Raw genomic sequence first — 86,013 nt, 5'->3', positions numbered from 1 at the left:
GCACTGCAGCTTCAGTACATAGCACCTGATGATGTGGTACTAAGCCCGAAGCTGCTTAAGCATTAAACGATAAAAATACAAGCCACCATATCCCGGACAACTTTCACATCATCATGTCCGACCTGTAGGAGTTAGTCTTGCAAGTCGATCTCCCAGAGGTCTGTTTGCTGTACCCGGTTTATGGAGTTTCTTATAAATTCATATTTATTTTAGCACGTAATGGCGCAAATGTGATGAAAAATTTCTTTAAATCAGTACGTTTTTTAATGGTACGTGGGATTTAGTCTTGCATACAGGGTTCAGTTTTGGAATTCACGATCCATGATTCTCCCATTACGCTTGTGACACAACACGGAGATTTCCATTCAACTTACCATATGGTATCATAACCATCAGGCATGGCTGTTACTGTCACTTCGGTATACTGGCTGTGTTTATTTTAGTGTCTCCAGTATTTCCAGAGATTTAAACTTTTTATCCACATACACATCCCGGTACCTGTCCATGACTTTAGCCAGCTGCTCCAGAACTTCCTCTTTCACATTAAAGGTATACAGTTTCTCTATTTTGCTAGTTTCAATGTATTGCATACTATATAACGTAGAACCATCCAGACGCATCCCATCGATCACATCATGGCCGCATTCCGAACAAACTATCCCCCCTTTATTCACACTGAAAACCGCAGGCCGGTCTTTATCCCCGCACACCACACACTGGAATACCTGAGGACCTTCCCCGTTAATACAGTAAGCCCTCAGTTCAAATATGTAACGGATCAGCCGGTTCGGAATATGGGGATTCGAGAGGGCCCTGAGCGTCTGGTATAAGAGTTTCAGCATTTCCCGTTCATCATTGAATTCTTTTGTATAGTAATTCGCAAATTCAAGAAAATAAAACCCATAGTAAGCCCCAATCATATCATTTCTTAGTTCCGAAAAATAATTTGTAATATTGGCGGACTGTATCGTATGTGATGTCCGCCCTTCATACATGGTGAATTCACCGAACGTAAAGGGATTTACCGCCCCCACCAAAGGACTGTTCGGACGTCTCGAGCCCTTAGCGAACGCGGCTATTTTCCCTTGTTCTTTTGTCAATATGACGACTCTTCTGTCATACTCTCCAACCGGAGCTGTAGACAGTACCATTCCTGTCAGTACAATCTGATTCACGGTTCCCTACCTCATTGTTTCTTTCCTTATTAAGTCCAGATGTACCGCTTTTCTGCTCCATCCTGTAACTTAAATAATCTTCCACCTTTCCAGTGGATGTAAACTGCTGCCAGTATTCCTTCTCCATCAGATCACCTCTTCTTCAGTCATATCTGCCCGCGCGGCATGTATTACGATGTGCGCTTTGGGTATAATATTAGGTTCTCCGATTCAGACAGCAGTATACCTCGTAAAATATACCAGTACTATTTTGTCAAAATGCCTTGACAATCACCGGGCAAAACGATTCATTAATTTTCTTCTTCCCGGTATCCGAAATTCTTCATCAGGAAATCGCTGTCACGCCAGTTTTTCTGTACCTTAACCCACAACTTCAGGTTCACCTTGCAGTCCAGCAGGCGTTCGATCTCAAACCGCGCCGTACTGCCAATTTTCTTCAACATGCTTCCCTGCTTCCCAATAATAATCCCTTTGTGGGAATCTCGCTCGCAGATAATCGTTGCATCTATATGCATCACCTTTTTCTGCATCTTCATACTGTCGATCGCAACCGCAATCCCATGCGGAATTTCTTCCTGCAGACTGTGCAGTGCTTTTTCCCGTATCAGTTCCGCTACAATCTGGCGTTCCGGCTGGTCCGTAATTGTATCTTCGTCATAAAATTGTGGCCCATAAGGAAGATACTGCATAATCACCTTGACCAGTTCATCCGTGTTATCCCCATTCCTCGCAGAAACCGGGACAATCTCTGCAAAATCATATTCCTTACGGTAGACATCAATATAGCTCAGAACTTCTTCCTTCTTTACCATATCAATTTTGTTGATAACGAGAATAACCGGCGTTTTCACATTCTTTAGTTTCTCAATAATATGCTGTTCCCCTGCGCCGATAAAATCCGACGGCTCCACCAGCCACAGTACAACATCCACTTCATTTAAAGTCTTCTCTGCTACATTCACCATATATTCACCAAGCTTATTCTTCGCCTTGTGAATTCCCGGTGTATCCACAAAAACAACCTGCCCCTCATCCGTTGTCAGCACCGTCTGTATACGGTTCCTCGTTGTCTGGGGCTTATTCGATGTGATAGCGATCTTCTGCCCGATCAGCTGGTTCATCAACGTAGATTTCCCCACATTCGGCCGTCCGATCAAAGTAACAAAACCCGACTTAAAATTATCCTTCATTCGTTCTCCTCTCATTTAGGTACACCACTTAACTCAATTTGGGACGTAGTAAAACTGAAAAAGATTACGTCCCTAAAAAAGGGTTTTTACTTCTTTGAATAGTGTTTTCTGTTCCTCTATTTTTTCTTCCCCGCCGATTACGCAGAGCTGCCCAGCCTTGAGCACTGCTGCCACGACATCGGCCAGTCTGCGTATATCTTCCTGCTGTGCCCCTAAGATTTCCATCCGTTCTTTTTTGACCATTTCTTCAGTGACATGGTTCATATACAGGCTCATCGAGCGGTCTCCCTTTGCGGAAGGGTTCATCGGGCGGTCGATATTGCTGATTGTACCGATCACGTACTTTGTCATATCCCGCTCATCCACAGTGAAGTTCTTCAGGTAATCTACGATTCCTTCGTAAACTTCAATTGTTTTCTCGAGGTTCGGATCACGGTAGGATATAAAGTATCCTTCCCCGAGTCTGTTGAAGCTGCTCATGCAGCCGTATGCGCCGCCTTTGACGCGGATATTCTGCCACAGGTAGTCGTAACTTAGGATTACCTTCAGTATCTGAAGTGCACCGTTGTACTCGGCGCCGTGGTCGATGAAGTTTCCGACTCTGGCCACATACTGTACTTTGGAAGAGGTCTTGAAGCCTTCATTTCTTTTATGGCAGTGGATGATGCATGGTGTCTCTTCACCCACAGGTTCCTCATGCAGGCTCTTTGTAAGTTCCCGGATCCCCTCATATGCAGGCTCAAGCCCATCTACGGAAGCGGTATAACTTACCATCATGTTGTCTGTCCTAAAGAGCTTTGCAGCCAGTTCCTTCAGGTTCGCAATCAGTTCGCCCTTCTTCTCCTCAAAGTGTTCCTCAATCTCCTTTACGGCCTCGTAATATCCGATTCCGTCCACATCATCCTTGAACTTTGCCAGCGGAGAGTCATAGGAAAGTGCACGCAGTGCGGCAGTTGTGTGTCCGGATGACAGAAAACTCATCTGCAGCCTGGACTTCAGCATGGACAGGATCTCTTTCAGACGCTTCTCATCGTCCAGCCTGGACTCCATCAGAATCTCGCGCATCATTTTGAAAAGGACATCCATTTTCGGATACAGTGCTTTTCCTTTAATCTCAAATGTGGCACGGAAGTCTTTTTCTTTGACCTTTGTCACATCCGCATATAACTCAAGGGAAGTCCCGATTCCACCGGTATGCACATTGATCTCATTAAACAGTTCCCCGTACTCATAGTTCGTCGTATCAATCAGGCCGAGCACTGCCTGCAGCAGTCCTGCATAGGCAAGCTTTTCCTCCGGCACACAGGATAAATCGAACATCAGCGTCAAATAACCGATTCCGTTCGTATCGACATCATGATAGACCATCTTCGTCCCGTCCACATCTTTTTCTTCATTATAAATAGGGGCAGTCTCTTTCGAAATATCTTCCCTGCGAAGGACCGGGATCTTCTCCATATCTTCCTTCGAATCTTCCTCTTCCTGATACTCAATCAGTGCCTTCGTATCCCGGACAAGCTTTTTCACTTCCTCATCACTTAAACCCGCCTTATAGTTCTGGAGTTTGTCATCCAGTTCCTTATCCAGACGCGCGGTTCTTCCCTTTTCCGGCTTCACGATCACGACAGAAGCGTGCGTATTATCCAGCAGGTACTTCTGAATCAGTTCTTCAAAATAACCGGTCCCCACCTGTGCTTTCAGAAATTCAAACGTCGGAATTGCCTGCATATGGATAAATGGCTTATCCTCTGCATACAGCCAGCTGTCAAAGAGCTGAAGTCCATACATCATTCCCTTCGGATAGCTGCCGAAATCGGCCTCACGGAAACGGAATTCATGATAATTGATTCCTGCCTCCAGTGCCTTCTTGTCAATACCGTTCTCCACCAGATTCTTCAGCGTATTCTCAATCACATCCAGAAAATCTTCCTTCTGCTCCAGATTAGCATTTTTTGCAATCACAGAAAAAATAGGCTGCAAAATCCCGTTGTCATAGGATCCCATGATGTCTTTTCCAATCCCCGCATCCACAAGTGCCTTCTTAAGCGGTGCGCCCGGGGCAGACAGAAGCGCATAATCCAGAATCTGGAACGCAAGGTACAGCTTCTCATCCAGACTTGTCCCGATCACCTTATTGTAAGAAAGATAGGTATTGTCCTCCTCCGGCTCCTCACTGGAGATCGAATATTCCATCTCAATTTCTTTCACAGCTTCAAATGGTTCCTGATAACGGATCTCGGAATCCACTTCGACTTTATCAAACTTACTCAGATATTCACGGTCCAGCCACTTAAGCTTTTCCTCCATATCCATGTCACCGTACAGATAGATATAACTGTTGGAAGGATGGTAATATTTCCTGTGGAAATCAAGGAACTGCTCATAGGTCAGTTCCGGAATCACATCCGGGTCCCCGCCTGATTCATTCGCATAAGAAGTATCTGGAAACAGGGAATTCAGAACCATGCGGTCCAGCACACCCTCGGGTGAGGAAAACGCCCCCTTCATCTCATTGTAAACAACTCCATTGTACCCGAGCTTGTCCTCTTCACTGTCCAGCTTATAGCTCCAGCCCTCCTGACGGAAAATCTCCTCATGCTCATAGATATTCGGATAAAGAACCGCATCCATATACACATGCATCAGGTTCTGGAAATCCTTGTCATTGCAGCTTGCAACCGGGTAAATCGTCTTGTCCGGGTAAGTCATCGCATTTAAAAATGTATTCAGCGACCCTTTCACAAGCTCCACAAACGGATCTTTCACAGGGAAATCCCTTGAACCACATAAAACAGAGTGTTCCATAATATGCGGAACACCCGTACTGTCAGACGGCGGAGTCCTAAAACCGATAGCAAATACTTTATTGTCATCGTCATTCTCCATCAGGAGAATCCTCGCCCCGCTCTTTTTATGTTTAAAAAGATAGCCTTTCGATTTTAAATCAGATAAGTTTTCCTGCTGTATCAATTCATATGCATTCAAATCCAAAATACTCACATTACACCTCACTTTTTATTCGATGCTCCTATTATAGCATCTTCCCAAACACAATAAAAGGGGTCTGCATATGTCAAATGTTTTCTCCATGCAGAAAAAATGTGAAAAAAACAGCCTGTGGAGCAGACATTATGCCCCCAGGCCATTATGAAAAACGGAATATTCTATTTCCTTCCCCTGTATTTTTTCAGATTCTCATACAGAAGTCTCACAATCAGATTGATAAACAGCAGAAGCATACACATCGCTGCCGCCGGAGCGGTCTGTCCCGCACCCTCCATGCTTACGATGACAACGGATGCGATCGGTGCCGCCGGTGAGAACAGAAAGACCACTGCGGATACGGTCACAAGTGAGTTCACGAAGAAGTATACCCACATCTCGCAGATTGCGGGCATGCATAAAGGTAAGGTAACACGCCCCAGTGTCTTATAAAACGGAACCGCTAATGATTCCGAGACGGTTTCGAACTCTTTGTCCAGTCCCTTCAGCGCCGTTGTTGCCGTGGAGAATGGAACGGAATAAAAGTGGATCATATTGGCAAGAACAATAATCCAGATGGTCCCGTATATGCCGTGGAACGGATTCTGCAGCATATACCCATCAAGGAACGGAATCTGAAAGTACGGTGCATTAAAAAACATAATAAAACTCAATCCCACCACGGTACCCGGAATTGCAAGCGGAGTGATCGACAACAGGTAGGCCGCCCTCCTGCCCGTCTTGAATTTCTGGTTCTTCTCGATTACATAGGCGCCAATAAATGTGATGCATGTTCCAAGGAATGCCGAGATCAGCGATATCAGAATAGAGTTCTTAAAAGCTGTGAAACCATTCCCAGATGATACCTTGCTTAAATCATAGTTTGAAAGTGTAAATGTCAGGTTATAAGGCCACAGCTTTATCACGGAGGCAAACAGTGCCACGGCGAAAAACAGCATCATGGCAACCGTCACCAGAAGGCAGAATAAGGTGGCCGCTGTATCCGAGGTGCGGTGCGGCTTGATCTGGTACGGCACGGATTTGGCGCTGATTGCGGCGCTCTGCTTCTGGCTGGTGATCCGGTCTACCGCGAAGGACAGGACGGCCGGGAATAACAGGATGATTCCGACCACGGCCCCCATGTTGAAATTCTGCTGCCCGACGACCTGCTTATACACATCCGTCGCCAGAACATTATAATTGCCCCCGACAACCGACGGGGCCCCGAAATCGGTAAAGCTGTATGTAAATGCCACGAAAATCGCGCTGATCAGACCATATTTTACATTCGGGATCGTAATGGTAAACATTTTTCTTATGGCTGATGTCCCCATCGTATCCGCCGCCTCATACAACCGGTTATCCGCCGCCGAAAACGCCACCATCAGGATCGTGGTCGCCACCGGGAAGCAGTAGATACTCTCCGCGATAATAATGCCCACTTTCCCGTAAAGTGGAATCTGAAGTCCCAGGCCTGTCAGGATTCCCTTATTTCCAAACAGATAGATCAGTGCGATACCCAGCAGCATCGTTGGTGCAAAGATCGGTATCATGCCGATATATCTGAAAAACCCCTTCCAGGGTACATTTTTTCTGGAAAGCGCATAGGAAAAAAAGAAAGCCATTGTCACGGATATTATAGTAGAAACGATTGCTATAAAAAATGTATGTGAAATGGAATAAACCATTGACTTGCTCTGAAAATATTTCATAAACTGGTCAAGTCCGACAAATGCCCCGTCTTTATTCTGGAATGCCTTCATAAAGAGGGTGCACAGAGGAAATACCAGAAACAAAACGAGAAATAAAACAACGCAGCAGATCAGGATTCCCCTGACAATGTCTTCCTTCGTCCCCCCTCTTATTTTTGCTTTTATACGTTCCATGTCATGTTAATCTCCTTCCCCATCATGCTGATTCAAAACACAGCAGTTCTTCTTTCGGCAAATTCACGTACACATTCTCCCCCACCCTGAATTTCATCTCTTTTGCCGTCTGGAAAGGAACATCCACATACAGAACCATATCTCCGTAAAGAACATGGCTCACCTGAACAGAAACACGGTCATAAAAACCTCTGAATTCGATATCCGTGATCCTGCCGCGGAGCACATTGTCAGACGGGTTTCTTGTGATTTCTATTTTTTCAGGACGTATTGCAACACGCTCATAATTTCCAAGGTCATATACTTTGCTTTTTTCTTTATCAATAAAATTAATAGAACCGATAAAATCCGCCACAAACGGATTCTCCGGGTGTTCATAGATTTCTTCCGGCGTTCCTTCCTGCATCACGACCGCCTTATTCATCACGACAATTCTGTCCGCCATAGTCAGTGCCTCATCCTGGTCATGTGTTACCATGATCGTCGTCAGGTTCAATTCTTTCTGTATATTGCATATTTCTTTCCGCAGGGAGATACGCACCTTCGCATCCAGCGCGGACAGTGGTTCATCCAGAAGGAGAAAATCAGGTTCCGTCGCAAGCGCCCTGGCCAGTGCGACCCTCTGCTGCTCCCCTCCGGACATCTGGGACGGAAGCCGGTCCTTTGCACTCGTCAACTTGATCATTTCAAACAGCCGGTCTACGCGCTCCTGGATATCCTTGCTCTTCATCTTCTTATTACGCAGTCCGTATGCCACATTTTCAAACGCAGAAAGATTCGGGAAAAGGGCGTATGACTGGAACATAATACCGAAATTCCTTCTGGAAGGAGGAAGGTTCGTCACATCTCTGTCATTGATATAGATCTTACCTTCACTCGGCCTGTCCAGACCGGCAATCAATCGCAGTAGCGTTGATTTGCCGCAGCCTGACGGGCCAAGCAGGCAGACAAATTCGCCTGCCTGGATCTGTAAGTCTACGTTATTCAATGCTACGTTCTTATCAAATACCTTTGAAACGCCGCTAATTTTTAAACTTACACTCATAGTCCTGCCTCTAACCTTCTTCCTGAGCACTCTTGGAATCGTATTTCTCCGTCCATGTTTCAAGTACTGATTCCCTGTCCTTTGCAGCCTTGTTAAAGTCCATGTCCGGAATCAGCTGGTCAATCGGATTCTGGGAATATCCTTCCGGAATATTGTCACCAACACCTGTTGCCACGATCGGATAGTTTGTCGCATATTTTTTCATTACATTCTCTGAAATCGCCCAGTCAAGAAACTTCTTAGAAATCTCTTTTTCCTGATCTTTCTTAATCAGAGCGTTCGCTTCCATGTCCCATCCGGAACCTTCCTTCGGGAATACAGCCTCACAGATGTCACTTCCTACTTCTTCGGCTGACTGGATACAGCGGTATCCGAAGGAAATACCAATTCCGTATTCCCCTGCTGCCGCAGATTTTGCCGGCTGGGAACCGGAGTGCATATAGACTGCAACATTTTCATGCAGCTTGTCCAGATAATCCCATCCCTCTTCGTCGCCGTATAAGTTCAGGATACCATTTACAGTCAGCAGCCCCGTCCCTGAGGATGCAGGGTTGGACATTACGATCAGGCCTTTATACTTCGGATCCAGCAGGTCTTCATAAGATTGGGGAACGGTATCAATCCCCTTGGACTTCAGTACTTCCTTATTTACAAGGAATGCTGTCTCCCATGCATCAATCCCGACCCAGGTCGGAATCTCCGCATCATCCTTGAATTCTGGCAGAATCTTATCAACGCCCTCGGGTGAATATCCCTCCAGCATATCATCCTGACCGAGCACGAGCAGGCTTGTTGCTGATAATCCCCATACTACATCCGCTACTGGATTGTCTTTTTCTGCAAGGAGCTTTGATGTAATAATACCTGTAGATTCCCTCGTAACATTTACAGTCACATCCGGGTTCTGCTCCTTGAACTCAGTCAGGTAATCCGCAACCTGCTCATCTTCCAGAGCCGTATAAACATTAAGTACATTCTCGTCCGCTGCCTGGGCAGTATCTTCTGTCCCTGTCCCGCTGGCATCAGCTTTCGTCACACATCCCGTCAGTACACTTACGGATAACATGGCTGCAAGAGCCAATACAATCATTTTCTTCATAACTACCTCCAAATAACTTTTTTAAGATTACAAACGAAGTATAGCGTCCAAATGTTGAATCTTCATCGGCTTTTTGTATAAATTATGTAAAATGATGTAAATCGTGGTTTTTTATGACAGGAAAAGGATCTCGCTGCTCTTATGGGCGGGAAAACCGCCAAGTTCTGTCCTTGTCTTTTCATAGCTGCCGTGGAAATCACTGCCGCCCGTCATGATGAGCTGATAGGTCCGGCAGTATTCCTCTACTCTTATCCTGTCATTTTTCCTGTGGGACGGATGGTTTAATTCGATTCCGTCAAGGCCGGCTTCTGTCAGGCGGTGAATGGAACTGTAATTGTTCTGCTGGCCGGGATGTGCCAGCACTGCACTTCCTTTATCTGCCTTAATCGCCTGTATGACATCCTCGGCCGCTGGGTAGGTGATATCAAAATCACAGGGGCCGTTGTTTTTAAAGATGTTGTGATATACCTCCCCAAACATCGTCTCTTCCTGTCCTGTTTTTACAAGATAATCCAGTATATGCTGCTTGTAAACGCCAGTCCTTCCCATCCTGGCCGCCTCTTCCTCAGGAACATGGTAACCGAGTGTGTTCAGTATTTCTATCTGTTTCAGGCAGTTTTCTGTCCTCTTCTTTAACGTCTCACGACCAATCGCCTCGATCTGGCGGTTGGTCTGATAACCATATCCTAAGATATGGACTTTCTTCTTTTTCTTATAATCATAGGCAGACATTTCTACTCCCGGGATTGCCCTGATCCCGTATTTTTCTGCCAGTTTTAGATGTTCTCCTGCACAGTCCGTGGTATCATGGTCCGTGAAGGCCAGATGTGTGATTCCTTTATCAAGGGCAAGCTTCAGGATTTCTTCTGCGTTCATACTGCAGTCGGACACATCTGTGTGTATATGTAAATCTGCTGCATACATTATAATGCCTCTCCTTTCTGGAAACTTCCTTTTGAAATATTATAAACATGGTCGCACAGCCCTTCCATGAACTCCAGATCATGGAATATACCGATCATGGATGTCCCCTCTTTTTTTAGTTTCATCAGCAGCTCCTTTACGAGCAGCTTTGTGTCATTGTCAAGGGAGGCCGTCGGCTCATCCAGCAGCAGCAGCCGGGGTGCTTTTACCATTGCATGTGCCAGGTTCAGGCGAAGTTTTTCTCCTCCGGAAAATGTATTCGGGTAGATGTCCCACAAGGTCTCACTCAGTTTAAAATACCGGAGCATCTCTTCCGCTTTTTCTACGGATTCCTTATAAGAAAAACCGGCATCCAGTGCACCGTTAATCACATGTTCCCTCGCTGTCGTTCTCGGCAGGATCGTCAGAAACTGGGAAACATACCCAAGCTCCACCTTCCTTAAGTGAATGATTTTTCTTTCATCCGCCCTGACCAGATCCAGCTTCCCGTAAGACAAAGAGTTATATACCACTTTCCCCGTGGTCGCGAGGTATGTGCGGTATATGCAGCGCAGGACCGTTGATTTTCCTGCCCCCGACGTCCCCACAATTCCGATAAACCCGCCCTTATTCAAAGTAAAGGTAATATCACTGCAGCTCTTGATTTCCCGATCCTGTTCATATAAATAAAATTGTTTCGACAATCCCTGTATTTCCAGTATCTTTTCCATCTCTCCTCCTAATCCGCCGCGCGGTAATGACATTCTGCCACACATTCACCATTGACAAACACAAACTCCGGGACCGGCCTTTTTCCCGAGGCATCCACTACGAGCAGGTCCGCCTTTTTCCCGATCTCAACAGAGCCCAGCATCCGGTCCAGCCCAACCGCCTTCGCAGGATTTATCGTCACATACCGGACCGCCTCCCACAGGGGGATGCCCTGCTCCTGATACAGATAAAAGACGGACTGGAGCAGGGCCTGCGGGTAATAATCAGAAACAAGAATGCCCGCCGCATTCTCCCGGATGGCATCCATTGCAGATAAATTACCCGAGTGTGATCCCCCCAGCAAAATATTTGGCGCCCCCAGAACGGTCATGAATCCTTCTTTTGAAGCAGCCTTTGCCACCTCTAAGGTGATCGGGAACTCACTGATTTTTATCCCAAGCTCCTTGTTCAATTCCAGCTTTTCTATTGTATCATCATCATGACTGGCTATGGAAATGCCCCTTTTCCCGGCCGTTTCTGCCAGTACTTTCAACTCATCCAGAGTAACAGTATTCTTATTTTTTTCCCGTTCCACCAGCTTTTCAAAATCTTCATCCGAAATCTTTTTTCCTTCCCCCGGCTGGTGTTTTCTGTATACATCCAGATTTTTATACTGCCCCTGTCCCGGGGAATGATCCATGAAGGAAAGCAGGTCGACGAAACCGTCCTCCAGCATTTTTTTGACATCCTCATAGCAGTCCAGATTGTCTATCTCGTAGCGCAGATGATACCTGTGGCGGATCAGTCTCTTCTTGTGCCTGTACCCGCTGATTAGTTCTGCCAGCCTTTTCACCTGCGGCGCTTTCCGGATTTCCTTTACATCCCAGGACCCGTCGCGGAACATGGAAATGGAATGGAACATCGTCGTAATTCCGCAGACGGCCAGCACCCGTTCCGCCTCACCAAGCCCCATTTCAAAATCCATGACCGCGGTGCTCCTCGGCTGGATATAGGCTTCAATCATGTCGGAATGAATGTCAATAATCCCGGGCATGATATAGCCCCCTTTTGCATCATATACGGATATGTCCCCTGTCATATCCATACTTCCCGCTCTTTGTATTCCACTGATCAGGCCATCCTCAAGAATGATGTCACAGCCGTCCAGAAGCTGTTCCTTTAGGATGATCCTGCCATTTGTAATGATTTTTTTCATTTCCCTCTCCTTATCACATTCTTTTCGCAGACTCCCCTAAGCCCAAAATCCCCTCAGGCTTACAGCAGGGAGTGCACCAGCTGCTGCGTATACGGCTGCTGCGGGTCATCCAGAATCTGGTCGGTCAGTCCCTGCTCGATTATTTTCCCGTCCAGCATGACGATAGTCCGGTCTGAGAGCATCCTGATGACCGCCAGATCATGGGACACAAGCATAATCGATATATGGAATTCCTGCCTGATCCTGCGTATTAGTTCCAGCACCTTCGCCTGTACGGATAAGTCCAGCCCGGTCGTCACCTCATCCAGCAGGAGGATTGCCGGGTTATTTGCCAGCGCCTTTGATATCTGTACGCGCTGCTGCATTCCGCCGCTGAAGTTTTTCGGGGGCTCTTTCTTTCTTGACTGCAGGATCTCTACGGCATCGAGCAGCTCCCCGACACGTTCATTCATCCCGGCATAGTTACGCCGTCCTGCCGCTATTAGTTTCTCTGCAATATTGCCGGCACTGGAATAGTCCATGCGCAGTCCCAGCATAGGGTTCTGGTACACCATCCCCATGACATGATTCTTGATATATTTTTTCTGCTGCAGGCTTTGTCCGAAAATATCCGTCCTGCCGTCTTCAAAATCCCGGAGATATCCTTTTCCTTCTGTAACAGGGAAGTCAAAATAAAGGCTCTTCATCAAAGTGGATTTCCCTGAACCCGATTCCCCGACAATGCCAAGTATTTCCCCTTCATAGAGTGTCACGTTAATATCATTGCATGCCCATACCGTCTTGCAGTGCGGACAGGTATTCTTCACCAGCCTGCTGCCATTTCTGCAGTACTCACAGGTCCTGCCGTAACGGACCGTCAGGTTCTTCACTTCCAGTACCGGCTGTTCCATCATGCCCCACGCTCCCTTCTTTTTTGGCAGAACCCGGTATCGCTGCATTCGTATACCGTTTCGCCTGTCTTCTCGTCAATGATTTCATCCAGATAAACGCCTGCCGCCCCACAGAGCCTGCAGTGTTTGCCTTCGAAATCCTCTGTCTGAAAAGGAACATCCTCGAAACACATGGACTCTATCTTTGTGTGGGGGGGAACTGCATATATTTTTTTCTCGCGCCCCGCACCGAACAGATACAGGGTGTCACTGTCATTCAGTTTCTGATTGTCGTATCTCGGGATCGGGCTGGGATTCATAACATACCGCCCCTCGGCCATGACCGGGTATTCCGAACTGATGCTGATCTCCCCGAACCGGGTCAGATCCTCAAACAGGGACAGCCACATGCCGCTGTATTCCGCTTCTGCATGCATCTGTTTTGTGACAGATTCTTTCGGTTCCACGATGCGTAAGGGCTCCGGGGTCGGTACCTGTAATACCAGAATCTGATCGTTTCTCATCGGAATCTCCGGAATACGGTGGCGGCTCTGGATGATGCTGGCCTCCTCTGAATCTGTAGTCAGTTCTACACCTGTGCACTCTTCGACCAGTTTCTTGATATTTACCGCATTCACACTGTCATCACTGCCCTGGTCAATGACTTTGAGTACATCTTCCTTTCCGATGATCGAAAGCGTGATCTGGATTCCCCCTGTTCCCCATCCCCTTCCGATTGGCAGCTCACGGGACCCGAACGGAACCTGATATCCCGGAATTGCCACTGCTTTTAAGATGCTCCTTCTGATTTCCCGTTTTGAGCCCTCATCAAGGAATGCAAAATTATAATGCTTCGCGTCAATCATTTTTCTCCTCCTGCTCATCCTCCTGTATTCTGACACGGTCCAGTTTTGACTGGAAGGTGACATAGTGCGGCAGCTTCAGATGGGAAATAAAGCCGCTCATTTCCAGACAGTCCCCGTGGGTCAGCACAAATTCCTCGTCCTGGGAAGGTGTGTTCCCCTCCGTTTCCAGACTCGCATCCGCAATGGACATCGCGATTGCTTTATTTTCATTTCTTCCGAAGATGAGTCCATATCCTCCGGAAAGTGTCATTTTATCAAACTCTTCCTCTGTTTCCGTGTGGGAGGGGACAAGCGCCTCGACCTCTGTGACCAGAATATCCCCGATACAGATTTCCTCAGATTCATCCAGTACATAGGGGATGCAGACTTCGACATAGCCGCAGCGCAGTTCAGAAACTGTTGGATGGACCGCCCCGTATCCCCGCATGGAACTGTAGGCCACCCCGCCAAGGAAACCGGCGTCACTCCTTGCAAATGTCTGCAGTCTCGCGCTTCTCGGTGCGGGAAATGTCAGCACATCGCTTGTCACATCGAACGGAGGGGTATTGTCCTCCTCTGTCTCCGCCAGCACCTTCTCTTTTTTCAGGATGTCCGTCACACGTCCGCAGCGGATATCATATCCTTCCTTTGCAACACTCCTGCCAGTATCTTCACTTACTTTTTCTTTCTTTTTTTGCTGCCGGTTGTTTTCTTCCCCATCCATGAGGGAAAAGTCCAGAAGGCGGTGGGAATAATCGTAAGTCGGTCCCAGTATCTGGCCTCCCGGTATATCCTTGAATGCCGCCGAAATTCTCCTGATCAGCCGCATCTTGGAGGTATCGACCGGCAGGGAATAATAATTCCTCGGGAGGGTGGAGCGGTATGCCCGCAGAAGGAAAACAGCCTCCTCCACGCTGCCCTCGCACTGTTTCAGCGCCAGTGCCGCATATTCCCGTGAATAAAATCCGGCTTCACTCATAATTTTGTCGATTAAAAGCCCCATGTTGTCTTTGATGCAGGACACACTGATATCAGTTTTACTGTCCCGGAATATCTCCAGCAGCTTCAGGGACTGTTCAATCGCCTCCCGGCCGCCGGTTACTGCTACATAAGCCATCTTTTTTCTCCTTTTCTGCTAATAAATGTGTCATGCCGGTATCAGTCTTTCAGCCTGCACAAACGTGGAACCCCCATGATGTTCCCCTTTGTATCCGCAAAGACCAGGTCTATTCCAAGCGGATATTCAATATGGAGGCTGTCACGCAGCGCAGTCACCTTTTTTATGTAAGGATACACATTGACCCAGAGCGTATCTTTGATCCCCGGCCCCTGTACCTTCATCTCCTCCGTCCCTTCTATCGCCGCGCACTTCAGGAATATAGTCGCCGATAACTGGGGGTCCGCATAAGTACCATGCTTTACATTCTTAAGGATCTGCTCCATAGAACCATAGTTCATTTCCGAAGAGAGAAACACATAATCCGCTTCGTCCAGACTTCCCTCATGGCATAAAGTCAGGCTGTGCAGCTCAGACGAAAGATCCGGATTTTTTTCCACATACATCGTTTCTTCATTATCGAGCAGCGTACACCCAAGAGCCATAAGCTCTGGATACGCATTTTCAAATTTTCCCGCCTGTACTCTGATATTCTCAATCCTCCCCGGATTGGACAGGGCATCCAGCAGTTTTCGAAACACCTGCTGCCCGTCAAACACAAAATCAAACTCATACGCCAATTTTAAATTCACTGCCATTGCCTATTCTCCCATCACATTAAAGTTCACCTTTGACTTTTGGACTGCAAGGTTCAATTCCGCCCGCTTTTCAGCCTGACGGTTTTCCAGCATCAAAAGCCGGTCCAGTATAACCTTCTTTTCATCCTGCCTGCCCTCCAGATTCAGAAAACCATCAATCACGGCTGCCGCCACAGCTTTCTCAAAATCATCCCCCGCTATCATTCCTGCCCCCTTCACACCATCCACAAGGACCATGCACTCTGACGCCAGCACCTCCCCGAGATAGAATAAGGACTTCTTTATCGATTCCCGGGCCTTCACCATAACCAGAGTTTTCTGCGGCTGCTTCATAATCTGCACCCTGCATCGTTCATAAACAATAGACGCAGTCTCTGCCACTTCCTCCTTAGACGCCCTCGCCAGAATCCTGGAAACCTCCCGTTTTGTCATCCATGTACCCTCCCAACTTCTATGAATAGAAACCTGTTTTTCCGCTTCTTTGTGCATCTTATTGCAGGTATGTAAAGTCGCCAACTAAATTGCGTAAACTCTCTGTAAAGTTGTCTGAATTGTGTTGTGTGCCTATATTTATGTTGATATAATCCAGAGGAAACCGGAAGGTACCGCAAAGGGGTCAGACCCCTTTGCGGGCCATTGTCTGAAATCTATGGGAGATGTGTGCAAATGAAGAAAAAATGGACATGGGAATCTATTGTAGATGTTTTAATTCGCGAATTTCAGGAATGTAAGTACAAAAAGGGGGAAAAGATGCCGAGCGAAAATAAGATGGCTGTCCGTTTCGGGGTGACACGCTCGGAAATACGAAAGGCGTATGAACGGCTGAAGGAGCTGGGATATGTGTATTCAATGCAGGGATACGGCAGCTTTTTTTCCGGGAAACGTGAGAAAATCCGGCTTTCTATGACGGATCAAAGTTTCTCCGAGAAAATGTCGGCTCTGAATCTTCATTTTGAGACGAAAAATATCGGCTGCCAGAAGCTTCGGGATGATTCGCTGATTCATTCCATGCTGGATGTTGATTTTAGTGAGCCGGTCTATAAAATTACACGGCTGCGCATTCTGGACGGTGAGCCCGCGGCGATCCATATCAGCTATATGGCGGAAGACTTATTCCCGTGTATCCGGGATGACGGAGCATCCGTCACTTCAGTATATGATTATATCCATAACTGCGGATATGTAAACCTGCACAGTGAAAACACGCAGATCACGGTTTCTTCCCTTAGTAAAAGGGAGCGTGCCCTTCTTGAAATCAAAGGATACGCCCCCAGTCTTGTGCTGACCTGCCGCTGTGTGACCCTGCCCTCCAGAACGGTTGTAGAAGTGGCACGCACGATTTACCGCAGCGACCGGTTTATATTTGAGATTTAATGAAACTAAACATGGTGCTCAAAGAGCATCCACGTTTTTCGTTGCTACGATGTCAACTCCGGTCCCGGCCGCGTTCTGAAGAATTACATCACCAATGCGTACAGGTGCTTCTGCCTGTGCGTTTTTTAATGCCTTCACACAGTCAAAGATTTTTCCCTTCGGAATATCCGTTTTCGTCTTCACGGAGACCATTTCCTGTACACCGCCTGTGACCCGTACGGTCGTCGTTACAATCCTCGTCGGATTTGTAACTTCTTTTCTTGCATAGCTGTCTCCTCTGGGACAGGTATTGCCTGTCACAGAAATCACTTTCCCTTCCTCTGTCTCCACACTCAGGGGACAGCCCATCGGACAGCCGATGCAGATTAATTCTCTTCGTTCCATCTTCTACGCCTCCTCTACCTGAATGCTAAGCTCCGCCGGTCTGGATAACCCCGCCAGCTGTGATTTTTTGATTTTAACTTCCTCCATCTCACCGGGCGCCATGACCGGGCGCTTCCTGTGGAGAATCCTCTCTCCGTTCAGATAAACACCAATATAGCAGTTCTTATATACACTGCCTACACGGAATCTTATGATCTGCTCCTTTCGCATTCTGTCAGGATGGATAAGGGACGGTACCGTATAGCGTACGCCGTTCTCCGGCTTTAATGCAACCGCGGCAGATGCTTCCTGACCCGCCGCCGAATCCGTTTTTTCATATGCTTCCGCTGTTCTCTGAGAGTTATCCACATAATGTGCCGCATTTTCCCCCGCCATCGCCGCCTCTTCGGAAACAAAATCAACCAGATCGTGAACATGCAGTACATTTCCACAGGCAAACACGCCTTCTATATCGGTCTCCAGACTCTCATTCACAACCGGACCTGAGGTTACAGGGTTCAGCGTCACGCCCATCTGCCCTGAGAGTTCATTCTCGGGGATCAGGCCAACAGACAATAGAAGGGTGTCACATTCATACTCTTCTTCCGTCCCCGGGACTGGTTTTCCCTTCCCGTCAACCGCAGCAAGTGTAATCCCCTCGACCCGTTCCCTTCCTTTGATGTCGGTCACGGTATGGCTTAATTTCAGCGGTATCCCGTAATCATCCAGACACTGCACAATATTACGTTTCAGCCCGCCGGAGTAAGGCATCAGTTCCGCCACCACCTGTACCTGTGCACCCTCCAGCGTCATACGCCTTGCCATGATCAGGCCGATATCACCGGAACCGAGAATTACTACTTTGCGCCCCGGGAGAAATCCTTCCATATTGACGAGCCGCTGAGCTGTTCCTGCCGAGTAAATCCCAGCCGGACGGTATCCGGGTATATTCAGGGCGCCTCTGGAACGTTCCCTGCATCCCATCGCAAGAATGACCGCCCCTGCCTGTATCTGATACATCCCCAGTTCCCGGCTCATAGCCGTCACTGTTTTGTCCAGGCTGATATCCATAACCATCGTATTCAGCCGGTATTCAATCTGGAGCTCACATGCCTGTTCAATAAACCGGGCCGCATATTCCGGTCCCGTCAGTTCCTCTTTAAATGTATGTAACCCAAATCCATTGTGGATACACTGGTTTAAAATTCCCCCCAGCTCCTTATCCCGCTCCAGTATCAGAATCCGCTGTGCCCCTGCTTTTCTTGCAGAAACTGCCGCTGAGAGTCCTGCCGGGCCGCCGCCGATAATCACAATCTCATATTGTTCCATGTTCTTTCCTCCCTGCCAAAAATATCCAAATCCGGTAATAATATCTAAATCCTGTCCTTGTTTGTTCCCACAATCAGTCTTGAACCGCCGCCGGACTTCGTGACTGCCTCCATCGGTTCCCCCAGTTCCCTCGCCAGTATCTCCATCGTACGCGGGGAACAAAAACCTGCCTGGCAGCGCCCCATGCCGGCCCTCGTCCTGCGCTTGACACCATCGAGCGAGCGGGCCCCCAGCGGCCTGTGGATCGCATCAAGAATCTCCCCTTCGGAAATCATTTCACAGCGGCAGATGATACTGCCGTAAGCCGGATTCTGCCGGATCAGTTCGTTTCTCTCCTCCATCGTAAGTTTAGACGGATCTAAAATCCCCTTCCGCTTCCCCTGAAAACCCGGATTCACTTCCAGATTCAGTTTATCTTTTAATATCCCGGCAACCATCTCTCCCACTGCCGGAGCACTGGTAAGCCCCGGCGATTCGATACCTGCACAGTCGATAAAGCCCGGGGCGTCCTGCACTTCTCCTATGACAAAATCATGCCGGTCCTCGTGGGCACGCAGACCTGCAAAACTGGTGATTACTTTCTTAAGCGGCAGGCCGCTGACATTCTGCCCCGCCTTCCCAGCGATCGCCGCAAGCCCTTCCGGCGTCGTATTCACACCGTCCTTGTCTTCAATATCCTCAGCCGTAGGCCCGACAAGCAGGTTGCCGTGGACCGTCGGCGTCACAAGCACCCCTTTCCCAAGTTTCCCGGGCAGTGCAAAGATCGTTCTCGAAACATGGTCACCCGCGCTCTTATCCAACAGATAATATTCACCTTTCCTCGGGGTGATATGCAGCTTTTCCCTGCTCACCATGTTGTGGAACTGATCTGCATATACACCGGCCGCATTCACAACATATTTTGTCTCATACACTCCCGCTGAAGTCTCCAGCAAAAATCCTTTTTCAGTCTTCCTGATATCCATAACCTCTGTATTAAAATAAAATTCAATGCCATTTCTATTTGCATTTTCGGCAAGGGCAATATTCAGTCCGAACGGGCATACAATACCGGCACTCGGTGCGTAAAGTGCCGCAATGACATCCTTTGTCACATTCGGCTCCAGTTCAAGCACCTGCTCTCTGTTCAGAATTTCAAGTCCCTGCACACCATTTAACTCTCCACGTTTCTTAAGCTCCTCCAGTGCCAAAAGCCCCTCTTCTTCCCTGCAGATCACCAGTGACCCTTTTCTGGAAAACGGGAAATCCAGCTCCTCTGCCAGCTCCCCCATCCTGTCATTTCCCCGGACATTCAGCTTTGCCATCAGGGTTCCCGGCGCCGCATCATACCCCGCGTGTACAATCCCGCTGTTTGCCTTCGAAGTACCGCAGCATACATCTTCCGCCTTTTCAAGGACACACGCCCTGACCTGGTATCTGGACAATTCACGGGCTGCTGCCGAACCAGAAACACCTGCGCCTATAATAATTACATCATACATCTTCATACCTCCCATATTCCTTTTAAACGAACAAAAACAGAGTCCGACAAATAAACATATCTGCTGATATGTCATCTGCCAGGCTCTGTTCTCATAGGCATACATTATAAATTTCTACGTCTATTATACACCCCGCCTTTTTAAATTACAACTCTAAATTCCATTACTATGGCAGCACATTCCCTGCCGCACCATATAATTCATACCACTCTTCTTTGGTGATTTCGATATTCTGCCCTTCTGCAATATTCCGGATCCTCTGTGGATTCATGCTTCCGATGATCGGCTGTATCTTCGCCGGATGGCGCAGTATCCAGGCGATCACGACTGCCGCCGGGGTCACGCCCTTTTCTTTGGCAAAATCGTCCAGTACCTGATTCAGTTCCGGGTATTTCTCATAATCCCCGATGAAGGTTCCTTCGAAGAATCCATGCTGGAATGGTGACCATGCCTGAATCGTAATGTTCTTATCACGGCAGTATTCCAGTACTTCACAGGAGCGTCCAACGGACTGGCCGTCATTCATGTTCATATAAATCTGCTGGTTAACCATCCATGTGTGCGCCGGGCTGAACTGGAGCTGGTTCACGATCAGCCGCTGGTTTAATTCCTTCTGGAGCAGCTTCACCAGTGCAGGAGATTCATTGCTGATACCGAAGTAGCGCACTTTTCCTTTGGAAGCCAGAATATCGAACGCCTCTGCAACCTCCTCAGGCTCAACCAGTGTGTCAGGACGGTGCAGCAGGAGGGTATCGAGGTAATCTGTCTTCAGCCTGCCAAGGATTGCATCAACCGCCTCAATGATATGTTCCTTTGAAAAATCATAGTACTGTTTACAGAACGGATATCTGCCGCGGCCTTTCCGGATTCCACATTTTGACTGAATGACCAGGTCCTCTCTGCGGATGTCTGTTCTTTCCAGTGCTTCTGCAAAGATTTCTTCTGACTTACCAAATCCATAACAGTCTGCATGGTCAAAAAATGTGATCCCTGATTCTACGGCTGCATCGATTACTTTCTGCGCATCCGCTACATCCAGATTTTCCATACGCATACATCCAAGGCCAATTGCGGATGCCTCTAAGGCGCCGCCTAATTTTATTGTTTTCATATTATACAAGTCTCCTTATCTTTCAATAACTTATTTTCACTGTACCGCTTTTCCTTTTCCCGAAGTCACTTACCCCTTCACCGAGCCGAGCATGATACCACTGACTATGTATTTCTGCAGGAACAAATACAGAAGCAGGATCGGAATCATTGTCAGGAGGAATAATGCAAATGCCAGATTCAACATAGATGTATTCGATGTAATAAATGTAAACTGAAGCAAAGGCAGTACATAATTCGCCGGCTTCGTCAGTACGATGAACGCCAGTCCGAAATCATTCCAGATACTCAGTGCATTGATGACAATTGAGGTCATGAAAATAGGTTTCAGAAGCGGCATGACAATCTTTACAAACATTTTCGGGATACTGGCCCCGTCAATCAGTGCTGCTTCCTCTATTTCCACCGAAATATTTTTTACGAATCCGGTCGTAATGATGACACTGTACCCGACCTGTGCCCCGACCTTCGCCAATATAAAGCCAAGGTTCGTATTCAGCAGTCCCATCCCCCTCAGTTCATCATACAGAGGGAACATATATGCCTGGATCGGCACAAGTAATGTAACAACCATCAGCGTGTAACAGATGGAATATATTTTTCCTTTCCTGCGTGCAATTGCATACGCCGCCATAGCGGAAATAAATACAATAAGTGCCGTACCTACCAATGTAGCAATCACAGTATTCATCAGTACTTTAAAGAAAGGCATTCCTGCGACATAAGTCTGGCGGATCGCTTCCGTAAAATTCTCAAAGTGCAGTTCTTTCGGCCACGCCAGACCGGTCTGTGCAATCTCCTGTTTTGTCTTAAGTGCATAATTCAGTGCCACATAAAACGGGCTCATAAAGAGAACCAGTACGGCAATCTTAAATATATTCTGTAATACAGAAGAGAGACGTTTTTTCCTTGTCATAGTTCTACCTCCCTCTTTCGTAATGTTTTCGATACAAAGTTAGTAATGATAAATACGACAATCAGCCATACCAGTGCGACCGCCTGCCCGTATCCAGCCTGATATCCCGGGAAGATCATCCTGTATACATAGACATTGATGGACTCTGATGCATCTCCTTTTACCGCTGTCATAGAGTAATCGAATAACTTCAGTCCCCAGGACAAAAGCAGCGTTACGTTAGCTGTAAATGCAGGTACTATCATCGGCATCGTAATTTTTCTGAACTGCTGGAACCTTGTCGCCCCTTCTATAGAGGCACTTTCGTACATACTTTCATCTACACCCAGAATAGCCGCTATGTAAATAATCATACAGTATCCGGAATCACGCCATATGGCAATCAGGGCAAGACCCGGAATTACCTGGCTGGGCACAGCCAGAGGGCTGGTCCATGAGAAGGTCTGGCATACCTGATAGATAAGGTACTGTACCATATATGATGATAAAACCAGACTGATTACAAAAGGCATAAAAAACAATGTTCTTAACAGGTTGTTTAACTTGGTTGCTTTCTTTACCGCAAGTGCCATAGCTAGCCCGATCACATTACAGATGACAGTTTCAATCGCTGTAAACAGGAGTGTATTCTTTAAATCCCTCGGGATATTGATATCACGCAGGATACGCTTGAAATTATCCAGTCCGACAAAGTTCGAAGTCTTGCTGAACCCGTCCCAGTCTGTAAAGGCAATCGGGATGCCACGGATTAATGGATAGTACAGGAAAACAATCATGAATAGTACCGTTGGCAGCAAAAATAGTAAATAAACCCGTTCTCTTTTCCAATACCGCTTCATACTTCCACCGTTCCTTTCCCAAGCTGTCCGCCTGCCCGCAGAACCTGTCTGGCACACCCTGCCGGGCAGCGGAAGCTTTCAAAACCAGATGCCCTTAAAAAGCGGAAAATCTGGAATCAACTTCATCGAGGAAGCCTGTTACAAATTCTTCGGAATCTTTCCCGTCACCATAAGCTGCGAGTCCGTCTGAAAAGAATTTCTGAGCCATGTTCTGCCACTCTGACAGGTAACTTCCGTCAAAATATTTAAGGTCGCCTTTGAAATAATATTCACCGTTATCAAAATATTTGTTAATATCCTGGTTGATCGGATCTGGATTCTCAATTTCAGCAACCAGTTTTGATGCTGAATAAGACTTGCTGTTATCCGCCCATATGCTTAGGCCTTCTGCTGAAGTTGCATATTTCATCCAGGCCAGCGCTGCTTCCGTATTGCCCTCTGCAGCGATCATCATGGCATCATCCACGCCGTAGCGGAGCTTATCTGTTGACTTGTCATCGCCCCACGGAACTGGGAATATTCCGATCTCTCCGTCAGGTGCGCCTTCACGCAGGATGCTTGCACAGAAGTTTCCGTGAATTGTAAATGCGCGGTCCATTGAGCAGAAGTTCTCATATGCAGTATCTCTGGTGATACTCATGTCATTTACTTCAATATATGGAATCAGCATCTCATATGCATTTTTCAATGCCTGCTTGAATTCCGGAACATCTTTGATTGAAATTTCTTTGTCCATAACCTTCTGGATTGCATCGGTATTGCCTCCCGCAATCAGGGCTGCATCCCAGAAAGTCTCCAGTGTGTAGTTACACGGATCTGTGTCTGCGCCGCCAAAGGCAACCGGTGTTACACCGTTTTCTTTTAAGGTATCACATACCTTGATCCATTCTGCTTTGGTTGTCGGAATCTCCAGGCCATACTTATCCAGCAGCTCCTGACGATAGAATACACCGTAGATTTCTTTATCATATGGTACGGACCATATTTTTCCGTCCAGTGTTACTTCTGCGCGGAGTTTTTCATCAAAGTCGTTGATAAAGTCCTCATTTGTCAGGTCATACACCTGTCCTGCCTTGACAAATTCGGGGAATTCTTTCGGACGTCCTGTGAAAATACTTGGAGGGTCGCCAGCAGACATTTCCTGTTTCAGCCGCTCTACATACTTGTCATAAGACAGGCAGATAATTTCAAACTTGTACTCCGGATGTGCTTTTTCCACTTCCCGGCTGATTGCTTCCAGCCCGGCTTTCTTGCCGGCCTCTCCGAACTGTGTCAGAATCTCTACAGTCTCGGTTTTTCCGCCGCCTTTACCGGAATTCTTATCTTCATCTTTAGAATCAGATCCCGATCCACATCCGGCAATCAGAGCCGCGCTCATCGTTACGCACAGTGCTGCCGCTGCAATTTTTGAGAATAAATCTCTTCTTTTCATTTTAATACCTCCCTTTCATCGCACTTCATTTTTTATCAAAAATCCCCTGTCCTGATATTATTTAGATATATGCCGTCATTTCGATCCATCCTCTGTGTACGCTGCCAGGCTCTGCAATAATCAGACCGCTTTTTTCATATCCTTTGTTATAGAAGTTATGCGCGTCCGTCATACAGGTCTGGTTTTCCAGACAAAAGAAATCTTCCTCCGGTGTAAATACTACCATCTTATCAAATTCACTGGATGCAGATAATACAAGCCGGTTCCTGCCGTAGCTGATTTCCGCCTCCTGACCACTTAACCCGGTATATACGTCATCCAGCGAAAGGCTTGTTACCTCGCGGGGCCTGCTTAAGTCGAAGCCGGTCCCCCCGGTCTTAAGAATCTTTCCTGTCGGGAAGCGGTCCGGTGTACTTTCAAATACCTGCTTCGCAGGAACCCGTATCTTTGCTGTCTCACCAAATGCATATACCGGGAAAAACGGGTGGATTGCAAATCCGAACGGCAGTTCCTCCTGCCCCTGATTATGTACCTCATATTCCAGCCGTATCCCGTTCACTGTCAGCTCCCATGATACCTTCAGGGTATGCCTCCACGGAAAGCTTTGATAAGGGGCGCTTCCCTCTTTAAACTCGATCCATGCACACACCTTCACGCCCTGTTCGGTAAACTCCGGCTGGCCCGCCGTCCATTTCTCATCGTACACAAGTCCATGCAGATACCGTGGCACACCGTTTTTTTCAATTGAATATATCTTTCCTTTAAACTGAAACCTTGCATCCTTTACACGGTTCGGTGTCGGGTATAAAACAGGAATTCCAGAAAACCCTTCATTTCTCAATGTTTCCGGTCTGGTATAAATCAGGTCTTCCTGTCCCGCTTCATACCCGATCAGATTAAAGCCGTAATCCGGCGCAAGATATAGTTTCTGTTCTTTTCCTGATTCATCTGTACTTCGCAGTACGATGACATTCCCGTATTCCCTGTGATGTATAGTTTCATAATTAAATCGCTTCTTCATCCGAACACATCCTTCTCAATATCAGTCTGGGATATTTTTGCTTTTACTCAATTACAACTGTCCGATTCTCTCCTGTCACGCCCGGGTAAGCAAAGCTGTTCTTTGCATCGTCACACTCCGGATGTGCAATCATCCACTTATTATTACCGAACAACAGTCTCTCTTCGCCCTGTCTCTGGGGGATTGCTTTTCTGGTTTCTTCACTTAGCGGAGCATTCGTCATCTCCGGAAGAATAATCGCTGTAGCAAAACCTGTATTACTCGTCTGACACGGTGCGAAATGCAGCGTCGTTCCAAAAAGTTCGACTGCAGTCCCCTTCGGGACAAAGAACAGTTCCAGCAATTCAGAGTCATAGTGGTTATCCTTTACGTCACGCAGATCTCCCAGCATCAGGACCATGTCCTTCGCCCCGATATTAATTTCAGAAGAATGGTGGTACTCCACTGCATTCATTTTTATATTGTGTCCCCAGCAAAGTCCGCACTGAAGTGCACCTTCTCCTCCAAACCATTGTTCAATATACCGGAAGTCTTCCGTTTCTTCCAGTTCCTTAATTGAACGTTCATATTTCACCCCGTCAAAGTCCCTGCCAAAGCTGCCGGCCACCCGGATCAGTTCCTCTACCGGCAGTCCTTCCAGAATCCTTCCATAACGGGCAAACCGCTCATTGGTTATATCATATATCTGTCCCATTTCTTCTCCTTTTTTATGGGACATACACCTTTACATCCAGCACAATTTTCTTGACCTCCTGAGAGGTTTTGTGTATCAGGTCCAAAAGAAGACTCGTAGCAACAACTGACATCTTAATATCCTTCGCTCCCACGCTGGCAATCTTTATCGGTAAAGGAAATGTCGCCATAACATGATCAAACCCTATAATATCCCGCGCACTTATCGCTTTGTCCTTAAAATCTTCGCTGTCCAGCAGTGAATACAGCCGCATGGCTGTCATATCACTGTAAGTAATTACTCCCGTATAATCGAGTACCTGGCTCAACTGGTATTTCACCTGATCCCATATCATCTTGTCGTTTTTCAGGTCGCAGTGCAGTACTTTTCTTTCATCGTAAGGAATCCCTGCCTCCAGTAAAGCCTGTTTATACCCACTCAGACGTTCTTTGCTGCTGTGTGCAAAATCAGGTCCGTTTAAAAACACAATGTCTCTGTGCCCTCTTTCCAGAAGGTACTGTGTTGCAATATATCCGCCTTTCTCATCATCCAGTCCCACCGTATTAATTTCCGGGTTCTGACTGATACCTCCAAAAATCACAAACGGAATATTGGATTTTGCCAGCAGCTCTGTATTCGGTCCATCCTTTACTACCGGACAATACAAGATTCCGTCTACATTCTGTCTGAGCGCGGAAAGGATACTATTCTTCTCATAGTCTTCCCGCTCCTCTGTATTGTAAATGATTGCACTGTACTGCTGTGCGCTTAATAAGTTCACAGCACCCTTAATGATTGACGCAAAATACGGGTTGGCAATATCTCCGACTATGATGGCAATCGTGCCCGTCAGGCCGGAGCGCATGGAACTTGCAAGGGCATTTCCGATATATCCCATCTCCTCTGCTGTCTCCACAATCAGTTTCCTCGTATCCTCACTCACTCTCTGTCCCTTCATTGCCAACGATACTGTATTGATTGAAAACCCTGTTTTTTCTGCGATATCTTTCAATGTTACTTTTCTTTTATTCATTATGGATGCTTCCTCTCTTTTTTTCTTCTATTATATATATTAACGTTCAAATTTGCAAAACAAGAGAGTTAAAATAAGCCTTTTTTATAAATATCTACCCTTTTATCAATTTCGGTATAGTCGATCACGCCTGTCTCCAGAAACTTTCTGGTCGTTTCTGCATCCGGGATTCCTGCACGTCCTCCCTGCCTTGTACATTTGATCGCAGAAACAGCAGATGCAAACCTTGCGATATACTCCGGTTCCCAGCCCTGAAGCATTCCATATATGAATGCTCCGTGGAATACATCACCTGCCCCATTCGTATCCACAACGTCTATCTCTGTAAATGCCTTCTGGTCGATGACGGTATCCTTATATACGCCCCTGCATCCTTTGTCGCCCAGCGTTACGAGTGCCACTTCCGGCCCCATTGCCTGTATTTCCCTGCAGTGCCCTATATAATCCTCATCCTCGAACATGCCCTGATAAAATTCTTCGGAACAAATGAATACATCAATCAGTTCTATGTTATCCATTGTTCTTTTTTCATAAAGGTCAGCATCAATGACAACTTTCACGCCATTCGCTCTGGCTATGATGGCAGCCTTAATACTAATTTCATCCATTTCTGTAACAAGCAGATATTTTGCCTGGCTTATATATGCCTCATCCAGCTCTTCAGCCTTCAGATTCCTCTTACTCCCGTCATTCGCGACGAAACAGCGCTCTTTCGTGTATGTCTCGGTCAAAACAATGGTGTAGTTGGTCGTTCCTTCTTCATCTACGTATAAATGACTCGTATCCACTCCGTTCATCTTGAAGTCATTGATACAGGCTTTCCCATAAAGATCGCCTCCCACTACTCCGATAATCCCTGCCCTGGCCCCCAGCACGGAAGCTGCGGCCAGTCCTGTAGAGACCATGCCGCCCCCCTGCCAGCTGGAAGAAAGGATCTTGGACAAGACATGGACACGTGCCTTTGGTATCTGCTCAATCCGGACAAGCATATCCTGCACCGGGTATCCTACTCCTACAACGTCCATATACATTCCTCCGCTTTATACGCTTCTCCAGTATGCTTCAATCTCTTCCTTTGTCGGTGAGACCGGATCAGCCTTTATGCCGATATATTTACATGCTTCATACAGGATATGTGCTACTTTGCCGTGTACTCCCGCACAGTGGTGGATATAAGGGCCCTTTACAAGGTGCTCTTCCCACATCGGCCAGTCATTGACTTCGAACCAGCTGTATGTACCGCGTGTCTTCGGTCCATCCACGCCTTTGCCTTCACCGATCAGCAGCTGGTATTCGCCATGATCTCCATCGAAACGGCATACAGTAATATCTCCGTGTTCAATCTCCCAGTGGTTCTGTGTCGGCATCGGTCCCAGATCCTGACAGAGAAGCTCTACCTTGTGCTCTGCCCCTTCCCTTGCCAGTGACGGCGGGAAGTTTCCGCAGTGCCATAAAAGCTCTGCATTGTCATTTTCCGGATGGCGGATCGTCAGGTCTGCAAAGAATATGGATCTCGTGCAGAATACTGCTGACTGCAGAATAATGGATGTAATCGCGCCATGTATATCTGTCTCACATGCAACAGGGATTCCTTCTTCCGTCAGAAGGCTGTTCACTGTACATGTAGCTGATTTTACTGCCTTCTGAAGCGGTCCCCAGCAGTGGATTGCTACAGAATTGCAGTCATTGATCCTGCACAGTTCTTTTACAGCCACATAGAGGCGGACGCTGTTCATAAGCTGTTCTTCTGAAATTCCTTTGAGGCAGAGGCTGTTTTCAAAACGTGCCCTCGCTTCCTTAACAAGCGGACTGTCTGTTTTTTCCAATTCCTCTGTCATATCCTTGACATCCTGGATCGTAACCGGGAATACCTCGATTCCGAACTTCTCAACCAGCTCGCCTTCATTACAGATAACGCTCCAGAAAGGCTGTGGGCGGGTACTGATCTGCAGGACTCTTGTTTTCTTAAAGTTCTTGACGATGGAGCAGACTGCCACGAATGATTTGTATCCTTTTTCAAAGACCGGATCTTCCAGTGCCACATTCGGAATGTAGGTAAATGGCAGATTGTACCGGCGCAGTGCCTTGCCAATCGCGAACAGCCCGCACTGTGTATCTCTGTAGCGGTCCTCATCAGGTACAGGTGTGTTGTCCCTAGGTCCCCAAAGCAGGATAGGTTTATTCACTTCCTTTGCCACCATAGCGGCAACAGATTCCTCACCGAAATTGCAGTTTGCAATGAAGAGTCCGTCTACCTCTGCATCCTTGAAAACTTTTACCGCTTTTGCCACATCTGACGGCTCTACGAGAAGTCCTTCGTCATTAATACCGTCAATGTCAACCAGTTCTGCCCCCCATCCGGAAACCATTTCTTTGATTTTCTCGCGGAATTCATGTCCCTCCGGGTGATTAAAGCAGCCTCTTCTTGTAGCTGCGTATCCGATCTTTACTACTGACTCTGGCATATCTTAGCCCTCCTTTTTTGCTAAATGATAAATAGCTTCTACATCCTCTGTTTCCAGTTCTACAAAATGTCCGACCTTTCCAAGTTCATTTCTGTCACAGCGCTTAGCCAGGAAATGTAACTTAGCATCGTCGGCTTCGATTCCGGCATCCTCAAGTCTTGTAGGAAGTCCCAGTGACCGGAAGAACGCCTCTAATCTGACAATGCCTTCGTATGCTGTTGCTTCTGCATCATCCCTGTCATACTCAACACCCCATACTTCTGTTGCAAAGCGGATAAATTGGGGAAGTCTCTGTCTGTATACATATTTCATAAATGCAGGATAGATGATTGCAAGTCCGCCGCCGTGAGCCATATCGTACTCTGCGCTCAGCTCATGCTCGATCGGATGGCTTGCCCAGTCTGCCTGTCTGCCGCAGTTGATTAAATTGTTATGTGCAAGTGTCCCGTTCCACATGATTTCTGCACGGTAATCATAATTCTCCGGCTCTGCCAGAGCTTTCGGTGCAAAATGGATCATGTTCTTCAAAAGTGCCTCGGCCATGCGGTCTGATACTCCATTGTTCGGTGTCTGTGTAAAATAGCGTTCCATGATATGTGCCATAATATCCACACATCCGCATGCGATCTGGTATCTCGGCATTGTATAGGTAATCTCCGGGTTCAGGATAGAGAATTTCGGATAAATATCATCTGAATCGCAGGAACGTTTCAGCCCTTCCTCCTCATTGGACAGAACCGACGAGTTGCTGGATTCACTGCCTGCAGCCGGTATCGTCAGTACGACACCTACGCCTACCGCTCCGACCGGTTCTGCTTTTTTAGCATATAAATCCCACACATCACCGTCATATTTGATTCCCATTGCAGCTGCCTTTGCAGAGTCAATGACACTGCCGCCTCCCACAGCCAGAATGAATCCAACCTCTTCTTTTTTGCAAAGCTCAATAGCTTCTCTGACAAGGCTGATCCTCGGGTTCGGTTTTACACCTCCCAGTTCCACATACTCCACCTGTGCCTCCTCAAGAGACTTTTTCACTTTGTCCAGAAGGCCGCTTCGTATAACGCTTCCGGCTCCGTAATGTAAAAGTACCTTCTTTGCATATCGGGCACATTCTTTCCCGACTTCCTTCTCCGTCCCTTTTCCAAAGATAATTTTCGTAGGGTTCCGGAATTCAAAATTTTTCATAGCCATCACTCCTTTTCTTTTATTTTATAAAATCCCACATGGGATTCCATATCGTGTAAATATCTGTGTGTCTTCACAAACAGCATCCTCTTCATCAAAACTAATTCTATATTCCTTGTGAATTGCATCGTATTTCGCCCTTGTCAGGGTATTGTAAGGTAAAAGTTCCACTGGAAGTTTCCTTGGAAGTCCTGCTAAAAACTCTGCTGTCTGCCTGTAATTTTCCTCTGTTGCATTAACCCCCGGTATCATGGGGATCCGGACCGTGCATGGAATATCTGTTTCTGCCAGCCAACGGATATTGTCCAGAATAAGTCTGTTGGATATTCCTGTATACCGTCTGTGCTGTTCTTCATCCATCAGCTTCAGATCTACATACACAAAGTCGGCCCGCCTGCATATATTTTGAAAGACCTGCCCCCGAACGGCAGCCGAAGTCTCAATCGCTTTTGAGACATCACCAATCCCATCCATGATTTCCGCCAGAAAAGCTTCCTGCATCAACGGCTCGCCTCCCGAAAAAGTCACACCACCTGTGCATCCTTTCCACATAACGGCATAATCCCTGATCTCATCTATGATTTCAACGGAACGAACCGTCCTGCCGCCTTCCACCGGCTGCCCCTCAGGGTTATGGCACCACTCACATCTCAGCGGACATCCCTGCAGGAAATACGTCACGCGGATTCCCTCTCCATCGTAAACGGCAAATTCCTTTGTATCGAATATCCTTCCCGTTTCCATAATACCTCCTATAAGCCCCGCCTGTATGGGCTCCGGCAGACGATCCATTCCATTTAGACCGTATACTCTGCCCGCCTGATCAGGTGATCCTGGTAAACCTTATCCAGTTCTACGAAATAAGCACTCCATCCCCATACCCTGACGATCAGGTTCCTGTAGTTTTCCGGGTGGCGCTGTGCATCTTTCAGTGTCTCTGCGTTGATTGCATTCAGCTGGAGCTGGTGCCCTTTATTTTTTATAAACATCTGCACGAGGGATGCCACCTTCCGAATCCCCTCTTCGCCTCTGAACACGCTGTCATGGAATTCCAGTGTCAGAGGCCCGCCGTTTGCCACACGCTCCAGATTGGGTGCAGTGAATGACTTAATCACAGATAAGGGCCCTTTTGTCTTAACAGACAGTCCCGGTGAAAAGTTTGCCGGGAAATATTCACCCTTCCTTCTGCCGTCCGGTGATGCCCCGAGTTCTTCCGCATGGCGGATATAATACATCGCCGATCCGGTTCCTGCACGGTATATGCCGCCTCTTTCATTCTTCCTGCCGTCCACTTCTTCCGCAAATGCGTCCAGAAGCCAGACTCCATATTTATCCACCGCAGGGTTCCCATCCCCCATATGCGGCATCTCATCTCTTACGAGCTTCAGATAAGGCAGATCTTCCGGAAAATCATCCCTGACCGCCCCGATCAGTTCTTCCGCCGTAATTTTCTTTTCAGTAAAATAGTACATTTCCAATGCATACAGGGAATCTGCCGCACAGGAAATCCCGGTGCCGTGCAGGCCGTAATTATTGTAAACACATCCCTGCGAAATATCTTTAAGCTCTTCCGTGCATCCATACATCAGCATAGACAGGTAAGGCGCCGGGTACATAAAAATCGGTTCCAGCCGCTTTGTAATATCATCAACTTCCGCCTTCAGTTCCTCAAGAAGTTTTTCTTTGAATGCCCCGAAGCTGTCTGTTTCTTTTAAGTACTTCTCCACACACCGGTTCACAATCTTCGGAAACGATACTGCTTCTATATTCGGAATGTCCATCCCTTTTCCCGGTATAATGAATTCCCAGCAGGCCGCCACCGTGTAATTGCGTGCATCTTCTAACTGATATCCCCATCTTGTCAATGCGGGAATGACTACGTCATCATTCGAATACTGTGGGAATCCAAGGCCCGCTTTTGTGAGTCTGGTCGCCTCTTCATACTGCTTAATCCCGGTATCCTGATTCACCCTGAGATTAATCTTTGGGTCGATCAGCTTCAATTCCCTGCTGGCGCGCAGGCACATCTCTGACAGTTCGTTGAAACAGTCCTTTCCATCCTCATCCACACCACCCAGCATCAGGCTCTGTCCGTTATCCCCCTGCTGGACACCCGGATACAGGTCATTGTCAATGTTGCATGCCAGAAAGAATTCCTCGATGCAGGAAAACGCTTCTTCATCCGTCAGCCTTCCTTTTTCTGAATCTTCTTTATAGTAAGGATACAAATACTGGTCAAACCGTCCCAGCCCTATATGATATTCCCCTTCCAGCCATGCCAGATAGTGCAGGAGGCGCAGAAGCTGCAGTGCCTCCGGAAAACTCTCTGCCCCGGTATGTACACTTCTTCTTAAAGAAGCCGCCTTGCCTTTGCGTCCGTCCTCCTCAAGTGCCTCTGCATACTTTTCTGTAAAAGAATAGATGCTGCGGATGATCTCTGAAAGAATATCTGCGTACTCCTCTTTATCAGAACCGCCGGGCTCTGTCTTTGCTTTCTGAATCTTCTTTTCTATGCTTTCAAAGCCCCCTGCAAGTACTTCACTGTAATCAGGTGAAATATTACATACATGCCCTTTTTCATGTAAATAATATTGATTCCTGAGTGCTTTTTCCTCGTTTGTATTAACGATACAACTATTTTCAACTATCGTTCTCATGAAAACCAGATCCATTCCCGGTATGAATGCCGGCTGCTCCTGCTCAAGCATCCAGATCAGGCGGTTCTTCTTCCTCAGCAACAGTTCGTGACTTCCCAATGCCGTATTTACCTGACTTTCTGTCAATTCGCCACTTCTGTCCCACTCTTTATTTTTTCTAAATTTTGCATGTTTTTTGTTTAATATGTACTTTTTTATTTGTTTCATTTCTTCTGTCACTATTTTTTTACCTCACTTTCAAAAAAGGTATTGACATTAACGTTAATATGAACGATAATACAATTATAGCAACGAGAGACACATCTGTCAATACAACTCGTGAAGAAAAATAATTATTTTAAAGGAGGCAATTATTATGGCACTCGTATCAATGACTCAAATGTTACAAAACGCACGTGCAAACAAATGCGCAGTTGGAGGATTCATGATCTGGAATTATGATTCTGCCAAAGCAATCGCAGAAACCGCTCAGAAACTCGGACTTCCTGCTATCTATATTATCGGGGAAGGGGAGGCTATTTCTATGGGTGGCTTCGAGAATGTTGCCCGCATCGCAGAAAGCGTTGCAAAGACTGTGGATGTGCCGATTGCCCTGCATGCAGACCACTTCCGCTCCTACGATGCAATCGTACAGGCAATCGTTGCCGGATATTCTTCTGTTATGATTGATGCATCCCGCTTCCCAATCGAAGAGAACATCCGCCTTACAAAAGAGGTTGTAAAAGTGGCTCACGCTGCCGGCGTCAGTGTAGAGGCAGAACTGGGACGTCTTCCCGGCAATGAAGGTGATGAGGATGTAACGGTAGAGGAATCTTTCCAGACAGATCCGGAAGAAGCTGCTTATTTCGCAGAGCAGACCGGCATCGACGCACTGGCTGTTTCTATCGGAACCATGCACGGCGCTTATCCGAAATCTTTCAAACCGGAAATCAATATTCCAAGACTGATTGAAATCGAACAGAAAGTTTCCATTCCGTTAGTTATGCACGGTGGAAGCGGCACACCTCAGGACAAGATTGCAGAAGCTGTAAACCACGGAATCGCTAAGATCAATATCGCAACAGACCTCGTAACCGCTGCTGCAAAGAGAATCGCAGAAGTACAGCAGGCAGAGGATTTCAGATATAATGTAAACAGCACCTTCCAGGCAGGCAAAGAAGCAATCTGCGAAGTTGTTGAGCAGAGAATGAGACTGCTGAACCAGAATATCCTGAAATAAATGCGCTTATACAGATTATCCATGTGAAAAGTTACATATAACCCAAAAAGTGTGCAGACCGCCCGAAAGCTGTCTGCACACTTTTTCTCTAATCTTTCTTTATTTCCATAATGCAGAAAACATGATAAAAGATATTTTAAGACTGTGCCTGTCCTCTACATCATTTATGATAATACAGACGGCATACCTCATCCCCTTTTGCGATACTCTTCAGCAGCTTCAGTTCCCCACCATAAGCCTCGCCGATCCCATGATCCCCGCACATTGCAATATCACAAAGCGTCGCAATCTCCTCATCAGAGCAGCCTGCCTTCTGCCACGCCTTAACAAGCGGACAATAATGAAAATCAATAGCCAGTACCTGGGGCGTACTTCTCCTGATCTTCATTTCAAACACGAGTTGGGCGGGTTTCGTAAACAATGTCTTACGAAGTCCGGTAAAATCCTTTGTCCTGCCCTTTTTCACTAACCCGGCCCCTTGGCTCAGTCCGCATCTTTTGATGGCTGCACTTCCAAAATCTTTCCAGTCCAGACCACGTTTTCCCGCCTCATCACACAGTAAATAAAGCCATAGCGCCCGATGTTCCAGCTGTTCACGGACAGCTGTTATCACACCATTTTTAATCTTAGGTTCATTTTTTATCCTGCTCATATTCCTCCCTTTCCGGCTTTGTTATCATTCCGGCCTAATCTTCCTTTGCCCATTCATAAGAATACCGTACCGCCTTGTTCCAGCCACGCAGCATCTTTTTACGCACATCAGGGTCTATATCCGGCTCGAATACCCGGTCGATCGCCCAGTTGGTAAGCACCTCTTCTTTATTTTTCCAGTACCCGACGGCAATCCCGGCAAGATAGGCCGCTCCCATCGCCGTTGTCTCTACACACTGGGGACGTTTCACAGGTGCATCGCTTAAGTTCGCCTGCGTCTGCATCAGGAAGTTATTGGCACTGGCTCCGCCGTCTACCTTCAGGGCAGAAAGCGTAATTCCGGAATCCGCCTCCATCGCCTGCAGGACGTCATTCACCTGATATGCCAGTGATTCCAGCGTCGCCCTGATGATATGATACTTATTCACACCACGGGTAAGGCCTACGATCGTCCCTCTCGCATACTGGTCCCAGTGCGGTGCCCCAAGGCCTGTAAACGCGGGCACAACATAGCATCCGTTCGTGTCCTCGACCTTCTGTGCCATATATTCCGATACCTGTGAAGAATCGATCAGCTGCATTTCATCCCGCAGCCACTGGATTGCCGCTCCTGCAACGAAGATAGAGCCTTCCAGTGCATAAGTTACTTTCCCGTCTATCCCCCACGCGATTGTCGTCACAAGCCCGTTCTTGGAAAATACGGGTTTCTCCCCTGTATTCATAAGCAGGAAGCATCCTGTCCCATATGTATTCTTCGCCTCGCCCTCTTTAAAACAGGTCTGTCCAAAGAGCGCCGCCTGCTGGTCTCCCGCTGCGCCGGCAATCGGGATTGGCGCCCCAAAGAACCCGGCATCTGCCTCACCGTATACACAGCTGGATGGCTTTGCCTCAGGCAGCATAGACGCAGGTATCCCGAGCTCTGCCAGAATCTCCTCATCCCACCGGAGTGTATTGATGTTAAAAAGCATCGTCCTTGATGCATTGGAATAATCTGTCACATGGACCGCGCCTTTTGTCAGCTTCCAGATCAGCCATGTCTCCACTGTACCGAACAAAAGCTCGCCGCGCTCAGCCCTCTCTCTCGCACCTTCTACATTGTCCAGAATCCATTTTACCTTTGTGCCCGAGAAATACGCATCGATCACAAGCCCTGTCTTTTCCCGGAACTTATCTGTCAGCCCCTTCTCTTTCAGGCTGTCACAATATTCCGACGTCCTCCTGCACTGCCACACAATGGCCTGATAGACCGGCTCCCCTGACTCCTTATCCCATACAATTGTCGTCTCCCTCTGGTTCGTAATACCGATCGCCGCAATATCTGCCGCCGTTGCGTTGATATTTGCCATCGCCTGCTGTGCTACCTCCAGCTGGCTTGACCAGATTTCCTCTGCATTGTGCTCCACCCAGCCCGGCTTCGGGAAGTACTGCGTGAATTCCTTCTGTGCCATACTGCACATTTCACCCTTCTCGTTAAATAGGATACACCTGTTGCTGGTTGTCCCCGAATCCAGCGCCATTACATACTTTGACATATTACTGCCTCCCTTTTGTATAATAAGTTTTAACGATTCATTTCCCTGATTAATCACATAAAACAGGCGGCTCCTACAGCATCCAGACTTCCTGTTTTGTTGTGGACACAGCAACCGCCCCGGCATCCAGCGCCCCCATCACATCCTCTTTATCCGCAATGAGGCCGCCCGCAATGACAGGTATACGGCTGAGCCCGCAGATCTTCCTGATGACCTTCGGCATCACTCCCGGAAGCACCTCGATAAAGTCCGGTCTGCCGCCCTTCTGCCTGTCCAGACTTTCAATACTTTTCAGCGCCATAGAATCTATCACAAAAAACCGCAGAACCGCGTACATCCCCAGTTCCTTTGCCCGGTGTGCCAGCGGCTGCTTCGTTGTAATAATGCCGTCTGCCCGGGTGTTCTCTTTCATAAAATCTACAGTAACCTCCTTGGAACTAAGTCCCGTAATCAGGTCGATGTGTACGAGTGCCGTCTTCCCTGCCTCTTTAATCCTCTCTACAATCTGCCGGATGGTACAGATATCCCCAAATAATACGAAGATCACCTGAATCTCTTCGGCCGCACAGCTTTTTTCAAGGCCATCCATATCTTTTACCGCTGCGATCATTGGATTTCCTTCCACAATCTGATAGAAACTCTGCACGATTCCCCTCCTTATTCTTTCTTCTTCAGGAGCTGCCGCAAAAAATATTTCCGTGCCCCTCCCGTTATTACAGCTACTCACATAATATCATAACCTCCGGTCATTTTCATCAGAATACATTTAATTTATCTATGATTTTCCGGTATAAAATAAAATACAAAAAGGATAACAGCTTCCCCGTCCGAAAACTGTTATCCTTCTCTGTCAGTTCCACTTTCCTGTGCTCAAAAACTGCTCCACCATCGCTTTTGCCCCGTTAATGATCTCCGGCTCATATCCCAATATCTCCAACAGCTGTATCGCATTACGGGAAGTTGCCCTGCCGTCATAAATGAGATAATCAAATATAATCTCACCATCAGCCACCTGTTCCTGAAAATGGTAATTATCATATTGTTCTTCCAACAGATAGGTCAGTTCAATATCATGGGTGGCCGCAAAACACAGGATTCCTTTTTTCTGGAACTCCTTCAGTACTTGTGTGGAAGCGGCGATGCGCTCCACTGTATTCGTTCCCCTGAGCACCTCGTCTACGAAACAGATCACAGCCTCTTCTTCCACTGGCTCCATAACACGCTTCAGCGCCCTGATCTCCGCAATGTAATAGCTTTCCCCTTTATACAGGCTGTCTTTGAGCGCCATAGATGAAAATACATGGAACCATTTTCCACAGTAAGCCTTTGCCGGGCACGTATGCAGGCTCTGGGCCAGTATGACATTCATTGCTATCGTTTTCAGGAATGTGGATTTACCAGACGCATTGGAACCGGTAATCAGAATCCCGTCCTTCACACTCACAGAATTCGGTACGGGTTCTTTCAGCCCCGGGTGATAGGCATCAATTATTCGAAGCATCTTCTCATCTGTAAATTCAGGCCTGCACCAGACCGGCAGCGCCTCCCGCAGGGAACCTACAGCCAGCATACTTTCAAGGAACCCCATTGTGGTGAACATGTTTTCCACAATATCAATATTCCTGCCTAAGCGGCTCATGCAGTGGTAGAAGAAAATGCAGTCGATATGCGTAACAAGCCGGATGTAATCCAGAAACATCTCTGCAATCGACGGGCTGTCCCAGTTTGCAGGACCTAAGTAAGCGCTCGCCCCCATCAGTTTTTTCAGATGCCTGTAGTCCTTTTCCACTCTGGAATGGTATTTCGGATTACAGATCAGCTTCTTCTTTGTGAGTGACTTTGCCCCCTCCATCAGCTTTTTAAAGTATTGGAGCGCCTGCATGGAGCCTTCCAGTTCCTTCCTTTTATAGAAATAGAGAAGTACATTTACCACCATCGCCAGAATCAGAAGTCCCAGTCCCTCGGACGGTGATATCACAGTAATCACCACTGAAAATATAAAGAATACAAATGAAAAATAATGAACCGGCGGAACCTTCGTATTGAACCGGATACAGTCCATGATGTAGCTGTAAACAGAGGATGCGTGGTTTTTCCCAATCCGGGCAAACTCCATCTGCATCTCTATACGCTCTTTTTCATGCTCCTGATAATATGTAATCATTTCCTCCTGCTCTTCCCATTCTTCGGGCATCACCTTCGGAACATGCAGGAGATAATACAGGTAGTCCTCCCCTGCAAAAGACCACGTGTGGTCGATGGACATAAACAGCGCATCCATATCCAGGTCATTCCACGTGATATCATCAATCATAGAGTCCTTAGCCGCAGTATATTCACCAATCACAGACAGTACCGCATCCGAATAATCTACCTCCCTCCAGCGTCCATAATTATACTCAAGCCGTCTCTTGATTTTGTATATCCGCCTTATATTGTCTATATATGAGATCACAAAACACACTGCTATGACACCCAATACCACCAATGCAATAAAAATAGATTCTGTCATGGCGCTCCTCCTATTATTGTATTATTCAACTAATACAATAATACCACCAGAGAATCCTGCTGTCAATCACCCGTGTATCATGGAGAGAAGATTATAGACTTCATATCCGGCAGATGGTACAATGAAAGAAAACTCTGAAAGGAGTCACGCACATATGATTCAATATACTTTGAACATGAAACTAACCAGACTTTCAGGTAATATGCACACAGACAGTGAAGGCATCTCCGTGAAAATACTGACCTCCGAAGAATATACGCAGCATTACCAGGATACCCCTGAATATCCGGTGATGCTGCGGAACCTCAGCCATATCCACTGCTGTAAAGCAGACGTCCTGGGAGGATGTGCAGCCGGTACATTCGCTGTACCTCGCAAAGAATCCCCGACTGCTGAAAAGCTCTGCTTCTGCTTCTTTCTGACAGATTCCGAGCTTTTATTTATAGACGACAAAGATACTGCAGCACCTCTCCTTTCACAGCTGGAGGATATGCCACTCACAGGGCCTTTGTCATCGCTTGGCCTGTTATTCAACCTTATGGAATACCTTATCAAAGACGACGTCTTTTTCCTGCAGGATTATGAAGAGCACCTTACCCGGCTGGAGGAACGCCTGCTGGATGGTGAGGATGACAATTTCGACAGGGCGATTCTCCACATCCGCAAAGAATTGACAGCGCTCGGTTCCTATTACGAACAACTGGCTGATATGGGCGAGTCTCTTCAGGAAGCACTCCCCGATATGGCGCAGGACAGGAGCAGTGTCTTATTCGGACTGTTTACAGACCGTGCCGGCAGACTGTATTCCAACGTCCAAACGCTCAAAGAGTACTCCATGCAGCTGCGTGAAATGCACCAGTCCCAGATTGATGTGCGGCAGAACCAGATCATGAAGGTGCTGACGATCGTGACAACATTCTTCATGCCGCTTTCGCTGATTGCCGGCTGGTACGGCATGAATTTCGTCAACATGCCCGAACTCACTTCCTCCTCCGGATATGGGGTGGTGATCCTTGTCTGCCTGCTCATCATCGTTATCGAACTCTGGTTCTTCCATAAGAAAAAATGGTTCGACTGAATCCCATTACAGACAAAGGTGTGCAGGCCCCTCATTTCTGAGAAGTCTGCACACCTTTACATTAACTCCACGTTCCTTCTACATCGCTCCAGTTCTTTTCCGCGTAATCAAGCAGTGTTTCTGCCTGCTCCATCGACATTTCCGGGAACAGCAGGAAGAGGCTGTGTGAGCCGTATTTTTGTACAATCCGGTCTACATTCCTGATCCAGTCTTCAAACTCGCCGGAATACACCTTTATCCAGAGAGATTTGCCTGCGGCACGTACCTTGTCGTAGATGACGTCCCATTCTTCCAGCGTTCCGTCCGGCCCTGCGTCCCCGCTGGTCCACTGCAGTGCATCGATCTCCTCTATTTCCATCAGTGCATCCAGATGGCGGATTGCATCCGGTCCGTCCAGATGATACAGAACCTGGTCCGCCTTTTTAGCCTGTTCACGAAGAGATTCCTGTATAAAATCCCGGAAATTGTCAGGTGACAGCATCGCAGAGAAATCGCACTGGAGCTTCACTGTCTTCCCCGGGCCCCATATCTGGAATACGGTATACGCATTTCCTCCATTTTCATCTTTGATAATCTCGTGGAAACGGTTATAATATTCATAATATATCTTTCCTATCTGGTTAATCCGCTCCTCCACTATCTCCGGGTCATCGATTATGTCATACAGCATGTCCTCTGCCCCGCGCAGTGACACGAGCACATCAATGTTCTCCATCAGGTCAGGCATATCAACAAGAAAATCGTCTCCGGCCAGTTCCCTGCATTTCTTTACGAGTCCGATATGCTTTTTAAACCATTTATTCTCGGGATCAAACTTGAAATCAGGCGCCTCTTCCCAGTCATCAATGCAGGACTCGAACCAAACTGTATCTTCCTTAAAGCCTATCTCAGAACCAAGATAGGCGGCAAGGGAACCGGGGCCGAAATCCACGTCCAGATTCGGGAAACTCTCCCCAAGGAACTCGTGGGTCTCGCAGAACTGGCGGTATCTCGCTACAATACGCTCCGCATCCTGATACTTATCCTCCATATCCTTCCATTTCAATTCTTCCGGCAGATTGTAATATTTCCCCTGACAGATGACATCCATACAACCGCCCTGCGCCGGTTTTCCATCGGAATACTTCTCGATCTCTTGTTTTCTTGCAATCACGCACATCAGCGGTCTCCCTGTATTCTGATGCTTCCAGTAATTTTTCCATTTCTCCTGAGTTTCTTCCCAGTTCTTTTTATATTTCATTTTCTTTTCCTCCTGCTCATATCTCTGTGGATGGATTTGAATATATTTCTAAAAATATATTTTTATTTCTTCCCCATAATAATCGACTACCCGTTCCGTCCGGCCCGATTCTTTTTTATTCAAAATAATTCTTAAGCTCCTGTTGCGGATACTCTGTGGGAAATCATGCTCTGCCGGCCCAACCGTAAGCGTTTTCTCCCGCTCCTCCCAATTCAGTGTAATCCGGTTATAGATTCCCTCTTCATAACTATAATCGTCCCCTGCATCCTCATATAAAGTAAAAACAGTGTCCTTACCCGGATAAATATTGATTTCAAACGGTGTGTCCACTTCCTCTGATGCATACTCCAGACTTTCTTCCATTGGAATGACAGATCCTGCTTTTACAAATACTGGAATATATGCCAGTGTAACCGGGATGTCAATCCACTGACCACCCTCAAAATATCTCCCACTCTCAAAATCGATCCAACTTTCTCCTGCCGGAAGATAACATTTCCAGTTTCTGGCTGCATCCAGTTTCTGACTCCCTGCCCCAAAGTACATTGGCTCCGTGACCGGACATACCAGCAGGCTTTCCCCGAACATAAACTGGCTGTCCATCGCGGAGGCTGTTTTATCCTCCGGGAAGTCAAACAGGAGGCTTCGCATCATCGTATAGTCTTCCAGACATACTTTTCCGGCCATAGAATAGATATAAGGCATCAGGCGATATCTTAAGCGGATACTTTTTCCCAAAGCATCATAGAACATCCCCCCCTTTTCTCCGAAATTCCAGATTTCTCTGGGCGTATCCGTTCCGTGAGAACGGAACATCGGGAGAAACGTACCGTACTGGAACCACCTGACGTACAGCTCACGGTATCCGAGATCACTGACCCCTTCGTCATAGTCCCCCCGCCAGAACCATTTCATGGAAGGGTCCTGACTGCATCCGCAGCCTCTGTTCTGCCATTTTTCATTGACTGTAAAAAATGCGCCGATATCCAGTGTCCAGTAGGGCATACCGCTGATACACATGTTCAGACCCTCTGTGATCTGCTTTTTAAAGTTTTTCCAGGTCGCACAGGTATCCCCGGACCAGAGCATGGTACCGTACTTCTGCGAACCTGCATATCCGGACCGTGTCAGGTTCAGGACGCGTTTTCCCGGGGCGCTTTTCCTCTGATTTTCGTAAATTCCTTTTGCGTGGGCCGCTGCATAGAGGTTGGCCCTGTCGGCACGCAGGAATTTTTTATGCTCGTTTCCGACCATCTGAAATCTCTCCCACGGTTCTCTTAAGCAGGCTCCGTTCCAGTCCGGCCCTGAAAACGGCTCCGTGGAGTCACACCACCAGGAGTCGAATCCCCCTGAAAACAGCTCTTCCTCCGCCTGTTTCCAGTACAGCTTTCTCGCTTCCTCATCGTATGCGTCATAGGTTGCATAGTCATTCAGCAGAAATCCATGTGCTTCCATCTCATCGCAGTTTTCCGTGCCGGAATTCATATTCGGCCAAACCGACACCATTGTATGTACATGCATATCATGTAAGGCCTGATTCATTTTCTTAAGGTCCGGATAGCGGCTCTTATCTACCTTCTTATTGCCCCATTTACCGTCTTCCCACGTATTCCAGTCCTGCACCACACAGTCCAGTCCAATCCTGCGTTTCCGGTATTCTTCGGCAATTCCGATCATTTCCGCCTGCGTGCGGTATGCTTCTTTAGACTGCACATATCCGTATGCCCACTTCGGCAGCATGACCGCTTTCCCGGTAAGCTTCCGGTAACCCGCGATGATCTCATCCACAGATTCCCCGGCAATGAAATAATAATCCAGCTGCTCAACCATGTCCAGATAGAGGTAAGATCCCCTGCTGTCATCATTGAAGGTCATAAGGCTTCCGCAGTCCGCCAGTATTCCATATTTCCGGTCTGACAAAAGAAACGGAATCGGGATCCTCATGTTGTGCTGGTAGAGGTACTGCACATTGCCGCGGTAATTGTAGATACCCTCCTCTCCCTGTCCGAGCCCATGTATCTGCTCGTCCGGGGCCCAGTCAAAATACAGTTTTCCCCTGTAAGCCATGTGGTCTTCTTCCGGTTTTAAATTCTCTACGAAATTCCGTTCTCCATCCACCGTCACCACCCGGCGGATCACCGGCTTTTCTCCACCTGTGGAATAGACCATAAGAGGGTTCTCAGCCAGTTCTTTGCTGTCCTCCTTCAACAGGATTTTCCCGCTTTTCCTGTCACTCCAGATAAACCTCCCGGTTCTTTTCTCTATTCTGATACTAACACCGGACGTAGCCAGGATATAGCAGTCTTCCTTCTCTTCTATACAAATCCCGGCTTCTGTGGCTCTTTCTATCCCAACCGGTGACAGAGAAAGCACCTCTTCTCTTTTTGTATAGACACATCGGATGATATTCTCTGTTATCCCGTAAACTGCCAGTTTTCCCCGATCGGTCATAAGCTCTGCCGACCTGTGATCTTGACTGGCTGTACATGATAATACTTTCATCGATTCGATCTCCTTTTCCTCTCTTCCCCGGACACGCCGGGGGCTCTTTAAGCACAAGTTAACCCTTGACCGCTCCTGCCGTCTGCCCGCCGACGATATATTTCTGACAGACAAGATACATAATGATAACCGGCAGACACGTAAGGAGGATATCTGCACAGATTAAGTTCCAGCTCTTACTGTACTGTCCGAAGAAGTTATAAACAGCAAGTGTCATCGGCCATTTTTCGGAGGAATTCAGGAAATACAAAGGCATGACAAATTCATTCCATGTATTCAGGAAACAGAGTACCGCCGCTGTTACGATGCTGGATTTCAGCATCGGAAGGATGATGTTAAAAAACAGCCTGAATGGACCACAGCCGTCAATCACTGCTGCTTCATCCAGATCCACCGGTACTTTGGATACAAACCCATAGATCAAAAATACTGTGAATGGGAGCTGTGTTGCCACATAGAGCAGGATGATTCCCGGCACGCTGTTATTGAGCTGTGTCACCTGCATTACCTTCATCAAAGCAACATAATTGATCGGAATAACGATTCCGAGCACCATATACATATAAACGCTATTGTTCACCCTGTCACGCCTTCTGGAAAAGACATAGGCTGCCATCGCGCCCAGCACCACGGCAATCACAGTTGCACTGCCTGCATAAAGGAAACTGTTCAGGAAGCTCCTGACTAATTTCCCTTTTTCAATTACTGTAGTAAAATTACTAAAAACCCATGTTTTCGGGAGCGAAAGCGTAAGGGACATCGCTTCTGAATCACCTTTGAATGCATTGACCACAATCAGTGCCAGAGGTATCAGCATGATCAGTGATATGACCCAGGCCAGAATGTTTTTTAATATATTAACAGCTTTCTTCTTTGTTTGACTATTCATTATTCCTCCACCTCGTCTTTCGTCAGGATTTTAATCATAAAGAATCCAACAACTATCATGAACACGAACATAATGGAACTGATCGTTGTACCTTCCGCGTAGAGTCCCTGTGAAAACTGTTTGAATACCGCGGTGTACATAACCTCTGTCGTATGTCCCGGGCCTCCATTCGTCAGTGCATATACCATATCAAATACTTTCAGGCCATACAGGACGTTCAAAACAATCGTAACCGCCATTGTCTGCCTGAGCATCGGCAGTGTAATATGTACAAATTTATTCCAGCCGTTTGCCCCGTCTATGCTGGCCGCCTCGTAGTAATCCTGCGGGATCGCCAGTATTCCAACGATCAGCATAGTCATAATGTAACCCGTGCCCCTCCAGATATCGACCGCCATAACGGACCAGAAAGCAATCTTCGGATTAGTCAGCCACTGCTGTGTCAGACTGTCCAGACCGATCGCCCTAAGACCTTCGTTCAGGATTCCCATCTTCGGGTTTAAAATGGAAGTAAACACAAGGCCGATAATGAGGATGGATAATACTGAAGGCATGTACATCACGCCTCTGTGGAAATTCTTCAGTTTGATGTTCTTGCTGAGCACGAGTGCAAATAATAACCCGAGCCCTGTTTTCGCAACCGTCGTCACCACCGTAAATAAAAGTGTGTTCGTTATGTATTTGAAATAATTTGTGTCTGCGCTGAATACCTTTCTGAAATTTTCAAGACCTACAAAATGCACCTCTTTGGAATATGCAGACCAGTCTGTAAATGAGTATCCGATACCAATGATTCCGGGTATTACACAGAGCGCCGTATAGATCAGAATTGCGCCTGCCGCAAAGTACCAGGGGTATAACTTTGATTTTTTCACTGAAATTCTCCTCCGTTCTTTTCCTTTTTATTTATTTTATACAAATCCAGAACGTAATCACATGCATACATTGAGCTATTTTATGTGTTTTTTTAACCACCCGATGCATATTCCTGTACAATGTGCTATACTAATTGAACCATTAAAAGACAGTTTTTCTTATATAATAAGGAAGCTTGCCGGGGAGGATTGTTATGAAGCGTAAACCAAGAAGCATACAGAAGATTCTTTCTTCCTATTTTTTGCTCATCATGCTGACTTTATTGGTTCTGGCAACGATTTTGTTTTCTGTTGTGCAGTACCTGAACCTTCGTTCCAATACGGAGCACGATATCCAGAGGACATGCTCGGCAATAGCGGAGGATATTGACCTCCAGCTCAGCCAGATGGATACTGTCTGTATGAACACGATACATTCGACATTAATTAAGGATACCTTTTCAGATTATTTGAACGATGAGGATGCCACGCCGTATGAACAGAGCCAGCGACAGAATACGCTTGCCAATACATTAACTTCAATGAAAGGGGTGGATGCATCCATTCGCCAGATAAATCTTTATGGGCTGACGGAAGGCGGTTACGGAACCGGGAATTACACCGGGACACTTCATACCATAACGGCCCAGGAGCCCTGGTTTGCAAAAGCCTTTGCTTCCCACGGCTTCAAATATTTCCCTCCTGCATCTCAGAATGAGGTGCTGTCGTCCAGTACGGGAACAAACAAAGACAGGTTTTATTTCTCCCTGCTGCGTATGTATTATGATAATTATCAGAATCCTGCCGGCTTCGTAGAGGTAATGAAATACTATGATATCCTTTTTGAACGCGCTTTCTATCCCGACAGTACATACGATATCGACGTCATCATTTACGATGCCGAGGGAAACATCATCTTCCCCTTAAACAAAAGCCAGAAGGACGTCTTTCCATACTTTACTTACAGGGAATCCGAAGAAACTGAAATCTACAACACCCAAAAACAGTGTCAGGAATATGTATATTATTCAGATATGGAATACAGCGGATTTACAACGGTAACCACAATAAAAAGCACAGAATTTTTTGCTCCTGTTTATCGTTCTCTGAGTCTGACAATCTTCATTTTTCTGATTGTCCTTCTCATGTGCCTCTTTTTTGCCCGGATCTTTGCCGGAAGATTAAGTGCACCGCTGAAAAAGATTTATCGTTTTCTTTCTCATATCGACCCTCAGGACCAGTTCCGGGAAATTGAGATGGCAGATTCCGGGGTAATAGAGATTGACAAACTGCGAAACTCTCTAAATGAAGCGATGCGCTCGCAGAAAGCATCCACGAATTCAATGATGGTACTAAAAGAACAGGAACTACAGGCACAGATGCTTGCACTCCAGTCCCAGATGAACCCGCACTTTTTGTATAATTCCCTCATGACCATTGCCGCGATGGCAGAAGAGGGACTAACACAGCCAGTGGCACAGATGTGTCAGGATATTACATCGATCCTGCGCTATATCTCCTCAAATAAAGAACAGGTTTCCTCGCTTGAAGAAGAACTGGAACACTGCGACCTGTATTTAAAATGTATTAAGCTCCGGTTCGGAGATTCGCTTAAATATGAAATTGATGTGGAAGACGATATGCTTGAGCTGCCTGTTCCAAAACTCTGTATACAGCTCCTCGTAGAAAATGCCGTCAAATTCACAGCCAATACATCTCCACCGTGGCATATTGTTATACAGGGGCATATGGATAAAGAATGCTGGTATGTAGAAGTAAAAGATAACGGCCCGGGCTTCGGTGAAGAGATTACTGCCCACTTGAAGTCGCAGATGGATATCATACTGGAAAAAGGACTTCTGCCGAGTCTGGAGCTGGACGGTATGGGTATCCTGAATATCTTTATCAGGTTTTACCTGATTTATGGAATTACATTTATATTTGATTTTGGAAACCTCCCGGAGGGGGGAGCTATTGTGAAAGTAGGAGGAAGGTTCAATGACCAGATTAAACCATTATAATGTACTGCTTGTGGAGGATGAGATGCTGCTGATGCAGTCTCTTTCCCGCCATATCGAATCTCTTGAGGCCGGCTTCAAGGTTGTCTGTCAGGCCTCTAACGGCGAGGACGCCCTGAAGTGCCTGAAAAAGGAGAATATCCACCTCGTCATGACAGATATACGTATGCCTGTCATGGACGGGCTTACACTTGCCAAGAGGATTCATGAGCAGTACCCACATATCCTGACAGTCATTCTGACCGGATATGCAGACTTCGATTACGCACGTGAAGCCCTCAAACAGGGAGTCTTCGATTATATGCTAAAACCTGTCACAATGGAGGATTTAGAGAACACGCTGGGCCGTGTACGTCTCCATCTCCAGAAGTTCTACGAACTTGAGGAAGATCCCGTGCTCGTCGGAAAAGATGCTGAAGAAATCGTGGAATACACGGTGCTGTATATGAGAGAGCATTATATGGACGACATCGATATCAGCTCTTTTTCTGCCTCCTTAGGTTTTACCTCGGCTTACCTCACAAAGCTTTTCAACAGATACAAAGGGGACACGCCGCTGAAATACCTGACCGATATACGAATCCACGAGGCTAAACGGCTGCTGACCGATACGGGGCTTCCGATACGCGAAGTCGGGGAACGGGTCGGCTATCCCGATCAGTTCCATTTCAGCAAAACCTTCCGGAAACTGACCGGGCTGAACCCGACGGCCTACCGGAAACAGGAACAAAAACCCTAGACGTCCGACCAGCGGCATCGCTGATGTCCAAACCTCATGGTGTGCATAGCAACAGCATCTGCCTGTGAAATTAGAAAAGCTTTCTGCAAAATAGCCATAAAACGACTATTTTGCAGAAAGCCTTTTCTTTAATTCTAAATGTTACACCTCCAGGATATTACTGTCCTGAATTCAAATCTTACTTCCAGGCTTCGTCTCCTGCCGCGTCTGCCTGTGTTGCTCTTCTTGTATCAATCTGTTTGAGCACATCGTCTGATGTCATGTCACCGATAAACATAGATACGATATCCTGTCCCAGTTCTGTCCACTGTGGGTTGAGGTACTTGATGGAATCCTGGAATACAACCCCTGCCTTGTCAAATGATTCTAAGAATTCCTTAGTTGTCTCGCTGTAGGCAGGTTCCTGTCCGGCATCATACGGGAGGTTTTCTACTTTCGGTTCGTTGTCGATCATGTGCTGGATGCTTTCCTTGGTTGTGATGTATTCAAGATACTGTTTTGCCTCGTCTGCATGCCTGGAGCCTGAGTATACAAATCTGGACGGTCCGCATGGATGCTCATTTAAAACATCATTGTCCAGCGTGGGAATCAGGAACATATCAAAGTCTTCTTCTGTGTATGTACCACCGGATGCCTCCGCTGCCTCTATCATCGCACCTGGTTTGCCGATTGTCATTGCATATTCGCCGCTTCCGAGCATTGCTGCTGTATCTGTGTATTCGTCCGACAGATAGTTGTCACCGAAGTATCCATTCTGGGCCAGCTCATTCAATTGGTCAAGAGCTTCTTTAAACTCAGGAACATCTGCGAATTTCACCTCGTTATTATTTAATTTGTCTACAATACCAGAAACAAGCTCCTCATATTTCCCACCGATTTCACAGAACCACATAACATGGTGCCAGCCATCGGCTACCGGTTCATATACTGGTGTCACACCCTTGTCAAGCAATGTCTGACATACCTTTTCAAATTCTGCAAAGGTCGATGGTACTTTTACACCATTTTCCTCAAAAATCTTCTTGTTATAAACCATGTAATAGTCTGTTGTTGTATCGAAATACGTTGCCCCGTAAAGGGTCCCGTCAACAGAAGTCTGCTCTGCTGCAAACTCATTATAGTAAGATGTCCACGGCTCGTCCGTCAGGGCGATCGCATTATCTTCGATACTATACTGCGAAACCAGGTCATAGCTTCCTGACTGTCCGCAGAAAATGTCCGGGCCCTCCCCGCTGTTTAATTTAGTCATCAGCAGGTTGTAATACTGGTCAGACGGTACGATCTGATAATCCACCTTGATTCCTGTTTCTTCCTCAAACTTTTCACCCAGCTCCATCTCGGCATCATATATCCAGTCCTGGCTTGCCAGAATCGACAATGTAGTGCCGCCTTTGCCGCTGTCAGAGGAATCATCCTTGCTGTCAGAATCAGAACCTGAGCCACATCCCGCCAGTGTACAGACTGCCAATGCTCCGCTCAGCAGCATTGCTACGATACGTTTTTTCATGTTTTTGACCTCCCAATCTTTTATAACAAGATCTTATCAGTAATTATGCACATTCTCCATGTATGTTTTCATTCTGTTTTTGTCATTTTTTAACTCACACATAAATATAGCACACTTTTTTATTCGTCATATTGCATAAACCAATTTCTCTCGCAGCAGACACAATCAAAAAAGGACCTTACTGACGTGGAAATCAGTAAGGTCCTTTGATTGATACCTTTGAATCCTTTACTCAGTTCTCGGATAAAAAGCAATCATGCTTCTTATTCTTCTCCGTAAAGAGTAACGAGTTTCTTCAGGTAAGAATATCTTTCCATAGCTTCCTTCTCATTCTGTGCAAAGAGTTTCTCAGCTTTTTCCGGATTAGCTCTCTTCAGGGCATTGTAACGAACTTCTCCGTCAAGGAATGCCTGATATTCTTCCTGTTTTGGCTCTTTGCTGTCCAGTGTGAACTTAGCGCCTTCTGCTGCAGGATTGAATCTGAAGTTGTTCCAGTATCCGCACTCTACTGCTAACTGCTCTTCTGTCTGAGCTTTGCTCATACCCTTCTTGATTCCGTGGTTGATACATGGAGCGTAAGCGATGATGAGTGATGGTCCCGGATAAGCCTCTGCCTCTGCGATTGCTTTTACTGTCTGATTGAAATCAGCACCCATAGCAATCTGTGCTACGTATACATAACCGTAGCTCATTGCGATTCCGGCAAGGTCTTTCTTCTTTGTTTCTTTTCCGCCTGCTGCAAACTGTGCTGTTGCACCTGTCTTTGTAGCCTTAGAGGACTGTCCGCCTGTGTTGGAGTAAACTTCTGTATCGAATACCATGATGTTGATGTCTTTTCCGCTTGCTAATACGTGGTCAACACCGCCGAATCCGATATCATAAGCCCATCCGTCACCACCGAAGATCCACTGTGACTTCTTAGCAAGGAAATCTTTTCCTTTCAGTAATTCAGCCTTATCTGCTGAATCGCATCCGCAAGCTTCCAGAGCTGCTACCAGTTTATCTGTAGCTGTTCCGTTTGTTGCCCCGCTTCCAAATGTATCAAGGTATTCCTGAGCAGCAGCCTTTACATCAGCATTTTCTGCGTTCTCTGCAAGAACTTCTACTTTGCCTTTCAGTCTGTCTCTGATTGTGTTCTGGGCAAGCAGCATACCGTATCCGAACTCAGCATTATCTTCGAACAGAGAGTTGCACCATGCCGGTCCTTTGCCCTCTGGTGTTACTGTATATGGTGTAGACGGTGAAGAGTTACCCCAGATAGAGGAGCATCCTGTTGCATTTGCAATATACATTCTGTCACCGAATAACTGTGTGATTAATTTAGCATAAGGTGTCTCGCCACATCCAGCACATGCTCCTGAGAATTCAAGCAGAGGCTGTTTGAACTGGCTTCCCTTTACTGTTGTCTCTTTGAACTTAGTAACAACTTCTGGTTTTACAGGAATCTCTGTACCAAAGTCGAAGTATTCCTGAACACCTGCGTTTGCTTCCATGTTCTCCATAACGAGTGCTTTTTCACCCTTCTTGCCCGGGCATACGTTAGCACATGAACCACATCCTGTACAGTCATAAGCAGATACAGTGATTGCAAACTTCATTCCCGGCATACCTGTCATGTCGAGTGTTGCAAGTCCTTCCGGAGCCTTAGCCATGTCTTCTTCTGTCAGGGCAACCGGACGGATAACTGCATGTGGGCATACATATGCACAGCGGTTACACTGGATACAGTTCTCTGGCTTCCACATCGGGATGTCAACTGCAATACCACGTTTCTCATATGCTGAAGAACCTGACGGTGTAGAACCATCTACATAATCCTTGAATGCTGATACCGGAAGTGAGTTACCTTCCTGAGCATTTACCTTAGCCTGGATATTCTTAACAAAGTCAACAACATCTTTCTTTCCGTTCTCATCAACGTGAGGTGTTGTCAGTCCCTGATCTGCTGCATCTTTCCAGTTCTCCGGTACAGCTACTTCTACAACCTGCTTAGCACCTGCATCGATTGCATCATAGTTCATCTGTACAATCTTGTCACCTTTTCTTCCATAAGTAGCCTTAGCTGCTTTCTTCATCAGGTCGATCGCTTCTTCTTCCGGAATGATAGCTGCAAGTTTGAAGAATGCTGACTGAAGGACTGTATTGATACGTCCGCCAAGTCCGATTTCTTTACCAATCTTGATACCGTCGATTGTGTAGAATTTAATGTTGTGGCTGGCAATATATGCTTTTACCTGTCCCGGTAAGTGCTTCTCCAGACCTTCCATGTCCCAAGGGCAGTTCAGAAGGAATGTTCCTCCGTCAACCAGTTCCTGAACCATGTTGTATTTGTCAATATAAGACGGATTGTGGCATGCTACAAAGTTAGCCTGCTTAATCAGGTATGTTGATTTGATCGGTTTCTTACCAAAACGTAAGTGAGACATTGTAACACCGCCGGATTTCTTTGAATCATAGTCAAAGTAAGCCTGAGCGTACATATCTGTATTATCACCAATGATCTTGATGGAGTTCTTATTAGCTCCGACAGTACCGTCTGCTCCAAGTCCCCAGAACTTACAGTTGATTGTTCCTTCAGGAGTTGTAACAAGCGGAGCGCCTGCATCCAGAGACAGGTGTGTCACATCATCTTCGATACCGATTGTGAATTTTGCTTTCTCTGTGTTATTAAATACAGCTACAATCTGAGCTGGTGTTGTATCTTTTGAACCTAATCCGTAACGTCCTGATAATACAGGTACAGCATCGAATTTTGATCCCTTGAGTGCTGCAACTACATCAAGGTATAATGGCTCTCCGAGTGCTCCCGGCTCTTTTGTTCTGTCAAGTACAGAAATTGTCTTAACAGTGTCAGGAATTGCATTGATCAGTGCTTCTGCACAGAATGGTCTGTACAGGCGAACCTTTACAACGCCGACTTTCTCGCCTGCTGCAAGCATGTAGTCGATTGTCTCTTCGATTGTATCGCATGCAGATCCCATAGCTACGATTACGCGCTCTGCATCTTCTGCTCCATAGTAGTTGAACAGCTTATAGTCTGTTCCGATCTTTTCATTAACCTTGTCCATGTAATTCTGAACGATTCCCGGAAGAGCATCGTAATATGGGTTACATGCTTCTCTTGCCTGGAAGAAGATATCAGGGTTCTGAGCGGAACCTCTGTGGCATGGGTGGTTAGGATTCAGCGCGTGTGCACGGAATTCATCAATAGCGTCCATGTTTACTAAGTCTTTCAGATCTTCGTAATCCCATGTCTCAATCTTCTGGATCTCGTGAGATGTTCTGAATCCGTCGAAGAAGTTAATGAAAGGAATCTTTCCTTCGAGTGCTGCACAGTGAGCAACTGCTGTCAGGTCCATAACTTCCTGTACACTGGATTCACAGAGCATAGCAGCCCCTGTCTGGCGACAGGCATAAACGTCTGAGTGGTCACCGAAGATTGACAGTGCGTGGCTTGCGATGGCACGTGCTGAAACGTTGAATACTCCTGGTAATTGTTCACCTGCTACTTTATATAAGTTCGGAATCATCAAAAGTAATCCCTGAGATGCTGTAAATGTAGTTGTCAAAGCTCCTGCTGCTAAAGAACCGTGCACAGCTCCGGCTGCACCTGCTTCAGACTGCATCTCTGTTACCTGAACAGTTTGTCCGAAAATGTTCTCTCTGCCCTCGGTAGCCCATTCGTCGATATGTTCCGGCATAACTGATGATGGTGTAATCGGGTAAATTGCTGCAACTTCTGTATACGCATATGAAACGTGAGCTGCTGCCTGGTTACCATCCATGGTCTTCATTTTTCTTGCCATTTGTTGTTCCTCCTTAAAATTACATTGTAAAAGTTTATTTTTTCACATGTGCTTTCATTATATCGCCAAAAAGTCCAAAAGTCTATAGAACCTGTCCCATTTTTTTGTTTATTTTCCCGTACAAGGGAACGCCATGCGTCATAGCCGCAGAGCAATATTGCGGCATAAATTTCGTCAAATTGCCTAATTGCCCTTTCCCTTATCTCGTGATATACTCTCGTCAGAAACTTCGAAAGGTATTCACCTTTCATTTTTCAATCGGCAGTTCGCCGGTTTACCCAATTAATCACTTATTAGAACCGCAGAAAACAACTCCGGGCACTACATATTGAAGGTATTCCTGTCTTTTACATATCTGTATTTCGTGATATGATAATAGTAAATCAGAAGAACTCCTTACATGTGTACCTTTCGTTTTCTGCACAGGAAAGGAGATTTCAATTTATGAGCAAAAACAACTTTATTATGTTACCCACTGTGGACTTTTGTTTCAAGGAACTGATGCAGAACCCCAAAGTCAGGAAGGGCTTCATTTCAGCTTTGCTGAACCTGCCCCCGGACGAAGTCGAAGATACGGTTCTTCTGCCCACGCTGCTACCGAGAGACTCGGCTGATGATAAGCTGGGAATCATGGATGTACGTGTACTGCTTAAGAACGGGACGCAGATGAATATGGAAATGCAGGTCAAATACTTTGAATACTGGGACGAACGCGCCATGTTCTACCTCAGTAAGATGTTTGACAGTCAGATCCGCAAAGGCGAATCCTATGAAAACCTGCAGAAATGTATCCATGTAAGTATTTTAGATTTTATCCATTTTCCGAACGACAAAGAGTGTTACCGCAGGATCCATTTCCGGGACGACAGCACCTATAATCTGTATTCCGATAAAATGGAGCTTCAGATACTGGAGTTGAAAAAGCTGCCCCCGGAAGTTAAGACCAGTGAGGATGTTCTTGCATGGATGAAGTTTTTCAGTGGTGAAAGCAGAGAGGAGTTTCAAACTATGGCTAAAACAAACGAATATCTTGATGAAGCATACAATACACTGCTCCATTTGAGTGCCGATGAAAAGAAACGGCTGGAATATGAGGCCCGGGAAAAGGCATTGAAGGATTATAATACCCAGATCAGCAGTGCTGAAAAAAGAGGACTGAAAGCTGGGCAAGAAGCCGGAATACGTATGGGGGTTCAGGAGGCCCGTCAGGTTTTCAAACTATACATGCAGGGCAAATCTCAGGAAGAAATTGCTGACATCTGTAACATGAGTATAGATAAAGTGAATCAAATATTAGAATAACCTTGTATCATTCCGAATGCAGACATATAGAAAAACCACCCTAAAAAAACTTTAACCAGTATCAGGGTGGTTTTTCTACTTTTTCCACAGGTCAAGCCACTTGTGGGTGGTTTTTCCATCTATTTTCAGATCATAACAGTCTCCAGAAATGTATTCAATATTTGGGCTTCTACTTAAAGAGCCTGTCCTTTGCCTTTGGCCGTTTTTTTCCTTCAGGTTTGTCAGGCATTGGTTCATATTTTTTGCCGCTTTTTAAAAAGGGCATTCTTTTATGGTTCTTTCTGCAGTATAGCAGCATAGCCCCTGTTACGACTACGATGGTACCGGCGAGAAGCTGTGATACCGGGAAGCCAAGTCCGGGGATCAGGAGCTGGTCCGTTCTCAGGCCTTCTATCCAGACTCTGCCGAGACCATATCCGAACAGGTAAATGAGAAACAGCTCACCCTCGTATTTTTTGTGTTTTCTATAGGCAAACAGAATGATCAGTATGGCACAGCACCAGAGAGACTCATAGAGAAATGTCGGGTGCACCTGAATGTAGCTGATGCCGTCAATTACCTGTATATGGCTGCGCATCGTTTCTGTCACATCCCCGCTTCTGACCGCATCCAGCGGCAGCTGCATGGCAAAGAGGTTGTCCGTGTATTCTCCGAAGGCTTCTCTGTTAAAGAAGTTTCCCCAGCGGCCAAGCATCTGGCCATTGACCAGAGCCATTGCTACTGTATCGAATATCTGGGGGGCACTCAGCCGTTTTATACGGGCATACACAAACACAGTGATGACTGCCGCTATAACTCCTCCATAAATTGCCAGACCGCCATGCCGGGTGTTGAAGATTTCAAGAAGATCGTCTTTGTACATATCCCAGGAAAATATGACAAAAAAGAGTCTGGCACCAACGATACCGCAGATCACGCCAATGATTCCCATATCCAGATAATTTTCCGGATTCTGTCTCGTTCTCTTAGCCTCCTGTGTGGCGATCAGGAAACCGATCAGAATCGCCGTGCCTATGATAATCCCGTAATACGCGATCTCGAAACCGAATACGGTGATGGATTTTCCGACATGGTCCAGATGGATTCCCAGATGTGGAAAATTAATGTTATAGTGCATATTTCATGCTCCCTTTCTATGCTGCTTGGAACTACAATTTTATTTTTTATACATTGAAGCGGAATAAGATGATATCCCCGTCCTGTACTACATAGTCTTTTCCTTCCAGTCTGACAAGACCTTTTTCCTTCGCTGCCGCATGTGTGCCGCATGCCATCAGGTCATCGTAGCTGACTACCTCGGCGCGGATGAATCCGCGTTCGAAGTCTGTATGGATCTTTCCGGCTGCCTGCGGTGCCTTGGTCCCCCTTGTGATCGTCCACGCGCGGACTTCCGGTTCGCCTGCTGTCAGATAGCTGATCAGGCCCAGAAGATGATAACTTGCCTTTATCAGTTTTTCCAGTCCTGACTCTTCTAAACCTAAATCTTCCAAAAACATTTTCTTCTCTTCATCATCAAGTTCGGCAATCTCCTGCTCAATCTGTGCACATACGACGAATACCTCACAGTCCTCCTGTGCCGCATACTCGCGGACAGCCTGAACCCCTGCATTGGACGCACCATCATCTGCCAGATCGTCTTCTGTCACGTTAGCCGCAAAGATAACCGGTTTTGCTGTCAGAAGATTATAACTGCCCAGCCATTCCTGCTCATCCTCATCATCTGTCGTAAAACTCTTTGCCATTTTATTATCTTCCAAATGTGCCTTGATACGCTCCAGAAGCTCAAGCTCTTTTGCTGCCACCTTATCGTTTCTTGCAACCTTTGTCGTTTTTGCGATTCTTCTCTCCAGAATTTCCAGATCAGAAAAGACCAGCTCCAGATTAATCGTCTCAATATCACGTAAAGGATCGATATTCCCGTCCACGTGAACGATATTACTGTCTTCAAAGCATCTGACAACATGTACAATTGCATCTACCTCACGGATATTGGCCAAAAACTGGTTCCCCAGTCCTTCCCCTTTGGAAGCACCTTTTACGAGGCCCGCAATATCAACAAATTCAATGGCCGCCGGAACGATTTTCTTCGTATGATACATCTCTCCCAGAACATCCAGACGCTTGTCCGGTACTGTTACCACCCCCACATTTGGGTCGATTGTGCAGAACGGGTAGTTCGCAGATTCTGCGCCTGCCTTCGTCAGTGAGTTAAACAGCGTGCTCTTTCCTACATTGGGTAAACCAACAATTCCTAATTTCATAATTCTTTGTACTCCTTATATTTATAGTGCATTATTTGATTAGATTTAATTTCAGTCCCGCGTCTCCATGAGCACGACCACCCCGAACGGGAATGTAATCTCTACCTCGTCCCCCGCGATCTCATTGCTCACGCAGAGGCTGTCAAACGGCGTCAGTGCGTGGTGGTTAAGAGGGTATTTGGCGCCCTTCAGGCAGAAGTTCTCTACCGTGCCGTCCAGTGGGAAAACTGAAAAATATGGTCCGAACGCCTCTTCTTTTTTCAGTACAAAATCTCTGTCCAGAAGCCGGATCTGATTATGCCTGTCCACGATTCTGGCGTCTGCCCCCGCATCCAGGGCAATCTTCAGTGTCTGGACATTCGCCCACGCATGGTCAAGCCTTGTGCCTGTCCCGCCGAGGATTAATATATTCTGCCGGCGCAGGTCAAGGCAGAGCCTGAGTGCAATCTCTGTATCAGAGGCATCTTTGATAGGGTTAAACTCCCGGACCGGCACTTTTGTCTCTTCTTTGTAGTACGTGATGATCTCTTCCGGTGCACTGTCAAAATCCCCGACAATATAGTCCGGCAGTATTCCATGTTCATACAGGAAGCTAAGACCGCTGTCCACACCAATTATAAATTCTGTTTCTTCGTCTTTTAAGATATCAACTACAAAATCCTCTTCCAGAAGACCGCCGCTGACAATCACTGTTCGTTTACTCATTTTCTTTGAATATCTCCATAAATCCTTTTACATTTTCACCGATGTTCCCTTTGAATACCGCGGAGCCTGCCACGATCACATTGGCACCCGCATCCAGAACCTCCCTCACATTCGTCAGATAGATGCCGCCGTCTACCTCGATATCCGTATCCAGCCCCTTCTCATTCAGGAGTGCACGTAAAGCACGGATCTTATCCAGTGATTCCGGAATAAAAGCCTGTCCCCCGAATCCCGGCTCTACACTCATAATCAGGAACATTTCCGCCTGGTCAAGAATCGGCAGAAGCGCATCCACCGGAGTAGCCGGCTTCACAGACACACCTGCTTTCATACCGCATGCATGGATTTTATCAAGCACAGCCTGAATATCCTCACACGCCTCCAGATGCACGGTTAAGATTTCCGCCCCTGCCTCTTTGAAGGCTTCTACATAGCGGATCGGGTCGGTCACCATCAGATGGACATCCATCACCTGACTGCTCACCCCCTGAATGGATTGCAGAACCGGCATGCCGAAAGAAATGCTTGGCACAAACATGCCGTCCATGACATCAAAATGCAGATACTCTGCCCCGTTGTCCGAAGTCGTGCGTATCTGATCCCCCAGTACCTTAAAATCTGCTGACAATATGGATGGTGCTAATATCTTCTTCATACTAATACCTCTTCTTTTCCTGTAATTCCCGGTACATCTCCAGGTAATCCTCATAGCGGACAGGATGGATCTTCCCTTCTTCCAATGCTTCCTTTACCGCACATCCCGGTTCATGGACATGGTCACATCCACTGAACCTGCATTTTCCCTCATAGGGTGCGAATTCCCTGAAGTAGTACTTCAGTTCGCTTTTATCAAAATCATTGACATACAGGGAACTGAAACCCGGTGTGTCCATGATATATGAATTTTCATCTATTGTAATCAGCTCGGAATGTCTGGTCGTATGCTTCCCTCTGGCTATTTTCCTGCTGATGCTGCCCGTCTCCATCTGCACCCCGCTCTGCAGCAGATTGATCAGAGAAGACTTCCCGACCCCGGACGGACCGGCGATAACTGTCGTCTTACCGGAAAGCAGTTTCCCGACTTCCTCTATGTTTTCCTGATTCAGTGCACTCGTAAAGACTACCTGGTATCCGCAGGCGCGGTAGATTTCCTGAAGGGAGGCAAGCTCCGGCTTGCTTGCAATGTCCTTTTTGTTAAAACACAGGACAACCGGAATCTCTTTGCATTCCATCATAACCAGAAACCTGTCAAGAAGATTGAAATGCGGTTCCGGTTCAGTAACGGCAAATACAACCAGTGCCTGATCAATGTTCGCCACTGCAGGCCGGACCAGTTCATTCTTCCTTGGCAGGACCTCTGTGATATTCCCTGTTTTTTCTGACTCGTCGAGCACTTCAATCTCAACATTATCTCCTACGAGCGGTTTTATTTTCTCCTTGCGGAATACACCTTTTGCTTTACACTCATAAACACCGGATTCTACTACGTGAACGTAGTAGAATCCGGCAATTCCCTTTATTATCTTTCCCTGCATATATTACTGACCTTCTGTATAATCTGAATTACCGCCATCTCCATTTCCGTTATCCGGATTTTCAGGAACTTCCGACGGTTTTGGCCCCAGGCTTATTACAAAATTAACTGTTGAGCCCTTTTCCAGCATAGTACCCTCCGGTGCTGACTGTGACACCACATATCCGACAGTCACATTGCTGTATTCCTCTGTTCCATTCCCGACAAGGCCCCGGTCAGATAATGCCTGCATAGCCATATCATAGGTCATATTCCCCAGACCCGGTACAGATACCTTCTCTACCTTTGGTCCTTTGCTTACCACATAATCCACCGTTGTCCCTTTGTTTACCTTCTTATTCTCTTTTGTTTTCTGGGACATTACAATTCCGGCCTCATACTGGTCACTGTAATCCTCTGTCACACTTCCGGTAACCAGCCCTGCCGCCGCCAGTGCAGCGTCTGCGTCTTCCTGGCTCAGCCCCACGAGTGTCGGAACGGTGGCCTTCTCTGCCCCCTGGCTCACAATCATCGTCACGGTTGTTCCTTCTTTTACTTCCGTGCCTGCCGCAGGGTCTGTAGAAATAACCTTTCCTTCATCCACACTGTCGTTATACTCTGATTTGAATTCAACAACCAGATTCTTTGCCTCAAGAGCTTTCTGTGCACTATTTTCATCTTTACCGGATACATCAGGTACCTGAACCGTCTTGATTTCTTTTCCGGTGCTGACAACAACCCTGACTTCCGTATTCTTATCTACTTTTGAATCACCCTCCGGGTCCTGCCTGATAATCGTACCCTTTTCATAGGTGTCCGACGCTTCCTGCTTCGCAATCTTAATACCAAGTTTCTTCTTGCTCAAAGTCGTCGTTGCTTCATCCACTGTCATTCCGCGTACATCAGGCACCTTCACTTTGGTCGTAGTTTCTGTCTGGGTCGTACCTGTTCCGTTTTTAAACATACCGGCAGCCTTGCCAACTGCAAAAATTATAATAAACGCAATAATGACTGCTGCGACAATCATCAGAATCTTCATGATTTTTTTTGTATTCGGGTCTACATCGCTCTTTTTCTTTCTGTCAGCTTCGTAGTCCCCGCCGCCCTCGTAGTCTTCATCATCGTCGTCATAGTCATAGTCGTAATCATCATCATAATCATCGCTGTCGTAATCATCGTCGTAATCATCATCATAATCGTCGTCATATTCATCATCATCATTATATCCGCGTCCCTGGATGCGTTCCAGTTCTTCCGGCGTCATCATGACGGTCTCCGTGGTATCATTCGAATAAAGAGACATATTTACAAATTCACCATCCGGGCTGACGAGGGAACGTTTTAAGTCCAGAATCAGAGCCTGGCAGTTCGGATATCTGCGTTCCGGATTCTTCTGGGTACACTTCATGATAATACATTCCAGACTGTACGGGATATCCGGTACTTCCTCCGCCGGGGAGACAATCTCCTCCTGCAGATGCTTAATCGCAACAGCTACTGTGGAGTCACCGTCAAAAGGCACATGGCCTGTCACCATTTCATACATGGTAATACCTGCGGAATAGATATCGCTCTTCTCATCCACAATGCCGCCCCTCGCCTGTTCCGGTGACGTATAGTGGACGGAACCCATGACACTCGAACTAATGGTCTTGGTGGACGTCGTTGCCCGCGCAATCCCAAAATCGGTTACTTTTACTTTTCCTTCCTTGGAAATGATGATGTTCTGAGGTTTGATATCACGGTGAATGATATGCTGATTATGGGCAGCCTGAATACCAGTCACCATCTGAATAGAAATGCTGATTGTTTCTTTAGCGGTGAGTCTTCCCTTTTTCTCAATATATTCCTTTAAAGTGATTCCCTCAACCAGTTCCATGACCATATAATACAGTCCACGGTCCTGGCCCACATCGTAGACATTGACCACATTCGGGTGCATCAGGCCTGCCGCAGCCTGTGCCTCGCTTAAAAACTTCTGGATAAATACCTCGTCTGTGCGGTAATCACTTTTCAATACCTTAATTGCAACGTAGCGGTTCAGTTTATGGTCTTTGCCCTTGTAGACATCCGCCATACCGCCTGAACCGACACGCCCTAATATTTCATAACGTTTCCCTAAAAATACTCCTTCTTTTAACATATACTCACCTCATCCGCAAACGGCTCTACAAGGATAATCCCTATATTATCCGTACCGCCGTTTTCTTTTGCTGTTTCTACCAGAGACTCTGCGGCTTCCACAATGTCCCTGCCCCCCTGTACAATATGGAAGAGTTCTTCATCCTCCACCATATTACTGAGTCCGTCTGTACACATCAGTATGATGTCTCCCTTTTTCAGACGGTGCTCATAAAAATCTACTTCAACGCTGTCCTTTGCACCGATTGCCCTTGTGATAATGTTCTTGTCAGGATGGTGCTTTGCCTCCTCCGGCTTGATACCGCCGAGACGCACCATCTCCTCCACAAGAGAATGGTCTTTTGTCAGCTGGGTTATTCCCTGATTGATCAGATAAAGCCTGCTGTCCCCTACATTAGCAAAATACATCATCTGATTCACGATTGTAGCCGCTACGACAGTTGTTCCCATTCCTTTGAGGTGGGAATCCTGAGACGCTTTTTTAATAATCTCCCTGTTAGCCGTCTTGATCGCCGCAACCAGGGCCTTTTCCACGTCTTCCTCATCGCTTTGTTTTAATTCTCTCTGCAGAACTTCTACTGTATATTTTGAAGCATAATCGCCGGCCTGATGCCCGCCCATCCCGTCAGCCACCACAAACAGGTTTGGGAGAGGTCCAAGAGCGTTATCTGTCGTATAGACATAATCTTGATTCACTTGTCTTACCATTCCTACATCGGTAATGGAAAATGTCTTCATAGCATATCTCCTTTATTCGTTGTTTGTCTGCACATAACGTCGTCTGAGCTGTCCACAGGCCCCATCGATATCTGCGCCCATTTCCCTTCTTATAGTAACATTTATTCCGCTTTTTTCAAGTTTATTTTTAAAATTAAGAGCATTTTTCCTGCTCGGCTGTTCAAAAGTGCGTTCTTTGATCGGATTCACAGGGATCAGATTCAAGTGGCAGTTCCTTTGTTTCAGTATGGCTGTCAGCTCTTTTGCATCTTCATCCCTGTCATTCACACCGTGTACGAGACTGTATTCAAACGTGATACGCCGTCCTGTTTCTTCAAAATACGCATCGCACGCATCCAGCACTTCATCCAGGCTGTATTTATTTGCCACAGGCATCAGTTCTTTCCGCTTCTCCTGAGTCGCCCCGTGGAGGGAGAGTGCCAGTGTGATCTGTAGTTTTTCTTTTGCCAGCTCCAGCATCTTCGGCACGATTCCGCATGTAGAAACTGTCACATTTCTCTGGCTGATATTTAGTCCGTGTTCGTCTGTCAGAAGCCTGATAAAACGGAGAAAATTTTCAAAATTATCCAGAGGCTCTCCGGTCCCCATGATGACAACATTAGAAATCCGCTCTCCGATGATCCGCTGAATCTGGTAGATCTGGCCGAGCATCTCCGACGGGGAAAGATTTCTGACAAGGCCGCCTATGGTGGATGCACAGAAACGGCATCCCATCCGGCACCCTACCTGTGAGGAAATACACACGGAATTACCGTGCTTATAGCGCATCAGAACACTTTCCACCACATTCCCGTCATACAGCCGGAATAAGAACTTATTGGTGCCGTCCAGAGCCGATTCCTGCCTTTCCAGCATTTTCACCGGCAGTATCGTATATTCTTTTTCCAGCTTTTCACGTAAACTTTTTGAAAGATTTGTCATCTCTTCAAAATCTTCCGCCAGTTTTACATGGAGCCATTCGTAAATCTGCTTTGCGCGGAACTTCTTTTCCCCCAGGGATGCCATTTCTTCCTGTAGTTGTTCATATGTATATGCGCGAATATCTTTTTTCATAATACTCCGTGCCTTCCTTAATTACTCTAAACTTCTGCGAAATCTTGCAATAAAGAACCCGTCACTCTCATGTACGCCCGGCAGGAGCCTTAAACACCCCTGTTCTGTCACACTGTCCTTTAATTCACTGCACACCTTATCTTCTATGTTATCCAGTGTAAACTCCGGGTATTTCTCTAAAAACCAGTGTACATTATCCATATTCTCGGCCCGGCTGATCGTACAAGTGCTGTAGATCAGGACACCGCCCGGCTTCACATACCGGCGGACAACATCCAGTATCTTCTTCTGAAGCCCTGAGAGTTCCTGTATCTGTTCTTTCATCGTCTTATACTTCAGGTCTGTCTTTCTGCCCAGCACACCCAGACCTGAGCACGGCAGGTCAGCTATCACAATATCCGCACTGTCAAACGCGGCCTCATCCGGAACTGTCGCGTCCCACTGTACCACGGATATATTGCCAAACTGCATCCGGCCTACATTTTCCTGAATCAGCCCTGTCTTATATGTTGTCAGGTCCCGTGCCTCCACATGCCCTGTCCCGTTTAATTTATCCGCAAGGTGGATGGACTTCCCGCCGGGAGCCGCACACACATCAAGAATACTGTCTCCTTCCTTCGGGGATGCAATTTCCCCTACCAGCATGGAACTTATGTCCTGAACCGCAAAAAGTCCCTGCCGGAAGCTCTCCATCTCCCCCAGATAATCATATCCGGTGATACTGTACGCATAAGGCAGGTACTTATGTTTCACAGCCGTAACACCTTCTGCTTTCAGCCTCTCTTCCAGTTCTTCCGGACTGATACGGCTTGTATTACAGCGGATTGTCACTGGCTTCTCCTTCTGGAAATCGGCAAGGATCTTCTCCACAGTATCGATGCTGTATTCTTCCAGCCACAAATCAAGTATCCAGCCCAGCATGGAGTACTTCACAGAAAGGGCCTCCACCGGATCTTTGGGATAACTGACCTCATCCATTTTCCGTGCCACATTCCGAAGCACACCGTTCACAAATCCTTTCAGTGTGCCGAATCCTTTTTTCACAGCCAGTTTTACTGCCTCATTACAGACGGCGGAATCTGGCACACTGTCCATGTATTTTAACTGGTATACCGCACTGCGCAGAATATTGCGGATGACCGGCTTCATCTTTTGTACTTTTACTTTTGAAAACTGATTGAGGATATAATCAATCTCTATCATATGCTCGAGCGTCCCCTCTGTCACCCTTGTGATAAACGAGCGCTCCTTCTTATCCAGATACTGATATTTACTGAGCACATTTCCCAGTGCAATATGGCTGTAAACATCATGTTCCGTCACATCCATTAAAATTCCGAGCACAATCTCCCGCTCGCTTAACGGTTTTGTCATACTATATCCTCCAATTTTATCTATTCTCAATCGCCGCGTCTGCGTCCGCTGATCAAGAGTAATCTTAACAGCTGCAGAATCATTGATGCCGCACTCGCCACGTAAGTCAGCGCAGCGGCCCCGAGTACCTTCTTTGTTGCATCTACTTCCTCCGGGTAAAGCATCCCGGTATTTTCGAGAACCTTTACGGCCCTTCTGGATGCGTTAAACTCCACCGGCAGTGTCACAAGCTGGAACAGGACTGCTGCTGAAAACAGCAGGATTCCCAGATTGATCAGCATCAGGGACATGTTGCCGTTTATAAACAGCCCGATGATAATCAGCGGCCATGCCGCCATAGAACCAAAGTTCGCAACGGGTACAAGTGCACCCCTGATCTTCAGCGGTGCATAACCGACATGGTGCTGCACCGCATGGCCGCACTCATGTGCCGCAACCCCGATCGCCGCAACCGATGCAGACTGGTATGTGGCGTCGGACAGACTCAATGTCTTGTTTCTTGGATCATAATGGTCTGTCAGATTCCCTGATATATGCTGGACGGTCACATCATGGATTCCGTTTGCCCTCAGAATCTTCTCCGCCGCCTCGCGCCCCGTCATGCCGGAATGGCTGCGCACCTGGGAGTAACGGTTAAACACGCTGTTGACCCTGCCTGAAGCTATGATACAGATCAGCGCCCCTATTAATACAAGTATATACGTAGGATCATAATAAAAAAACATATGACTTCCTCCTGTCTAGTTAAGATACACGGCATGAAAGCCCCTTACAGGGAAACTAAGCCGTGAATATGGTACCGGGTTCCAGTGTATATCCCCTCAGAAATGCACTCGTCTCCATTCTCTTTTTCCCGGGAAGCTGGAGTTCGCTGATCTTCAGTACCCCGTTTCCGGTCTGCACCGTGAAGCAGTCTTTCTCTACCGTAAGTACCGTTCCCGGCTCTTTAGTGGAAAACGCCTCACCTGACACCGCCTTTGCCTTCCAGATCTTTACCACCTTATCTTCCCAGTGGGTATAGGCACTCGGCCAGGAGTTCAGTCCCCTCACCAGAAGTTCAATCTCCCGGGCGGGCTGTGTCCAGTCGATATTTCCCATCTGCTTGTTCAGCATCTTCGCATACGGGGTCGGCGTTTCCTGCTGGTGCTCGAATACAGCCGTCCCGTCCTCCAGTGCCGCAAGCGTCTCTACACATAAGTCTGCACCTGCCCTTGCCAGCTTGTCATGCAGGCTCTCTCCTGTTTCTTCTTCAGTAATCGGAATCTCTGTCTTTAAAATCATATCACCTGTGTCCAGACCTTCATCCATCTGCATCGTTGTAACACCGGTCACTTCTTCCCCTCTGATGATCGCCCACTGGATCGGGGCCGCGCCTCTGTATTTCGGAAGCAGGGACGCATGGACATTGATGCAGCCGTAAGGAGTCAGATCCAGAATGTCTTTCGGCAGGATCTGTCCGAACGCTACAACGACGATCACATCAGCCTGATAGCTGCGAAGCTTCGCCACGCATTCCGGCTGTCTTACTTTGACCGGCTGGTATACAGGGATTCCATGCTTCACTGCGGCCTCCTTGACCGGGGTGAACTGCATCTCCTTACCTCTGCCTTTCGGCTTATCCGGCTGTGTCACGGCCAGACATACGTCATGTCCCGCCGCAATCAATGCCTCCAGTGTTCCGACTGAAAAATCAGGGGTTCCCATAAATATGACTCTCATTTTATTCTTCTTCCTCCTCAGTCTGTACATCATGAAGCCCGTCTTCCACTTTGTTCACATACAGATCACCTGAAAGATGGTCGATCTCATGGCAGAATGCCCTTGCCAGCAGTCCTTCGCCTTCTATCTCGAATTCCTCCATCTCCTCATTGAGGGCACGGACTTTCACATGGTCCGGCCTGGTTACAATCCCCCATTTTCCCGGCACGCTTAAGCACCCTTCCTCTCCGGTCTGCTCGCCATCCGCCTCGATGATTTCGGGATTGATCAGGACGATCGGCCCCTCTCCCACATCAATCACGACGATGTTCTTCAGCACTCCGACCTGCGGGGCCGCAAGCCCTACACCAAACTTCTCATACATCGTATCCAGCATGTCTTCGATAAGTACTCTTGTCCGAAGAGTCATCTTTGTCACTTCTTTACATTTTTTCGTTAAGATCTCGTCTCCAATTTCTCTGACCTCTCTGATTGCCATAACTTCCTCCACATTACTATTCTGCTATTTTTACTAAAAAACATTCATCGGGTTAAAATCAAACTGGATTCTCATCTTCTGAAATCCCGGATTCACCTCGATGTACTGCTCCATATAATTTTTCATCCTTATCAGTGTATCATATCTTTCCGCTTTCAGGTAGAGTACTTTCCGATATACATCGTTGATCTTCCCGATCCCCGGGCTGGCTGGCCCGATGATATCCATCTGTGCATCTTTCCTGAAACGCAGTGCATACTCTTTCAGATACCTGCACCCCTTTTCAAGGAGCGGCTCATCCTCACAGCTCACAAGCACTGCAAGCAGATTCTCGGCGGGCGGGTAACCCATCAGTTCCCGGTACCGGATCTCTTCTTCATAAAATGCCTCGTAATCCTGCTCCGCAGCAGTCACAATCCCGTAATGCTCCGGACTATATGTCTGAATGACCGCTTCCCCCTTCTTTGTACCGCGCCCCGCACGGCCAACCGCCTGTGTCAGCAGCTGGAATGTCCGCTCTCCCGCCCGGTAATCATCGGAATACAGAGACATATCCGCGGCAAGGACGCCGACCAGTGTCACATTCGGGAAATCATGTCCCTTAACAATCATCTGCGTGCCGACCAGAATGTCAGCCTCCTCATTGGCAAATGCCGACAGGATCTTCTCATGGCCGTCTTTCTGCCGGGTCGTATCCATATCCATACGCAGCACCCGCGCCTGTGGGAACAACGTTTTTACGATCTCCTCGATCTGCTGGGTCCCGGCCCTGAACTCTCCGATATGCCGGGAACCACATTCCGGGCAGACAGATGGCTTCGGCTCTTCAAACCCACAGTAATGGCATACCATCTTCCCGTTTTTGTGGGAAGACAGGGACACGTCACAGTGCGGGCACTTGATGACATGTCCGCACTCCCGGCAGGATATGAATCCCGCATATCCGCGCCGGTTCAGGAAAAGCATGATCTGCTCTTTCTTTTCGAGCCTGTCGGCCATCAGTTCCTGTAGTTTTATGCTCAGGATGGAACGATTCCCGTTTTTTAGTTCTTCGCGCAGGTCCACTGTATATACTTCCGCCATATCCTGCATTCCGGAGCGGTTACGCATCTCCAAGAGATGGTACTCGCCCTTTTTCGCACGATACATGGCCTCAAGAGACGGGGTCGCAGAACCGAGTATCACACTTGCATGTTCCATTTCCGCCCTCGCAATGGCCGTTTCCCTCGCATGGTAACGGGGCACCTGCTCACTTTTATAAGTCGTCTCATGTTCCTCATCCATAACAATCAGCCCAAGATTCGGAAACGGGGTAAATAAAGCAGAACGGGGACCGATCATGACATCGATCTTCCCCTCCTTTGCCCGCATCATCTGGTCATAACGCTCTCCTGCAGAGAGCCTGGAATTCATAATGGACACCCTGTCCCCGAAGTTCCTGTAGAACCGCATAACAGTCTGGTATGTGAGGGCAATTTCGGGGATCAGTACGATTGCCTGCTTTCCCTGTTCCGCAACCCGGCGTATCATCTCGATGTAAACCTCCGTCTTGCCGCTCCCGGTCACTCCGTAGATCAGATAAGTGCCGCGTTTTCCCTGTTCATAGTCTTCCCAGAATCTCTGGATGGCATGCCTCTGTTCCTCTGTAAACGTAATACCGTTCTCAATCCGTTCCCCTTTCACAGGATTCCGGTAAACCTGCTCAGACTCCAGAGCCACGATTCCCTGTTCTTCCATTGCCCGTATGACGGTAAGCGTTATGTTCAGCTTGCGCGATACCAGTTCATAGTCAAGAATTGGCTCATCCAGAAGCGCCGCCAGAAGTCTTGCCCTGGCCTTCTGGTTCTTCTCCAGATAAAAGTCCAGCTTTTTCTTTCCCTCTTCCTCGTCCAGAAGAAGCCGTACCCGTTTCTTCACCTTCGCATTCTCTTTCTGCTTGATCGGGAGGACCGTCTTCAATGACTGTATCATCGTCCCGCCGTACTGTTCCTTCATCCACGCGGCGAGTGCGACCAGTTTTCCTTCGATCGCCATGCCGCTTCTGGAAATGTCCAGCAGTTCTTTTACTTTTGTTTCATCATAATTACATTTATCCGACAGGCCGGTTACATAACCTTTTGTCTCACGGTTGCCCCTGCCAAAAGGAACGATCACTTCCATCCCGACAGAAAGTTCCCCTTCCAGACGGGTGGGGATCCTGTATTGAAAGACTCTGTCCAGTTTTTCATGTGTAATATCTACAATGATATCCGCATACATGTAAATGTCATCACCTACTTTTCTACTTTCCGGACAGGATTTCGGAAATGAGAACCCTTTCATCCATCGGATACTTCACACCCTTTATCTCCTGATAATCTTCGTGTCCCTTTCCGGCCAGCACGATGACATCCCCCGGCTGTCCATGCTCGATCGCATACCGGATGGCTTCTTTCCTGTCACAGATCTCCACATACTTCCCGTCTGTCCTGCCGATGCCTGTCTTGATATCGTCAATGATTGCCTGTGGGTCCTCAAACCTTGGATTATCCGATGTAATAATTGTCAGGTCCGCGAGCCTACCTGATACTTCCCCCATCTCATAGCGTCTGTCCTTAGACCGGTTGCCGCCGCATCCGAAGAGGCAGACCAGACGGGCCGGCTGATACTCCTTCAGCGTTGTCAGCAGGCTTTCCAGACTCATGGCGTTATGTGCATAATCAATCATCAGTGTAAACTCATCCGATACTTTCACCATCTCGATGCGGCCCTTCACATTTGCCATCTTCAGAGCCTTCTGTATCTTATCAGCAGGCACCTGGAAATGTCTGCAGACTGCAATGGCCGTCAACGAATTGTAGACACTGAATTTGCCCGGAATATCAATCTCTACATCAAAATCCATCAGGCCGCTCACATGATAGGCCACGCCCAGATACCCGGGTCTGGAAACAAGATGTGTGTCCGTGGCCCTTAGATCTGCCTTTTCTGAAAATCCAAAAGTCTCCGTTGTACAGGTTGCCTTTGCAAACACATCCCCGAAATACGGGTCATCCACATTGGCGATCCCGAGTCTGCACTGCTGGAACAAAAGCCCTTTGCACCGCTTGTAATCTTCGAAATCCGCATGTTCATTCGGCCCAATGTGGTCTCTTCCCAGATTGGTGAAAATACCGATCTCAAACGGGATCCCTGCGGTCCTGTGGAGCATCAGCCCCTGTGATGAAACTTCCATGACAACACAGTCACAGCCTGCTTCCGCCATTCTGGCAAAATACTGGTGGATCGTATAAGACTCCGGCGTCGTATTTGCGGCCGGTATCGTCTCGTCCCCGATAATCGCCTCTATTGTTCCGATCAGGCCGACCTTATGCCCGACCCCTTCAAGGATAGACTTGATCATGTAAGTCGTTGTTGTCTTCCCCTTTGTACCGGTAATTCCAATGATCTTCATCTTATCCGCCGGATATCCGAAATAAGCCGCGGACATCAGTGCCAGAGCATATCTTGTATCCGGTACCCGGATCACCGTCATATCTTCCGGGGCTTCTACGTCCTTCTCTACAATAACCGCGGCCGCCCCTTTCGCCGCCACATCGCCGACAAATTCATGTCCGTCAACGACTGCGCCGCTGATACAGACAAATACACTGCCTTCCCTGACTTTTCTGGAATCATTGATCAGCTCCCGGACCTCGATCTCATCGTTTCCCTGTATTACTTCATATTCTAAACGTTCTAATAACTGTGTTAGTTTCATCTGCATTCCTCCTGCTTTTTGGGTATACTATTATAGAATAACACAAACCTTTCCTTGTTGCAAAATTCTATTCATGAAAACTTCGTGAAGTTAAAAAAACAGTTTATGAAATCATTTTTCCGAAAGGCAGCTTCCTGATAAAGTATATGCAGATAAAGGACACAATCAGAATCGCAAGTGTCAGCAAAGGTACTGCGATCCATGCCGACAGTTCCTCCGGGTCCACGAATTTCTTATAATTATCCAGAAAGATGATATGTATCAGATAGATACCGAAGGAGCAGGCGCACCACCTGTCGATCCATTTTCTTGTATTATCTTTCAGTCTGACATGCCCTCCCCCTATCTGCATAAATAATGCAAAGAATGACACCCCGCTGATGATGACAAGCGGGCAGCCATACTCGAGCAGTCTTTCATAATGTTCCCCCCTGCGGAAAGTAATCAGCACCGTCAGGAGTATATTCAGAGAGGTGCTTCCCAGAAAGATGCCCAATGTCCGCCAGATACTCCATGTGATTCTTTCCCTGTATTTGCTGATAAAATATCCAAGGAAAAAATAAAATGTATATACCCGGTCCCCGATGATCGGCACATCATAATATGCTTCTGCATGGAGCAGGGAGGAAACATATAGAAACAGAGACGCCAGACTTCCCATCAGCAGAAATGCCTTGTCCATATTTGCACTCATCCCCCTGCACATGGTCTGGAAAAAAGGAAGCACCAGATAGATCGGAATCGTCGCATACAGGTACCAGAGATGCGGCTCTGCGGGCTCAAATAAGATTTCGCGCAAGTCGACAGGGGTGTCCATATAGTACACATTAAAGAAATAGTAAACAACACTCCAGAACACCAGTACAACCAGAAACCGTACCAGCCTTTCCCCGTTCTTCCTAAGCCGTTCCGTCCTTCCAAGCAGCAGGGCGCCGCTGAGCATGAAAAAACAGGGCACACTGACTCTGGATACCGTGTCCAGAATTACCGAAAACAGATATTCATCCCGGCCGATATCCGCATATGCCCTGCAGTAATAATTTGTTACATGTATGATAATGACCATCACAAATGAGACGGTCCTGATCAGTTCCATATTGTAGTTCTTAGTCTTCATGTCCCTTTTTCCCTTTTCCCGGTTTCATAAGGCTCGCCTTGACCACGGCATCCTTACCGTACTTTTTCCGTATTTCATCCATTGCCATGTTTAGTTTCCGGTGCTTCTCATCCGGAGGCTTTGGCATCTCAATATCAAAGATCGAAAGCTGCACAGGCTCCGACGCATCCACCAGCTTAGCCGTCCGTATTCCCAGCAGGCGGATGGGTTCACCGTCCCACGTCTCCTCAAATAACTGGCATGCCGCCCCGTATAGCACATCATCTTCACTGGAAGGCTTGCTTAGCTGCTTCTGGTGGGATACTGTCTGAAAATCATGGTACTTGATTTCCATGCTGACCATGTTCGCCTTCTGTCCCGCTTTACGGAGTCTCCTGCCTACACTTGCCGCCAGCTCCCGGAATACCTCCATCGCTTCTTCTGCCGTGACTGCATCTTCAGACAGCGTGGTAGAGTTCCCGATCCCCTTTGCCTCTGCCTGCTCCGACTGAACCTGAGAATCCCCGGCCCCGTTGGCAGACTCCCACAGCATCCTGCCGTGGCTCTTCATATGCAGGCTGATTACTTCCGGGTCCGCCTGTGCAAGATCCCCGATCGTATAGATTTCCAGTTTCTTCAATGTCTCCACACTGGAACGGCCGGCCATATAGAGTTCCCCGATCGGGAGCGGCCACATTTTCACCTGTATCTCCTCAGGAAACAGTGTATGTACTTTATCCGGCTTCTCAAAATCAGATGCCATCTTTGCCAGCAGTTTGTTGGAAGATATCCCGATATTGACCGTGAAGCCAAACTGCTCCCTTATCCCGTCCTTTATAATCAGCGCCGCATCCACGGGAGACGGGTATTTCCAGGCGATCTCTGTAAAATCCATGTAGCACTCATCAACACTGACCTGTTCGATCTTTGTTGTAAAACTTTTCAGATAGTCCATCAGCCTGTCACTTTTTTCACGGTACATCCGGTGGTCCGGCGGTACACTCACGAGATTCGGACACTTACGAAAGGCATTCGCAACAGGTTCCCCCGTGCGAATGCCATATTTTTTAGCAGGAATAGATTTAGCGAGCACCACGCCGCGGCGTGCTTTCTGATCCCCGCCGATAATGGAGGGAATCTCCCGCAGATCCTGCTTTGCACCATTTTTCAGTTGTTCTACCGCTGTCCAGCTCAAATATGCGGAGTTGACATCAATGTGGAAAATGATCGGCGTCATGAAACCAGCTGTCCTTTCGCTCTTGCATTTAATTTTCCGTCAACAACCTCGATTACAATTACATCTCCCCGGCCGACATTGCCTGCCAGAATCAGTTTTGCTGCAAGTGTCTCTACATTTTTCTGCAGGTATCTCTTCAGCGGCCTTGCACCATACATCGGTTCATACCCGCCGTCTACGATGAAATTCTTGGCCGTTTCACTCAATTCGATAGAAAGCTCCTTATCGGCAAGCCGTTTGTTGACGTCAGTTACTAACAAGTCAATGATTGCATAAATATTATCTTTCGTCAACGGTTTAAACATAATGATTTCATCCAGACGGTTCAGGAATTCCGGCCTGAAGTGTGCACGCAGCTCGTTCATTACCATGTCCTCGCTCGCCTGATCGATCGTACCGTCTTCCTCAATGCCTTCCAACAGGTAGTTTGCCCCGATATTGGAGGTCATGATCAGGATGGTATTCTTAAAGTCAACGGTACGCCCCTGTGAATCCGTGATACGGCCGTCATCCAGTACCTGAAGCAGTACGTTAAATACATCCGGGTGTGCTTTCTCGATCTCATCAAACAATACAACGGAATAAGGTTTTCTTCTGACAGCCTCTGTAAGCTGGCCGCCTTCGTCGTATCCGACATAACCCGGAGGCGCTCCGATTAATCTGGATACGGAGTATTTCTCCATATACTCACTCATATCGATACGAACCATATTGTTCTCATCGTCAAACAGACTTTCCGCCAGGGCCTTTGCCAGTTCCGTCTTACCAACACCGGTAGGTCCGAGGAAGAGGAATGATCCGATCGGTTTGGACGGGTCCTTGATACCTGCCTTGGACCGGATGATTGCCTCTGTTACCAGTTCTACACCCTCATCCTGGCCGATGACACGTTTGTGCAGTTCATCCCCTAAATGCAGCGTCTTGCTCCTCTCGCTCTCATTGAGCTTTGCAACCGGAATCCCGGTCCATCTGGAGATGATCTTTGCAATTTCTTCATCCGTAACCGCCTCGTGTACGAGTGACATTTCTTTTTCCTTTAACCGCTCCTCTTCTTCCTCAAGCTGCCTCTGAAGCTGCGGAAGAAGTCCGTACTGCAGCTCGGCCGCCTTGTTCAGGTCGTATTCCCTCTGGGCCTTCTGGATGTCCTTGTTCACCTGTTCGATCTCCTCACGGATCTTCTGGACACGCTCCACAGATGCCTTCTCATTATCCCACTGTGCCTTTTTCCCTGCAAATTCTTCACGCAGGCCGGCCAGTTCCTCCTGAAGATGCTCCAGACGTTCTCTGCTTAACCGGTCTTCCTCTTTCTTTAGTGCCTCTTCTTCGATCTCCAGCTGCATGATACGGCGGCTCAGTTCATCCATCTCTGTCGGCATGGAATCCAGCTCCGTCTTAATCAGGGCACAGGCCTCATCTACAAGGTCAATCGCCTTATCGGGCAGGAATCTGTCAGAAATATAACGGTTGGAAAGCGTTGCCGCCGCAACAAGTGCACTGTCGGTAATCTTAACACCGTGGAACACTTCATATCGCTCCTTCAAACCACGGAGGATAGAAATGGCATCCTCCACAGTCGGTTCCTCTACCATAACCGGCTGGAAACGGCGTTCCAGAGCCGCATCTTTTTCAATATACTGACGGTATTCATCCAGTGTTGTCGCACCGATACAGTGCAGCTCGCCACGCGCCAGCATAGGCTTTAACATATTGCCCGCATCCATCGCCCCGTCTGTCTTACCTGCGCCGACGATGGTATGCAGCTCATCAATAAACAGGATGATCTTTCCGTCACTGTTTTTCACTTCCTCCAGAACCGCTTTCAGACGTTCCTCGAACTCACCCCTGTACTTGGCCCCTGCAACAAGTGCGCCCATGTCCAGAGAGAAGATCGTCTTATCCTTCAGCCCTTCCGGCACGTCACCTCTGACGATTCTCTGTGCCAGACCTTCAACAACCGCTGTCTTACCAACACCGGGTTCACCTATAAGCACCGGGTTGTTCTTTGTCTTACGGGAAAGAATCCGTATCACATTACGGATTTCCTCATCTCTGCCAATTACCGGGTCCAGCTTCTGGTCCCTTGCACGTTCCACAAGATCCTGACCATACTTGTTCAGAGTATCATAGGTTGCTTCCGGATTATCACTTGTCACCTTCTGATTTCCCCTGACCGTGGACAAGGCCTGCAAAAATGAGTTCCGGCTAATGCCGAATTCCTTGTACAGCCCCTTCAGGTCACGGCTTGCATACTTCAAAAGTGCAAGGAAGAGATGCTCTACAGATACATACTCATCGCCCATCTGCTTCGCTTCATCCTCTGCATGGATCAGGACATTATTCAGATCCTGCCCCACATACACCTGTCCGCCCTGAACCTTCGGACGCTTGGAAAGCGCTTCTTCCACACGGTTGATAAATAATGTGCCCTGAATATTCATTTTTTCAAGTAATTTTAAAATCAGGCTGTCGTCCTGTGTGACGAGCGCATACAGCAGATGCTCCTGCGCGATCTCCTGATTGCCGTAATCGTAGGCCACCTTTTCACAATTCTGGACCGCCTGAAGAGAATTCTGAGTAAACTTATTTATGTTCATAGAAAGACCTCCTTTGTCATTTCATGTGCTTTGTTCTACTAACAATATAACAATAGCACCTGTTGTTAGCACTGTCAAGGTTCGAGTGCTAATTAAATTATAAAAAAATTATGAAGTCTGGAAAACATTGATTTACTATGGCCGGGCACACAAAAACACCGCCTAAAACAAAGTTTCGACTAAGACGGTGTTTCTTCATATCAATCTTCCCCTTCATTTCCTGCCATTCTATTTCCCAACTCATTCTCAATACATATACACAAGTTTGTATATCGATTTACTGAATTTAAATCTTTTTCAATATATTCCCAAGATTCTTTATAATCCCCAGTAACGGAAAATCCTGATTTGCAAATGAATTCTTCAAATTCTTCCACCTTGTTCTTATATTTTTTTGCAAATGCATATGCATCATTTTCTTTTTCTTCATCCGTGCTATTTTGTTTATCATATAATACATGATCCAGATTACAAGACATATAATATACTCTATAAGGAACTTTCCAAATTGTACCACAACTTCTCAACCTATATAGATTCTCTCTTTTCTGTTGATTTCTTATTGCGGTTCTTGCTTTATTATTGGTATATATGCCATCATCTTCGTACTGGATATCAAGGCAATCCTCCTTTTCTATGATATTATCATCTGGAATATAAGCCCCATCCGTATCAACAATATGAATAATCTGCTTAAAATCACTTGGCTTATAATGCTGTGATTTTGCGTAGAAAGTAACTTCCTTTCCAATTTTAGAAACTATGTTTTGCGAATTGACACCTGTTCTTGTAGTAATATCCCCACGCATAATATGAACATAGATAGAATCTTTATCAAACACCTGACTCAATGCCAGGCCAAGTGCCGTATCATCTGACAGGCCTTCCACTATTACCAATACAACTTTCTTACGAGCCAATAGCTTCACCAGCCTCTCTGAACGCTAATGCTATTTCAAAGTTATTTGTATGATTATATACTTGCTCATTTTGTTCTCCCAGTACAATATCTCTATAATAGAAATCTCGTAAATTATTAGTATCTTTTACATTCCCCATGCGAATATAACGCATTTTAGGATTAGTCGTTGTAAATGCAACAAATCCCCTGTCTATAGTCTCAAGCGGACGAAGATTATGAGATGTAAATATCAGCTGCCCCTTTCCTTTCTCTGAAATAATATTAAGAAGCTCACCCAGCAAATATTCAAAAATTCCGCCATCAAGTTCATCCACTGCCACTGTAATTGACGCATTATTATATACTGCGATTAGCAATTGAAGAATTGACACTATTTTCTTGATACCTTCCGACTCGTAACAAAAAGGAATTGGCCTGCTATTTTTTAACGACATGATCTGAATCTGCTTTCCAATTCTTCCATCCTTTAAGAGGGCTGTACCCAACTCCACTATATCAATTGTAAGTCCTGGTACTAACTGTTCTAAAACAATATTCATATTTTGAATAATTCTATCAACAACATCATATGCGTCTTCCGGAATAAGCGCTGGTCTATCTAATGGTAATACCAGACTTCCTACAGTGTCTGCTCCTTTGCTGCTATATCTAAAAGATAACGGTAACGTATTAAGACTAATCAGTCCAATACTTTCCGTGTCGATTACAAACAGTTCTCTTGCTCCGAACCAATTAAGACAATTAATCAGATTGATGTAAATATCATTCTTACAATTCATTCTAAATACATTCATCATTTCTCGTGAAAAAATGAAAGAACGAGATGTTACTTGCGTCAGCTTCTTGGTAACTAATAAATCTGTATATTGAGTTTTATCGTTTCCAACTAATTCCACAAATTTGGTTTTAGGAATAAACACTTCTTCGCTTCTTGTATCAATTAAAGCTGATTTCCTAAGTTTCTCTTCTTTGCCTGTAAAGCCATATGATATAACCTCGTTATATATTTCAACCCTTAGATTAGGCTGCGCAGCATTACTATCCTCTATGTCTATTGAATCATTATCTTCTGCTTTTCGTAATGAAAACTGATACCAGATATCATACTTTCCTTCTTCATTACATACTAAAAATTGAAATGTTAATGTAGCTTTTTCCGAATCCACATTAACATAATCTGCATATTTTGAAGGAATCGCTTTTCCACTCAACGCAAACTTTAGTAACTGCAAAGCATCAATAAGTGCTGTTTTGCCTGATCCGTTCTGTCCATACAATCCTAATATACTAGATTTATAATCTTTTCTTTTATTTTCCAAATTTAGAGAACCGTATTTCACATTTTTAAAATTCTCAATCCTTATATTCTCAATCCTTACAGTTTGTTTGTCCATAGTATCATCCTCCATAGATATATAATATCATTCAATTCCAGTTTTTTCAATATCTAATTTGGATTTTGACATATTTTATTCCCTTTTTATAATTCATTTTATAAAAAGGAACATTATGCTTTTTCAATGTAGTCCACAAGCCTAGTGCTCCATCCAGTCAGAAATCGTACTGGATGGAGCACTAAATACTACACACTATTTTCTACTACTCATTCGTTTTTATTCTCTCCACGATTGCTTTTTTCCCCGTCACAACCCGGTATACAGTCAGTGGAACCGCCACACAGACACACAGGATGAACAGGATCATACATGCGGACGGCAGTACGGGTATTGCAAATGTGACCTGCATATAGTTCATGGACTGGTACAGAAGATATGTTATGAAAAGGCCCAGTGTTGCCGTCAGTGCAAGTGATCCGCCCGCAAAGAGGATTCCTTCTCTTATCAATACGCTTTTTACCTGCTTTTCTGTCATTCCGACACTTTCCATGATCGCCAGTTCCATCTGACGGTTATGGATGTTTCCTGTAACTGTATTGACATAATTCAGGATACCAATCAGGGCGAGGATGAAGGCAATCCCGATTCCAATTCCCATCATATTCCCCTGTGCCTTACTAACACTCTTCATTTCTTCAATTTTTGATTCGTAGGAAAAATCTTTCGGATATGCACTGGTGTCTATCGCGTTTTTCACGTCTGCTTCTGCGGCCGTGTCATACTCCTGCTCATATTGTATACTCGTTTTGAAAACATATGGGGCATCTGAAATACGATTCAGGTATGCATCACTTACAATGATAGTTGGAGTGATTCCGCCTCTTCTATAATAAGAATCATCCGTCAGGCCTCCGATTTGAAACGAATGGGATTCCCCGTCCCCTCCATATAAATAGCAGGCTATATTTTCTTCCTGATAATCCGCCTCTTTAAGATTCAGTGAATCCCGGTACAGGATACAGCTTTTGCCTTCCTTGAAGCTCTGTTCATCTATCGGTGTTTCCAGAGTACTGTTTAAATAAGTAAATGCTGCTTCATCAATACCGATTATATAAGAAGAAAACTTCTCCGGATTCTGTTTAAATTCTGTCTCTATATCAGCGTAAGATTCTTCCATCCATTTTACGTAAAATGCTTTCATCCAAGTATCTACGAATTCGGGCTCCCACGGAACCACAATCTGGTCAATCAGCACCTGATGTGACTCTTTGATCCGGCCGCCTTCTTTGATTTTTACCTGAAATGCTTCATCCATCAGCTGTTTCCAATCGTTTTTATCATCCTTCTTGATAGTATCATTAATGAGGACCATATCCGCATCCATATAATTAGAAACGATTGTACGCGGCCCCTGGCTTTCTATTAGTGTTGTCAGGCAAAGGAACACTGACAGGCTTGCAGCCAGTGAGAGGAGGACGATCATCGTCTTTTTCTTATCCTTGGTAACCTGATCCCATGCAAGCCGCCAGACCAGCCTTCCTTTCCTTGTTCCATGTGAATTGCGTTTCCCGAAATCCCCGCGATACCCCAATGCCTCCACTGGGGAAACTTCTGTTGCCTTTTTCGCAGGTTTTCTGCTTCCAAGATAGATCGTGCCCCCGGCTATCAGTATGCTCAGGAGAAAGACCGCGGGATGAAATGCAATCGAAATCTCTTCCTTCTGGATGCCAAGGACTTTCACCGCTTCTGGTATCAGGAGAAAAGACGTCAGCATTCCGAGCAGGATTCCTCCGGCAATACCGCATGCCCCCACCATGAACATCTGTCTCAGGACCATCTGGTATATCTGCCTGCCAGTCATGCCTACTGTCTGCAGCAGCCCGTAATGTCTGACATTGCTGGAAACAGAGATATAAAGGATATTATAGATCAGGAGATAGGCACTGAAACAAGTAATCAATACCAGACCTGCGAGCCCGGCCAGTATCTGCACCGAACTCTGTGCAGCCGGCTCTATCAGCAGATACTGCTGCTCCCCCAGATTCAGGCTGTTCTCCAGTTCCCGGAAAACACGCTCCGGCACAACCGGATACTTAAACTTCATATAGAGGAAGCCTCTCCCGTAATCGTCCAGAGAGAAACCGGACTTATCCAGAAATGGCTTCGAAACATAGAATATCTTTTCATTTTTATAAGTCTTCAGAAGCCCCGAAATCGTAAATTCCGCCGTATGCTCGCCCTGTTTGTCTCCGTAAGTTAAGGTAAACGTATCCCCCACCCCGGCATCCTCAAGTCCGCAGTCTTTTAATGCCGCAGCCGTCGCCATCACTTCATTCTCCTTTAGCGGGTATTCTCCTTTCTGCCAGATAACCGCAGGTTTCGACAATACATCCCACTGTGCCCCGTCAGACCACAGCATCACTGTATTGAGCGTGTCGTCAGTATCCGTACTTACGGTCCATCCCGCCATCCCCTGTACGCCGACAGTCTGAATATAAGGATTTTTCTCACAGATTTCTTTCTGTTCCTCTGTAAAACCGCCATAAATAAATGCGTCATAATCTGCCCCGTTCATACGGATATTCTGAAGCCGCTGCATCTTGAAATAAGTACTTCCCACCGTTAAAATGCAGAACAGCATAAAGGTCGACAGTGTGATTGCCGCGGCCATAATCAGATTTTTCTGCCTGCCGCTTTTGATAGAACGCACAGCCATTCTTGTAACAATCCTGCTATTATTATTCTCCAGCATAAACGTCACTTCCCTTCACGATCCGTCCGTCCTCAATCTGTACGATCCGGTCCGCTAGCTGTGCAATGTCTGCATCATGGGTAATCAAAACGACCGTCTGGTGATACCGCTTTGCCGCCATTTTCAAAAGTCCCATGACGTCATGGCTGCTTCCGGTGTCCAGATTCCCTGTGGGCTCATCCGCCAGCAGTATTGCCGGTTTATTCGCCAGTGCCCTTGCGATTGCCGCCCTCTGCTGCTGGCCGCCCGAAAGCGTGCCGGGCAGAGCCTCCTTCTTTTCCTCCAGTTTTAATATCCTTAAGATTTCGTCCACAAAATCCCGGTCAATATGCCCGCCGTCCAGTTCAATCGGCAGGACGACATTTTCATACACATTCAAATCCGGCACAAGGTTAAAACTCTGAAACACAAAACCGACCTTTCTCCTCCTGAACACTGCAAGCTGTTCTTTATTCAGCTTATACAGCTGTTTCCCATCCACATATACCTTACCGCCGGTTGGGTAGTCAAGACCCCCGATCATATGGAGCAGAGTACTTTTCCCGCTGCCGGATTTGCCGACAATCGCTACGAATTCTCCTTCTCTGACCGTAAAATCCACCCCGTCCAGAGCCTTCACCGTATTATCCCCGAGCTTGTAATATTTCTTCAATGCCTGTGTCTTTACAATTTCATTCATATTGGTGTCCCTCCTTATACTGCAAGCATAGTCCCGAAAAATCACAAACCGTTCTCAATCAGATATTTTCACAAAACTGTGACAATTTCGTTACTATGCATGGCTTCTGGCCATGCATAGTAGCACAATTTCAGCTGATCGCTTCGTTTGGAAGATATATTTGAAAATCCGCACCCTTCCCGGGTTCGGATACCACCTCGATGTACCCGTTCTGCAGGGTGATGATTTTTCGCGCCAGATACAGCCCGACACCGATCCCTTCCTCATCATGTACCTCCGGCTCCCTGTAAAACCTTCCGAATATCTGTGCCTGCCGTTCCCGGGCGATTCCCTTCCCGCTGTCCTTAATGCTGATCTTTGTAAAAAATTCCTGTACACTGACCGTAATATGAATACTTCCGCCTGACGGTGTATATTTCACCGCATTATCCAGAATATTGAAAACAGCTTCCTCTGTCCATTTTTTATCATAGACAGCCATCAGCCGTTCATCGCAGTCTGCAAACAGGCTGATCCCTTTTTGCTCCGCTTTCGGCACAATGGACGCCGCCGAGCGTCCCAGTGTCTCATATATTCTGGCTGCCTGTTTGCTTATTTCGATGATTCCGGTTTCCAGACGGGACATTTTCACCAGACTCTGGAGCAGAAAATCAAGCTTCTCCGTCTGCCCCTTGAGGTGCCCCAAAAATTCCGTCCTCCGGGCGGCATCTTCTTCATTTTCCAGAATTTCCAGATACATCTTAATATTCGCAATCGGTGTTTTCGTCTGGTGGGAAATGTCGGAAATCAGCTCTTTGATCTGCCGCTTTTCCTCCTGGTTATACTGGTTCTGTCCCAGCCACATATGATCCAGCTTGCGAAGCTTCTCATAGATCTTATCCCAAAGGGAATCCTTAAGCTCACCAAAATTCTCGATATCCTGTCCGGAAATCATCGCATCCAGACACTGCTCAAGCCTGTCTGAAAATGAATATATATCTTTTTTCAACATTCTTATCCTGTGCCACATTACGGCCACTGCAATCAGGCAGAGTACTGCTATTATTTCAGCCATTGATATCCCATCCCATATACATTTGAAATATATTTATGCTGCCCGTCCTCAATCTTCCCGCGCAGCCTGTTCATGTTCACAGCCAGCGTATGCTTGTCGACAAACTGCCCCTGACTGTCCCAAAGCCGTTCCAACAGCACAGAATATGTCAGCAGCTGCCCCCTGTTCTCGATAAAAAGCCTCAGTATCCGGAACTCTGTCGGCGTAAGAATACATTCTGCCGCCCCTGCCCTTACTTTTGCCGCATCAAAGTCAACTCTCAGAAAACCGTCATCATATATCTGGGGCCTGCTGCCCTCCGTACGTTTCAGCATCACACCGACCTTTTTCATCAGGACATTGATGGAAAACGGCTTTGTCACGTAATCGTCCGCCCCCGCATCATAGCCCTTAAGCGCATCCCTTTCCAGATCCCTTGCCGTAAGAAACATCACCGGTGTTGAGGAATTTTTCTTCACTTGTCTGCAGAACTCAAATCCCTCCCCATCCGGCAGGTTGATATCCAACAGGATCAGGTCCGGTTCCCCCTCTCTGTAAGAAAATTCTGCCTGTTCCAGAGAGTACGCAGATACCGTCCTGTACCCCGCCTTCCCCAGCGCATAAGAAATCCCCTTATTCAGTTCTCTGTCATCCTCTATAATCAATATTTTCTGCATATGAACCTCCTGCTTATGTCTTTATTATACAGATGCGGACTGCACACTGCAATCGGGGAATTATCACAGTATCGTGACAGTTTCTGGAAATAAATAACGCAAAAACAGCGCCCGCCCCGCAGGGTATGGCGCCGTTTTCCTAAAGTGTTTCACCATTATTCTTAATCACGTCTCTGTACCAGTAGAATGATTTTTTCTTATACCGGTTTAATGTCCCGCTTCCATCATCATTTCTGTCCACATAAACATATCCGTAACGTTTTTTCAGCTCCGCCGTGGATGCACTCACAACATCTATACATCCCCAGGAGGTATATCCCATCAGCTCAACGCCGTCTTTGACAGCCTCTTTTACCTGCTCCAAATGAGATCTCAGGTACTCAATCCGGTAGTCATCTTCCACCGTCTTATTCCCGTTTTCATCCTCCACAAGTTCATCCACCGCACCGAGCCCGTTTTCAACAATAAACAGCGGTTTCTGGTAACGGTCCCAGTACTGGTTCAGCACATAGCGCAGACCTTTCGGGTCGATCTGCCATCCCCATTCACTTGCCTTAAGCGTCGGGTTAGGCACGCCGCCCAAGAGATTTCCGGTTCCACGGGCCTGCTTATCCTCATCGGCAGCCGCACAGCAGCTCATATAATAACTGAAAGATACAAAGTCAACCGTATTCTTCAGGATTTCCCCGTCCTCCGGCTCAAACCGGATCTCAATCCCATGCTCCTTAAAATATCGCTTCATATATCCCGGATATTCTCCCCTTACATGGACGTCCCCGAAGAAATAATTCTTATGCTCATCTTCCATCGCCCTTAAAACATCTTCCGGGGCAGGTGTCAGTGGATAAGCCGGCATACTCAATATCATGCATCCGATCTCTGCCCCCGGCATCACCTCATGCCCGATCTTCACTGCCAGTGCACTTGCCACCAGTTCATGATGAGCCGCCTGATATAATTCCTGTTCCGAGAGTTCTGCCGGGGGAGTCGTAATCCCGCCGCTCATAAAAGGTGCATGGAGTATAGAGTTGATTTCATTAAAGGTCAGCCAGTATTTTACCTTGCCCTTATACCTTTCGAAAATCACCCTTACATAATTCTCAAAGAACCCGATCAGTTTCCGGTTCGCCCAGCCATTATAGTGCTCCGCCAGATAGAGCGGTGTCTCATAATGAGAAATCGTCACAAGTGGTTCTATCCCGTATTTATGGCATTCGTCAAACAAACGGTCATAAAATTCAAGTCCCTTCTCATTCGGTTCGCTTTCATCCCCTTTCGGAAAAATCCGGCTCCACGCAATGGATGTTCTGAATACTTTAAATCCCATTTCCGCAAACAGCCTGATATCTTCCTCATATCTGTGGTAAAAATCAATTCCTTTTAATTTCATGTTATCTTCCGTCGGCACCGCAGTACGTTCCCCCCTGATGCCATGAGGAAGCACATCCTGTACGCTTAAGCCTTTTCCATCCTCATCGAAAGCTCCTTCACACTGATTTGCGGCCACTGCGCCGCCCCATAGAAAATTATCTGGAAATATTCCCATCTCTTTCACTCCCTGTCTAATGAATTATTTTAATACATCCTAACGCATCTCTTCCACAATCAGCAGCACGTCTTTCTGAAACGGATGCATCCCCAGCACTGTCCTGCCGTTTTCCACACTGCTTTCCACATCTGCATTTCTTCCGTTTTCAAGATCAACTGCTCTGGCCGTACAGTCTGGCAGTTCTTTTCGGATGGACAGTCTTGTGCTGTAGGGCAGATAAATAAAATATCTGCCGTCACCGGATACTGCCATTCGGATCTCTTCTGTGTCGTTTTCCAGCAGTTCATTTGCCGGGACTAATTTCCTGACTCTCAAATCAGTAAGAATCCGTCGGATCAGCCCGTAATCCCATGCCCCCGGAAACTGGAGTGCCTCCTGCCAGGGGAATGGTGCGTCAAATCCCTCTCCAAGCACCGGGTTCTGTGGTTTATTGATTTTCTGCCAGTTCCAGACACCATGCGCCCCGTATGTAACCCCCGCACATGCACCTGAGAGGATGCTGCTCCATGCCGCTTTTCTCACATCTTCCTGCTGAAACCTGCCATAGGCCTTCCTGCTGTATCCCATCTGTTCATAACATGGTTCTGCATTGATCATCGGTTTCTCCGGATACTTTTCCCGGAAACTCTCAGGCAGCTTATATGCCATGTCCTGTCCCTCTTTGTTGTGTCCGGACTGAAACATATAAAAATCAATCCGGTCCAGAAATTCTTCCGGAATCAGGTCATATCCACGTTTGATATGCATCGTCTTAAGAGACAGTGGGCTTTTTTCACACACAGTTTCCAAAGCTATATTATAATATTCCACAGCCTGCGGTGTGTCGAAATCTGTATCCCCGCTGATCACATAGACCGGATGGAACTCGTCGAATTCCTCCACTATTTTCTCCGTGTACGGCCTTATCATTTCCCTGGGCATCACATTATCATCTATCATCCGGCTCCCCCATGTTCCCGGAACATGGTTGAGCCAAAGAACTACCAGTGCAAGCTGAAATCCCTTTTCC

The 86,013-nt window shown here is 46.8% G+C and carries 70 protein-coding genes (1 of these 70 only partly in view); 6 read left to right on the top strand and 64 right to left on the bottom strand.

The window, feature by feature from the left end:
* Nucleotides 1-434: 434 nt before the first annotated feature.
* The 14 genes from recO to phnG all read right to left on the bottom strand — a co-directional run bounded on the left by recO (nucleotide 435) and on the right by phnG (nucleotide 16,108).
* Entirely contained in the window at nucleotides 435-1,151 is a 717-nt protein-coding gene (gene recO, locus A8806_RS10330; RefSeq protein ID WP_109731107.1) for a DNA repair protein RecO, read from the bottom strand.
* 314 nt (nucleotides 1,152-1,465) lie between these two features.
* Nucleotides 1,466-2,365, bottom strand: a complete 900-nt coding sequence (era, locus tag A8806_RS10320) for a GTPase Era (protein WP_109731105.1) — start codon at nucleotides 2,363-2,365, stop codon at nucleotides 1,466-1,468.
* Nucleotides 2,366-2,437: 72 nt separating this feature from the next.
* Complete coding sequence (locus tag A8806_RS10315; protein WP_109731104.1) at nucleotides 2,438-5,365, bottom strand: insulinase family protein; 2,928 nt, start codon at nucleotides 5,363-5,365, stop codon at nucleotides 2,438-2,440.
* A 164-nt stretch (nucleotides 5,366-5,529) separates the two neighbouring features.
* The gene (locus tag A8806_RS10310) at nucleotides 5,530-7,233 is read right to left on the bottom strand and encodes a putative 2-aminoethylphosphonate ABC transporter permease subunit (protein ID WP_109731103.1); all 1,704 of its coding nucleotides are present in this window, start codon (nucleotides 7,231-7,233) and stop codon (nucleotides 5,530-5,532) included.
* A gap of 22 nt (nucleotides 7,234-7,255) precedes the next feature.
* On the bottom strand, nucleotides 7,256-8,278 hold the full coding sequence (locus A8806_RS10305) for an ABC transporter ATP-binding protein (RefSeq protein WP_109731102.1): 1,023 nt from the start codon (nucleotides 8,276-8,278) through the stop codon (nucleotides 7,256-7,258).
* Between the two features lie 10 nt (nucleotides 8,279-8,288).
* The gene (locus A8806_RS10300) at nucleotides 8,289-9,377 is read right to left on the bottom strand and encodes a putative 2-aminoethylphosphonate ABC transporter substrate-binding protein (RefSeq protein ID WP_109731101.1); all 1,089 of its coding nucleotides are present in this window, start codon (nucleotides 9,375-9,377) and stop codon (nucleotides 8,289-8,291) included.
* A 111-nt stretch (nucleotides 9,378-9,488) separates the two neighbouring features.
* Nucleotides 9,489-10,301, bottom strand: coding sequence for a PHP domain-containing protein (locus A8806_RS10295; RefSeq protein WP_109731100.1), 813 nt, complete (start codon nucleotides 10,299-10,301; stop codon nucleotides 9,489-9,491).
* The gene (locus A8806_RS10290) at nucleotides 10,301-11,011 is read right to left on the bottom strand and encodes a phosphonate C-P lyase system protein PhnL (protein WP_109731099.1); all 711 of its coding nucleotides are present in this window, start codon (nucleotides 11,009-11,011) and stop codon (nucleotides 10,301-10,303) included. The genes A8806_RS10295 and A8806_RS10290 overlap by 1 nt, the downstream gene beginning before the upstream one ends.
* A gap of 8 nt (nucleotides 11,012-11,019) precedes the next feature.
* Nucleotides 11,020-12,207, bottom strand: a complete 1,188-nt coding sequence (locus A8806_RS10285) for an alpha-D-ribose 1-methylphosphonate 5-triphosphate diphosphatase (protein ID WP_109731098.1) — start codon at nucleotides 12,205-12,207, stop codon at nucleotides 11,020-11,022.
* Between the two features lie 59 nt (nucleotides 12,208-12,266).
* Nucleotides 12,267-13,100: an ATP-binding cassette domain-containing protein gene (locus A8806_RS10280; protein ID WP_330405326.1), complete on the bottom strand. Its 834-nt coding sequence runs from the start codon at nucleotides 13,098-13,100 to the stop codon at nucleotides 12,267-12,269.
* Nucleotides 13,097-13,942, bottom strand: coding sequence for an alpha-D-ribose 1-methylphosphonate 5-phosphate C-P-lyase PhnJ (locus tag A8806_RS10275; RefSeq protein WP_109731097.1), 846 nt, complete (start codon nucleotides 13,940-13,942; stop codon nucleotides 13,097-13,099). Before A8806_RS10275 ends, A8806_RS10280 begins: the two co-directional genes overlap by 4 nt.
* Entirely contained in the window at nucleotides 13,935-15,038 is a 1,104-nt protein-coding gene (locus A8806_RS10270) for a carbon-phosphorus lyase complex subunit PhnI (protein WP_109731096.1), read from the bottom strand. Before A8806_RS10270 ends, A8806_RS10275 begins: the two co-directional genes overlap by 8 nt.
* 41 nt (nucleotides 15,039-15,079) lie before the next feature.
* Nucleotides 15,080-15,676: a phosphonate C-P lyase system protein PhnH gene (gene phnH / locus A8806_RS10265; protein ID WP_109731095.1), complete on the bottom strand. Its 597-nt coding sequence runs from the start codon at nucleotides 15,674-15,676 to the stop codon at nucleotides 15,080-15,082.
* 3 nt (nucleotides 15,677-15,679) lie between these two features.
* On the bottom strand, nucleotides 15,680-16,108 hold the full coding sequence (phnG, locus tag A8806_RS10260) for a phosphonate C-P lyase system protein PhnG (protein ID WP_181368656.1): 429 nt from the start codon (nucleotides 16,106-16,108) through the stop codon (nucleotides 15,680-15,682).
* 234 nt (nucleotides 16,109-16,342) lie between these two features.
* On the opposite strand from phnG, the gene A8806_RS10255 reads away from it, so the two are divergent.
* Entirely contained in the window at nucleotides 16,343-17,050 is a 708-nt protein-coding gene (locus A8806_RS10255) for a GntR family transcriptional regulator (protein ID WP_109731093.1), read from the top strand.
* Nucleotides 17,051-17,068: 18 nt separating this feature from the next.
* Here A8806_RS10255 and A8806_RS10250 read toward each other — a convergent pair whose 3' ends face one another.
* The 15 genes from A8806_RS10250 to A8806_RS10180 form a co-directional block, all read right to left on the bottom strand.
* Entirely contained in the window at nucleotides 17,069-17,434 is a 366-nt protein-coding gene (locus A8806_RS10250) for a DUF1667 domain-containing protein (protein ID WP_109731092.1), read from the bottom strand.
* Nucleotides 17,435-17,437: 3 nt separating this feature from the next.
* A complete protein-coding gene (locus A8806_RS10245) occupies nucleotides 17,438-18,742 on the bottom strand; it encodes an NAD(P)/FAD-dependent oxidoreductase (protein WP_109731091.1) in 1,305 nt (434 codons plus the stop codon).
* A 44-nt stretch (nucleotides 18,743-18,786) separates the two neighbouring features.
* On the bottom strand, nucleotides 18,787-20,223 hold the full coding sequence (locus A8806_RS10240) for an NAD(P)/FAD-dependent oxidoreductase (RefSeq protein WP_109731127.1): 1,437 nt from the start codon (nucleotides 20,221-20,223) through the stop codon (nucleotides 18,787-18,789).
* 166 nt (nucleotides 20,224-20,389) lie between these two features.
* The gene (locus tag A8806_RS10235) at nucleotides 20,390-21,334 is read right to left on the bottom strand and encodes an aldo/keto reductase (protein WP_109731090.1); all 945 of its coding nucleotides are present in this window, start codon (nucleotides 21,332-21,334) and stop codon (nucleotides 20,390-20,392) included.
* Nucleotides 21,335-21,403: 69 nt separating this feature from the next.
* Nucleotides 21,404-22,249, bottom strand: a complete 846-nt coding sequence (locus A8806_RS10230) for a carbohydrate ABC transporter permease (RefSeq protein ID WP_109731089.1) — start codon at nucleotides 22,247-22,249, stop codon at nucleotides 21,404-21,406.
* A complete protein-coding gene (locus A8806_RS10225) occupies nucleotides 22,246-23,088 on the bottom strand; it encodes a carbohydrate ABC transporter permease (protein ID WP_109731088.1) in 843 nt (280 codons plus the stop codon). Before A8806_RS10225 ends, A8806_RS10230 begins: the two co-directional genes overlap by 4 nt.
* 94 nt (nucleotides 23,089-23,182) lie before the next feature.
* Nucleotides 23,183-24,520 carry an ABC transporter substrate-binding protein gene (locus A8806_RS10220; protein ID WP_109731087.1) on the bottom strand — a complete coding sequence of 446 codons (1,338 nt, stop codon included), beginning with the start codon at nucleotides 24,518-24,520 and terminating at the stop codon, nucleotides 23,183-23,185.
* Between the two features lie 61 nt (nucleotides 24,521-24,581).
* Nucleotides 24,582-25,541 carry an aldose 1-epimerase gene (locus A8806_RS10215; protein WP_109731086.1) on the bottom strand — a complete coding sequence of 320 codons (960 nt, stop codon included), beginning with the start codon at nucleotides 25,539-25,541 and terminating at the stop codon, nucleotides 24,582-24,584.
* Nucleotides 25,542-25,584: 43 nt separating this feature from the next.
* Nucleotides 25,585-26,235, bottom strand: a complete 651-nt coding sequence (locus A8806_RS10210; RefSeq protein ID WP_181368655.1) for a DUF4867 family protein — start codon at nucleotides 26,233-26,235, stop codon at nucleotides 25,585-25,587.
* A gap of 13 nt (nucleotides 26,236-26,248) precedes the next feature.
* A complete protein-coding gene (locus tag A8806_RS10205) occupies nucleotides 26,249-27,247 on the bottom strand; it encodes a LacI family DNA-binding transcriptional regulator (RefSeq protein ID WP_109731084.1) in 999 nt (332 codons plus the stop codon).
* A gap of 68 nt (nucleotides 27,248-27,315) precedes the next feature.
* Nucleotides 27,316-28,272: a carbohydrate kinase family protein gene (locus A8806_RS10200; RefSeq protein WP_181368654.1), complete on the bottom strand. Its 957-nt coding sequence runs from the start codon at nucleotides 28,270-28,272 to the stop codon at nucleotides 27,316-27,318.
* Nucleotides 28,273-28,287: 15 nt separating this feature from the next.
* Nucleotides 28,288-29,712, bottom strand: coding sequence for an L-fucose/L-arabinose isomerase family protein (locus A8806_RS10195; protein ID WP_109731082.1), 1,425 nt, complete (start codon nucleotides 29,710-29,712; stop codon nucleotides 28,288-28,290).
* A 3-nt stretch (nucleotides 29,713-29,715) separates the two neighbouring features.
* On the bottom strand, nucleotides 29,716-30,900 hold the full coding sequence (locus A8806_RS10190; RefSeq protein WP_109731081.1) for an iron-containing alcohol dehydrogenase: 1,185 nt from the start codon (nucleotides 30,898-30,900) through the stop codon (nucleotides 29,716-29,718).
* Between the two features lie 24 nt (nucleotides 30,901-30,924).
* Complete coding sequence (locus A8806_RS10185) at nucleotides 30,925-31,644, bottom strand: radical SAM protein (protein ID WP_109731080.1); 720 nt, start codon at nucleotides 31,642-31,644, stop codon at nucleotides 30,925-30,927.
* Nucleotides 31,645-31,697: 53 nt separating this feature from the next.
* On the bottom strand, nucleotides 31,698-33,683 hold the full coding sequence (locus A8806_RS10180; protein ID WP_181368653.1) for a pyruvate formate lyase family protein: 1,986 nt from the start codon (nucleotides 33,681-33,683) through the stop codon (nucleotides 31,698-31,700).
* Between the two features lie 229 nt (nucleotides 33,684-33,912).
* Between A8806_RS10180 and A8806_RS10175 the strand changes: the two genes are divergently transcribed.
* Nucleotides 33,913-34,776, top strand: coding sequence for a class II fructose-bisphosphate aldolase (locus A8806_RS10175; protein WP_109731078.1), 864 nt, complete (start codon nucleotides 33,913-33,915; stop codon nucleotides 34,774-34,776).
* 160 nt (nucleotides 34,777-34,936) lie between these two features.
* Here the strand turns inward: A8806_RS10175 and A8806_RS10170 are convergent, their stop codons facing one another.
* From A8806_RS10170 to A8806_RS10155, 4 genes are all read right to left on the bottom strand, one after another.
* On the bottom strand, nucleotides 34,937-35,428 hold the full coding sequence (locus A8806_RS10170; protein WP_109731077.1) for an L-2-amino-thiazoline-4-carboxylic acid hydrolase: 492 nt from the start codon (nucleotides 35,426-35,428) through the stop codon (nucleotides 34,937-34,939).
* A gap of 34 nt (nucleotides 35,429-35,462) precedes the next feature.
* Nucleotides 35,463-36,959 carry a glycerol kinase GlpK gene (glpK, locus tag A8806_RS10165; RefSeq protein WP_109731076.1) on the bottom strand — a complete coding sequence of 499 codons (1,497 nt, stop codon included), beginning with the start codon at nucleotides 36,957-36,959 and terminating at the stop codon, nucleotides 35,463-35,465.
* Between the two features lie 73 nt (nucleotides 36,960-37,032).
* Nucleotides 37,033-37,608: a glycerol-3-phosphate responsive antiterminator gene (locus A8806_RS10160; RefSeq protein WP_109731126.1), complete on the bottom strand. Its 576-nt coding sequence runs from the start codon at nucleotides 37,606-37,608 to the stop codon at nucleotides 37,033-37,035.
* Nucleotides 37,609-37,809: 201 nt separating this feature from the next.
* Nucleotides 37,810-39,471: a MutS-related protein gene (locus A8806_RS10155; protein ID WP_109731075.1), complete on the bottom strand. Its 1,662-nt coding sequence runs from the start codon at nucleotides 39,469-39,471 to the stop codon at nucleotides 37,810-37,812.
* A 154-nt stretch (nucleotides 39,472-39,625) separates the two neighbouring features.
* On the opposite strand from A8806_RS10155, the gene A8806_RS10150 reads away from it, so the two are divergent.
* The gene (locus A8806_RS10150) at nucleotides 39,626-40,549 is read left to right on the top strand and encodes a magnesium transporter CorA family protein (protein WP_242996037.1); all 924 of its coding nucleotides are present in this window, start codon (nucleotides 39,626-39,628) and stop codon (nucleotides 40,547-40,549) included.
* A 61-nt stretch (nucleotides 40,550-40,610) separates the two neighbouring features.
* Here A8806_RS10150 and A8806_RS10145 read toward each other — a convergent pair whose 3' ends face one another.
* From A8806_RS10145 to A8806_RS10130, 4 genes are read right to left on the bottom strand one after another with little or no spacing between them, the layout of a single operon-like run.
* Nucleotides 40,611-41,789, bottom strand: coding sequence for a trimethylamine corrinoid protein 2 (locus A8806_RS10145; RefSeq protein WP_109731074.1), 1,179 nt, complete (start codon nucleotides 41,787-41,789; stop codon nucleotides 40,611-40,613).
* Between the two features lie 48 nt (nucleotides 41,790-41,837).
* On the bottom strand, nucleotides 41,838-44,291 hold the full coding sequence (locus tag A8806_RS10140) for a glycoside hydrolase family 31 protein (RefSeq protein WP_109731073.1): 2,454 nt from the start codon (nucleotides 44,289-44,291) through the stop codon (nucleotides 41,838-41,840).
* 58 nt (nucleotides 44,292-44,349) lie between these two features.
* Nucleotides 44,350-45,180 carry a carbohydrate ABC transporter permease gene (locus A8806_RS10135; RefSeq protein ID WP_109731072.1) on the bottom strand — a complete coding sequence of 277 codons (831 nt, stop codon included), beginning with the start codon at nucleotides 45,178-45,180 and terminating at the stop codon, nucleotides 44,350-44,352.
* Entirely contained in the window at nucleotides 45,180-46,055 is an 876-nt protein-coding gene (locus A8806_RS10130; RefSeq protein WP_109731071.1) for a carbohydrate ABC transporter permease, read from the bottom strand. Before A8806_RS10130 ends, A8806_RS10135 begins: the two co-directional genes overlap by 1 nt.
* 194 nt (nucleotides 46,056-46,249) lie before the next feature.
* Between A8806_RS10130 and A8806_RS10125 the strand changes: the two genes are divergently transcribed.
* Together A8806_RS10125 and A8806_RS10120 are read left to right on the top strand one after the other, a co-directional pair.
* Nucleotides 46,250-48,055 carry a sensor histidine kinase gene (locus A8806_RS10125; protein WP_109731070.1) on the top strand — a complete coding sequence of 602 codons (1,806 nt, stop codon included), beginning with the start codon at nucleotides 46,250-46,252 and terminating at the stop codon, nucleotides 48,053-48,055.
* Nucleotides 48,033-48,791: a response regulator transcription factor gene (locus tag A8806_RS10120; RefSeq protein WP_109731069.1), complete on the top strand. Its 759-nt coding sequence runs from the start codon at nucleotides 48,033-48,035 to the stop codon at nucleotides 48,789-48,791. The genes A8806_RS10125 and A8806_RS10120 overlap by 23 nt, the downstream gene beginning before the upstream one ends.
* A gap of 178 nt (nucleotides 48,792-48,969) precedes the next feature.
* Here A8806_RS10120 and A8806_RS10115 read toward each other — a convergent pair whose 3' ends face one another.
* Nucleotides 48,970-50,298, bottom strand: coding sequence for an ABC transporter substrate-binding protein (locus A8806_RS10115; protein WP_109731068.1), 1,329 nt, complete (start codon nucleotides 50,296-50,298; stop codon nucleotides 48,970-48,972).
* A gap of 263 nt (nucleotides 50,299-50,561) precedes the next feature.
* A complete protein-coding gene (gene nifJ / locus A8806_RS10110) occupies nucleotides 50,562-54,104 on the bottom strand; it encodes a pyruvate:ferredoxin (flavodoxin) oxidoreductase (RefSeq protein ID WP_109731067.1) in 3,543 nt (1,180 codons plus the stop codon).
* A 444-nt stretch (nucleotides 54,105-54,548) separates the two neighbouring features.
* Between nifJ and A8806_RS10105 the strand changes: the two genes are divergently transcribed.
* Entirely contained in the window at nucleotides 54,549-55,406 is an 858-nt protein-coding gene (locus tag A8806_RS10105) for an Rpn family recombination-promoting nuclease/putative transposase (protein ID WP_109731066.1), read from the top strand.
* Between the two features lie 169 nt (nucleotides 55,407-55,575).
* Here the strand turns inward: A8806_RS10105 and lgt are convergent, their stop codons facing one another.
* From lgt to A8806_RS09980, 25 genes are all read right to left on the bottom strand, one after another.
* Nucleotides 55,576-56,523: a prolipoprotein diacylglyceryl transferase gene (lgt, locus tag A8806_RS10100; RefSeq protein WP_109731065.1), complete on the bottom strand. Its 948-nt coding sequence runs from the start codon at nucleotides 56,521-56,523 to the stop codon at nucleotides 55,576-55,578.
* A 46-nt stretch (nucleotides 56,524-56,569) separates the two neighbouring features.
* On the bottom strand, nucleotides 56,570-57,667 hold the full coding sequence (ychF, locus tag A8806_RS10095; RefSeq protein ID WP_109731064.1) for a redox-regulated ATPase YchF: 1,098 nt from the start codon (nucleotides 57,665-57,667) through the stop codon (nucleotides 56,570-56,572).
* A 51-nt stretch (nucleotides 57,668-57,718) separates the two neighbouring features.
* A complete protein-coding gene (locus A8806_RS10090; RefSeq protein WP_109731063.1) occupies nucleotides 57,719-58,372 on the bottom strand; it encodes a thiamine diphosphokinase in 654 nt (217 codons plus the stop codon).
* Complete coding sequence (gene rpe, locus A8806_RS10085) at nucleotides 58,365-59,027, bottom strand: ribulose-phosphate 3-epimerase (RefSeq protein WP_109731062.1); 663 nt, start codon at nucleotides 59,025-59,027, stop codon at nucleotides 58,365-58,367. The genes A8806_RS10090 and rpe overlap by 8 nt, the downstream gene beginning before the upstream one ends.
* 1 nt (nucleotide 59,028) lies before the next feature.
* On the bottom strand, nucleotides 59,029-59,907 hold the full coding sequence (gene rsgA, locus A8806_RS10080) for a ribosome small subunit-dependent GTPase A (protein ID WP_109731061.1): 879 nt from the start codon (nucleotides 59,905-59,907) through the stop codon (nucleotides 59,029-59,031).
* Between the two features lie 3 nt (nucleotides 59,908-59,910).
* Entirely contained in the window at nucleotides 59,911-62,028 is a 2,118-nt protein-coding gene (gene pknB / locus A8806_RS10075; protein WP_109731060.1) for a Stk1 family PASTA domain-containing Ser/Thr kinase, read from the bottom strand.
* Nucleotides 62,022-62,765: a Stp1/IreP family PP2C-type Ser/Thr phosphatase gene (locus tag A8806_RS10070; protein ID WP_109731059.1), complete on the bottom strand. Its 744-nt coding sequence runs from the start codon at nucleotides 62,763-62,765 to the stop codon at nucleotides 62,022-62,024. Before A8806_RS10070 ends, pknB begins: the two co-directional genes overlap by 7 nt.
* A 12-nt stretch (nucleotides 62,766-62,777) precedes the next feature.
* On the bottom strand, nucleotides 62,778-63,818 hold the full coding sequence (gene rlmN / locus A8806_RS10065) for a dual-specificity RNA methyltransferase RlmN (RefSeq protein ID WP_109731058.1): 1,041 nt from the start codon (nucleotides 63,816-63,818) through the stop codon (nucleotides 62,778-62,780).
* A 21-nt stretch (nucleotides 63,819-63,839) separates the two neighbouring features.
* The gene (gene rsmB / locus A8806_RS10060; RefSeq protein WP_109731057.1) at nucleotides 63,840-65,192 is read right to left on the bottom strand and encodes a 16S rRNA (cytosine(967)-C(5))-methyltransferase RsmB; all 1,353 of its coding nucleotides are present in this window, start codon (nucleotides 65,190-65,192) and stop codon (nucleotides 63,840-63,842) included.
* A 26-nt stretch (nucleotides 65,193-65,218) separates the two neighbouring features.
* Complete coding sequence (locus tag A8806_RS10055) at nucleotides 65,219-65,917, bottom strand: zinc metallopeptidase (RefSeq protein ID WP_109731056.1); 699 nt, start codon at nucleotides 65,915-65,917, stop codon at nucleotides 65,219-65,221.
* A gap of 55 nt (nucleotides 65,918-65,972) precedes the next feature.
* Nucleotides 65,973-66,911: a methionyl-tRNA formyltransferase gene (gene fmt, locus A8806_RS10050; RefSeq protein ID WP_109731055.1), complete on the bottom strand. Its 939-nt coding sequence runs from the start codon at nucleotides 66,909-66,911 to the stop codon at nucleotides 65,973-65,975.
* A gap of 1 nt (nucleotide 66,912) precedes the next feature.
* Nucleotides 66,913-67,389, bottom strand: a complete 477-nt coding sequence (def, locus tag A8806_RS10045) for a peptide deformylase (protein WP_109731054.1) — start codon at nucleotides 67,387-67,389, stop codon at nucleotides 66,913-66,915.
* A 33-nt stretch (nucleotides 67,390-67,422) separates the two neighbouring features.
* A complete protein-coding gene (gene priA, locus A8806_RS10040) occupies nucleotides 67,423-69,648 on the bottom strand; it encodes a replication restart helicase PriA (protein ID WP_109731124.1) in 2,226 nt (741 codons plus the stop codon).
* A gap of 22 nt (nucleotides 69,649-69,670) precedes the next feature.
* Nucleotides 69,671-71,128 carry a UDP-N-acetylmuramoyl-L-alanyl-D-glutamate--2,6-diaminopimelate ligase gene (locus tag A8806_RS10035; protein ID WP_109731053.1) on the bottom strand — a complete coding sequence of 486 codons (1,458 nt, stop codon included), beginning with the start codon at nucleotides 71,126-71,128 and terminating at the stop codon, nucleotides 69,671-69,673.
* 103 nt (nucleotides 71,129-71,231) lie between these two features.
* On the bottom strand, nucleotides 71,232-72,245 hold the full coding sequence (locus A8806_RS10030; RefSeq protein ID WP_109731052.1) for an acyltransferase: 1,014 nt from the start codon (nucleotides 72,243-72,245) through the stop codon (nucleotides 71,232-71,234).
* Nucleotides 72,235-73,461 (bottom strand): Y-family DNA polymerase, encoded by a 1,227-nt coding sequence (locus A8806_RS10025; protein WP_109731051.1) that lies wholly within the window; start codon nucleotides 73,459-73,461, stop codon nucleotides 72,235-72,237. The genes A8806_RS10030 and A8806_RS10025 overlap by 11 nt, the downstream gene beginning before the upstream one ends.
* Nucleotides 73,458-76,055, bottom strand: a complete 2,598-nt coding sequence (clpB, locus tag A8806_RS10020) for an ATP-dependent chaperone ClpB (protein ID WP_109731050.1) — start codon at nucleotides 76,053-76,055, stop codon at nucleotides 73,458-73,460. The genes A8806_RS10025 and clpB overlap by 4 nt, the downstream gene beginning before the upstream one ends.
* 200 nt (nucleotides 76,056-76,255) lie before the next feature.
* Nucleotides 76,256-76,975: a hypothetical protein gene (locus A8806_RS10015; RefSeq protein WP_109731049.1), complete on the bottom strand. Its 720-nt coding sequence runs from the start codon at nucleotides 76,973-76,975 to the stop codon at nucleotides 76,256-76,258.
* Nucleotides 76,965-78,371, bottom strand: a complete 1,407-nt coding sequence (locus tag A8806_RS10010; RefSeq protein WP_109731048.1) for an AAA family ATPase — start codon at nucleotides 78,369-78,371, stop codon at nucleotides 76,965-76,967. Before A8806_RS10010 ends, A8806_RS10015 begins: the two co-directional genes overlap by 11 nt.
* A 205-nt stretch (nucleotides 78,372-78,576) precedes the next feature.
* Entirely contained in the window at nucleotides 78,577-81,066 is a 2,490-nt protein-coding gene (locus A8806_RS10005) for an ABC transporter permease (protein WP_109731047.1), read from the bottom strand.
* A complete protein-coding gene (locus A8806_RS10000) occupies nucleotides 81,053-81,745 on the bottom strand; it encodes an ABC transporter ATP-binding protein (RefSeq protein ID WP_109731046.1) in 693 nt (230 codons plus the stop codon). Before A8806_RS10000 ends, A8806_RS10005 begins: the two co-directional genes overlap by 14 nt.
* Before the next feature lie 130 nt (nucleotides 81,746-81,875).
* Nucleotides 81,876-82,799, bottom strand: a complete 924-nt coding sequence (locus A8806_RS09995) for a sensor histidine kinase (protein ID WP_109731045.1) — start codon at nucleotides 82,797-82,799, stop codon at nucleotides 81,876-81,878.
* Complete coding sequence (locus A8806_RS09990; RefSeq protein ID WP_109731044.1) at nucleotides 82,787-83,455, bottom strand: response regulator transcription factor; 669 nt, start codon at nucleotides 83,453-83,455, stop codon at nucleotides 82,787-82,789. The genes A8806_RS09995 and A8806_RS09990 overlap by 13 nt, the downstream gene beginning before the upstream one ends.
* A gap of 139 nt (nucleotides 83,456-83,594) precedes the next feature.
* Complete coding sequence (locus A8806_RS09985) at nucleotides 83,595-85,001, bottom strand: glycoside hydrolase family 1 protein (RefSeq protein WP_109731043.1); 1,407 nt, start codon at nucleotides 84,999-85,001, stop codon at nucleotides 83,595-83,597.
* Nucleotides 85,002-85,040: 39 nt separating this feature from the next.
* On the bottom strand, nucleotides 85,041-86,013 hold the 3' portion of the coding sequence (locus A8806_RS09980) for a glycoside hydrolase family 140 protein (protein WP_109731042.1). 308 nt of this gene lie beyond the right edge of the window; only the last 973 of its 1,281 coding nucleotides appear in the window; its start codon lies beyond the right edge, outside the window; its stop codon occupies nucleotides 85,041-85,043.

The organism is Faecalicatena orotica (assembly GCF_003149245.1).
GTDB classification, from domain to species: Bacteria; Bacillota; Clostridia; order Lachnospirales; family Lachnospiraceae; genus Faecalicatena_A; species Faecalicatena_A orotica.
Note: the sequence above shows the minus strand (reverse complement) of the source record. Positions and strands in the feature narration are given on the sequence as shown.

Coding starts and splice junctions, on each gene's coding strand:
- recO (WP_109731107.1), bottom strand. CDS start 1,151: ATGGTACTGTCTACAGCTCCGGTTGGAGAGTATGACAGAAGAGTCGTC.
- era (WP_109731105.1), bottom strand. CDS start 2,365: ATGAAGGATAATTTTAAGTCGGGTTTTGTTACTTTGATCGGACGGCCG.
- A8806_RS10310 (WP_109731103.1), bottom strand. CDS start 7,233: ATGGAACGTATAAAAGCAAAAATAAGAGGGGGGACGAAGGAAGACATT.
- A8806_RS10305 (WP_109731102.1), bottom strand. CDS start 8,278: ATGAGTGTAAGTTTAAAAATTAGCGGCGTTTCAAAGGTATTTGATAAG.
- A8806_RS10300 (WP_109731101.1), bottom strand. CDS start 9,377: ATGAAGAAAATGATTGTATTGGCTCTTGCAGCCATGTTATCCGTAAGT.
- A8806_RS10295 (WP_109731100.1), bottom strand. CDS start 10,301: ATGTATGCAGCAGATTTACATATACACACAGATGTGTCCGACTGCAGT.
- A8806_RS10290 (WP_109731099.1), bottom strand. CDS start 11,011: ATGGAAAAGATACTGGAAATACAGGGATTGTCGAAACAATTTTATTTA.
- A8806_RS10285 (WP_109731098.1), bottom strand. CDS start 12,207: ATGAAAAAAATCATTACAAATGGCAGGATCATCCTAAAGGAACAGCTT.
- A8806_RS10280 (WP_330405326.1), bottom strand. CDS start 13,100: ATGATGGAACAGCCGGTACTGGAAGTGAAGAACCTGACGGTCCGTTAC.
- A8806_RS10275 (WP_109731097.1), bottom strand. CDS start 13,942: ATGATTGACGCGAAGCATTATAATTTTGCATTCCTTGATGAGGGCTCA.
- A8806_RS10270 (WP_109731096.1), bottom strand. CDS start 15,038: ATGGCTTATGTAGCAGTAACCGGCGGCCGGGAGGCGATTGAACAGTCC.
- phnH (WP_109731095.1), bottom strand. CDS start 15,676: ATGGCAGTGAATTTAAAATTGGCGTATGAGTTTGATTTTGTGTTTGAC.
- phnG (WP_181368656.1), bottom strand. CDS start 16,108: ATGACAAAACGGGAGGTTTCCAGGATTCTGGCGAGGGCGTCTAAGGAG.
- A8806_RS10255 (WP_109731093.1), top strand. CDS start 16,343: ATGAAGAAAAAATGGACATGGGAATCTATTGTAGATGTTTTAATTCGC.
- A8806_RS10250 (WP_109731092.1), bottom strand. CDS start 17,434: ATGGAACGAAGAGAATTAATCTGCATCGGCTGTCCGATGGGCTGTCCC.
- A8806_RS10245 (WP_109731091.1), bottom strand. CDS start 18,742: ATGGAACAATATGAGATTGTGATTATCGGCGGCGGCCCGGCAGGACTC.
- A8806_RS10240 (WP_109731127.1), bottom strand. CDS start 20,223: ATGTATGATGTAATTATTATAGGCGCAGGTGTTTCTGGTTCGGCAGCA.
- A8806_RS10235 (WP_109731090.1), bottom strand. CDS start 21,334: ATGAAAACAATAAAATTAGGCGGCGCCTTAGAGGCATCCGCAATTGGC.
- A8806_RS10230 (WP_109731089.1), bottom strand. CDS start 22,249: ATGACAAGGAAAAAACGTCTCTCTTCTGTATTACAGAATATATTTAAG.
- A8806_RS10225 (WP_109731088.1), bottom strand. CDS start 23,088: ATGAAGCGGTATTGGAAAAGAGAACGGGTTTATTTACTATTTTTGCTG.
- A8806_RS10220 (WP_109731087.1), bottom strand. CDS start 24,520: ATGAAAAGAAGAGATTTATTCTCAAAAATTGCAGCGGCAGCACTGTGC.
- A8806_RS10215 (WP_109731086.1), bottom strand. CDS start 25,541: ATGAAGAAGCGATTTAATTATGAAACTATACATCACAGGGAATACGGG.
- A8806_RS10210 (WP_181368655.1), bottom strand. CDS start 26,235: ATGGGACAGATATATGATATAACCAATGAGCGGTTTGCCCGTTATGGA.
- A8806_RS10205 (WP_109731084.1), bottom strand. CDS start 27,247: ATGAATAAAAGAAAAGTAACATTGAAAGATATCGCAGAAAAAACAGGG.
- A8806_RS10200 (WP_181368654.1), bottom strand. CDS start 28,272: ATGGACGTTGTAGGAGTAGGATACCCGGTGCAGGATATGCTTGTCCGG.
- A8806_RS10195 (WP_109731082.1), bottom strand. CDS start 29,712: ATGCCAGAGTCAGTAGTAAAGATCGGATACGCAGCTACAAGAAGAGGC.
- A8806_RS10190 (WP_109731081.1), bottom strand. CDS start 30,900: ATGAAAAATTTTGAATTCCGGAACCCTACGAAAATTATCTTTGGAAAA.
- A8806_RS10185 (WP_109731080.1), bottom strand. CDS start 31,644: ATGGAAACGGGAAGGATATTCGATACAAAGGAATTTGCCGTTTACGAT.
- A8806_RS10175 (WP_109731078.1), top strand. CDS start 33,913: ATGGCACTCGTATCAATGACTCAAATGTTACAAAACGCACGTGCAAAC.
- A8806_RS10170 (WP_109731077.1), bottom strand. CDS start 35,428: ATGAGCAGGATAAAAAATGAACCTAAGATTAAAAATGGTGTGATAACA.
- glpK (WP_109731076.1), bottom strand. CDS start 36,959: ATGTCAAAGTATGTAATGGCGCTGGATTCGGGGACAACCAGCAACAGG.
- A8806_RS10155 (WP_109731075.1), bottom strand. CDS start 39,471: ATGACAGAATCTATTTTTATTGCATTGGTGGTATTGGGTGTCATAGCA.
- A8806_RS10150 (WP_242996037.1), top strand. CDS start 39,626: ATGATTCAATATACTTTGAACATGAAACTAACCAGACTTTCAGGTAAT.
- A8806_RS10145 (WP_109731074.1), bottom strand. CDS start 41,789: ATGAAATATAAAAAGAACTGGGAAGAAACTCAGGAGAAATGGAAAAAT.
- A8806_RS10140 (WP_109731073.1), bottom strand. CDS start 44,291: ATGAAAGTATTATCATGTACAGCCAGTCAAGATCACAGGTCGGCAGAG.
- A8806_RS10135 (WP_109731072.1), bottom strand. CDS start 45,180: ATGAATAGTCAAACAAAGAAGAAAGCTGTTAATATATTAAAAAACATT.
- A8806_RS10125 (WP_109731070.1), top strand. CDS start 46,250: ATGAAGCGTAAACCAAGAAGCATACAGAAGATTCTTTCTTCCTATTTT.
- A8806_RS10120 (WP_109731069.1), top strand. CDS start 48,033: ATGACCAGATTAAACCATTATAATGTACTGCTTGTGGAGGATGAGATG.
- A8806_RS10115 (WP_109731068.1), bottom strand. CDS start 50,298: ATGAAAAAACGTATCGTAGCAATGCTGCTGAGCGGAGCATTGGCAGTC.
- nifJ (WP_109731067.1), bottom strand. CDS start 54,104: ATGGCAAGAAAAATGAAGACCATGGATGGTAACCAGGCAGCAGCTCAC.
- A8806_RS10105 (WP_109731066.1), top strand. CDS start 54,549: ATGAGCAAAAACAACTTTATTATGTTACCCACTGTGGACTTTTGTTTC.
- lgt (WP_109731065.1), bottom strand. CDS start 56,523: ATGCACTATAACATTAATTTTCCACATCTGGGAATCCATCTGGACCAT.
- ychF (WP_109731064.1), bottom strand. CDS start 57,667: ATGAAATTAGGAATTGTTGGTTTACCCAATGTAGGAAAGAGCACGCTG.
- A8806_RS10090 (WP_109731063.1), bottom strand. CDS start 58,372: ATGAGTAAACGAACAGTGATTGTCAGCGGCGGTCTTCTGGAAGAGGAT.
- rpe (WP_109731062.1), bottom strand. CDS start 59,027: ATGAAGAAGATATTAGCACCATCCATATTGTCAGCAGATTTTAAGGTA.
- rsgA (WP_109731061.1), bottom strand. CDS start 59,907: ATGCAGGGAAAGATAATAAAGGGAATTGCCGGATTCTACTACGTTCAC.
- pknB (WP_109731060.1), bottom strand. CDS start 62,028: ATGTTAAAAGAAGGAGTATTTTTAGGGAAACGTTATGAAATATTAGGG.
- A8806_RS10070 (WP_109731059.1), bottom strand. CDS start 62,765: ATGAAGACATTTTCCATTACCGATGTAGGAATGGTAAGACAAGTGAAT.
- rlmN (WP_109731058.1), bottom strand. CDS start 63,818: ATGAAAAAAGATATTCGCGCATATACATATGAACAACTACAGGAAGAA.
- rsmB (WP_109731057.1), bottom strand. CDS start 65,192: ATGACAAAACCGTTAAGCGAGCGGGAGATTGTGCTCGGAATTTTAATG.
- A8806_RS10055 (WP_109731056.1), bottom strand. CDS start 65,917: ATGTTTTTTTATTATGATCCTACGTATATACTTGTATTAATAGGGGCG.
- fmt (WP_109731055.1), bottom strand. CDS start 66,911: ATGAGAGTCATATTTATGGGAACCCCTGATTTTTCAGTCGGAACACTG.
- def (WP_109731054.1), bottom strand. CDS start 67,389: ATGGCAATCAGAGAGGTCAGAGAAATTGGAGACGAGATCTTAACGAAA.
- priA (WP_109731124.1), bottom strand. CDS start 69,648: ATGTATGCGGATATCATTGTAGATATTACACATGAAAAACTGGACAGA.
- A8806_RS10035 (WP_109731053.1), bottom strand. CDS start 71,128: ATGAAACTAACACAGTTATTAGAACGTTTAGAATATGAAGTAATACAG.
- A8806_RS10030 (WP_109731052.1), bottom strand. CDS start 72,245: ATGAAGACTAAGAACTACAATATGGAACTGATCAGGACCGTCTCATTT.
- A8806_RS10025 (WP_109731051.1), bottom strand. CDS start 73,461: ATGACGCCGATCATTTTCCACATTGATGTCAACTCCGCATATTTGAGC.
- clpB (WP_109731050.1), bottom strand. CDS start 76,055: ATGAACATAAATAAGTTTACTCAGAATTCTCTTCAGGCGGTCCAGAAT.
- A8806_RS10010 (WP_109731048.1), bottom strand. CDS start 78,371: ATGGACAAACAAACTGTAAGGATTGAGAATATAAGGATTGAGAATTTT.
- A8806_RS10005 (WP_109731047.1), bottom strand. CDS start 81,066: ATGCTGGAGAATAATAATAGCAGGATTGTTACAAGAATGGCTGTGCGT.
- A8806_RS10000 (WP_109731046.1), bottom strand. CDS start 81,745: ATGAATGAAATTGTAAAGACACAGGCATTGAAGAAATATTACAAGCTC.
- A8806_RS09995 (WP_109731045.1), bottom strand. CDS start 82,799: ATGGCTGAAATAATAGCAGTACTCTGCCTGATTGCAGTGGCCGTAATG.
- A8806_RS09990 (WP_109731044.1), bottom strand. CDS start 83,455: ATGCAGAAAATATTGATTATAGAGGATGACAGAGAACTGAATAAGGGG.
- A8806_RS09985 (WP_109731043.1), bottom strand. CDS start 85,001: ATGGGAATATTTCCAGATAATTTTCTATGGGGCGGCGCAGTGGCCGCA.